The following is a 113,187-nucleotide window of genomic DNA, read 5'->3' as shown; positions in this document are numbered from 1 at the left end:
CCGGTTTCACGAGCCCGGCGGCGCGCCTCGTCGGGAACGAAGCGATCGGCATAGACCACGGTGGTGCCGTGCTCGCCCTTGCGCACCGCGCCACCGAGGGCCAGTGCCTGACGGAAGGTCAGCCAGCCCTGGCCGGAGAAGCCGTGGCGGAACACCGCCCCCCACAGAATCAGCACGTTGATCCCCGAATAGCGCCGGCCGGTCGCGGCATTGCGGGGCAGGCCGAGATCGCCTGGGCCGTCGGCGCGACCCCAGGGCTGGACCCAGGGCAGCCGACCGGCTTCGAGCTCGGCGATGATCCGGTTGGTGATCTCGGCATAGAGGCTGTTCCGATCAGACGCCATCACGGTTCTCCTCGACGGACCGGTGGAAAGCCTCTCTCTCCACCACGGCACCCGTCGCAGGTTCCCCACTCCCGCCTCTCCCTCTCGTCCCCCTCCAGCTTCCGTGGCCCCGTCCCAGCTTATCCCAGCAGGTCGCGGTAGCCGCCCTGGACCAGAGCGGTCGCGACCTGGATCAACCGCCGCACCCGCAGCCGCAGATACTGCGACCGGCCGTTCCAGTCCTCCCGCACGATGGTTTCGCCAAACAGGGCCACGGCGATCTCGCGATGGCTGGCGCCGGCCGCCAGGCCGTCGTAGGCCTGCAACGCCAGAGCCCAGCGGCGGGCGCGCGGCTCCGGCGGAAACAACCCGAGCGGAAACCTGCCCCGGCGGCACAGCATCACCAGACGGCGCAAGGTCAGCGTCTTCACGTCGATCTGGGTGATCCCGGACAGGGCGTAATGTAGGCGCACCGGCCCGGTCAGCAGCGTGCCGTCGACCAGTTCGAGCTGGAGGTGACGAACGCCATCGCTGAGGAGAAGAAATTCTCGTCCATCGGCCAAGCGGAGCACGGTGGCCCAGGCGGCGAAGCGTTGCAGATCGAAGGCCTCGGTATCCCCGGGCGAAACGGGCCGCGCCTCGACCAGGACCACCGAGGAATCCCAGTCGGCCCGCCAGAATATCCGCGCATCGGCGCAGGGAATGCTGGCCGCCTCGGCAAAAATGCAGCCCCCAATCCGAGGCATCGGCGTCGTCGGACGACGTCAGCACCCCGGGGGCAGAAAATTGCCTTTGGATTTGAGCAGTTTGGGCAATGTAATCGGGATTGCGCCGCAGCCATTTCCAGGCCCACCCCGCCCGATCCAGGTGAAGCAGGTCACGGTAATTGCTCCGGTCACGCCAATCCCACCCGACAGTCTCGACGTCCTCTTCGGTCATGACGGAGTCCCCCCGGTCGGTTGCGCGCCGCCGCGCAATCGTCTTGGCTCTCGATCATCGGAAGATCTGGGGAGCTGATCGCGCCATCACGCGGCAAGACCGGGTCCCAACATCGATAGAAATACCTTGTCTGCAGGGGCCAGCGGGTGAGAAGGCAGTGACAAACCGGGGACCGGCTCACCCTGCCAGGGGCAGGGCCACCGTGACGATCAGTCCACCGTCGGGTCGATTGGCAGCCCAGACCCGGCCGCCCATGGCCTCGGCGTTGCGGCGGACGATCCACAGGCCGAGACCGTCATGCTCCTTGCCACCGTCCCGGCCAGATACATAACGCTCGAAGATCGTGTCCAAGTCGGCCTCGGCAATTCCGGTTCCCTGATCGGACACGGCCATCTCGGCCATCGTACCGGCCCGCCGGACTTCCAACGTCACCGTCCCCCCTGGTGGGGAAAAATCGAAGGCATTGTCGATCAGGTTCTCGGCGATGATTTCGAACTGCTCCGTGCCGCCGATCACCATCAATCCAGAGACGATTCGGAGGTCAAGACGCAGGTCGCGCTCCTCGGCGAAACGAGCAAAGCCCTGCCCCAGGGTCGAAAGCAGCGCCGACAGATCGACCCGGTGGCGGGGGCAATCGACCAGACTGGCGATGGTCTCGTCGATCCGTCGCGCGGTTGAAACCAGGGCATCGAGTCGTTCAACCGAGAGGGAAATCAGCTCGACACTGCGCTGTAGGCCGGTGGAGTCTCCCGGCAGTTCCCGACGCAACGGTTCGATCGCCTGAGAAATCACCGCCAGCGGTGCTTTCAGGGCATGGGCGCTTTTCTTCCGCCGCCTGACGGATCAGTGCTTCGGAGCGCCGTAGCGTCGTCACCATGATGTCGAACTCCCGCGCCACATCAGCCAAATCGGGGACCCGGTTGGCGGCGGCGAAACTGCCACGGTTTTCTCCGGCGACCACGGCACGGGCGACCGCACGAAACCGGCGCAGATTGGTCCAGGCGTCGGTGAAGATCGACAGCACCAGCAGCGCCATCACCGCATAGATCAACGCGGCGGCCTGGATCTCGGGAACTCGCCAGTAAGGTCGCCCGAGCAGTCGCTCGGCGAGCGGACCGGACGGCTGCGCGGCGATCACCACCCAACATCCGGCGGGACGTGGATAGGGGGCGAGATAGGTCAAGACTTCGCCATCGGCACCAGGCAGGCGCAGAATCAGCGGCCGACCGCCAGCACAACTGGCATCGAGTGACGCCAGCACGCCACTGGAGAGCAGACGGTCCATCGTGCTGCGTCCTCGCCCGATCTCCATCTCGGGAGCCGAAGCAACCAGGAGAAAAGAACTGGAACCAATGGCCGAGCGGAACAGCACCCTGATCGACAGCCCCCCTTCGGCCAGTCGGCGCGCTGTCGAGTCGATCCGGGCGGTGCTGCGCGGGGTCAGGATATCGAGCAACGGAAACAGCGCTTCTCCAGCCAGCCGCCCTTGTTCCTGCGCCAGATGCCGCAACAGCGCGCCCTGCTCACGCTCGGCGGCGTCAAACCGTTGGACCAGCAGGACTGGAACGATGGAAAAGATCACGAGCGCCGCGATCAGCTTGACCGCGAAGGAGCGAAAGCAGCGGACAAGTTCCTTACCCATGGTCCACCCGCCAGCAATAGCCAAAGCCGGGATAGGCGGTGATCTGGTCGAAACTCGGATCGAGATCTCTGAACTTGCCCCGGATGCGCTTGATGGCGGCCCGCACGTTGACGCGGTAGCCATCGAGTCCGGCGCCGGCATGAAACCCCTTGCCTCGACCGGCATCGTATAGCTGTCGAAAACCGACATCGCGTCCAGCCTTGCCGGCCAAGGCCTGGACCATCGCGAATTCGGTGACGGTGAGATCGACCTGTCGCCCGCGCCAAATTGCCCGGCGGCTTTCACTATCGAGAATCAACTCCCCGATCACGATCCGGTCGTCGGCACTGGCCACCTCCGTCACGGGCACCCGCCCCAAAATGATCCGGATTCGCCGCTGGAGGATGGTGAAACCACGCGACTTCTCGACGAAATCCGCAGCACCGCCCAAGAGCGCAGCTTCCTCGAAGACCTGCTCCCCCAGCATAGTCAGGAAGATCACCGGCAGTTCGGGGCGAAGAGTCCGGAGCCGACCCTGCACCTCGATCCCGTTGAGGCCGGGCATCTTCCAGTCGAGCAGGACCAGATCAGGCTTTTCCTGGCAGCCAAGGGCGGCGAGGAATGCCTCGCCATCTCCCCATTCCTGCACGGTAAAGCCGGCACTGATCAAATTGGCGGTGAGCGATTCGCGGAACAGCCCATCGTCGTCGACCAGGGCGATGAGGGGACGAGAGTCACCGGCCATGGGGCCGTCCGCTTTCACGCAAGCGGTTGAGGCAAAGTGTTTCGGCGATGCCCCCGTCGATCTCGACGCCCAGAACCCGGAGTTTGTCTCCCGGGATCTCAGGATAGAATGAGATATAGAAAGTGCATGCCTTGCCGCGATATTCCCAGATCGTCGCCATGCCCCGCAATGTCACAGCGGACGGAGACCCGAGCAACCCCACCACATCGTCGGGCGTGAGGGTTTTGAACTGCTCCATCCGCAAATCCGGAAGCGACGGACCTGCGGGACGCTTTGGCGGCGGAGTTGGACGAGGGGGTGGCGGAAGAATCGGCGATGGGACAACAGGCTCGGGAGTCGGGTCCGGTACGGGGGGCGGCGGAGTCGCGCAGGCAGTGACCATCCCGAGGATAGCCGCCACAACCAGACGATCCCGCCCCCGATGCGACATGGCAACGCCTCGTCAATATCCCACATGAAGATACATCTTATACATTTTTAATTCTTTTAGTTGTGATGACAATCACACTACCGCGAGAATACCCCGACATCCTCGCTCAGCCTGCGCCTTGGGCGGCGACGTGGGCCCAGGGTCTTCCGACCATGGGACTGACGCAACGCGAACCGATAGGCATCATGGGAATCGAATCCGTCCCAATCATTGATATCCGAAACGGCCGCAGGCCCTTTGGCTCCGGCCGGGGCGGCCTTGAGCCGCTTGCGGAAAGCCGGGCTGCCTTCCGCCTCCTCCAGGATCAATCGGGCGAGTACGCCCGACCCCAGAGCGATCAGGGATTCCGGAGAAAGAGAGGTCTTGCCAGCCATGGGGTTCCGTCCCGCTCGAAATTCGGAAATCGGGCGACCTTGGCAGCGGAGAGGGGACGGGTTCAAGCGAAGGCGGCGGGAGGGATTCCCGCCCCACATACGCTTTCGTCCGTTACCTATGCGTTACCTGTGCCGGGGACGGAACGCGAAAAAGGCGTTAGCCTTTCAACTAACGCCTTGATTTCTTTGAAATTTTTGGTTGCGGGGGCAGGATTTGAACCTACGACCTTCAGGTTATGAGCCTGACGAGCTACCGGGCTGCTCCACCCCGCGATAAGGCTATTTGACAGTGTAAAGAGGGTTTTTTGACAGACGGCTTTGAAGGCCTGGCGGCGACCGACTCTCCCACGCCTTAAGACGCAGTACCATTGGCGCTGAACAGTTTCACGGCCGAGTTCGGGATGGGATCGGGTGTTTCCTGTTCGCCATGACCACCAAGCCATCGAAGCCGTCTGATGATGTCGTTATGGGAATTTACAAGCGCTAGGGCCGGCCTGGCCTCTGCGCGTTTATCAAGCCGATCGGACGATTAGTACCGGTTAGCTTCACGCATTACTGCGCTTCCACACCCGGCCTATCAACGTGGTGGTCTACCACGGTCCTGATAGGGAAACCTGGTTTCGAGGGAGGCTTCCCGCTTAGATGCTTTCAGCGGTTATCCTGTCCATCCTTAGCTACCCAGCGATGCCACGGGCGTGACAACTGGTACACCAGAGGGATGTCCATCCCGGTCCTCTCGTACTAGGGACACGGTATTAGTCCTCGTTTCCAAGGATTATTCCGTACTCCAAGGTACGTTCCCACGTGTTACTCACCCGTGCGCCACTCATCCCGAAGGATGCGTTCGACTTGCATGTGTTAGGCCTGCCGCCAGCGTTCGTCCTGAGCCAGGATCAAACTCTCAAGTTAACCTCGAAAGCCGAGCCTTTTCTCAATCACTTATACTTGGCCATAAGAACTTCAAAGGTATCGAACGAGTCGATATTCTTTTCGTCTTACTCAAGATGAGCGGTTGAGGAAGATCTCTCTTCCGACAGCCCCGGTTCCCCGAGAGCCGCCCGCCCATCTCTTTCGATCGCGTTTTCTTTTACAATGTCAAACAGCACACCGGCGAACCGGCAATATTGACTAACCACTTAGCTTCGACTACCGTCACATCGTCAGATGCTTCGTTCGTCGTCACCAAGGCGGCGGTTTTTACTAGCACCGCCCCACCGTGTCAACCGCTTTTTTTCAGGGCCGCCACACCGGCTGAAGCCAACGAAGCGACCCGGGCGGTCAACCGCATCGGGAGGCCGGGTTATAGAGAGTGCCCCTCAGCAGCGCAAGCCAAAAAATCGAGGGGTCTGGGGAGGCAAGCCTCCCCAGCCTTAAATCACGGAAAACCAAGGCCGGGGAGGCAGGCCTCCCCAGACCCCTCGATCCCGGGGGCGTGGGCTTGGGGTTACGCTCCCTCGACCGGCTCGGTCTTCCCCTGATCCTCGCCCCCCGCCATATGCTGCGCCTCGCGCTGCAACCGGCGGAAGGTGTGGAACGAGATGGGAATCAGCGCGAGGTAAATCACCCCAACGCCCCCAAGGGTCAGCCAGGGGTTCGTCACCAGCAACCCCGCCAAAATGCCAATCCCCACCAACAACGGCATCACCGCCTTGTGGGGCACCTTCACCTTCTTCAGGCTAAAGGTCGGCAGGCGGCTCACCATCAAGGCCGCCACACCCGCCAGCACCAGCCCAACCAAGGCCGGATGGCTGAAGACCTCGGGCGTCTCGGTGGCAAACGACAACATCATGGGCAGCATGACCAAGCCAGCCGCTGCCGGCGCGGGCACACCGGTAAAGTAATTATAAGCCCACGCCGGCAAATCCCGCTCGCCCATCAACTGGGTATTAAAGCGGGCCAAGCGCAGGGCACAGGACACGACATAAAGCAGGACCAAAGCCCAGCCGACACCTCCGGCCATGCCCATCGACCACAGATAGAGCAGAAGCGCCGGCGCCACACCAAAACAGACAAAGTCGGAAAGACTGTCCAGTTCAGCGCCGAAGCGACTGGTGCCATTGAGCAAACGCGCAACCCGACCATCCAGGCCATCCAGAATGGCGGCCAGAATGATCGCCACAACGGCCTTCTCAAACTCGCCGTGCAGGCCATAGCGCAAGGACGTGAGACCGGCGCACAGAGCCAACAAGGTCATCACATTGGGGATGATCTTGTTAAAAGACAGGCCCTGAAGCCGGGGAGTGCGCCGCCGGTGCAGCTTGGCGCGGGGGTGTCGAACCATGGATGCGTTCCCGTTAGCGCGCGACAGCCGTGCGCGTCGTCTCGGACGACGACAGGTCGGCCAGAACGGTCTCGCCGGAGACCATCGTCTGACCCGGCGCCACCAGCGGAGCCACGCCCGGCGGCAGGTAGATATCAACCTTGCTACCAAACCGGATCAGACCAACCACGTCGCCGGTCAGAACGGTCTGGCCCTCGGTCACGTCGCAGCGGATCCGGCGCGCAATCTGCCCGGCGATCTGGGTGAAGGCGATCTGACGACCGTCTTGCATCTTGACCACGACGCTGTTGCGCTCGTTTTCCTCGCTGGCCTTATCCAGGCTGGCGTTCAGGGTCTTGCCGGCCTTGTGCAACACCTTCGTTACCGTCCCGCCAATGGGGGCGCGATTGACGTGGACGTCAAACACCGACAAGAAAACGCTCACGCGCTGGCGCTTGCCCGGCGGATCGAGCGCCAACTCGGCCGGCGGATCCACTTCGTCGATCGCCTGCACCAAACCACTGGCCGGCGAGACCACCAGCCCCGACCGCTCCGGCACGAAGCGCTTGGGATTGCGAAAGAAGTACAAAACCGCCGCGGTCAGCGCAAAGCCCAGCAGCGCCAGCCAAAACGCCAGCGTCCACAAAACCAGCGACACCGCGCCGGCGATCGCCACAAACTTCCACCCATCGGGATGGAACGGAGGATTCAGGTAGGTCTTCCAATCGATATCGATGCGACGCATCTTTCCCTCCACAGGAACAAAAAAACGGTGACAGACCGGACGGCTCCGCATGGTCGAGCCCTCCATCACCGGGGTGATCGCGAGACTCCCTCGGGCTCGCGAACAGGCTCCGGCCGGGGAACGGTAAACACCTGGCCGGGATAAATGAGGTCAGGATCGCGGATGTGCTCGCGATTCGCCTGAAAAATAACCGTATAGCGCCATCCCTCGCCGTAAACCGACCGCGCCAAGCGCCAGAGATTATTCCCGGGTTGCACCACAAGCAGCGCCCCCCCGGGCTCCGGCGTCGGCAAGGTTTCTGGCCGCTGAAAGGGGATTTCCACCCGCCCGGTCACGGTGCCATCCGGCGTCAAGCGATCGGCGCGCAGGCTGTAGGTGCCCGGCTTCAAGGGGTTTTGACCCACGACGTGCCAGCGGTTGTCCGCCCTGGTCTCCTGCTCCCCGACCACGGCGGTGTCAAGATAGACCCGCACGATGTCGTTGGGTGCCGCCGTCCCGCCCACCACCAGCCGTCCCTCGCTGTCGTAATCCACCGTCTCGATCGACAACTCCGGGGCTGCCCGGCTCTCGCCAAAGCCTTGGAGAATGCGGGCAGACAGGGCGCTCCCCCTTTCTGGCAAGGCCACCACCAAGGGAACGGAGGCCTCCGTCTCGGGCCCTGCCGCCGAGGGCACCACCACCGCCACACTCTCCTGCCCCTGAACTGGTGCTCCCTCGACTGGCCGTGCTTCCAAGGTCAAGAGGTGTTGACCGGGATCCAGCGGCGTGTCGGGCGCCAAAACCCACTCGCCGCGGCTATCCGCCGTGACTTGTCCGACCGTGCGGCTGCCACTTTTCACCGCCACCGTTGCCCCGGGCGTGGCCTTGCCAGCGGCAACGATATCGCCGCCTTTTTCCACCCGAACCACATCAAAACGCACGGGCGCCTCTGGGGTCGTCGCGGCGGAAGACGCGGGAGGAAGCGGCCCCTGAGACGGCAAGGCCCCTTCCTTGATCGCCCCTGACGTGGTGGGGGTGACCTGGGATGTCGTCGCTTGGGGCGGCTCGGCACCGGTAGTCGACCCGCTTGTCCGCGACATCATCACGGCCCCCCAGATCACGAGCAGGATCACTCCCCCAACGATCCCGACGACAAGAAGGGTGCGCTTGTTCACGGCACAGCTCCGCTGCTTCGACCCAAAACAAACCGGGTGGAGTATAAGCGATCCCACCCCCGGGACAAAGGATCCCCTCACCCCGGCGGCATCCCGGCGGAAACCACCGCCAAAGCCCCGGCCACCGGAACCGGCCCCAGCCCGGTTCCCGCCGCTGCCAACCACCGCAACACCACCGCTCCTCCCGCCGCGTTTGGCCTCACCGGGGCTGGAGCGTCCGCCATCAAGGCCAAACCCGCCACCACAACCCCCACCAGGGCGTCGGGATCTTCAAGAACCAACGTTATGGCCAGAGGCATCAACACGCCGAGCCCTGCCACGCGCACACCGGGCCCTATCGGCGATCGACTCACGGCGTGGACGCCCAAGCAGCCCAGCATGGCCACCGTCAGGGCCAGGGCGGGCAAGGCCACGTCGGCGCGATCCACAATCCAAGCCACCAGCGCCACGCCCAAAGCGGCCCCTGGATAGCCTAAAACAGGCGCCCGCCCAACCCTCTCGGCCCGATGCAACCACCAAGACACCCCCAGCCACGTAAAAGCCCCTGTCCCTGCCAGGATAACGCGCGTCGAAACCGACCGGGGGAAAAACGCGTCTCCTGGCCCGCCAGCCAGTCCAAGCGCCAGAAAAAACGCCACCACCCCTGGCACCCAGCGGCCTGGGTGGACGGGGTCGGACGTCGCCGCCTTGCCTTTGCGCGAGCGTGCCGGTGTTGGCGCTGGCAGGGGATCCGCCCACAGCCCACTAAGCGCCGCCACCACCCCGGCCCACACCGCCCAGTCCCCACTGGACAGCCCGTCCGCCCGGCCCGCCTCGAGAAGGCCCCACCCGCAGAGTACCCCCATCGCCACGCCCGCCCCAGGCCAGGGGATCCGGGGGGCTTGCTGGGGGCGGGCCAAGCGGACATAGCCAACCCCTCCCAGGGCAAACGCCAGGGAAACCACAAACGGGACCAGACCCGCGGAAAACAAGGCCGAAGGGGCGGCGGTCATGAGCAAGCGGTCCGTCGCAGATGAAACATCGAAGGTTGACCGACGCTTCCCGCGCGCCAAGGGTTGCGTCCGCGTCGTTGGGGCCGCACAGTCGTGCCGGCCGCGTCGGCCGAACCTCGGCATCCGCCGAGACCAACGCGGCTCACGATAAGGCACCTTTTCCCCGAGGGCGTAAAGCCCCGTTCATCGCCATCCCTTTCAGGCTGGAGACCATCGATGACTGAAGAAACCTCGCCCACCCCGGCCACCTTACGGATCTGGGACCTCCCGACCCGGGTGTTCCACTGGAGCTTGGTTGTGCTTTTGCTCCTTCTGTACATCTCCGGCGACCTGATGGAGCAGGTCTCGGTTCATATGTTCCTGGGCAAGGTCACGGTTGCGCTGGTGATCGCCCGAATCATCTGGGGGGTCGTGGGAAGCGAAACCTCCCGCTTCTCGAGCTTCCTTAAGGGCCCCAAGGACGTTAAGGCCTATATCGACACGGTGAAGAGCGGCGGCCATTGGCAAGGGATCGGCCACAACCCGGCCGGCGCCTACATGATGCTGGGCTTGCTCGCCTTGATTCTCTTCCTCGGGTTCACCGGACTGTTCACCGAAGACAACACCTACGCCACGAAGGGTGGCCCCTTCTTTGAAGCGTCCCCCGAGTGGTGGCAGGGTCTGATGACCTTCTTGCACCATAACGTCTTCTATCTGCTGCTGCTGGGGGCGCTTGGCCATATTGGCGCGGCCCTGTTCTATAAGTTTGTCAAAAAGGACGACCTGATCCACCCCCTGGTCACCGGCGTGCGCCCCGCCATCCCCGGCGTTGCCGAACCGGCCTTCGCGCCCCCGCTGCTTGCCGCGGGAATTTTCCTGGCATCCTTGGTGGTGGTCTTTATCGCCGTGTAACGGCATTGGTTTGGTGTGGCGGCACGGATCTTCTTGAAGATCTGTTCTAAAGACAGCCCGGCGCAGAACGGGGAGGGGGCGGATCCCCAAGGTGTCGCGAAGCGATCCGCTCCCGTCTTTCCCTACTCCAGAATTTCCCGCAAGCGCCGACGACCGCGCTTCAAAAGCGACTCCACGGCATTAAGATTGAGATCCATGACCGTGGCGACTTGGGCCGCCGTAAGGTCTTCATTGTAATAAAGCGTGATGGCGATACGCTGGCGCTCTGGCAACTGGAGCACGGCGTCGCGCAAGCGACCGGCCGCCTCCGAGGCCCCATAGGCCTCCAGGGGCGAGCGGGCGGGATCGCTCATCTCCGCCGTTTCGTCCAACGAAACGGTCGTGTGCTTTCGGGTATAATCAATGCACCGGTTGAGGGCGACGCGATAGAGCCACGTGCGAAAGGCACCAGCCCCAGGGGTCCACTGGTCACGGCGGATCCACAGCTTCAGGAAAATATCCTGGGCGATATCCTCGGCCTCGCCCGAGCCGACGACCCGGCGAGCAAGGCCCACAATACGATCAATGTGACGGGTGACGAGAAGCCGGAAGGCCTCTCGATCTCCATCGCGCACAGAAGCCATGAGCGCTTCATCGGACTGGGACTCGGGCCCCTCTTCCGAGGCAGGCATCCCTGCTGGCATTGTCACATTCCCTGAAGCTGTCATGACAAGACCCTTTTTGAGTTCAGGGACCAGTCAGGACCCCGCGGGGGCGAGGTCCAAGGCTTCAGGGAAGTGTAGCAGTGCCCCCTACCACGGTCACTCGGTAGATTTTACCCGGCGACCGCCTCTTGGTGCGGCTCCTGCGCGGTCAGGGGAGGTTCTCCTGCGAGATTAGCCCACGCATCCCGCATGACCAAAACCTGACGATGAACGCTGGAATAGCGATCAAGGCCGGCATCACCCTTGGTACGAAACGCGGTATGGGCCTGAACGATCACCGTCTGGTAGTAGCGGCTCAAGGTCTCGGTCATCGCCAAGGCGTCAGGATCCCGCCGATTGAGGTTGGCATCCATCTCTGTCAGGATGTTGGTCGCCTTACTCAGGCATTTAAATTCGTCTTCCCGGCGGTTTTCCACCCGGGCCACCTTCGCCCGGGCCACCTGGGTGAGGACGGCGTCATACACTTCCACCAGGACCTTAAGCGGGGGCTGGGCTCGACGGGCAACCCCATAGGCCTGAAGAGCCTTGGCAACGTTGGTCATGTATGCTCTTCCCTTCTTGGATGATCAGCACACCAGCCTTTTCAGGCCTCGGCAGAAAAAGGGACCGATCGGCTCGTCTTAACTGTCGTCATCACTGAAGAACAACGCCTCCAGATACTGCAACTTGACGTCGGCCTCGGCAATTTTCTTTTCCAGCCTTGCATAATAGTTGATCAGCGTACTTTCATACTTCGTCGAGTCGGTAGCAACCTTATCACGCTTTTCTTGCTTTTCATCAATCTGGTCCGACAGATTGGAAATCGTCTCCGTGAGAATGCCGTCGCTCGCATTCGTGTACGTATCAAACCCACTCAACAGATTATCAGCGAAACCATTCGTAATGGTAAACGTGTTGGTCTCGGTGTTCTTGGTATCGTCATAGGCAATGTACAAACCGTAAAGGCTCGATGACTTCGGGGCATAGAGGGTCGAGCCATTGACCGTCAAATCCACCCCCGCCGCATCCAGCCCTGGGCCAAACAGCTTTGCCGAGGTGATCGAGGTCCCATTCGAAACGACACTGACGGTATAGGTTCCCTGGGCCATACCTTCGGCACGATAGGGAACACGGACGTCGGTTGACGAGGTGTCCACCTGCGTTTCAAAGAAATTCTGGATGAGGTCGATTTTTTGAAGCAACGCCTCGTTCAGCGTCGTCTCGTCAATGACCAGCTTATTGTTTTCATCCATTGACAAACCGATACCGCCATTCGTCCCATTGCCGAACAACGTAAACTTTTTGCCATCTTCATCGATAATACTATGAGTCAACAGCGATGACAGCACGCCTTTCACGCCCTTCAGCACGCTATCGCCAAAAAGCACCGCGTCTTCCGCGGCCCCGATACCGGCCGTGAATTGCTGGTTGGTAATAATGAAGTCGCGCAGAGCGTTATAGGCCTCGACAAAATCCTCAATGTCGCCCTTCACCTGCGACAGATCTTGGCCGACTTCCACATTAATCGTGTTCAGATTACCTCCGGCAAAGGTGCCGCCCGTTTCCGAGTACAAGGTGAAGGAAACCCCTGGCATCACATTGCTAATGGTATTCGAGGAACTTTCGACCTTGATGCCATCCACGTAAACAATAGCGTTCTGCGCTGTTTGCAGAACATTGGCCGCCTTAAAGGTGGTCCCATCTCCGTTGGTGATGCCAAGACCATCCAGGGTATTGCCTGACACATCGGTCGTCACGATGGACTTACCTGTCTCGGTGGTCGAAAGCACCAACCTCTGATGGGTATCGTCCACCTTCACCAACGTGGCCACCACGCCGGTGGAACTGCTCTTCGCATTGATGGCCGAGGCGAGATCGGAGATCGTCATCGTGGCCGACACGGTGATTTCTTCTTGCGTTCCCCCGGACACTCCAATTTTGAAGGAGCCCGCATACCCCAGGGCCGCGGAAGAGGTCTGACCGTCCGATTGCACCTTGTGCGACTTCGCCAGTTGCTCAACGCCCACGGAATAAATACCGAGAGAGGCCGACGACGTAGCGGTCGCCGACATAAAATTAGCCGGCGTAGAGACATCTGAAGAGGTTAAATAGGCAGCGCGCGAGTCAAAGGAAGACGTTGTTGACGAACTCGCCATATCCTTGATGGCCGTTGACACGGACGTCATCAAAGTATTCAACTGAGTATAGGCATCTGACTTGTTCGTCAGAACTTTCATTTGGTCATCGAGGCGATATGCTTTTTGCATTTTCGCCTCGACAGCCGCTTTGATCAGGGCCGTGGTATCCAGTCCAGAAAGTCCAGAAACATACGTGGAGCCGGAAGACCCGGTGACCACACTCGATGTCGAGGACACCGACGATAAGGACGAAACGGATGACATGGCCCTGCTCCTTGATGATGCCGTGGAGTACTCCCTAAGCCGCGGCAAGAAGAGGGGAGGCGGCCGAAGCCGCCTCGCCCATCCTGTCGCAAAACGCCCTTAGTTGAAGAGCTTCTCCAACTGCTGCGGCATCTGGTTCGCAGCCGACAGAGCCGCGATGGCCGCGTTGGTCAGGACCTTCGCCGACGACAGATTGGCCTGCTCTTCGGCTACGTCGGCATCGGTAATCGCCGACTGAGCCGCGTCCAGGTTTTCCTTGCTGATCGCCAAGGTGTCGCTGCGATAGTCGAAGCGCGACATCTGGGCGCCCAGTTCGGCGCGAGCATTGGCCACTTCCGTAACGGCGGCGTCGATGACGTCCAGAGCCGCCGTCGCGTTCGCCACGGAATCGACCGACGTGCCCGAGATGGCCGTGCCGGCGGTGGAGCCCAGGCTGGTCGTGCGGACGTCGGCCAGCTGGATGCTGATCACGTCGTTGCCCGACACACCCACCATGAAGTCCAGGGTCTTGGCGTCGAAGGTATCGCCGCTGCCGTCCTTGTCGAAGAACTCGGCGCCCCCGAAGGAGGTGATGCCCGAGGCGTTGGTATCGACGGCGACGTACAGGGCACCGGCCGTATCAATGTCGATATCGACATGGTACTTGCCACTGGTGGGCACCACGTCGTCTTCCGCAAAGCCCGCCGCGATCATGGCGGCGTTGATGTCGGCCTGCAGATCGGTCGGGCTGGACGTCGTGGTGTCAGCGAAGTTGTAAGCGTTGGAGACCGTCGCCGTCACCACCTTGCCATTGACGGTGAACGACAGCTGATCGCCAGCCGTCAGCACCGAGTTGTCGCCCAGGCCCGCAACGACGCCGTCGAAGGTCTGCATGGCGGAGCCGGCGGTGGAGAAGTCGGTATGCGCGCCGGCGACGGTGGCGGAGGTGCCGTCCTGATCGGTGAACACGGCGCCAGTCGAGGTCAGCAGGTCATTCATCGAGGTGTCGGTCAGGGTCACGTTGCCCGTGCCGACTTCCAAGGTCACCTTGAGGGCGCCCGCGGTATAGCCCGCCTGCTTCAGAGCGGTGTCAAAGTCGCCCTGAACGCTCTGATAGCCATTGGACAGCGTGGCGGTCAGAGTCTTGCCGTCGTAGGTGAAGGCGATGGTGTCACCGGTGGTCATGGCGCTGCCGATACCGGCATAGGTCATGGTCGCCGTGCCAGCCAGCTCGGCCTCAACGCTGGAGCCAGCATAGGTGCCGTCAAGCAAGGTGGTGCCATTGAACTCGGTGTTGGTCGCGATGTCCCCGAGTTCGTTGATAAGCTTTTGATATTCCAGATTGATGTTGCTGCGTTCGGATTCCACGGCGCCGGAGATCGAGGAGGTCGCCAGGACCTTCATGCGCTCCAGAATGTCGCCAACCTGGGAGAGGGCGCCATCGGCCGTTTCCAACAGAGCCGTCGCATGCGACGCGTTGGTCTGCGCCTGGCCGAGAACCGAAACGTCATTCTTCAGCTTCATCGACACCGCCAGACCGGCCGCATCGTCGGCAGCGCTCGTGATCTTCGAACCGCTGGCGATGCGGTTCAGCGCGGAGGTCTGGTTGGAGGAGTTGATGTTCAGGTAGCGCAGGGCCGAGTTGGCCGAGGTGTTCGTCGTAATGACGGGCATAATACGAGTCCTTTCTCATCCCTTCGTGGCGCGCTTCTCGCACCGCTGTTGAGCCGGCCTGGACGCTGCCTGGACGCTGCTGTCCCGCGCCGATCAACAATGGAACGGCCCAGCGTCGGATTTCCTGGCGCGTCCGACGCAAATTTTTTTTTGGTTTGCGCTGCGCCAGTATCGAAGTGTTTGACGCGTTTTTTGGGCAGACGTCAGGCGGCCCCACCCCGAGGCTGCTCCTGGGGACACCGGCCGGGAAAGGCATCTGACATGAGCACCGCCTCGACTTCCTCCACCACCAGCGCCTCGACCTACAACGGCCTGTCCACCCAGACGGCGTCCTCGGTCACCGAGTTGGGCGACAACTATGACATGTTCATCAAGCTCCTAACGGCCCAGCTCAAAAATCAAAACCCGCTTGACCCGACCGATACCGACCAGCTCACCCAGCAGATGGTTAGCTTCAGTGAGGTCGAACAATCCATTCTGACCAACCAATACCTCGAAAATCTTGTGCTTTCCACAAGCAACGAGTCCTCGCAGGTCGCCTTGTCTTTCTTGGGCAAGCAAGTAACTTACGATGCGTCGTCACAAGAGTATAATGGCTCGTCCCTCTCTTGGGGCATGGAAATTCCCGAGGATTCGACGTCGGTGTCCTTTGAGGTTCAGAACGAGGATGGTCTAACGGTTTACAAAGCGACCGAGGATGACCTGGATTCTGGGAACCATACCTTCACCTGGGATGGCTCAACGACGGCGGGCGGCAGCCCGGTCGAAGGGACGAAATACAAACTCGTGGTGGTTTCCACCGACGCCAGCGGCGACACCAGCAAGGTGACGCTGCAATCGACCAGCATCGCAAGCCAAGTCGATTGGTCCACCGGCACGCCCCAGCTTGTTTTGAAAAATGGCGCCACCGTCGCGCTTTCCACGATCATTACGGCTCGCGCCGTTGACACTGACGCCTGACGCCAGGGAGTTAAATCATGGGTAGTCTCAGCAGTTCGATGTACACGGCGGTGTCCGCCTTGCGGTCCCAGTCGTCGGCCGTGTCTACGATCTCGAACAACCTTGCCAACAGCGAAACGGTGGGGTTCAAGACCACCGATGCCAATTTCAAGACGCTGGTCACCGGAACGAGTTCACAGCTCAATTTCACCGGGGCGGGCGTGATCGCTAACCCGTCGCAGAACATTTCCCAGCAAGGCGTACTGGTGGGCACCGAGAATGAAACCGACTTGGCCATCGACGGCTCGGGCTTTTTCATTGTGGCGCGGGATTCGGGCAGCAGTGATTTCGCCTACACGCGTGTTGGCAACTTTTCGACCGATGCCAACGGGTTCTTGGTGAACGACAATGGCTTTTATCTCCAGGGCTATCCCACCAATCGCGATGGCAAGGTGACCATCCCCAAGACCAAGTACAATCTTGAGGCGGTCAACATCAACTCGTCCAACCTCGCACCAGTGCCGACCTCCAAGGTGACCGTGGAAGCCAACCTGCCCTCGGACGCTATTGATGGTGCTTCGGTGCAGTCCAATGTCGAAATTTTCGACAGCCAGGGCAACGCCCACACCATGCTGTTCACCTATACCAAGTCCACAAGCGCTGACAACACGTGGAACGTGGTGGCTACCTTGGCCGACGAAGGCAATCCGGCGGCACAGCCGGGCACGATCACCGATGCGACGTGGCAAGTAACCTTCGACGGCGACGGCTACCTGACCAGCGTCACCAAAAACGGCACCACGATTGATTCGACGAGCCCGACCGGGACCTCCACCAACAGCCTTGATCCGATCGGGATCACCTGGAACAACGGCACGACGGCCAGCTCCATCACCTACGTCACGGGCGAAATCGGCTCGGCGAACATCCTCAGCCAATACGCCTCCACCGATGGCTCGGCGGACATCTCAATCGACAAAATCACCCAAGACGGCGTGAAGCCGGGCGCGTTCTATAGCGCCTCGGTGTCCGAGACCGGGTTGGTTTATGTCAACTACGACAACGGCGTGTCCAAGCCGATCTACCAGATCATGCTGGCGACCTTCACCAACCCCGACGGGTTGGAGGCGGCGTCGGGCAACGTCTACACCCCCACCACCTTGTCGGGGGCCGAGACCCTGAACACGCCGGGGTCGGCGGCAACGGGAAGCCTGTCCTCTGGCGCCCTGGAAAGCTCCAACACCGATACCGCCACCGAGTTCAGCAAGCTGATCACCTCGCAGCAGGCCTACAGCGCGGCGACGCAAATTCTGGAGGCGGCCCAGGACATGTTCCAAGACCTCATCCAGGCGAAGAAGTAAGCCATGGCCCGGCGCTCCTCCACCGCTCTGGCCGACCCGGCTCTTGCCCAAGCGCTCGAGACGGCCCTGGACCAGATGGTCCGGGCCGAACGACTGGCCGAGGCCGTGGGGCCCGGCTCCGACGAGCGGGCCCGGGTTTTGGCGATGGCGGCTTTGGTGGACGCCCGGCAGGAGTTGGCACGGCTAAAGGGCGAGGTGGGGGACAAACTGGCGCAGGTTCGGCGCACCCGCTCGCCCATGTCGGCCTACGCCAACGCGGCCGCGCTGCGGTTGTCCCGGAAGCGATGAGAGGAGGCTGGTCATGTCCGTCCTTGCCCCGCACGGTGCGGTTCTCGCCTTGCTTGACGCGTATCAGGCGGTTTTGGCTCGGCTCCTGGCCTTGGCGGAATGGGAACGTGACTGGCTGGCCACCACGCCCGGACCGTTGCCGCTGGATCGGGTGCACGAGCGCGAGGCGCTGGCCCAGGAGTATGCCCGGCTGACCGAGGCGGTGGTGCCGCATCTTCTGGCCCTGCATGCCGCCGGTCACTTAGACGCCCAGGCCCTGGAAGAGCGCACCCGAACTCTGGTATCGTTGATGAAAGACAACCAAAACAGGCTGCATGCTCGCCAGGGCGTCACCCATCGCCGGGTGACGCTGGTGATGCAGGCCATCGCCGCGCACGAGCACGAGGCCGCACCGCTCTCCGAGCGACCGGCGCGGCGGGAGGCGCGACCCTGAGGGTCTTTAGAGGCCGGGCGTCGTTGACCGGCGTTGACGTGTTTTTCTCGGGTCAGAAGACCCAACCCCCTTCCGCCGTTCCAGGAAGGGTCAGATCGGATGGTCGCGGAAGACAGGGGACTGTCCGGGGCCGGCAACGGGGAAGCCAGGAGGCGGGACCATGTCCATATCAACGATGATCCACACCGCGCGCACGGGGCTACTGACAACACAAACCCAAATCGCGGTCACGACCAACAACCTGACCAATGCCAAAACCGAAGGCTATACCGTCAAGACGGTTTCGACCGCGACCCTGATGGCGCAGGGGCGTGGGGCGGGCGTCACGGTGGTGGGCATTGGCAACACGATCAACGAGGCGCTGTCTGCCAAGATCCGCAAGGCGACCTCGGCGACCGCGGCCGAGGAAACCAAGGCGAATTACCTGCAAACGGTGCTGACCTCGCTGGGGACGACCAAGGACGGCTCGGCCCTGGAAAGCAGCATGACCGCCTTGATGGACGCCATCAACACGGCGGTCTACGACGGGGCCGGGGCCGACGCCTTGCTCTCCACGACGGAATCCCTGGAGACCTGGACCACAACCTTGCGCGATTCCTCCAACGCGGTGCGCGCGGCCAGCAATTCGGCCGATGATGCGATCGGCGAGAGCATTGAGCAGATTAACGACATTCTCCAGAACCTGGACAAGCTCAACGACAAGATCACCCTGACCACGGCTTCGGGGAAGTCGGCCGCGGACCTGATCGACACCCAGCGCACGTTGCTGAAAGATCTGAGCGCCTTGGTGGATATCACCGCGTTCTCGACCAACACCGGCGAGATCCGGGTTTACGCCTCCAACGGCCAGCAATTGCTGACCAGTTCCGCCATGACCTTGGAATACACGACCGGCGGTACCAACACCTCGATCACGCTCAATGGGAAAGATATCACCAGCAACCTCAAGGGAGGCACGCTGGGCAGCTTGATTTCGTTGCGCCAGGAGACCTTGCCTGACATCCAGGCGGGCCTGGATAATCTGGCCACGACGCTGGCCGATACGATCAATGCCAAGGCCAGCTTGGCGTCGGCCTCGCCGCCGCCGTCCACCCTGACCTCGGCCAACACGATTGCCTCGGCTGGTCTTCCGGGAACGGGCACGATCACGTTCATGACCGTGTCGCAAAGCGGCACCACCGAGGGCAACGTCTTGACCAGCGTGTCGGTGAATCTTTCCACCATCACCTCGGCGGCCGACCTCAACACCGCGTTGGCCGGCTCCAACATCACGGCGACCGAGGATGCCACCACGGGCCACTTGGTATTGAGCGCCTCGTCCGGGGGCGTGGTGTTGAGCGGTGACGGCACGGTGGGCACCAAGGGCTTTGCCCATGCCCTGGGGATCAATACCTTGGTGTCGGGCACCAACGCCGCCGACATGAAGGTCTTGGTGGACGAAACGACCTTCCCGACGGCCTTGCCGGCTTCGACCACCGTGGGCGAAAAGACGTTGATTACCGGGGACACCTCGGGTTTGCAAAAAATCTGGGGCGCCCTTGACGACGACATCAGTTTTTCGGCGGCAGGGACCTTGCCGGCGGCGAGCAAGTCGGCCGTTGGCCGCATTGCGGCGTTGCTTGATGATCTGGCGGACCGGACCGAGGCGACCCAGGAAGCAGCCTCTCTTTCGGCCGCGACCCGCGATTCCCTGGCGACCACCTTTGACAATGCCTATGGGGTGAACACCGAGGAAGAGCAGACCAAGCTGGTCAGCCTGGAGCAGTCCTACAAAGCTATTGCCCAGATCATGACGACAGCCCAAGATATGTTCGATAGTCTTTTGAGCATGATGAAGTAAGGGAGGGKACCATGCGTGTTTCAACGAACTCGATGAACTCTGTTCTGCTGGCCCAAACCCTTAACGTTCAGTCTGACTATGCCAAAGCGCTGAATCAGCAGTCCTCGGAGCTGAAAAGCGAGAGTTTGGCGGGGCTGTCGGGACAGGCGGGGGCGGTGGTCAGCTTGCAAAGTGACCTGAAGGCCTCGGAAAACTTGGCAACCAAGGCCAAAAAGGCCTCGTCGATGGTCGAGATTGCCTACTCTTCCATCACCTCCATTGCCGAGATCGTGTCCAAGGCCAAGGTGGAGATTACCGCGGCGATTTCCGGCACTGTCTCCGATGTCTCCAATCTGGTCAGGGATGCCGATAACTGGCTGGTGGACGTGCAGACCCTTCTCAACGTCACCATGGGCGGCTACTCGGTGTTTGGAGGCAGCGGCGGCCAGAGCAAACCGGTTGACATGAGCCTGGGCGGCGCGACCGGCAGCGCCTACTACCAGGGCTCGGGAACCGACTGGGCCCTGATGGTGGACGGGTCCACCCCCTTGACCTATGGCGTGCGGGCCGACGCCACAGCGTTTCAAACGACGATTACCGCCTTGCGCAGCCTGTCGAGCATGACCTCGACACCGGACACGGAAACCTTGCAGAATATTTTTGATACCTTTGACAGCGCGTTGACCCAGTTGGGCAAACTGCAAGAAACCCTGTCCGATCAGAGCGACAGCCTGGACTCGGTGATTGACGCCCAGACCGACTTTCAGCTCTATGCCGAAAGCGCCCTGGACAGCGTGCGCGCGGTCGATGTGGCCGAGGCGACCGCCAATGCGTCGCAGATCGAGGTCATTCTCAAAGCATCCTATGCCGCTTTGTCGAAGGTCACCAATTTGTCCCTGACCGACTATCTGCGCTGACGCCGCCAAAGGGCAGGCTGGGGAGGCGGGGCGGCCTCCCCAGACCCCTCCCGCGCTGGGGCACATCACCGTCGCGAACGGGGGTGTTCCGGTGTAGCTTGAGGGCTGGTCCCCGCTGGGGGAGCTTTCGCGGAGTTGTTTGCGCATGTTTTCGTTTACCGTGGCTGCCACCGATGGGGCGGCGCGTTTGGGGCGGCTGGAAACAGCCCATGGGCCGGTTGAGACCCCGGTGTTCATGCCGGTGGGCACGGCCGGCACGGTCAAGGCCATGACGCCCGAGGCGGTGGCCTCGACGGGCGCCCGTATCGTGTTGGGCAACACCTATCATTTGATGCTCCGGCCCACGGCCGAACGCGTGGCGCGCTTAGGCGGCCTGCACCGGTTCATGGGCTGGGACGGGCCGATCCTGACCGACTCGGGCGGCTATCAGGTGATGAGTCTGGCCAAGCTGCGTACCCTCACCGAAGAGGGCGTGACCTTCCAGTCGCACATCGACGGCAGCCGCCATTTGCTCACCCCCGAACGCTCGATGGAGATCCAGGACCTTCTGGACGCCACCATCACCATGGCCTTTGACGAATGCCCACCGTTTCCGGCCGAGAAGGCGGACGTGGCCCAGAGCATGCGCCGCTCCATGCGCTGGGCCGAGCGCTCGCGCCGGGCGTTTCGCGAGCGGCCGGGCTATGCCTTGTTCGGCATCAACCAAGGCGGGATCCACCCCGACCTGCGCGAGGAAAGCGCGGCGGCGTTGAAGGAGATCGGCTTTGAGGGGTATGCGGTGGGCGGCTTGGCGGTGGGCGAACCGTTTGAGGCGATGCTGGCCGCGCTTGACGGCACGGTGCCCCATCTGCCGGCCGACCGCCCTCGCTATCTGATGGGCGTGGGCCGCCCCGAGGACATTGTGGCAGCGGTGGCGCGGGGCATTGATATGTTCGATTGCGTGATGCCGACCCGCTCGGGACGCACCGGCAAGGCCTTTACCCGCCGGGGCGATCTCAACATGCGCAATGCCCGGCACCGCGACGACCCGCGCCCGCTTGACGAGGCCTGTGGCTGTCCGGCCTGCCGGCGCTTCAGCCGGGCCTATCTGCACCACCTGATCCACGCCGAGGAAATCCTGGGGGCCATGCTGCTGACGTGGCATAACATCCAGGTTTATCAAGATCTGATGGCGGATCTGCGAACGGCCATCGGGGCTGGCCGGCTTTCGGCGTGTCTCGACGACTTCCATGCCACGCGGGCGCTGGGGGATCTTGAGCCCGTCTGAGGCCATCCGCGCGCGGGCCTTGGCGCTGGGGTTTTCCGCCGTCGCCCTCACCCGCGCGACCCTGGCGCCCGGCGTGCGCGAGGATTTGCTGGCCTATTTGGCCGAGGGGCGGCACGGCCCGATGGCCTGGATGGCCGAAACGGCGGAGCGACGGGGCGACCCCCGGGTCCTTTGGCCCGAGGCGGTGTCCGTGGTGACGCTGGGCTTGTCTTACGCCCCGGCCCGCGATCCCCGACACGATGCCCCCTCCCCCTCGCACGCCTCTCTCAGCGTCCACGCCCGCCACCGCGACTACCACGATGTGGCCAAGGGACGGGCCAAGTTGCTGGCGCAGTGGATGGGGGCCAAACTGGGCGGGGCGGTGAAAGTGTTTGTCGATACGGCGCCGGTCATGGAGAAGCCCTTGGCTCGGGCGGCGGGGCTGGGGTGGGTGGGCAAGAACACGGTGTTGATTCATCCGGTGCACGGCACGTGGCTGGTCCTGGCCGAGGTGTTCACCACCCTTGCCCTGGACCCGGATCCCCCGATGGCCGATCGCTGCGGTACCTGTCGGCGCTGCCTGGACGCCTGCCCCACGGGAGCCCTGACGGCGCCGGGACGCATGGATGCAAGGCGGTGTCTGGCCTGCCTGACCCTGGAAACCCCGGGCCCGCTGCCCGAGGCGCTGCGACCAGCGCTGGGCAACCGGATTTATGGCTGCGATGCCTGCTTGGTGGTGTGTCCCTGGAACCGCTTTGCCCCGCCCACGACAGAACCGGCCCTCACCGCCCGGCCCGACCTGTGTGCCCCACCGCTGGCCGCCCTTTTGGCCCTGGATGACGCCGGGTTTCGCGCTTTTTTCCGGGGCTCGGGGATGCGCCGTCTCGGGCATGCGCGGTTTTTGCGCAATGTCCTGATGGCGGCGGGCAACAGCGCTGATCCGGGGTTGCGCCCGGCGGTGGCCGCTTTGGCCGACCACCCCGACGCCCTGGTGCGCGACGCGGCGGCCTGGGCGCTGGCCCGGCTGGGCTGACAGCAAAAACCCCGCTGGCCGGGCCAACGGGGTTTGTTTGGTAGCGGAGGAGGGATTCGAACCCCCGACACGCGGATTATGATTCCGCTGCTCTAACCTGCTGAGCTACTCCGCCAGAAGGGCGTGACACGAACAAAAATGGTAGCGGAGGAGGGATTCGAACCCCCGACACGCGGATTATGATTCCGCTGCTCTAACCTGCTGAGCTACTCCGCCGCCGCGAGAGCCGTGTGTTTAGAGAAGAAGCGGCCCTGCGTCAACAAAAATATGAGAGGGGTCTGGGGAGGCCGCGCCTCCCCTGCCTTTCAGGAAAAAGACAAGGCTGGGGAGGCGCGGCCTCCCCAGACCCCTCGTTTCCTTAAGGGGAGGAGGGGGAGGGCCGGATCCAGCCGCCGCCCAGCAGGCGGGTCGCCTCGGTCTCCAGGCCGTAGAACACGGCGGCCTGTCCCGGGGCGACGCCGTAGACCGGTTCCGCCACGCTCACCCAAGCGGTGGCGGGGGACGGCCCGGGGGTGACACGGGCCGCCACCGGGGGGGGCGGCGTTGCGGATCTTGACGCGCACGGGCAGGCCCTCGGCGGGCAGCGTCGGGTTGCAGCGTCGGCCGCCGCGTCCCGCCGTGCCGGTGGTGGCGACCGAGGCCGAGGCCCGGGTTTTGGCTCGCCCGGGCTGGGGGCGCGACCGGTAAAAAACCGGGGTCCCGCACTTGTCGCCATCCCGACAATTGTGCGACACCCGACAGGGCGGTGGGGGGCGGGGCGGGAGGTGGTGGGATAAAAAAACAAAAAAATGCGGGGCTCTGCCCCCGCGCCCCGCAAGGAACCAAGTCCCTTGACCCTATTCCCTTAGAGAAAAAATGACCGCTATCAAAAAACATTTGGAGAAATGGTGGGGAATTTTTTGCTATTTTATTCGGGGCAATTAATAAATTTGCTTAGATCATCGTGGAAATGAATCCATAAAAAAAGGGGAGGTCTGGAGGCGTTAGCCTCCAGGCGGGGTTCGGGGCGGCAGCCCCGACGTCTTCCCGCACTTGGCACCCCCCTTGCATACTCTCCAGCACGACAGCCCCGCCGGTGCGGGGCGTCTGGCAGGGAGGACACAATGGGATCGCGACAGGTCATAGCCTTGGACTGCATTGCGGGTCTGTCCTCCACCCAGCCGACCACCGACAAGACCGGCGGGTGTGCAAGCGGCTCCTGCGGGGCCTCGGCCGGACCCGCCGACGTGCCGGCCGATGTCTGGAACAAGATCAAGGACCACCCCTGCTATTCGGAAGAGGCACACCACTTCTTCGCCCGCATGCACGTTGCCGTCGCTCCGGCCTGCAACATCCAGTGTAACTACTGTAACCGCAAGTTCGACTGTGCCAACGAAAGCCGCCCCGGCGTGGTCTCCGAGCGCCTGAGCCCCGAAGAGGCGGTGCGCAAGGTGGTCGCGGTGGCTAACGCCGTGCCCCAGCTCTCGGTCCTGGGCATCGCTGGCCCCGGCGACTCCCTGGCCGACTGGCGCAAGACCTTCGAGACCTTCGAGCGGGTCAACGCGGTGCTGCCCGACCTCAAGTTCTGTCTTTCGACCAACGGCCTCGCCCTGCCCGACCATCTGGACGCCTTGTCGCGCCTCAACATCGACCACGTCACCATCACCTTGAACGCGGTCGATCCCGACATCGGCGCCGGGCTCTATGCCTGGGTGGCGTTCCGGGGCAAGCGCTACACCGGCCGCGACGCCGCCGCCCTTTTGCTGGAGCGGCAGCTTGAAGGCCTTGAAGGATTGGTGTCACGCGGTATCCTGGTCAAGATCAACTCGGTGATGGTGCCGGGGATCAACGACGAGCACCTCCCCGAGGTCAACCGCGTGGTGCGCGAGAAGGGCGGTTTTCTCCACAACATCATGCCCCTAATCAGCGACCCGGCCCACGGCACGGCCTTTGGCCTGTCCGGCCAGCGCGGCCCGACCCCGGCCGAGGTCAAGGCCCTGCAAGACCGCCTGGGCGGCGGCGCAGGACTCATGAAGCACTGCCGGCAGTGCCGCGCCGATGCCGTCGGCCTGCTGGGCGAGGACCGGGGGCAAGAATTTACCATGGACAAGGTTCCTGAGACACTCCACGTCGAGACCACGCGCCGCGAGGACTACCGCGCCTTCGTCGAGCAGGAGCGCGCCGATCGCCGCGCCGCCGTCGAACAAGCTGCGGCCGACCTCGCCCAGGCCGAGCCCGATGTCCCGGCCTGTCTGGTCGCCGTAACCACCCGGGGCGGCGGGCGCATCAATGCCCACTTTGGTAAGGTCACCGAGTTCCAGATCTACGAGGTCGATGCCGCCGGGGTGCGCTTTGTTGGCCTGCGGCGCCTGCCCGACCGCTATTGCCTGGGCGGCTTCAGCCGCGAGGGCGCCATGCCCGAGATCCTGGCCGCCCTCGACGGTGTCCAGGCGGTTCTGACCGCCAAGATTGGCGATGGTCCCCGCCGCCGTCTGGAAGAGGCCGGCCTCGTGATCAGCGAGGCCGAGGCCCTGGACTATATCGAACCCGCCATCGGCCGCTGGTATGCCGGCTGGCACGGCGGGCTCGCCGCCCCCGCGGGCGGGGTGCGACAGGCGACGGCGTGAGGGCGTCGCTTTTCCAGCGGGCCCCAGCACGAGCCCGTCTCAAAAAGGAGCAGACTGATGGCTTTGAAGATCAATACCAATTCCTGCACGAGCTGCGGCGCGTGCGAGTTCGAGTGCCCCAACGGCGCCATCAGCATGAAGGGTGACGCTTATGTGATCAAGGCAGCGCTGTGCTCCGAGTGCGACGGGGAGTCGCCTCAGAAATGCGTGGCGGTCTGCCCGGCCGACGCCTGCGTCCCGGTCTGAGCCGGAACGCGGGGGCCCGGGACCGGTTGGCGCTTGGGGGAGACCGGCCGGTCCCGGTGCAATTGACGACAAGACCAAACAAGAGGTCAACAGCAGGGTCCATCGGAGGGGGCCCACCAGGGAGGGGGAAATGCAGTCGATGGCCGACGATGACCCCGACCAACGCCGGGACTGGCGCGGGGAGTGCGTGGACTGCGAGGCCTGTCCCCACCGGGACCGCCTAAGCACGAAGCGGTGTGATCCCCGGGCCGCTTGCGTCCAGGATCGGCGGGCCGTGCTGGTGCAGGCCTTCTTTGCCCGCAACCCGGACCTTTCCGATGACTACCTCTCGCACCCTTGGTTTCTTGTCCGGGTGCAGGCGGTGCGCCGGGCCACGGTGTTCCGCCTGCCCCCCTTGCTCACCGATCCCGACCCCGACGTGCGCTGGGCCATCACCCAACGCCTGCCACGCGCCCAAGTTCTCAAGCTGCGCGATGATCCCGATCCTCGGGTGCGCATTGGCGTCGCCGGTCGCTTGCAAGATGGCGACCTTGTGCCCTTGATGAACGATACCGACCCGGCGGTGCGTGCCACCGTGGCCCGACGCATCACGCCTGGTATGCTGGTGCTCATGGTCCACGACGCCGACCCCGAGGTCCGCCGCGTGGTGGCCCGACGCATCGGCAATGACTGGTTGCGGACCATGATTTGGGACGAGTGCCCCGAGGTGCGTCTCGACGTGGCCCAGCGCCTGGATCCCGAGCAACTGGCGCCGCTGGCCCGCGATCCCGACGTGCGCGTGCGCCACACCGTGGCCGAGCGCATTGATCTTCCCCACCTTGATCTGCTGGAGGACGACCCCGACGACCTGATCCGCGAAACCGCCCGCGCCCGCCGACCCCATGGCCTGAAGCCTCCGCCCGGCGCCGCGATCCTCTCCCCCTTCGTTCGGACTGATCCCCCATGATGACCGATGCCCCCCCGCCGCCACCTGGACCGACGAGTATGAACTCGACGACGACCCCGAATTCGATTACGGCATGAAGGTGCGCTCGAAGAAATATATTAAAAACGACGGAACCTTCCCCGGCGCCGAAGTTGGCGAAATCCTTATTAAAAAAGGAGAGGTCGGCTATATCCGATCCATTGGAACTTTCTTGAACCGTTATTATATTTATGGCGTGGACTTTATTGACAGTGGGCGCCTCGTCGGGATGCGCCTGAAAGAACTGGAACTCGTGGAGGACAAGGCATGAAGATTACCATCCGCAAAAAAGGCGACGCCTTCGAGGCCTATGTGCCGAAAAAGGACCTGGAGGAAAAAGTCGTCGCCATGGAACACCCCACCTTGTGGGGCGGATGGATCCGTCTTGCCAACGGCTGGACCTTCCAGATGCCCGACAATGACCCCGAGACCCCCCTGCCCATCACCGTGGATGCCCGCAAAACCTCGGGCGGGGAGGACTGAGCATGACCCTTCCCCCGGCTGCGGATCTTGGAGCGCACGCTGCCTTTTGGGCCCAGGCAATTCGGGCCGGGCGGGCGATCCCCTATCTGGGGCCGGGGGTGCTGGCGCCCCTGATCCCCACCACACCGGTCGCCCTGGCGGCCGCGCTCAACGCCAAGGTCCCGGTCCCGGGCCGCATTCGCGCTAACCTGTGGTCCTCGGCCCAGTTTATTGAAACGCGCCGCCATCGCGTCACTCTTGATCGGGCGTTGGCCCAGATTTTTGCCCCGGAGCTTCCCCTCAGCCCCCTGGCCCAATGGCTGGCCGGACTGCCGGCCGTGCCGCTGCTCGTCGATGCGTGGTATGAGACCTCGCTGTCGCGCGCCTTGGCGGCGGCGGGGCGCACCGACTGGGGACAGGTTCAAGGCGCCAATCGCCAAGCGGTGGGGGCCGAGGACTTCTTCGCCAGCGTCAGCGCCGACGGCACCCGGGTCCCGGATGCCCAGGCGCAGACCTGGGCCACCGTCTTGTACAAGCCCTACGGCTCGATGTGGCCCTTAGGCAACGTGCTGGTCAGTGACAGCGATTATGTCGAAGCCTTGACCGAGATCGACATCCAGACGCCCATCCCGCCGGTCGTGCAGGAGCGCCGTTGCGGGCGCGGGTTCTTGTTCCTGGGCTGTCGCTTCGACGATCAGATGAGCCGCACCTATGCCCGCCAGATCATGAAGCGCTCTGCCGGGCCGCACGCTGCCGTGCTGGCCGACCCGTTGACGCGCAACGAGGAGCGCTTTTTGGAAGAGCAGGAGATCGTCCGCCTGGAGGGCGAGACGGAGGGGTTTGTCGGCCAGTTGATCGGCGCCGACACGCCGACCGCTTGATAGCAAGAGAAGGCTAGGGAGGCGGGGCCTCCCCAGACCCCACCGTTCCTGGGGTTAGCCTTCGCGTAGGCGAACTAGAAAGTCGCTGACCCGCAGGCGCAGATCTCCCACCTTGTGCGCCAAGATCGAGGCGGCGGCGCCCACGTCACGGGCCGACATCCCAGTCATGTCGGCCGCCTGATGGACGCCATCGGCATTCTCACTGACCTGGGAGGCGCCGAGGGAGGCCTGCTGGATAGCCCGCGAAATTTCGTGGGTCGCGGCGCCTTGTTCCTCAATGGCGGCGGCGATGGTGGCTGAGATCTCGTTCACCTGGGTAATGGAGCGGGTAATCTGCTCAATCGCCGTGACACTGGCCGTGGTTCGCGCTTGAACATCGTTGATCTGCCGAGCAATTTCCTCGGTGGCCCGGCTGGTTTGGTTGGCCAGGGTCTTGACCTCGCCGGCCACGACGGCAAAGCCCTTGCCGGCATCGCCGGCCCGCGCCGCCTCTATAGTGGCGTTGAGCGCCAGCAGGTTGGTCTGGCTGGCGACATCGGTAATAAGGGTGACGACTTGGCCGATGCGCTCGGCGGCCTCCGAGAGGGCCCGCACGGACTCGTTGGTAACCCGTGCCAAGTCCACCGCCTCCCCGACCACCGAGGTGGAGCGGGTGACTTGCGAGGAGATCTCGCCGATGGAGGCGCTCATTTCCTCGGCGGCGCTCGCCACCGACTGGACATTGCCGTTGGTATCACGCAACGACCGGCTGACCTCGACCGAGCGCTCCAGGGACACGCGGGCGGTATCGCCCATGGCCCGGGCGGTCTGGTCGAGTTCTTCAGCGGCAACGGCCAGACCGTTAAGGATTTCGCCAACCTGGGCTTCAAACGCCTCGGCGAGGGCAACGCGGGCCTGACGCCGCTCCTCCACGAGACGATGGTCGGCGGCCCGGGCGTCTTCCTCCAGCCGGCGGGAGGTGCGGGCGGTGTCGCGAAACACCGCCAAAGCCTGGGCCATGGCGCCGATTTCATCGCCCCGCTCGCTGCCGGTCACGGAAACATTCAGATCCCCCTCGGACAAGCGCACCATGGCGGCTTTGATCGCGGCGAGGGGCTTGGTGACGCCGCGCATGACGGAGACGGCGACGCCCGACGCCAGGGCCAAAATCAGGCCAGCGGCGAGGCCCAGGGTCAGGACCTGACGCAAAAACAAGGCATCCACATCGTCCATATAGACGCCGGTGCCCACCAGCCAGTCCCAGGGCTGGAAGCGCGCGGCAAAGGCCAGCTTGGGGGCTGGCTTTTCCTGGCCGGCGTGGGGCCAGTGATAGGATAAAAAGGGATCCTCTCCCTTGAGAGTCGCCTCGTTTAATTGGCGAATAAAATAAACGCCGTTTACGTCCTTGAGACCGGAAACATCCTTGCCTTCCAGCTTAAGGGCGCCCCGATTGACGATCACGGTATTGTGACGATCGGTCACGAAAATGTAGTTGTTGTCGCCGAAACTGAGGGAACGGATCAGGGTTCGGGCTTCTTCCTGGGCCTGGGCCAAGGAAACCTCGCCCCGGGAAACACGCGCCTGCACCCCCTCCAACAAGCTGATCGCCGAGGCGACATGCTCCTGCAAGAGCGTCCGCCGCTCCTCCATCATGGTCGAGCGCTGCATCACCAGCGCTGTTCCGGCAATAGCCAGCAGCCCCAAGGTCATGACCACAACGGGCAAACTGATGCGGACCCCGAGAGGGAGCGTGGCTTTCATCGGTGTTTCCTCGCCCTTTAAAACAAGATCAATCTATTACCCCTCATCATACAAGATCCTTTCTCCCGATACAAACACCACGCTCTCTTCGTGATCACCGAAAAACTACCTGCCTGTTAAAAAGGCATTAGTCGAAACTTTCGGCGAGGAAGCCGTCGTCAATACCTGAATCAACCGCAAGGATACTGCGGCAATACACCGCTTTTTAGTGGCATATAGCCGCTTTAAAGAGAAATCGCTCCCGAAATAATAACAAGCCCGCGAAACCTGGGGAGCCCCCCTCCCCAGCCCTTCTTGCGCTCCCGATTACTCGTCGCGCAATCGGTCTAAGAACAGCGCCACCCGCTCGCGCAGATCGCTCGCCTTGTGGGCCAGAAGGCCGGCGGCGGCCCGCACGTCCTTCGCCGAGCTGCCGGTCACATCGGCGGCGGCGTGCACGCCTTCCGCGCTCTGGGACACCTGGGCCGTTCCCAGCGACGCCTGCTGAATAGAGCGGGAAATCTCTTGGGTCGCCGCGTCCTGCTCCTCAATAGCCGCGGCAATCGACGCGGAAATCTCGTTGACGTGCCCAATGGATTGAACAATGCGCGCAATCGCCCCGGCACTTTGGCTGGTCCGGGCCTGAACGTCACTGATCTGGCGGGCGATTTCCTCCGTGGCCTTGCTGGTTTGATTGGCCAGGGTCTTGACCTCGCCTGCTACCACGGCAAATCCCTTGCCCGCCTCGCCGGCCCGCGCGGCCTCGATGGTGGCGTTGAGGGCCAGCAGGTTGGTCTGGCTCGCAACATCGGTGATCAGCGTCACGACTTGGCCGATGCGCTCCGCCGCCTCCGAGAGGGCGCGCATGCTGTCGTTGGTGGTGCGCGCCAGATCCACCGCCTCGCCGACCACGGCGGTTGAGCGGTTGACCTGCCCCGAGATCTCGCGCACCGAGGCCGACATCTCCTCGGCGGCACTGGCGACGGATTGGACGTTGGACGTGGTGTCGCGCAGGGCGTGACTGACCTCGGCGGTCCGATCCAAGGACACCCGGGCGGTATCGCTCATCGCCTGGGCGGTGCGATCGAGTTCCTCGGCGGCCACCGCGAGCCCGGCCAGGATCTCGCCAACCTGGGCCTCGAAGGAGTCCGCCAGGGCGACGCGCTCGCGCCGCTGGTCTTCAAGACGCCGCTGCTCGGCGCCCCGGGCTTCGTCCTCCAAGCGCCGGGAGGTCTGGGCGGTATCGCGAAAAACCTCCAGAGCGCGGGCCATGTCCCCCAAGGCATCGCCTCGGGTGGTCCCGCTCACCGCAACCGCTAGATCGCCTTGCGACAAGCGCATCATGGCCTCGCGCATGCCTCTGAGCGGCAAGGACACGGCGCGCAGCCCGGCCCACGACAAGCCGCCAGCCACGGCCAGCAAGACCCCAAACAAAGCGAGCAAAGACGTCGCCTGATCCATGAAAAGATCATTCACATCGTCCATGTACACACCCGTGCCGACCACCCACCCCCAGGCCGGAAAATCCTTGACATACGCCAGCTTGGGCACCGGTTTGTCCTGGCCGGCGTGCGGCCAAAGATAGTCAATGTACCCCCCCTCGGGATGGCGGCTCCGCTCCACCATGGCCTGGACCCAATAAAATCCCTTGGCATCCTTGATATCCCAGAGGGTTTTACCTTCCGTCTTAAGGGCCCCCCGATTGATCAAGACCGTGCCCTTGGTATCCAGGACAAAAACATAGTTGTTCTCGCCAAACGCAACGGACCGTACCAACGCGGTGGCTTCTCGCTGGGCAGTCTCAGCGCTTATCTCGCCGCGCCCCACTCGTTGTTGGAAAAACTCCAACTGGCTGATGGCCGCCGCAACGTGCTCCTGCACCAAGGCCCGGCGTTCGCGCATCATCGTTTCGTGCTGCACCACAAGGGCGGCCCCGGCGAGAACCATCAGCCCGACCCCCATCACCAAAACCGGCAACACCAGCCGAAGCCCCAACGGTATCGACCCTTTCATCGGCGTCCTCCCTCCTTTTTTGTCTATTCGAGCGAGATGCTTTTCTATTATACCGCGTTTTTGGAGGGGTAACACGTCCCTTTTGTCTCAATTCTCTTTTAGAAGGCGATCCTTCTCCAAGAAAAGTGCATAAAGAAACCCTCTCCGACGCGGTCTCGAGCCCTGGTGAACAAGGTACGAAACCAACGAAGAGATGGATGCGTTGCATTTTAAAAGAAAGGCTGGGGAGGCTTGCCTCCCCAGACCCCTCCTTCCTCATGAAAAAGGAAAAGGGGTCCGAAGCTAGAACAGCGCCAGCACCAGCACAAATCCCGCTTGCACCAAGCAGGCGCGGCGGTAGACGACGAGCGCGCGACGGATATCGCGGGCGCTGGCGGTGGTGCGGCCCTCGCCAATCCAAGGCTCTTCACGCGGCGGCTGACCGGGATACTGGCGCGGTCCCGAGAGGCGAAGGCCCAGCACACCGGCCATGGTGGCCTCGGGCCAGCCGGCATTGGGCGAGCGGTGGCGTCCGTGGTCGCGTCCCATGACGCGCAGCCCGGCCCGCGCCGAAACGCCGCGCCCCCCCAGGGCCCCCAAGGCCAGCAACGGCCCCGACAGACGGGCCGGCAGGAAGTTGGCCACGTCGTCCAGCCGGGCCCCGGCCCAGCCAAAGGCCCGGTAGGTCGCGGTGCGATAGCCGATCATGCTGTCCAGGGTGCTGATCATCTTGAAGGCCAACAGCCCGGGCAGGCCGAACAGCACATACCAGAAGACCGGCGCAACCACGCCATCACAAAAGTTTTCGGCCAAGCTCTCGATGGCGGCTCGGGCCACTCCGGCGTCGTCAAGACTGGCCGGATCACGCCCAACCAGCAGGGAAACGGCGCGCCGCCCCTCGGCCAGCCCCTGGGTTTCCAGGGCGTGGGCCACGGCGGCCACATGATCATGGAGGCTTTTTTGGGCAAGCAGGACCGCCACCAGCCCCAACTCCAGCATCCAGCCCAGGGGCACAAACACCGAGACGGCCTGAAGGGCGATCCCTAGCGCAACGCACGCCCCCACCAAAACCACGACGGTAAAGATGCCTCGCCCCCGCCGCGCCGCTTCCGAGCGATCGGGCCGGTTGAGCCGGCGATCGAACACGGCAATGGCTTCGCCCATGACCACCACCGGATGGGGGATCAGACGAAACAAGGGGCCCATCTCACCCAGATAGGCATCAAGCCCCAGGGCCAGGACCAGCAAGAACAGGGGATCGATCCCGGCGTGGGACAGAAGCCCCCCAGAGGTGGCGAAGAGACTGAACATGGCCGCGATCCTGCCCCGCCCGTCTTGCCAGAGCAAGAGGGGATCGTCGTCCGCCTGCCCCAAGGAATGGAGGGGTCTGGGGAGGCCCGCCTCCCCAGCCTTCCCTTTTTCTTCCCCCGATTGCCCCAGCCCCCACACCCGCCGTATGATCCGCCAATGATCAATCCGCCGCCCCCCCGCACACCCGACGCCGCCGCGCCGTGAGGGGTCTGGGGAGGCCAGCCTCCCCAGCCTTCCTTTCTTTTATCCCAGCGCCGCCTCAATCGCCGCCAAAGCGTCCTGAGCCTTATCAGCCTCGGGACCGCCCGCCTGAGCCATGTCCGGCCGGCCGCCGCCGCCCTTGCCACCGACCACGGCGGCGCCCGCCTTGACCAGTGCCACGGCATCAGCCCGGCCTTCCAAGTCCTTGGTCACGCCGACCACGAGCGACACCTTGCCGTCGGCCACCGAAAGCAGGGCCACCACCGCCGAACCGGCCTGGGTCTTCAACTCATCGACCATGCCCTTCAGGTCCTTGCCCGGCACGCCCTCAAGCACCCGGCCAATGAAGGGCACGCCGTTGACCACCTTGGGCCCCTCGGAGGCGCCGCCCCCGGTCGCCAGCTTGCGCCGGGTATCGGCCAACTCGCGTTCCAGCTTGCGCCGGTCGTCCAGCAGGGCCTGGACGCGGGCCGGGACATCGGTCGGTCCCACGCGCAACAGCCCCGACACCTCGGCCAGCAACCGCTCGCGTTCGGCCACCCAAGCCAAGGCGGCGGCGCCGGTCACCGCTTCAATGCGGCGCACGCCCGAGGCCACGGCGCTTTCGGTGACGATCTTGAACAAGCCGATATCGCCGGTGCGCGACACATGGGTGCCGCCGCACAGCTCAACCGAGAAGGCCCGCGGGGCACCGTCGGGCGTGGTGCCCATCGAGACCACGCGCACTTCCTCGCCATACTTTTCGCCGAACAGGGCCATGGCACCGGCCGCCATGGCGGCCTCGGGATCCATCAGGCGGGTGATGACAGGGGCGTTGGCGCGGATCTCGCGGTTGACCTCGGCTTCTACCACGGCCACGTCGTCGTCGGACAACGGCGTGGGGTGGCTGATGTCAAAGCGCAGCCGCTCGTCCGAGACCATCGAGCCCTTCTGGGTCACATGCTCGCCCAGGCGGCGGCGCAAGGCCTCGTGCAACAGGTGGGTGGCCGAGTGGTGGCCGCGCACGGCATTGCGCCGCTCGACATCCACTTCAAAGCGCGCCGTCTGGCCCACGGCCACCGGTCCCTCGATCACTTGGCCCAAGTGAACATGCAGCGCGCCCACCTTCTTCAAGGTGTCGCGAACCACAACGGCGCCGCCGCCCGGCACGCGGATCAGGCCGGTATCGCCAACCTGACCGCCGGACTCGCCATAGAAGGGGGTCTGGTTGGCGACCAGGGCGACCTCGACCCCGGGCTGGGCCGTCTCGACCACGGCGCCATCGACGATGAGCGCGGCAATCATGCCCTCGGCGCTGGTGCCGGTGTAGCCCAGGAACTCGGTGGCGCCGATCCGCTCGCGCACGTCAAACCACACCGCTTCGGTGGCCTGCTCGCCCGAGCCGGTCCACGACTTGCGGGCCTCGGCCTTCTGGCGCTCCATGGCGGTCGAGAAGCCCTCGACATCCACGCCAATGCCCCGGGCGCGCAAGGCATCTTGGGTGAGATCAAGCGGGAAGCCATAGGTATCGTACAGGCGAAACGCCACGTCGCCCGACAGGCAATCGCCCTCGGCCAGGGCGCCGGTTTCGTCGGCCAGCAGCTTGAGGCCGCGATCGAGCATGCGCTTGAAGCGGGTTTCCTCCAGGCGCAAGGTTTCGGTCATCAGGGCCTGGGCGCGGTCCAGTTCGGCGAACTGATCGCCCATGGCCCGCACCAGGGCCGGGACGAGCCGCCACATCAAGGGCTCGGTGCAGCCCATCAGGTGGGCGTGACGCATGGCGCGGCGCATGATCCGGCGCAGCACGTAGCCTCGGCCCTCGTTAGCCGGCAACACGCCATCGGCAATCAGGAAGCACGAGGCGCGCAGGTGGTCGGCGATCACGCGGTGCGAGACCTTGGCCGGGCCGTCGGGATCGGTGCCGGCGGCGTGGGCCACGGCTTCGATCAACCCGCGCATCAGGTCGATGTCATAGTTGTCGTGCTTGCCCTGGAGCACGGCGGCAATGCGCTCCAGGCCCATGCCGGTGTCCACCGAGGGGCGGGGCAGATCAATGCGATCGCCGGGGCCGCGCTGCTCGAACTGCATGAACACGAGATTCCAGATCTCGATAAAGCGGTCGCCATCGGCCTCGGGGCTGCCCGGCGGGCCGCCCGGAATGTGATCGCCGTGGTCGAAAAAGATTTCCGAGCAGGGGCCGCAGGGGCCGGTGTCGCCCATGGACCAGAAATTGTCGCTGGTCGGGATGCGCAAGATGCGGGAATCGGAAAAGCCGCTGATCTTGCGCCACAGCGCCGCCGCTTCCTCGTCGCTGGAGTGCACGGTAACCAGCAGGCGGTCCTTGGGCAGGCCATAGTCGCGGGTGATCAGGGTCCAGGCATACTCGATGGCCTGTTCCTTGAAGTAATCCCCAAACGAAAAGTTGCCGAGCATCTCAAAAAAGGTGTGATGCCGCGCGGTATAGCCCACGTTATCCAGGTCGTTGTGCTTGCCGCCGGCCCGCACGCATTTTTGCGAGGTGGTGGCCCGGGAATAGGGGCGTGTTTCGCTGCCGGTGAAGACGTTCTTGAACTGCACCATGCCAGCGTTGGTGAACATCAAGGTCGGATCGTTCAGCGGCACAAGAGGGCTGCTGGCAACCTCCTGGTGACCATTGCGAACGAAAAATTCCAGGAAAGTCCGACGGATTTCCGACGTGGTGCTCATGGTGGGTCCATCCAGAATCGCGATCACGCACGCCGAACCCTCGCGCGAGAAGGTCCGGTCACGACCTTGGTGTAAGGGGGAACAGGACAACGCGACAAGAAAAAAGCGAGGAACGAGGGGTCTGGAGAGGCCCCGCCTCCCCAGCCTTCCTTTTTTCTAAAGCGCCTACTCGCCTTCCTCCAAGCCCATGGCCTTCTTGGCGCGCTTGAGCCCAAGATACACCACCAGGAGCACCACCGGCACGGCCAAGCCGGTGACCACGGTATCGCTGACCTCAAGAACCCCGGCCCCTTTCAGTCCCTTGGCCAGATAGCCGACCAGCCCCACCATGTAATAGCCAATGGCCACCACCGAGAGCCCTTCGACGGCCTGCTGCAAGCGCAACTGCAAGCGGGCGCGATGATCCATGCTTTCCAGCAGTCGCTGATTCTGGGCCTGAAGATCGACCTCGACCCGGGTGCGCAGCAAACTAACCACCCGCGAGCCTCGGGTGGACAGGGCCTCTGTGCGGTCGGCGACCGACTTGCAGGTGGTCATGGCCGGGGTCAGGCGGCGATCCATGAACGCGGAGAAGGTCAGTCGCTCGCCCAGGCGTCCTTGGCGCAGATCTTCCAGCCGTCGCACCACCAGTTGATAATAAGCCCGCGAGGCGGCAAAGCGGTAGGAGTTGGTGGTGGCAATGGCCTCGACCCGGGCGGTCAGGCTCGATAACTCCCGCAGTAGATCCGCATCCTTTTCCAAGTTGGTGGGATCGGCCATGCGTTGGGCAATGTCGGCCAGGGCCAGGTCGATTTCGCGCAACACCGGGCTGGCCTCACGCGCTTGGGGCAGGGCCAGCAAGGCCAAGGCGCGATAGGTGTTCATTTCAATAAGGCGCTGCACCGTGCGGCCGGCATGGGACGGCAGCAGATTCACATCTCGCACCAAAAAGCGAATAAAGCGGTCGGCATCCAAGCGCAGGTCGGAATAGGCCTTGGCCGCGCCTCCGCCGACGGCGGCAGCGATCAAGACATTGCCGGAAAAATGACGCAGGCTCAGTTCTTCCGGGGAATGCTCGGGTTCATCCTGCGCTTCCAAGACGATGTGCACCCCGGCGAGGACCTCTCCGGGCAGGGTTGCCAGCCAGTCGTCAGGAACCGCCGTGAGCGGCGGACGCTCAAAAGGCATGTCACCGGTGCGGCCGCGTCGGACGAAGGCATAGGAGCAAAACTCGGTATGCCGCTCGAACCGCACCACCAACCCCCCTAGGTCGGTGGTGAAATGATTGGCGCCCGTTGTGGGGGCCGAGGCTCCCATGCGAGCGCAGAGTTCGGCCAAATGCTCAATGGCGCGGTTATTGTCCTCGCCGGTCAGGACCGCAAACTGGGAAATCTGGGCCGGTGCTGTGATTTCATCGGCGGCGCGGGTGTGCAGCTCGTTGGCCAGCACATCGCGCAACGGGTGTTCCTTAAAGGCGCTCATTCCCTATGTCCCCCGCACGGCGGCGACAAACCGCCGGATATGCTCGGGATCCTTGATCCCCGGCGCGCTTTCCACCCCACTCGACACATCCACCGCCGGCGCCTTGGTCTGCTTAATCGCCTCCGCTACCGTTTCCGGCGTCAGGCCTCCGGCCAGCACCCAAGGCAGCGGCGCCTCCCAGCCCTCCAGCAAGCTCCAGTCAAAGGCCTGGGCGTTGCCGCCCGGCCGATCGGCCCCGGCGGGCGGCTTGGCATCAAGCAACAGGCGGTCGGCCACCCCGGCATAGGCCTGGGCGGCGGCTAGGTCTTCGGCGCTGCCCACTGGCAGGGCCTTCATGACCTCAATGCCAAACTCCAGGCGCAGGGCTTCGACCCGCTCCGGGGTTTCCTGGCCATGGAGCTGGATCAAGTCGAGGCGCACCGCGTTCATCACCGCATTGACGGTCTCGTCGTCGGGATCGACAAACAGCCCGACCCGCAAAGGGCCGCCCTCGTCGGGATAGGGAATGGCGTCGAGAAGCTCGGCGGCGCGCTCCGGGGTGACAGCGCGCGGCGAGGGGGGAAAAAAGACGAAGCCGATCATGTCCACCCCGGCTTCAACGGCGGCATCCACCCCGTCTTCCTCGGTCAGGCCACAGATCTTGATGGCAGGCGTGGTCATACAACGGCTCCTTCGGCCAGATCGTCTTGAATGCGCCGGGCCGCCGCGCGCGGATCGGGCGAGGCGGTGATGGGCCGGCCAATCACCAAGACCGAGGCCCCGGCGGCCAGGGCCTCGCGCGGGGTGGTCACCCGCTTTTGGTCATCGGCGGCCGCCCAGTGGGGACGCACGCCCGGCGTGACCAGCAAAAAGTCGGGGCCCAGATCGGCCCGCAGGACCGCTGCCTCCTGCGCCGAGCACACCACGCCGTCCAAGCCCGCCTCGGCGGTGAGGGCCGCCAAGCGCCGCACCTGATCGGAGACCGGCCCGGTGATCCCGGCCTCGGTGATGTCGGCGTCGTTCATGCTGGTCAGCACGGTGACCGCCAGCAGCCGGGGCGGCGTGATGCCCAGGCGCGCCGCCTCGTCTTGCGCACTGGCCTGGGCCGCTCGCATCATGGCGCGACCGCCCAGGGCATGAACATTCAACAAGGCCGGGGCCAGCGGCATGACCGAGCGCACGGCACCAGCGACCGTGTTCGGGATGTCGTGAAACTTGAGATCGAGAAACAAGGGAAGGTCGCCGGCCTTATTGACCTCGCGCACGCCTTTGTGACCGTTGCGGGCGAAAAACTCTAGCCCCACTTTCAGACCGCCCACATCGTCATGCAAACGAGCGGCCAGAGCGGTTGCTTCGCCGACATCGGTGGTGTCAAGCGCGACATAAACAGGATTGGCGCGTCCCAGGATCACGGATCAAATAACCTTCCGACTAATGGGGGATCTTACAGTGCGTGAAGTCGGCCCCCCTCCCCCGTTGTCAAGGGGTCATCAAGGACCGAGGGGTCTGGGGAGGCCTGCCTCCCCAGCCTTTCCTTCTTATTGAGCAGCCCGCGCCGCCTTCTCGGCGGCCATCTCTGCCGCCTTTTTTTCCACGAGCGCCACGAGGTGATCAATCATCTCTTCATTGCCAATGGTGTGGGCCCGCTCGCCGCAGAGATAGACCTGATTTTTGGCGTTGACGTTGGCCAGGGTCCCGCCGCCAGTCAACCCGATCTGGGTCTCACGCGCTTCGCCGGGGCCGTTGACCACGCAGCCCATGATCGACAAGGTCACGGGCTCTTGAATGTGCGAAAGCCGCTCCTCCAGCAGTTCCACCGTCTTGACCACGTCGAAGCCCTGGCGGGCACACGACGGGCACGAGACGATGCGCACCCCGCGATGGCGCAGGTCCAAGGTCTTCAAGATCTCGAAGCCGACCTTGACCTCTTCCTCCGGCAGCGCCGACAACGACACGCGCACGGTGTCGCCAATGCCCTCCCACAACAAGGCGCCGATGCCGATCGCCGACTTGACCGTGCCGCCGCGCAGGCCGCCGGCTTCGGTGATGCCCAGGTGCAAGGGATAATCGCAGGCCGCCGCCAAGGCCCGATAGGACGCCACCGCCAGGAAGGTGTCGGAGGCCTTCACGCTGATCTTGAACTCGCGGAAGTCCTCGTCTTCTAGCAAGCGGGCATGCTCCAGGGCGCTTTCGACCATGGCGTCGGGGCAGGGTTCGCCGTATTTCTCCAGCAACTTCTGATCGAGTGAAGCGGCGTTGACGCCAATGCGCATGGAGCACCCATGGTCGCGCGCCGCCTTCACCACCTCGCGCACCCGCTCGACCGAGCCGATGTTGCCGGGATTGATGCGCAAGCAGGCGGCGCCGGCCTCGGCGGCCTCGATGCCGCGCATGTAATGGAAATGAATGTCGGCGATGATCGGCACCGACACCTGCTTAACGATCTCGCGCAGGGCGGCGGTACTGTCGGCGTCGGGGCACGACACCCGCACCATGTCGGCGCCGGCCTCTTCGGCGCGGCGGATCTGGGCCACCGTACCCTTGATGTCCGTGGTCAGCGTGTTGGTCATGGTCTGCACGCTGATCGGGGCGTCGCCGCCCACCAGCACGGAGCCCACCCGGATCTGGCGTGAGACCCGGCGCTTGATGACACGGTAGGAACGTTCGGACATGGAGACACGCCTTTCGGGCAACGGAGAACGGACGCAGGCGACAGGAACGCCGGGACCGGCCCGCCGTTCCTGTCGCCTAGATAAAACCTTCAGCGACCCGACTTCAACCGGTTCGGATCGAGCCGGATCGTCCCCCCGGTACTCAGGCTGGGGGCCCGTGCCCCATCCACATAAACCTCCAGCGCTCCGGCATTGCTGACCGAGAGGGTCAGGCCCTCGCTTTCGGGAATGGCGTACACATCATCTTTGCGCAACAGGCGTCGCACGACCAGTTTTCCGTCCTTGCGCAGCATGATCCAGGAGTCGCTGGCGGCGCGCAGGACAACCCGCGCCGAGTGACCCATGGCGCGCACCGGCTCGGGGGCCGGTTGTCCGACCTCGGCCTCCGGGAGGGAGGCGGCGGGGACCGGCGCGGACGACGGTCCCGGTTCGGCAGGGGCTGGCGGGGTGGTCAGCAGGGGGGCCGCCGGAATCCCGGGGGGGGCTGGTGTTGGGGCCGGGGGAGCCTGCGGCGGTATTGTCGTTTTGGGCGTTGGTGTCGCCGTCGGAGACGGCGCGACGGTGGAGGTCGTCGGAGACGGCGCGACCGTGGAGGTCGTCGGAGACGGCGCGACCGTGGAGGTCGTCGGAGACGGCGCGACCGTGGAGGCCGTCGGAGACGGTGCGACCGTGGAGGCCGTCGGAGACGGTGCGACCGCGGAGGCCGTCTGGGACGGTGCGACCGCGGAGGTCGTCTGCGACGGTGCGACGGTGGAGGTCGTTTGGGACGGCGCAACCGTGGGGGCCGCCGTCTTCGTCCCAGCCGGGGGCGCAGAGGAAGAGGCATGAGGGCGCGACGGCGCCTGTTGAGGAGGCGTCGTCGGCGAGGCCGGAGATGCAACAGGCGCGGAGAAGGCAGGCGCAGGCGATGGGGACGCGGGCCCGGCAGTCGGAAGGGGGGTCCGCAGGGGGGCCATGGTCACAATCGGCGGCGGCGCTTCACTTGGATCCTCAGGGGCTCCCAGGGCAGGCGCGGCCCCTGCGTCGATGGGGGGAGAGGCTTCCATCGGATCGGGGGACGCCTCCGAGGGATCCTCGGCGTCGGGGCCCGGCGCGGTCTGGGCCGGGTCCTGGGAGGGTAAGGGGGAAGGCGAGGGCGAAGGGGGGAGCGGGGAAGACGCGGGCGACGCTTCCGGCGCGACGGGTTGGGGGCGGGAGCGGGCCCGACCAGGGCAGCCAAGTGCTCGGGAATGTCGGGGATCAGTTCGGCGACCGGCCGATCCAGGGATGACACCCAGTACCAAGCGCCATAGGCACACGCCGCCAAGACCAGGGCGAGGCCGACGAGAGCCCCGGCGGGGACCCCGCCTTCGCCCACCGGCATGGGGAATTCCAGATTGGTCGAGGGGGCCGGGCTCTGGCTTTCGTCTTTGTAGCGACGCACGACTTCCTCGGGGTGCAACCCAAGGTGATCGGCATACGCCCGAACGAAGCCGATGGCATAAGCCCCTCCCGGTAGGGAGTCGTAGTGCCCGGCCTCGATAGCCTCGAGATAGGCCCGGCGGATGCGCAGGGCCTCGGCCACGCGATCCAGAGGCTCGCCCAGCCGTTCGCGCGTTTGCCGCAGCAAGGCGCCCACGTGCCCGGAGCTTCCGCCACGATCGGATCTCGACTTGTCGGTGATGGAAGGTTCCAAAGGTGTCCTCGTCCCAGGAGAACCGCGTCAACGGCGCCTGTCCCGGCTTTGATGTCCGACGGGAATGTCCTTGCCCGGCGAGGCCATCCCTCAACGATCCAGGACCGGCTAGACCGGCTCACCGTAACGAAAAGGTCCCCAGGGCACAACCACCCTCATGCAAAGACCAAAAGAGAAGGCTGGGGAGGCGGGGCCTCCCCAGACCCCGCCAATCCTGGGGCTGTTGGGTGGGTCAAACCGGATCGGTGCGGAAGGTGTCGTCGCCCTTGGGCCGATCCCCGGAAATCATGGTGCCGGTGGCGCGGTAGTGGGCGGCCTCGGCGATGTTGGTCGCCTGATCGCCGATGCGCTCCAGGTTTTTGGAGACGAACATCAGATGGGTGCAAGCGGTGATGGTCCGGGGATCTTCCATCATATAGGTGAGCAGTTCGCGAAACAGGCTGGCGTGCAGCGCGTCCACTTCCTCGTCGCGCTCGCGAACCAGGCTGGCCAGGGCGTCGTCGGGCTCGCGGAAGGCGCGCAAGGCGTCGTCGAGCATGCCGATCACCAGATCGCCCATGCGCGAGACGGGGCCGCGCACCGGAAAGTTGGCGAGTTGGGTCAACACCGGCGCCCGGCGGGCGGCGTTGGCGGTGTAGTCGCCGATGCGCTCCAGCATGCCCGCGACTTTCAAGCAGGTGACGACGGCGCGCAGGTCGTCGGCCACGGGCTGACGCAAAGCCAGCACCCGCACCACCTGTTCGTTGACCCGGTATTCCAGCTCGTTCATCTCGTTTTCGTGTTCCAAGATGCGCGTGGCCATGGTCGGGTCGCGCTGAACCACCAAGGCGATGGTGTCCCGGGTCTGGGCAATGGCCAGCGCCCCCATGCGGTCGATGCGAGCATCCAGATCTCGCAAGGCCTCGTCATACGAGGTGACAATGTGGGCATCTTTCGAGACGGTCATGGGAGGCGTCCAGTTCAACAGAAGAACCCTGGGGTTTCTCCCTTTTTATCACTCTCCCGGCCCCGACGCAAAAGGCGAGCGCCCTTGGCGGGTGCGGCCTCTCCAGCTCGTCTTGTCTCACCGTCACCCGAGGGTCGGCTCATAGAGCGGTAAAAACAAGTTGATCGTGGTTCCCTTGCCAATTTCGCTTTCCAAGGTCATGGCGCCCCGATGGCGCACGACCACGTGCTTGACAATAGCAAGGCCCAAGCCGGTGCCGCCCATGGCGCGCGAGCGGGCTTTGTCCACCCGGTAAAAGCGCTCGGTCAGGCGCGGCAGATGCTCCTTGGCGATGCCCTCGCCCTGGTCGATGACACTGACCCGCAGGCACGGCGCGCGCACGGCGGCGGGCATGGCGGCCGGACCCCGCTCCACCTGCGTCCAGCGCACCACCACCGGCGTGCTGGGGCGTCCGTATTTCAGGGCGTTGTCGAGCAGGTTTTGAAAAATCTGGGTGAGTTGGTCGCCATCACCGATCACCACGACCGGGGCGTCTTCTCCCTCCAGGCGAATGTCCATGTTTTTCTCGCGGGCGCGGATCTCCAAAAAGCGCGCCACACCGCCAATCACCTCCCTCAGGTTGATCGGGTCCGAGGGGGGCGTGTGCTCCTCCATCTCGATGCGCGACAAGGACAGCAGGTCTTCGATCAACCGCTGCATGCGTCGGCCCTGTTCCAGCATGATCGCCAAGAACTGCTCGCGCGCCGCACTGTCCTCGCGGGCGCTGGTGGCCAGGGTTTCGGTGAACCCGATCAGGCTGGACAGCGGCGTGCGCAGTTCATGGCTGGCGTTGGCCACAAAATCGGCGCGCATCTGCTCCAGCCGGCGCAAGGCGGTGATGTCATGCAAGGTCACCATCACCAGCGAGCCATCGACCCCCCGCGCCGGCAGGCGGGTCGCCCGGACCTCGAACTCGCGTTCGACCGGCCCCGGCATCACCCAGGTGACTTGGCGCGAGGGCGCTTTTTCCAGCACCCCCTCGATGGCGTCGAGCACCCCGGGGTCGCGCAGAACCGTGGTGATCTCTTGGCCCGTCAGCACCCGGGAAAACAAGGCGCGCGCCGCTCCGTTGGCCCGGGTGATCAGGGCATCGGCGCCGAGCATCAGCAAGGGATCGGGCAAGGTGTCGAGCAGGCGTTCGTTGGAGGTCAGTTGCTCGCGCAAGGCCAACTCGCGCCGTCGCCACGAGCGGTCCAGATGCCGCCCGGCGTTGAGCAGGCTTTGCGCAATGTCCAGCCGGGCTGCCGGTTCGGGCGCAGGGTCTTCCCCCAAGTGGCCGGCCAGCCCGCGCAAATGGCGCGCCACCGCCAGCAGGTCGCGAAAGGCAAAGCGCAGAAGGAGGGCGGTCAAAAACCAGATCAGCAAGACCGACCCCACGGCCGCTCCCACCGAGACCCAGCCAAAAACCGCAAGCCCCAACACCGTGGCCGCCGCCGGTACGGAGATCATCGCCCCCGCCCGCATCAAGCGGCCGACTCCTGGTGTCTGGCGCTCCATTCCCGTTCTCCCTTGGGTCAAAGGATCCCGGGAAGCCCTCCTCCCCGGGGTCTTAGCGTCCCGCCTCGGCGGCGGCCACCGTGGCCATGTGCAAGATGTCCGACACGGTGGCATCCATGGGCACGATCTGGCAGGGCCGCGACAGCCCCATCAGGATCGGTCCAATGGCCGTGGCCCCGCCCATCTTTTGCAACAGCTTGGACGAGATGTTGGCCGAGTGCAGACCGGGCATGATCAGCACATTCGCCGGTCCCGACAAGCGACAGAATGGATACAAAGACAAAAGTTCAGGATCGAGCGCGACGTGGGCGCCAATTTCGCCCTCGAACTCAAAGGTCACCCGGCGCTCCTCCAAAATCGCCACCGCTTGGCGCGAGCGATCGGGGGTGCGGCCCACCGGCGCCCCAAAGGTCGAGTACGACAGCAGGGCCACCCGGGGCTCGTGGCCCATGCGCCGGGCCAGCGCCGCCGCCTGGGTGGCGATGTCGGCCAGTTCCTCGGCGGTCGGCGCCTCGTGCACGTTGGTGTCGGCAATGAACACGGTGCGCCCGCGCGCGATCATCAGCGTCACCGAGAACACCAACTCGTTGGGGGTTGGATCCACCACCCGCAACACGTCGTTCAAGCAGGAATGGAAGTGGCGCGTGGTCCCGGTGACCATGGCATCCGCATCCTCCAGCGCCACCATGCAGGCCGCGAACACGTTGCGGTCTTGGTTGACCATGCGCTGGACGTCGCGGTACAGGCTGCCGCGTCGCTGCAACCGGCGATACATAAAATCGGTATAGTGCTTGGTGTGGTAGGACAGCTTGGCGTTTTGGATCTCCAAACCGTCGAGGGTGGTGCCCAGGCCCAGGCTGGTGATGGTCTCGCGAATGCGCTCCTCGCGCCCAATGAGGATCGGCGTGCCATAGCCGGCGTTGCGAAACGCCAGGGCGGCGCGGATCATCTTTTCTTCCTCGCCCTCGGCGAACACCACCCGCTGCGGCCGGGTCTGTACCTCGGCGGCCAGGGCCTGAAGGCTGGCCGCCGTCGGATCCAGACGGGCCGACAGCTCGCGGCGGTAGCTTTCCATGTCGATGATCGGCCGGCGCGCCACGCCCGAGCGCATCGCCGCTTCCGCCACCGCCGGCGGAATGGCGGCAATCAGCCGGGGGTCAAAGGGCACCGGGATGATGTAGTCCGGCCCATAGCGCAGCCGCCGTCCGGCATAGGCCGCCGCCACCTCGTCGGGTACGTCCTCGCGGGCCAGCGCGGCGATGGCCTTGGCCGCCGCGATCTTCATCTCGTCGTTGATGGTGCGGGCCCGCACATCAAGCGCGCCCCGGAAGATGTAGGGGAAGCCCAGAACGTTGTTGATCTGGTTGGGATAGTCCGAGCGACCGGTGGCCATGATGGCATCTTGGCGTACCGAGCGCACGTCCTCGGGCGTGATCTCGGGATCCGGGTTGGCCATGGCAAAAATGATCGGGCGCGGCGCCATGACCGCGACCATGGCCGGCGTCACCGCTCCCTTGACCGACAGGCCAAAGAACGCATCCGCCCCGGCCAGGGCCTCCTCCAAGGTACGCAGCGGCGTGTCCTGGGCGTGGGCCGACTTCCACTGGTTCAAATCGGTGCGGCCGCGATGAACCACTCCCTTGGAATCACACAAAATGACGTTTTCGTGCGGCAGACCGACCGCCTTGACCAACTCGACGCAGGCAATGGCCGCCGCCCCGGCCCCGTTCACCACCAGCCGCACGTCGCTGATCTTGCGCCCGGTCAGGTCCAGCGCATTCAAGAATCCGGCCGTGGCAATGATCGCCGTGCCGTGCTGGTCGTCGTGGAACACCGGAATGTCCATCAACTCGCGCAGCCGGCTTTCAATGATGAAGCACTCGGGTGCCTTGATGTCTTCCAGGTTGATGCCGCCGAAGCTGGGTCCGAGATAGCGCACGCAGTTGATGAACTCCTCGACGTCGCGGGTGTCCACCTCCAGATCAATGCCATCGACATCGGCAAAGGCCTTAAACAAAACCGCCTTGCCTTCCATCACCGGCTTGCCGGCCAGCGCCCCCAGATCCCCCAGGCCCAGCACCGCCGTGCCATTGGAGATCACCGCCACCAGATTACCCTTGGCCGTGTAGTCGTAGGCCGTGCTGGGGTCGCGCGCGATCTCCAGGCACGGCGCGGCCACGCCCGGCGAATAGGCCAGCGAAAGGTCGCGCTGCGTGGCCAGCGGCTTGGTTGGATGAATCTCAATCTTCCCCGGACGCCCGGTGGAATGGAACAAAAGCGCCTCGCGCTCCAGATTGCGTTTGCTGTCGTTGACCATGGAGGCCTTGATCCTGAGTGGACAGAAGGGAAACGGCCCTCGCCGCTCGGGGGAAGGCGGCGTCCCCACACTCCCAGGAAACCACCAAGGAGGAGAGGAACGCGGACCGGACGTCGGGAGAGGGGCGGGACGGGATCACCAAGGCCCTTGGTCACGGCCGGCGAAAAACCGCCATCACGTACCAAAAGGTTGAAAAGCCATCCACCTCCCCACACCCATTATTGTGCCCGAGCCCAGCGCAAAAGCCTAGCCTCGCGTGCGTCGCTTGACCGAACGCGGTCGGGGGATTGGGAAAGAGAGAAGGCTGGGGAGGCGGGCCTCCCCAGACCCCACGGTCCGGCGGGCCCTTCGCGTCGAGGAATGCCCCAGGATCGGAGGGGTCTGGGGAGGCCCGCCTCCCCAGCCTTCTCTTTTCCTCTTGCCCGCTACGACGCCACGGGCTTTTTTCGCGGGGCCAGGATTGTTCACCGTCTCATCAGGATCAAGCCATGACCTCCGCTCCCGAGCCCGAGACCGCCGAGATCGGCGATGTCACGCCCATGATGGGGCAGTATCTGAGCTTGAAGGCCCAGAACCCGGACGGCCTGTTATTCTACCGCATGGGCGATTTTTACGAGATGTTCTTTGACGACGCGGTGGCGGCGTCGCGCACCCTCGATATTGCCCTGACCAAGCGGGGCAAGCATCAAGGCGCCGACATCCCCATGTGCGGCGTGCCGGTGCATTCCCACGAAAGCTATCTCGCGCGCCTGATCCGGGCCGGGCACAAGGTGGTCATCTGCGAGCAGATCGAGGACCCGGCCGAAGCCCGGCGTCAGCGCGGCGCCAAGGCGGTGGTGGCCCGCGCCGTGGTGCGCACCGTGACCCCGGGCACCTTGACCGAGGACACCTTGCTTGACGCCCGCCGGCCCAATTATCTGGCGGCCTTGGTCCGTCAGCGCGAGACCTTGGGGCTGGCCTGGGTCGATGTGTCAACCGGCGCCCTGGGGGCCCAGGCCCTGGACGTGGCCACCTTGGGCCCGGCCCTGGCCCGCTTGGCCCCGGGCGAGCTGATCTTGCCCGACACCCTGAGCGCGGATCCGGCTTTTGCCGAGGCGCTGGTGTCGGTCAAGCCGGTGGTGAGCCCCCTGCCCGCCAGCCGCTTTGACAGTGAAAACGCCCGCAAGCGCCTGCACGAGGTCTTTGCCGTGGGCGCCCTGGATGCCTTTGGTGATTTTGGCCGGGCCGAGATCGCGGCGCTCGGCGCGGTGATTGATTACGTCACCTTGACCCAGGCCGGGCGCTTGCCCCGGCTGTCGCCGCCGCGTCGGCTCGACGAAAGCGCGGTCATGGCGATTGATCCCGCGACCCGGCGCAATCTGGAGCTTTTCGAGACCTTGACCGGCGGGCGCAAGGGCAGCCTGCTCGCCACCCTTGACCGCACCGTGACCGGTCCCGGGGCCCGTTTGCTGGCCGAGCGTCTGGCCGCGCCGTTGACCGATCCCGAGGTCCTGAACCAGCGCCTCGACGGGGTGGCCTTGTTCGTGGGCGCAACCGAGGCCCGCACCGAGTTGCGCGGTCTGCTGACCGGCTGTCCCGATATTGCCCGGGCCTTGTCGCGGCTGTCGCTGGGCCGGGGCGGGCCGCGCGATCTGGCCGCCGTGCGCGATGGTTTGGCGCGGGTCCCGGCCCTGCGGCTGGGCATTGGCGCGTTGGGGGGCGGCCTGCATGCCCTACCGTCGGACGTGAGTAGCGCCCTGGCCGCCCTGGGGCAGCACGATGCCTTGGTCGATCTTCTGGGCCGGGCCCTGGCCGACGACCTGCCGGTGCTGGCGCGTGATGGCGGCTTTATCCATCCCGGGTTTCACGCCGGTCTCGACGAGGCCCGGGCCCTGCGCGACGAAAGCCGCCGTCTGATTGCCGCGCTTCAGGCCCGCTACGTCGAGGAGACCGGGATCAACACCCTCAAGATCAAGCACAATAATGTGCTGGGCTACTTTATTGAGGTGCCGGCCGGGCGGGCCGACCGCCTGATGGGGGCGCGCGGGGCCGAGGGACAGACCAATCCCTTCATGCACCGGCAAACCCTGGCCAGCCAGGTTCGCTTCACCACCGTGGATCTCGCCGACCTGGAGGACCGCATCCGTGGCGCCGCCGAGCGCGCCTTGGCCCTGGAACAGGACCTGTTTGCCGAGTTGCGCGACGCGGTGCTGGCCGAGGCCGAAGGGATCGCGGCGGCCGCCGACGGCTTGGCGCAACTCGATGTGCTGCTGGCCCTGGCCGAACTGGCCGAAACCGAGCGTTATTGCCGGCCGGTGCTCGATCGCTCACTGGCCTTTTCCCTGGTCAACGCCCGCCACCCGGTGGTGGAAGCGGCGCTCAAGGCTTCGGGCGAGGGGGCGTTTGTCGGCAATGCCTGCGACCTGGGCCCCGGGCAACGCCTGTGGCTGCTCACCGGTCCCAACATGGCCGGTAAATCGACGTTCCTGCGGCAAAACGCCCTGATCGTCTTGATGGCGCAAATGGGCTCGTTTGTGCCCGCCGATCAGGCGCATCTGGGGGTAGTCGATCGCCTGTTCTCGCGGGTGGGGGCGGCCGATGATCTGGCGCGCGGGCGCTCCACCTTCATGGTCGAGATGGTGGAAACCGCCGCCATCTTGCATCAGGCGACCGAGCGCTCCTTGGTTATTCTCGACGAGATCGGCCGGGGCACCGCGACCTACGATGGCCTCTCCATCGCCTGGGCCACCGTGGAATCCCTGCACGATACCACCCGCTGCCGGGCCTTGTTCGCCACCCATTACCACGAACTGACCGTGCTCGCCAAACGCCTGGACCAGTTGTCCTGTCATACCCTGCGGGTCAGGGAGTGGAAGGGCGAGGTGGTGTTCTTGCACGAAGTCGGGCCGGGGGCGGCGGATCGCTCCTATGGCATCCATGTCGCCAGACTGGCCGGCTTGCCCGATGCCGTGCTGGCCCGGGCCGAGGAGGTGTTGGCCACCTTGGAACGCGGCGATACCACGCCCTCGCCGGCTCGGCTGGTCGAGGACCTGCCCTTGTTCGCCGCCGCCCGTCCCCGCTCGGTGCCTGCGAGCGCGCCCCCTCCCCCAGTGCCCCCCTCGCCGGTCGAAGACGCTCTGCGATCCCTCTCGCCCGACGATCTGAGCCCGCGCGAGGCCCTGGACACCCTGTATCGGCTACGGGCTCTCCTGCGCTGAACGCAAGTTACCCAAGTAAAAAACGCAGATCGACCCGCCCCCTGCCCCCTGGAGGCGGGTCGTTTTCTTGAGGAAAAACGTCTTTAACGATAAATCGGGGTGTTTTTCGCCCGGAAGGACCGGTGCGGGAAGTCGGTAATAGGCTCCCTTATACTCTTATAAAGAGAAGTCAAATCGGGCACGGAGCGCGCCTTTTGAAGGAGGAGCCAGGCCTGCCGATCCTGTCACAAAGAGCAAATCCATTCTTCACCGCTGAAATACCCACAGGAAGAACGCCTTCCCTGGGAATTAGTTTTTAGTCGAACCAAAAACCCCAACGACCGGGCGGACAAGCTCTTTGATTATCGTGCTCACCCAGTCCAACAACTTTTACGAGGGGGCGGCTAAAGCACCGGTCGGCCGGTCGGTGCCGCCGCCGCGTGGGCCGAAAGGCGGGGATTGGGCGGTATTTCGGCTCCATTTAACGCCTTCCACGCAACAAAAGAAAAGCTAGCCTCGCTTTTTAGGCAAGGATATACTCCGCGCCCTCGCCGCCAGTCCGTACAGGAACCGTTGAATGCACGACATCATTCGTCAGCTCGATGCCAAGCGCACGGCCGCGCGCCTGGGTGGAGGTCCGCGCCGGATCGAGGCGCAGCACGCCAAGGGCAAGTTGACCGCCCGCGAACGCATCGACCTGTTGCTTGACCCCGGCTCCTTCGAGGAGTGGGATACCTTCGTTGAACACCGCTGTAACGAATTCGGCATGGACAAAAACCGGGTTCCCGGCGACGGCGTGGTCGTGGGCCACGGCACCGTCAATGGTCGCTTGGTGTTTTTGTTTAGCCAGGACTTCACCGTTCTGGGCGGTTCCTTGTCCGAGACCCACGCCGCCAAGATCTGCAAGATCATGGACAAGGCGATGGCGGTCGGCGCCCCCGTGATCGGGCTCAACGATTCTGGCGGCGCGCGCATTCAAGAAGGCGTGGACAGCCTCGCCGGCTATGCCGAGGTGTTCCAGCGCAACGTGATGGCCTCGGGCGTGATCCCGCAGATCTCCATGATCATGGGCCCGTGCGCCGGCGGCGCGGTGTATTCGCCGGCCATGACCGACTTTATTTTCATGGTCGAGGACAGCTCTTACATGTTCGTCACCGGGCCCGATGTGGTCAAAACGGTGACCCACGAGCAGGTAACGGCCGAGGAACTGGGCGGCGCCATCACCCATACCTCGAAGTCCGGCGTGGCCGACCTCGCCTTTGAAAATGATGTCCACGCCCTGTTGCAACTGCGGCGCTTCATCGACTTCCTGCCGGCCTCCAACAAGGAGAAGCCGCCGGTGCGTCCCACCAACGATCCCTGGGACCGCCTGGACTACTCGCTGGACTCCCTCATCCCCAATAACCCGAACAAGCCCTACGACATGAAGGAGCTGCTCGAGAAGGTGGTGGACGAGGGCGACTTCTTCGAGGTCGCGCCCAACTACGCCGGCAACCTGATCACCGGCTTTGGCCGCATGGAAGGTTCGACGGTCGGCTTCGTCGCCAACCAGCCGATGGTTCTGGCCGGCTGTCTCGACATCGACAGCGCCCGCAAAGGGGCGCGTTTCGTGCGCTTCTGCGACGCCTTCAATATTCCCATCGTGACCTTCGTCGATGTCCCGGGCTTCCTGCCGGGTACGGCGCAGGAATACGGCGGCATCATCAAGCACGGCGCCAAGCTGCTCTACGCCTACGCCGAGGCGACGGTGCCCAAGGTCACGGTCATCACCCGCAAGGCCTACGGCGGCGCCTACGACGTGATGAGCTCCAAGCACCTGCGCGGCGACGTCAACTACGCGTGGCCGTCGGCCGAAATCGCGGTGATGGGCCCCAAGGGCGCGGTGGAAATCATCTTCCGCCAGGACATGGGCGATGCCGAAAAGATCGCGCAGCGCACCGAGGAGTACCGCCAACTGTTCGCCAACCCGTTCGTGGCCGGCTCGCGCGGCTTCATCGACGAGGTGATCATGCCCTACGGCACGCGCAAGCGTATTTGCCGGTCGCTGGCCATGCTGCGTAACAAGGATATCCAGAACCCCTGGCGCAAGCACGGCAACATCCCCCTCTAAGGGCGGGTTCTCCGACCATTCGCCTGAGACCGCACCGCCAGCCAACCGGGGCACCCGATGTTTGAGAAGATCCTGATCGCCAATCGCGGCGAAATTGCCTGTCGCGTTATCAAAACCGCCCGCCGGATGGGCATCAAGACCGTGGCCGTGTTCTCGGACGCCGACCGCGATGCCTTGCACGTGGATATGGCCGACGAGCGCGTCCATATCGGCCCGTCGGCCTCGGCCCAGAGCTATCTGGTCATCGACCGCTTGGTTCAGGCCTGCCGCGACACCGGCGCCCAGGCCGTCCATCCGGGCTACGGCTTCCTGTCGGAAAACAAGGCGTTCCAAGCGGCGCTCGCCGCCGCCGGCATCGCCTTCATCGGACCGGACGCGCGGGCCATCGAGGCCATGGGCGACAAGATCGAGTCCAAGAAGCTGGCGGCCGCCGCCGGGGTCAGCACCGTCCCCGGCCACATGGGCATCATCGCCAACGCCGAGGAAGCGGTCGCCATCGCCCGCTCCATCGGCTACCCGGTGATGATCAAGGCCTCGGCCGGCGGCGGCGGCAAGGGCATGCGTATCGCCCGCTCCGATGAGGAGGCCCGCGAAGGCTTCCTCTCGGCCGCCAACGAAGCCCGCTCCAGCTTCGCCGACGACCGCGTCTTTGTTGAAAAGTACGTCGAGCAGCCGCGCCACATCGAAATCCAGGTGCTGGCCGACGGCGAGACCTTCTTGTATGTCGGCGAGCGCGAGTGCTCGATCCAGCGGCGCCACCAAAAGGTCATCGAAGAGGCCCCCTCGCCCTTCATCACCCCCGAGGTCCGCAAGGCCATGGGCGAGCAGGCCGTCGCCCTGGCCCGCGCCGTGGACTACAAGTCGGCCGGCACCGTCGAGTTCATCGTCGATGCCAACCGCAACTTCTACTTCCTGGAAATGAACACCCGTCTCCAGGTGGAACACCCGGTCACCGAAATGGTCACCGGCCTCGACCTCGTCGAGTGGATGATCCGCATTGCCGCCGGCGAAAAGCTGACCTTGCGGCAAGACGACATCAAGCTCAACGGCTGGGCCATGGAATGCCGGATCTACGCCGAAGATCCGTTCCGCAACTTCCTGCCCTCCACCGGTCGTCTGGTGCGCTACATCCCGCCCCTGGAAGTCGAAGGGCAGGTTCGCGTCGATACCGGCGTTCAGGAAGGCGGCGAGATCAGCATGTTCTACGACCCGATGGTCGCCAAGCTGATCACCTACGGCAAGGATCGTCTGGAAGCCACCCAGCGTATGCGCCAAGCCCTGGATGGGTTCTACATCCGCGGCATCTCGCACAACATCCCCTTCCTCGCCTCGCTGCTGTCGCGCGACCGCTTCGTTGAAGGACGGCTGACCACCAACTTCATCGCCGAGGAATACGCCAACGGCTTCCATGCCGCCGACCTGCCGCCCGACGATCCCACCGTCCTGGTCACCGTCGCCGCCGCCGTCCACCGCATGAGCACCGAGCGGAATGCCAAGATCAGCGGCCAAATGGTCGGTCACGGCAAGAAGGTGCGCGACGAGTGGGTGGTGCGTCTTGGCGACACCAACCACCCCGTCAAGGTTCGCCCGATCACCGGCGGCCACGAGGTGGAATGGGACGGCAAGATCCATACCCTGATCCACCAGTGGACCTTCGGCCAGCCCCTGTTCCGCGCCAAGCTCGATGACCGCGCCATCGTGGTTCAGATCGAGCGTCGGGGCGTGTCCTACCACTTGGCCCAAGGCGGCAGCCAGGAAACCGCCCTGGTGTTGACCGGCGAAGCTGCTCAGTACGCCTCCTTGATGCTGCATAAGGTCCCGCCCGACCTCTCGCGCTACCTGCTCTCGCCGATGCCCGGCCTCCTGGTGTCGCTCGCCGTCGAGGAAGGCTCGGAAATCAAGGCCGGCGAGACCCTCGCCGTCGTCGAAGCCATGAAGATGGAAAACATCCTCAAAGCCGAACGCGACGGCATCGTCGCCCGCATCCACGCCCGCCCCGGCGATAGCCTCGCCGTGGATCAGAAGATTCTTGAGTTTGAAGTGTAAGGGCAAACAATAAGGCTGGGGAGGCTCGCCTCCCCAGACCCCTCAGAACTTTGGGGCTCTCCGTAAGGGGAGCCTTTTTTGTTTGGAGGAGAAGCGCGATCGGCAAAGATTCGCGAGATACGCCGCGCAGGCGGATTCGTCCGAAAACTGGCGCTGGAATTCGAGGAGAGATCGGGGAAACTTGGTCATGGCTGAGCTCCCGAAACAGCGCGTGTTTACTGTATGTTCTGCGCCATTTTGAGCCGCCTGTCACCACATGATGCGGTCCCGGACTCAAAGGAATAAGCCTTTATAGTAAAACGTCTCAAACTTATTTATAAATCTGTGGCGAGACAACAGCTTCGAAATCAACAATGGCGCTCTGTTAGATGGTATATCTGTCTTCCACTTCCGTTTTTTTACTCACTGAGAGGCGACATGTCTAGTCCGTTACACTTGGAACCGTCGGCGCGTTCGGTTCTCATTCTTGGGGCAGGCGCATCTCACCCCCTGCCAACCGCGTATGAGCTGAAGACCTGGGTTATTGACGCTGCGTTGACTTATGCCAGACCTAAGAATGCTGTTGGATTGCGCGCACAGATACTTGCACTTCTTGAGCGCCCCTACATGACCCTTGAAGCACTGTTTTCCCTATTTTCGTATAGACTTGGCGATTGCTTTCCCGTCGACAAAATTCTTCAATCTGCGTTCGACCTTGGCACGCTGAAAAGGACTGCGCGTGGGCCGGCCTACCAGACGACAAGACTTTATCTCTTGATCGCTCTGGCTCGGAAGTACGCGCCGGATCTGCTGGGGCCCATCATGACGACAAATTTCGACATCGGCCTCATGAAGGCGCACGATATTGCAGATGTCCCATATAGTGTTGTCACTCTATCTCAGGTTGAATGCTTTAGGACGGAAACTTCCAAGATCGCGGGACTCGAAAACTCGATCATCCCATTGCATGGAACAGTCGGCGATACAGATAACATGTCGCGTGCCAATCACGCGATCGCGGTCTCAGAAAACGCTCCCGAGCGCGGGACAATGAGCCGCTTTTCGGGAGGATATGCGGATCCCAGTACAGTCTTCGCGCGAGGTCTCGCTCGTGCCTTTCCTCTGGATTTTTCACAGTTTATCGAAAACACCATTTCTTCAGCGGAGAGCCTAACCACATTCGGCTACAGCGGTGCTGACGAGTATGATTTCAATTTGCTCCTGGAGGACATCATTGCGACAAACCCTGGAACCGTCAACAAATTCGCGTGGACGTCGTGGAAAGGCGACGGTACTGATCTTTCACCGTTCGCCAGACGGCATTTTGAAAACCGGATAGTCAAAGGCGATTTAGCGGGGTTGCTTGAAGCTGAGTTGAAACGTTTGAACGTGTCCATTCCGACTGACATGGACGATGTCGCTGTCGGTGCTGATCCGTTGGTAGGACGGGATCTCAAGAGACAAATTCGTGAGCGTTTAGTTTGGGAATTGCAGAAAGAGTGGAGTTCGAGAAATGTACCGAGAGGTGACGTCGATAACCTCGTCGAGGATATTGCAACAAATGTCGTGGGTGCTTGGGTTTCTTTGGAGCATTATTATCTTGAGAGTTTAGGTTTCAATCAGGATAAGATCGTGTTTTTCGGGGGCGCCGATGGTTCCTCGTGTATGTTTCATGGCGTAAATTTCGCATCAATTATAGAAGGGCAAAGACAGTATAGGATTGAGCAAAGCGACGCTCTCAACCAAATTACAGTTGAGTTACTTGGGATAAACGCTTCAATCCACCCTGCTTCGTTCGATATTTTCGAGCGATTGCACCAACAGGGTCGACAATCTCTCGCAACCGGCTCATCTACTCGAGATGTCGAACGGGCGCTCACATTGGTAGCTTGTGCAACTGCGGTCGACTATCAGGGGCTCATCTTGCGAAATCGTGCTACAGCGGCAGGAAGACCCGAGGTTAAGAAAGCGTTGGCATTGAGAGCAATCGATCATTTCAAGACATGCCAGCACTATTCAGAGCTCGCCTCGGCTTCGATAGGCCGCAAAGCCGATGCCGTAGACCTTGACCCGATTGATGAACTCGTCGGCTGGCGTCGGTGGCGCACCATTGCACTCGACAATATTCCGCGCGCACGCGAGATCATTGATCCGATCCAAGCCCTTGATGAATATCGCAATGTTATTGATATTCGGCGCAGTCAGCTATCTGCGATGCAGACTAACCGAAATTTTGGGCCGGAATACATACCTGCGCATATCCCGCAACTTTTGCTGAGGATATCGGAATACATGAAGTGCGCAGTGAACGTGGGGAAGCCAGTCGCAGCACTTGTGGGCGGTGACGAGATGAGCGCTTTAGCGAGAGAGGCAGGGAAACTTTTAGATGAATACTTTATGTATACAAACTTACCGAATGACCGAGGTATAGCGGTACTTGAGGCCATCTCCCAGCTTGCCGTCAGCCGGGACGAAGAGACCCTCTTGGATATCGTTTTTGAAGGTCTGCAGCGGTATCGCGGCAAGCTGAGTTACCGACGCTGTGGTCAATTCGTAAACAACTGGCGTAACCAATTAGAGTCCAGACGCGTTGGGCAAGATTCAACACGCCAAATGATAGTAGATCGGATATTAGGGCGAATTGCCGATTTGGAGAACCACGGCTGATTTTTCCTGGTGAATAGCCCAGATCTTTCTGAGCGCGCGGAATGTCTAGCGGTCGGCAACTTGCAAAGGTCATGGGGCGACCGAATTGTAACTGCTCACGGGGCTGGTCGGAGACTGTTGCGGTCGGGGTGGAAATGTGAGTCACTCCAGGGATGGGAGAGACACCACGTGGACACCTCCGGAAACCGGCCTTGAACGGTACCGCATGTCGCTGGCCGCTCGAGCGCGTTGTGATCGGCGCTGCGATCACTGATTTTCCGGGTCGGATGGTATGAAGCGGGTGAGGATCCCCCAGGATCGGCGGCATCCCCCCCTGGGAGGGCCCCCGGTCGGGCGCCGATCAGGCGCGTTCAGCCTGACGGTCGAGCCAGGACCAGCGCTTCATGTTGTAGGCCATATTGGCGAGCGTGATCGTTGCCCTGGCGCGGGCGAGGCCGATGGTGCGGATGACCAGGCCCATCCGGCCCTTCATCTCGGCGAAGACATGCTCGACCCGGGAACGGATCCTGGATTTCACCGCGTTGGCTCTGGCGGTCGCCCGAGGCATCGGTTTGCCCTTGGGCTTCTTGCGGTGGATGCGGCTGACCTTGCCGGCTTCGGCAAGGAACGCCTCGTTGGCCTCGGAGCGGTAAGCGCTGTCGGCCCACACGTCGGAGGCGGTATTGGCCGGATCGATCAGCCCCTCGCGCAGCCGGGCGCCATCGGCGGCGGCCGCGTCGGTGACGAGCGCACGGCGGATGATCCCGTGCTTGCGGTCGATCGAGACGTGGTTCTTGTAGCCGAAATGGGGAATGGCGATGTCGCCCTGGGGCGTGCCGTCCTCTCTGACCTTTCCTTTGGAAAACTTCACCGTCCAGCGGGCATCGCGATCCTTCTGCCGCAGCTTGGCCGGCTTGTCTCGCCAGTCCTCGGGAACCTTGCCCTCCTTAATCGTCTGTTTCTCGGTCTCGGTATTGCGTTGGCGCGGCGCCGACACCAGCGTCGCGTCGACGATCTGCCCCGACATCGGCAGATAGCCCGCCTCGCTGATCGCCCGGTCGAGCCGCTGGAACAGATCGTCAAACGCACCGGCCGTGATCAGCGCTTCGCGGAAATCCCAAAGAGTGTTGGCATCCGGCACCGCATCGCCCGGCCCCAGGCCGCAGAACCGCATCCAACTCAGCCGGTCGCGCACCAGGTACGTCGTCCGACCCAGCGCCAGACCGTGCAGCGACTGCAAAACCAGCATCTTGAATTTCAAAACCGCGTCGAAGCCGGGCCGACCGCCCTTCGAGGGCGCACTCCGTCGCCGGACCGCACGCTCCAGAACCGGCCGGAACAGTTCGAAATCCACCGTCTTCGACAGCGTCTCCAGCGGATCGCCCTCCGCCGAAAGTTCCGCCAGACGACGCTCGACATCCCAGAACCCAATCTGAACCGCCATTGCCGCCCCCCAATAGCCGATCGCCTATGGAATCACGAACCAGAACCAGACGCCAGTTTCCGGAGGTGTCCAGGTCGTGGAAGGTGGTCGACTTGGCTTGACGGGGTGTGTTTTTATCCTGTCCTGTTATCCAGGATCCGAGGTGGATAGGGCGGAATTTTTTTGGTATATGTCTAAGCTAGAATAGCGGCAGGTGCTCTTTGTGGGGGAATAAATTCCGAGTGAGTCACCCGGAAAATAAGAGGTCAAGATGTGTCATGGAAACGCAAAATGAGTATACATTTTTGATTGATGCGTTTACCCCCGAAACCGTTCCCATGGCCCGGCTTGCCGAGTACCTCATTGACCTCGCCCAATTGCTTGGGGAAGAAAGCTCTGTCCATTTTGTACGTGTCGATCATGGGAGCACCCGATTGGTGGCCACGGTTGAGCCCGAAGCCATTCCCAATGTGAGAGATCGCTTAGTGTTGGCGGATCGCGGCGAAGGCCCTGCTGACGCATTAAAAGCGATTAATAAAATAAACAAGAAGTTAAAAGAAGATAATGGCAGTGCTCGGCTTATCGAAGGGCAAGGTGTTGAAATTATTGTATTTAAAGGTCGAGATATTGTAGGTGAATTTGATTATCCTACGGTTGGCCAGTCTGGAAGTCTTGTTGGTGAAGTGGTTAGAGTTGGTGGTGTCGGTGAATATCCTCTTGTTCATCTTAGAGATGGAGAAGGTGGTATATATAGGTGTAATCTGGTAAAGTCTTTGGCAAAGAATATAGCGAAATACATTTATGCCGGTGAAGTTCGTGTTTTTGGGAAAGGAAAATGGTATCGGACGGATATGGGGGTGTGGGAACTTAAAGATTTTCACATAGAATATTTTGAACCACTCGACAGCGCCCCTCTCTCCTCCGTTATTGAAGATCTACATGAGATCCAAGGTCATGAGTGGGGCGAGGTAGAGGATCCGTGGGGCCTTTTGTATCACCTCCGTACCGAGATCGGAGAGATTCACTAATGGTTGTTATGGATTCTAATATCCTTCTATTTTTTTTCGTCTCAAAAACTGGGGTACCACGAGATCCCGTCTCCCATGCTGAGATTGATCGTCCTTGGGAGCGAATCTGTTATCTGATACAAGAGCTTGAGAAAGAGAAAACCAAAATTGTCATTCCAACGCCCGTTTTAAGTGAGGTCCTGATTCGGGCGAAACAGGCAAGCCCAGAGTATATTTCAAGAATTCAAAAATCTTCTATATTTATTATTCAGCCATTTGATGTGATTGCAGCGATTGAATTAGCTGAGATGACAAGAAGAGCGTTAGATATTGGAGATAAAAAATCAGGAAGCAACGAAACTTGGGCCAAAATTAAATATGATAGGCAGATTATTGCTATATCCAAAGTTGTTCGGGCTCATACAATTTATAGTGACGACAAAAACTTAGCGTATTTTGCAAAAAAAGAAAATATAAAAGTTGTGGGTTTGGCAGACTGCCCTCTTCCTCCACAGTTATCCCTGTTTCCAAATATGAAACAATAGACTATGTTGCGTATTATTATTTAATCATATAGATGGTATCCGTGTTTTACGAGACCGGTCATATCCAACCGGTGTTTTTGCGTAAAAATGAAAAAAAAGGGGGCCGGGGCATCGCCCCGGGCGGGTTCGGGCGGCAGCCCGACGGAGCCAGTGGAGCGGCAGGCCCCCCCCTTCCCCCTTACGGAGTCCTGGACCCGAACAGGGCGGAGCCCAGGCGGATGTGGGTGGCGCCGAAGGTGAGGGCGGTGGGGTAGTCGGCGCTCATGCCCATGCTGAGGATGGGCAGGGCGTGGCGGCGGGCGATTTCGCGCAGAAGAGCGAAATGGGGGGCCGGTTCTTCGTCGACGGGGGGGATGCCCATGAGCCCCTGAACGTCGAGGCCCCAGTCTTCCCGACATTGGCGCACGAAGGCGTCGGCCTCGCGGGGGAAAACGCCGGCTTTTTGCGGTTCTTCGCCGGTATTGACCTGGATCAGCACCGGGATTTTTTTGTTCTGGCGGGCCATTTCCTCGGCCAGGGCTTGGGCGAGCTTGGGGCGGTCTACGCTGTCGATGGCATCGAACAGGGCGACGGCCTCGCGAACCTTGTTGGTCTGCAAGGGGCCGATGAGCCGCAGTGTGATGTCGGGAAACTGCTCGCGCAGGGCGGGCCATTTGCCCTGGGCTTCCTGAACCCGGTTTTCGCCGAACACGCGCTGGCCGGCGGTGAGGGCGGGGAGGATCGCCTCGGCGGGATGGGTCTTGCTGACGGCCACCAAGGTGACGTCGGCGGGATTGCGGCCGGCATCGGCACAGGTGTGGGCCAGGGTGGCGCGGGCGGCGGCGAGCGCGGCCGGCACGTCGAAAGGCGATGACAAGGAGGGGTCGGTCATGGCGTCCTTGAGCGATGAAGCGGGGGAAGAAACCAGCGACACCCCTTGGGAGTAGGAGGAACGGAGCATGACGGCAAGTCTCTCGTGCCGGGCCGAGCGCGTGCATCGGCGGGCGGGGCGGCCGAAGGCGCCGGCGGCGGTGCTGGTCACCGACGAGCGACGCCTGCCCGACCCCCGGCCGGTGCTGCCGGCCCTGCCCCGAGGGGCGCGGGTGGTGCTGCGGGCCTATGGCGATCCGACGCGCGCCGGGGCGGTGGTGGCGGCGGCGAGGCGGCGGCGCATTGGCGTGATACTCGCCCTGGCAGCGCCCCGCCTGCCCCCCCTGCCCCGGGATCTGGCGGGGATCCACCTGCCGCAGGGCCGGGCTTGCCGGGGCCTGATGGCCGGGGTTTTGCTGTGGCGGCGCGCGGCGGCGGGGCGCTCGCTGTCGATGGCGGCCCATGATGGGCGAGCCCTGGCCCGGGCGCGGGCGCTGCGCCTGACGTTTGTGCTGCTCTCCCCGGTCTTTCCCACCCGCAGCCACCCCGGAGCCCCGGCCTTAGGCCCCCTGCGGGCCACCTTGCTGGCACGAACCAGCCAAGTTCCCGTCCTGGCCCTGGGCGGCATCACCCCGACCACGGCCGCCCGCCTCCCCCCCCGCCCCTGGTCAGGCCTCGCCGCCCTAGAAAGCTGGACAAAAAACCGAGGGGTCCGGGGAGGCCCCGCCTCCCCGCCTTCCCTTCCCCTTCCTTTTCCCCTTCCCCTCCCCCCTGAGGAGAATATGGAAAAACTTGACAGCCCCGGCTAGGATCGGCCTCCCATACCGGGTCTTTGTCCGCGCGTTTTCCACAGATAGGCTCATCCATGGCTCACCCGAAGTTCGGCCCTGTCCCGCGTTTCCTGCATCGGGCGACAAATGCGGGCCTAGCGGGCGCCCTCATGCTGGCCCTTGTGGCTTGCGAGAACTCCAAGGCGGTTTACCCCGAGCGCGATCCCTCGACGGGCCAGCGCGTGATGGTGGACCCTGCCAATCCGCCGGAACGCAGCACGATTTTCGGGCCCGGCGGGCTCAATCTGTTTGGCGGCAAGGAGGGCAAGGAAGACACCGGGTCCACTGGGGTCGGCGTCAACAGCTTTTTGTGGCGGGCCTCGCTCGACACCATCGCCTTCATGCCCCTGACCTCGGCCGATCCGTTTGGCGGGGTCATTCTCTCGGACTGGTATTCCCCGCCCGAGACGACCACCGAGCGCTTCAAGGCCAACGTGTATATCCTGGCCAAGGGCCTGCGCGCCGACGGCGTGAAAGTCTCGGTGTTTCGCCAGCAGCGTGACCCGCGAGGCAACTGGGTTGACGCGGCGGTGAGCCCCAGCGTGGCCACCGATCTGGAGAATGCCATCCTCACCCGGGCGCGTCAGTTGCGCCTTTCGGTGCTGGAGAAATAATCCCGGGCGGCGGTCGAACCGGGGCGGCCGCTGCTCCATGCTTTTTCCCCCCGTTGAGTCAGGAAGGCACCCCTTCGCATGGCGTCCGAGGACCGCTCCTCCTTTAAGGAAACCGAAGCCTATTGGCAGAGTGCCTGGGCCGAGGCCGGCTGTTTCAGGGCCACCGTGGACCCTGAGCGTCCCAAGTACTATGTGCTGGAGATGTTCCCCTATCCCTCCGGGCGCATCCACATGGGGCACGTGCGCAACTACACGCTGGGCGACGTGGTGGCGCGCTTCAAGCGGGCGCAGGGGTTTAACGTGCTCCATCCCATGGGGTGGGATGCCTTTGGCCTGCCGGCCGAGAACGCGGCCATCCAGCGCGGTGTGCATCCGGGCGAGTGGACCCGGCGCAACATCGAGGTGATGCGCGAACAGTTCCGGCCGATGGGCCTGTCCATCGACTGGGAGCGCGAGATCAGCACCTGCGAGCCCGGCTATTACAAGCACGAACAGAAGATGTTCTTGGACTTCGTGAAGGCGGGCCTCGCCTATCGCAAGGAGTCCTGGGTCAACTGGGACCCGGTGGAACACACGGTTCTGGCCAACGAGCAGGTGATTGACGGCAAGGGCTGGCGCTCGGGGGCTCCGGTGGAGCGGCGCAAGCTTTCCCAATGGTTCTTGCGCATCACCGCCTATGCCCAGGAGCTGCTCGACGCCATCACCACGTTGGACCGCTGGCCCGAAAAAGTCCGGTTGATGCAAACCAACTGGATCGGCCGCTCGGAAGGGGCGCGGGTGCGCTTTGCCCTGGTGGGGCGCGAGGACGGGATCGAGGTGTTTACCACCCGGCCCGATACCTTGTTTGGGGCGTCGTTCTGCGCTGTGTCGGCCAACCATCCGCTGGCGATCGAGCTGGCGGCGGCGACCCCGGCTTTAGCCGACTTCTTGGCCGAGTGTGCCCGCATGGGCACCAGCGAGGCCGACATTGAAACGGCGGAGAAGAAGGGCTTCGATACCGGTCTGCGGGTGCGTCATCCGTTCTTGGACGACGTGACCTTGCCGGTGTACGTCGCTAATTTCGTGCTGATGGACTACGGCACCGGGGCGATTTTTGGCTGCCCGGCCCACGACCAGCGCGACATGGACTTTGCCCGCAAGTATGGCTTGGCGGTGACCACCGTGGTGGCGCCGCGCGATGCCGACCCCGAGGCCTTTGCCGCCGAGCAAGACGCCAGCCTGACCGCGTTTAGCGGCGATGGCGTGGCGATCCGCTCGGGCTTCCTCAATGGCCTGGGCGTGGCCGAGGCCAAGGCGGCGGCGATCCGGCGTATCGAGGAGATGGGCCAGGGCGAGGGCGTGGTGCAGTTCCGCCTGCGCGACTGGGGCGTGTCGCGCCAGCGCTACTGGGGCTGCCCCATCCCGATGATCCACTGCGAGAGCTGCGGCATTGTGCCGGTGCCGGAAGATCAGTTGCCGGTGCTGCTGCCCGACGATGTCACCTTCGACAAGCCGGGCAACCCGCTCGACCATCACCCGACCTGGAAGCATGTGGACTGCCCGGTGTGCGGCCGCCCGGCCCGGCGCGAGACCGACACCTTCGACACGTTCTTTGAAAGCTCGTGGTATTTCGCCCGCTTCTGCTCGCCCCACAGCGACACCGTGGCCTTCGACCGGGCGGCGGTCGATTACTGGCTGCCGGTGGACCAGTACGTGGGCGGCGTTGAGCATGCGGTGCTGCACCTGTTGTACTCGCGCTTTTTCACGCGCGCCTTGCGGGAGTGCGGGTATCTGGGATTGTCCGAGCCGTTTGCCGGCTTGTTCACCCAGGGCATGATCTGCCACGAGACCTACCGCGCGGCCGATGGCACGTGGCTGTCGCCCGAGGACGTGACCCGCACCGCCGATGGCTTGGTGGTCCGGGCCAGCGACACCGCCCCGGTGACGGTGGGCCGCTCGGAAAAGATGTCGAAGTCCAAGCTCAACACCGTGGACCCGACCGTCATTTTGGATAGCCACGGGGCCGATGCCGCCCGCCTGTTCATGCTCTCGGACTGCCCGCCCGAGCGCGATATGGACTGGTCGTCGGCCGGTATTGACGGGGCCTCGCGCTATCTGGCGCGCTTGGTCCGTCTGGCCAGCCAGCCGCCGTTGGATCCGGGGCCGGTCGGGGCCGACCTGCCGGCCACCCTGGGCCCGGCGGCCGAGGCCCTGCGCCGTCAGACCCACCGGACCATGGCCGGGGTGACCGACGACCTGGAGAAGTTCCGCTTTAACAACGCGGTGGCGCGGGTGCGCGAGCTGACCAACGCCGTGGCGGCCCTTGATCCGGCTGCCGAGGGGGCCGGGCCAGTCTACCGCTTTGCCCTGGAGACCGTGCTGCGTTTGGCGGCGCCCATGATCCCGCACGTGTGCGAGGCGCTGTGGCGGACCTTGGGGCATGCCACCATGCTGGCCGAGACCCCGTGGCCCGTGTGGTCCGAGGCCTTCTTGGTGGACGACGTGGTCAAGGTGGCGGTGCAGGTCAACGGCAAGATGCGTGGCACCGTTGAGTTGCCGCTGGACGCCTCGCAGGAGGTGGCCGAGGCGGCGGCCCGGGCTCTGCCCACGGTGGTTGTCCAGATTGCCGACAAGCCGGTGCGCAAGGTCATCTTGGTGCCCAACCGCATTGTCAACATCATCGTCTGATCTGGGGAGAAAGCCGTGGGTCGATCCATAACCCGTCGCCGTGTTCTCGTTTTGGGGGCTTTGGCGCCTTTGGGGGTGGCGAGCTGCGGCTTTCGCTCCATGCTGGCCGAGCGGCCGGGGGCCGGGGGCACCGCCTCGACCCCGGCCCTGCTCGGCTTGGTCTATGTGCACCGCGCGACTTATGGGGCCGAGGGGGATGCCCGTTTGGCCCAGGCCGTGCGCAATGCCCTGGTCAATCGCCTGGGGGAACCCTCGCGCCCGGCCTTTGCCCTGACCTTGACGGTGTCACGCAGCATTGCCGGGGCGGCAACCACCCTGGCCAACCGCATCACCCATGAAACCTTGTCGGGGACGGCGACGTTCAGTTTGCAGGCCCTGAATCAGGAGGGGGCCGCGCCGCCCAAACCCCTCATCAGCGGCTCGGAAACCGCCTGGGCCAACCAGGACCGCTTGGACTCCGCCTATGCCGACCGCATGGTGGAGCGCGACATGGAGCGGCGGGTGGCGGACGGCTTGGCCGATCAGATCCAGCGGCGCTTGGCGGGATACTTCGCCTCGCGCTGATCCCGGGAGGCTCCCATGAAACTGACCGGGGCCGCCGTTCAGGCCTTTTTGAAAAATCCCGATCCCCAGATCCGGGTTGTTTTGGTCTATGGCCCGGATGAAGGGCTGGTGCGCGAGCGGCTCGACCAGTTGCTGCGCACCGTGGTGGACGATCCTGGCGATCCTTTTCGGGTGTGCGAGCTGGGCGGCGACGATCTGGTGCGCGATCCCGCCCGGCTGGCCGACGAGGCGGCGGCCTTGTCCATGGTCGGGGGGCGGCGGGTGGTGCGGCTGCGCGATGTGGGCGACAGCCACACGGCGCGGCTCAAGCCGTTTTTCGAGCATCCGGTGGGCGAGGCGCTGATCTTGGTGCAAGGCGGGGCGCTGGGGCCGCGCTCGTCGTTGCGGCTGCTGGTCGAGGGCAGCCCGATGGCCGCCGCCCTCCCCTGTTATGCCGACGAGGGCCGCGGCCTGGAAACCCTGGTGCGCGACATGCTGGCCGGGGCCAAGCTGGCGGCGGGGCCCGATGTTGTCGAGTTTCTCTCCGACCATCTGGGCGGCGACCGGGCCCTGACCCGCTCCGAGATTGACAAGCTGATCACCTATTGTGGGGCCGCCGGGCGGGTGAGTCTGGAAGACGCCCAGGCCTGCGTGGGCGATACCGCCCGCCTGGAGTTGGACGACTTGGCCCATGCCATTGCCGAAGGGGATGCGGCGCGGGCCCTGCGCACCTTGGAGCGCCTGCGCCGCGAGGGGACCAACGCCGTGGCCATTGTGCGCAGTGTGATGCGGCATTTCACCCGGCTGCATTTTGTGGCCGGGCAGGTGGCCGAGGGCCGTTCCTTGGATCAGGTGATGCCGACCTTGAAGCCGCCGGTGATTTTCAGTCAGGCGGCCCGCTTTCGCACCCAGGCCAGCCGCTGGCCGGCGGTTCGGCTGGCGCAGGCCTTGGACTTGTTGTTGGAGACCGAGGGGGCGTTGAAGTCGGCCGGGGTCTTGGAGACGCCGGTGATGGAGCGTTTGGTTTTGCGGTTGACGCGGGGGGCGCAAACGTCGGCGCGCTCGGGGTGAGAAGAAAGGAAGGCTGGGGAGGCGGGGCCTCCTCAGACCCCTCGTTCCTTTAGGGGGATAAAAAGAACGTGGGGGGGATGGAGAGGAAAGGGGGTATGTTTTTCTGTTTTAAGAGGGGGGAGGTGGGGAATAATTCTAATAAAAAGCGACGTTATCGCTTTTTGGATAGGCCGGATGGCCGGGATGAATGTTTTGTAACGGATTGGGGTATCTCTTGACCTTGTCTTGAAGGTCGTGTGTAACGACAGCAGGGACACCCGGGGTCCAGGAAGCGGTCGGACATGAACGAGACAAAACAAGACCCCCTGGGGCGCCGGGGGGATCCGGTCAAGACAGGGAGCGGACGCACGGGGTGGTTTGGCCCCTTGCTGTCGCCGCCCCGGCCGGGTCCAACACCGCCCGCCTGTTTGGAAACGCCGACCCCACCCCCAGGGCGGCGCGACTGGTCGGCTTTGCTCGACAGTCTCGACATCGCCTTGCAACCTGTGGTCAGTCTGTCGAGTGGCCGGGCGGTGGGCTTCGAGGCCCTGATCCGCGGCGCCGAGGGCTTTGCCGATGCCCGCGAATTGTTTGACGAGGCGTGGCGGATCGCCGTTTTGGAGGGGTCGCCCGCCCTGCCGCGCGAGTTGGAACTGCACGCCTGGGACGTGGCAATGGCCCGCTTTGGCACCCTGACCCCGGATCAGCGCGGCGATGCCCGGCTCTATCTTAATCTCGATCCCCGCTTATTGCCGCAAGCCGACGCCCTGGCCAGCGCACTCGATACCTTGCGTCAGCGCCATGGCCTGCCCGCCGTGAGCTTGGCGCTGGAAATCAGCGAACGTCTGCCCATGCCCGATTACGGCGCGGTCGAGGCCACCTTGGACCGGGTGGGCGCCCTGATTCACCGCTTGCGCCCGCGCGTGGGCAAGGTGGCGCTCGACGACTTCGGGGTGGGGTTCGCCAGCCTGCCCCTGCTGCGCTCGGTGAAGCCCGATTTGGTCAAGATCGACCGTTTTTTTGTCCAGGGCACCGCCCACGATCAGGCGCGCAAGCTGTTTTTGTCGAACATGGCCAACGTCTGTCGGCTGATGGGCATCCAGATCGTGGCCAAGGGAGTGGAAACCCTGGAGGATTTCCACGGGGCGCGGGATGCGGGGTGCGATCAGGCCCAGGGCTGTTTGCTGGCGTGCCCCGAGACCGATTCCACGCGCCTACAGGGCTATTATCCCTTGGTGCTGGAGATCAACGCCGCCGAGCAGCGTCGCCTGGGGGGCGACCAGCATCTGGTGGCCGCCCAGATTTCCACCCTGGCCCCCTTGGTTTGCCCCTCGCCGATGGCCGTGGTGTTCGAGCGTTTTCGTCAGGAAAAAAGCCGGACGTTCTTCCCGGTGGTGGATGCAACCGGCGATCCCTTGGGGATCGTGCGTGAGGTCGATCTCAAGGACTATACCTATTCCTTGTATGGCAAGGAGTTGATCAACAACAAGTCCCTGGGGCTGGGCTTGCAGGACTTTATCACCCGCTGTCCCACGGTGGACATTACCACCCGGGCCGAGAAGATTCTGGAGGCGTTTTCGGCCAACAGCCGGACCGAGGGCCTGATCATTACCGAGGACGGGCGCTACCGGGGCTTTTTGACCGCCTCGTCCTTGCTGCGCATTATCAATGAAAAGAACTTAGCGGCGGCCCGCGACCAAAACCCCCTCACCCGGTTGGCCGGCAATGCCGCCATCAACACCTTTTTGGGCGAGGCGCTGGCCGAGACCGACACGTCCTTGTCCCTGGCGTACATTGATTTCGACAACTTCAAACCGTTCAACGACAAATACGGCTTTCGCCAGGGCGACCGGGCGATCTTGCTGTTTGCCGATTTGATGCGCACGCGGCTCGATACCGAAGGCATGTTTATGGGCCATATCGGCGGCGACGACTTTTTCGCGGCCTTTCGGGGCCTGGAAGAAAGCGCGGCCGAGGCGCATGTGCGGGCGCTGACCGCCAAGTTTGAAAGCGACGTGGCCAGCTTCTATGACGAGGCGACCCGACTTCAGGGCCATATCATCGCCCGCGACCGCCACGGCATCGAGCGCCAGATGCCCCTTCTGGGGGCCAGCGCGGCGGTGGTTCATTTGCCCCCCGGGCATGCGACACGCGATATTGATGCAATTAGCGGATTGATCGCCGCCTTAAAGAAAGAGGCGAAGCTCTCTCCCGACCGCTTGGCCGTGGCAACGGTAACCCTGCGCCCTTGATCTCCCCCAAGGAATGGGGGGGGCGGCGTCTCCCAGCGTGTCTCTTCTCTCCTCTCCTTCGCCGGCCGAGGCCCCGTTCACCCGATTGCCCTGGGAAAGCACGTTTCTCTTATTTGTGGCCTTCAACACATCTGGCATACTTTGCCCGTTGCCTGAGCGACGGAGAGGATGCGTGAAACTGTTGATCGCCGATGACCACGAGTTGTTCCGGGACGGCTTGCGCCTGATTTTAGGCGAGCTCGACCCCTCTTTGGACGTGGTTGAGGCGCGCTCGTTCGACGAGGCCCTGACCCGTGCCGAGGAAGCCGGGGAGGTCCCGTTCGACCTCATGCTCCTTGATCTCGTCATGCCCGGTCTGCCCTGGACCGACGGGCTGTCGGCCTTGCGAGCCGTGGCCCCCGACACCCCCTTGGTGGTGCTCTCGGCCAACGAGGAGCGCGATTTGGTGTTGCAGGCCGTTCACCTGGGAGCGGTCGGCTTCATCAGCAAGGCCGCGAGCAGCAAGGTGATCCTGGGGGCCTTGAATCTGGTGCTCTCGGGGGGCATGTACCTGCCGCCGGCCCTGCTGGAAACCCTGCCCGCGCGCGGCCAGCCCGACCCCGAGCCCGATCCGGTCGTCTCGCCGCTGACCCCGCGCCAGCGCGAGGTCCTTGCCCTCATCGGCCAGGGCAAATCCAACAAGGAGATCGCTCGGGTCCTGACCTTGTCGGAAGGAACGGTCAAGTTGCATGTGACCGCCATTTTGAAGGCGCTTGGGGTCTCCAACCGCACCGGGGCGGTCATCGCCGCCCAGCGCCTGGGGCTCAACGGATAAGCCGGGGATCAGCCGGAATGGCCCGTTATCATGCCGAGCGCCCCGTGCCGTTTAGCGCCGACCAGATGTTCGACCTCGTGGCTGATGTGGAGCGCTATCCCGAGTTCGTGCCCTGGTGGACGGCGGCCCGGGTCACGCACACCACGCCCACGCTCTACCACACGACCCAGAGTATGGGGCTGGGGCCGGTGCACCTGACGTTTGCCTCCGAGACGCACCTGCGCCGGCCCGAGCGGATTCATGTCACGGCCACGGGGGGCGGGGTGCGCACCTTGGTGCTGACGTGGCAATTCACGCCCCGGCCCCAGGGCTGCCTGACCCGGCTTGACATGACGTTGGAAATGACCTCCCCGGCCCTTGATCTCTTGGTCGGGCGTCTTTCGCGCGAGGCCGCTCGCACTTTGGTCGAGGCCTTCGAGCGTCGGGCGCGGGCTGTGTACCCACGGCATGGCCGCCTTGCCCGCCCGGGGCTCACCCGCCCTTGACACACGGCCGTCCTTGCGCTCCTTTACGCTCCGGTGTCCCGTATGGGCGGGAGCACCCTTGAAGGCATTGTCGCGATGGCTCCCGGGCGGTGCCGTCGCCCGGCCCCAGCCGTTCCGTCCGCCACAAACCCCTGGAGAGCGCAGCGCATGAACAGGCCCGAAAGAGCCCTCAGCCCGTTGGGCGAGGAAGTAGACGCCTTTGTTTCCCCCATGTCCAAAGGCGTCGAGGCCTCCGAGGACGAGGCCCTTTTGCCGGAGTATCTCCGCCGGGTCTATACCTGGGCCTACCTGAACCCCCGTCACATGCGCTTGCTCGACCGTCATTTGGTGGTTTCGGTGATCTTGTGGGGCAACGCCGACCGCTTGATGGATCAGGCCTATAAGGAATTCTCGGCCGGTCAGGAAGTGTTGCTGCCGGCCTGTGTTTATGGCCCGTTCTCGCGCAATCTTGCTAATGTTGTTGGCCCCAAAGGCTATCTGGAAGTGCGCGATATCGCCCCGGTCCAGATTGCCCACACCCGCCCCAAGCTGGCCGGTCTGTCCCAGGCGCGGCTGGTGTGCGCCAATGCCGCTGATCCGGTGGGCCGTGATTTCGATGGCGTGTGCTGCTTCTTCCTGCTGCACGAAGTGCCCGACGACTGGAAGAAGCGCGTGGTGGACTCCTTGTTGGCGGCCGTGCGACCGGGTGGCAAGGCGGTGTTCGTCGATTATCACAAACCGGCCGCTTGGCACCCGCTCAAGCCCATCATGATCGGCGTGTTCAAGACCCTGGAGCCCTATGCCATGGGCCTGTGGGATGTGGAGATCAGCGACTTCGCCGAAGAGCGCGATGCCTTCACCTGGACCAAGGAAACCTTCTTTGGCGGTCTCTACCAGAAGGTCGTGGCTGTCCGCCGCTAAAAGGGCTGGCGCCTCCAGATCTCCCCTGTTCTGAGGGGTCTGGGGAGGCCGCGCCTCCCCAGCCTGCCTTTCTTTCCCATCCTTTTCCAGGCGCCCCTTCGTGAGGCGCCTCATGGTTTCCCCGGAAACCTGCTTTCCATACCTGGAAAGCCTCTTAACGCCCCCTCCCCCTTCGGACGGCCCGGCTCTTCAGCCTTTTGGCTGATATGTCAGAGGCTTGACCTCTTGCTTTATTCTCACTCCTGGTGGCCCGAGGGTTGCTAGGGGTCACCCCACGGCTGTTTCCTTTGCGGTGCCCATCACCCGAAAAGCAGCCCAGGGAGCAAGAGGGCCCCAAGCCCCACCCAAGGACACCAGGAGACCGCTCCTTGCAGCGCAAGGGGCTTTGAGCCGCGCCTCGGGGCGCGAGAGGGGGGAATCGTGACGGAACCGATCGAGACCTTTTACGAGGTCATCCGGCGCCAGGGGATTTCCCGGCGCAGTTTTATGCAGTTCTGTGCCCTGACGGCCGCAAGCCTGGGCCTGGACGCCGCCGGGGCAAGCTCGATCGCCAACGCCTTGGAAACCAAGCCGCGCGTGCCAGTCATCTGGCTGCACGGCCTGGAGTGTACGTGCTGCACCGAGAGCTTCATCCGCTCCAGCCACCCGCTGGCCAAGGATGTGGTGCTCTCCATGATCTCGCTCGACTACGACGACACCATCATGGCGGCGGCCGGGCATCAGGCCGAGGCGATTTTGACGGAAACCCGCGAGAAATACGCCGGGCGCTACATTCTGGCGGTGGAAGGCAATCCCCCCCTGGCCAACGACGGCCTGTATTGCTTCCCCGGGGGGCGGCCGTTTGTCGAAACCCTGAAGGAGATGGCCGAGGGCGCCATGGCGGTGGTTGCCTGGGGCTCGTGCGCGTCGTGGGGCTGCGTCCAGGCGGCCAAGCCCAACCCGACCCAGGCGGTGTCCATCGACAAGGTGATTTCCGGCAAGCCGATCATCAAGGTGCCGGGCTGCCCGCCGATCGCCGAGGTGATGACCGCCTTGCTGGCCTTCATCACCACCTTCGAGCGCCTGCCCCAGCTCGACCTGCTGGGCCGGCCCAAGATGTTCTATTCCAACCGCATCCACGACAAATGCTATCGCCGGCCCCACTACGACGCCGGCCAGTTTGTCGAGGCCTGGGACGATGCCGGCGCCCGCCAGGGCTATTGCCTTTATAAAATGGGGTGCAAGGGTCCCACGACCTACAACGCCTGTTCCACTACCCGCTGGAACGAGGGCACCAGTTTCCCCATCCAGTCGGGCCACGGCTGCCTGGGCTGTTCCGAGGACAACTTCTGGGACAAGGGCTCGTTCTACGACCGCATCACCCCGGTCATGCCGTTTGGCGTCGAGGTGACGGCGGATGAGGTCGGCGTGGCCACGGTCAGTGCCGTGTCGGCGGGTCTGGCGATCCATGCCGCGCTGACCGGCGTCAAGCGCCTGCGCGAAGAAAACGACAACAAGAGCTAAAGCGATCCCGGGGGGAGTAAGGGAACAATGTCCGTGATGACGCCGAATGGCTTCGCGCTTGATGCCCAGGGACGGCGCGTTGTCGTCGATCCCGTGACCCGGATCGAGGGTCACTTGCGTGTGGAAGTCAACGTTGATGCCGACAACGTGATCCGCAACGCCGTGTCCACCGGCACCATGTGGCGCGGGATCGAACTGATCTTGAAGGGCCGCGACCCGCGCGATGCCTGGGCCTTTACCCAGCGCATTTGCGGCGTGTGTACCGGCACCCATGCCCTGACCAGCGTGCGCGCCGTTGAAAACGCGCTGGGCATCAAGATCCCGGAAAACGCCAACACCATCCGCAACATCATGCAACTGGCCCTCCAGGTGCATGACCACTTGGTGCACTTCTACCACCTGCATGCCCTGGATTGGGTGGATGTGGTCTCGGCCCTGTCGGCGGATCCGGCGGCGACCAGCGCCCTGGCCCGCAGCCTGTCGCCCTGGCCCAAGTCCTCGCCCGGGTACTTTGCCGACCTCAAGGCGCGGCTGACCAAGTTTGTCGAGAGCGGCCAGTTGGGGCCGTTCAAAAACGGCTACTGGGGCCATCCCGCCTACCGCCTGCCGCCCGAGGCTAACTTGATGGCGGTGGCGCATTACCTGGAAGCGCTCGATTTCCAAAAGGAGATCGTCAAGATCCACGCCGTGTTCGGCGGCAAGAACCCCCATCCCAACTGGCTGGTCGGCGGCGTGCCCTGCCCGATCAACCTGGATGGCACCGGGGCGGTCGGCGCCATCAACATGGAGCGCCTGGAACTGGTCAAGTCGATCATCGACCAGAGCGTGACCTTTATCGAGCAGGTCTATATCCCCGATCTGGTGGCGGTGGCCGGCTTTTATAAGGACTGGCTCCACGGCGGCGGACTTAGCTCCCAGTGCTTGCTGTCGTATGGCGACCTGCCGTCGCGGGCCAACGATTACTCGGCCGAGAGCCTGATGATGCCGCGCGGCGCCATCATCAACGGCGACCTGACCCGCATCCACGAGGTCGATCTCACCGACCCCAGCCAGATCCAGGAATACGTCGCCCACTCCTGGTACCGCTATCCCGACGAGACCCAGGGCCTGCACCCCTGGGACGGCGTGACCGATCCCAACTTCGTGCTGGGCCCCAAGGCGGTGAAAGCGGCAGCCGCATCGAGACCCTCGATGAAGGCGCCAAGTACAGCTACCTCAAGGCGCCGCGCTGGAAGGGCCACGCCATGGAGGTGGGGCCGCTGGCCCGCTATGTCCTCGGCTACGCCCAGGGCAAGCCCGAGTTCAAGGAACCGACCGACGCCTTGCTGCGCCTGCTCGATGTGCCGATCACGGCCCTGTTCTCCACCCTGGGCCGCACGGCGGCGCGCGGGCTCGAATGCCAGTGGGCCGCGCACAAGTTGAAGGAGTCGTTCAACCACCTGATCGCCACCCTCAAGGCCGGCGACACCAACACGGCCAACACCGCGTCGTGGGATCCCAAGACGTGGCCCAAGGACGTGCGCGGCGTGGGCTTTACCGAGGCGCCGCGCGGGGCCCTGGGGCATTGGGTCCACATCAAAGACGGCAAGATCGAGAACTATCAGTGCGTGGTGCCGACCACCTGGAACGGCTCACCGCGCGATCCGGCGGGCAAGATCGGTGCGTTCGAAGCTTCCTTGCTGAATACCCCGCTGGCCGATCCTGAGAAGCCGCTGGAGATCTTGCGGACCTTGCACAGCTTCGACCCCTGCCTCGCCTGCTCGACTCACGTCATGAGCCCGAACGGCGAGCCGTTGACCTCGGTGACGGTGCGCTAGCCCGAGGCAGACCCAAAAAGAAGGCTGGGGAGGCGGGCCTCCCCAGACCCCTCGGGACTTTTTTGGCAGGAGGGCGTCATGAGTTTGGAGACCAATGAGGCGACCCCGGACCTGATGGCGGGGGTTCGCCGCAATGCCTCGGTGTATATTTATGAAGCGCCGGTGCGGCTCTGGCATTGGGTCAACGCGGCTTGTGTGGTTATTTTGGCCTTGACCGGGTATGTCATGGGCAATCCGCCGATCAGCTTGCATGGCGAGGCCAGCGACAGCTTTGTCTTTGGCTTTATTCGGGCCATCCACTTCTCGGCAGCGTATGTCTTTGCCATCTTTTTCTTCTTCCGGGTCTACTGGGCTTTTGTTGGGAATAAGTATGCCCGGCAGATCTTCGTTCTTCCCGTGTGGCAAAAGAGCTTTTGGGTTGAGGTTCGGATTGAGTTGGAGTGGTATCTGTTTTTGCGGAAGTATCCGAAAAAGTACATGGGCCACAACCCCATGGCTCACATCATCATGTTCTTCCTGACCACCCTTCTCAGCCTGTTCATGATCTTTACCGGGTTTGCTCTTTATAGTCAGGGCACCGGCAATGAGAGTTGGCAGGCGGCTGTGTTCCAGTGGGTTTTCCTGATTTTTCCCAACTCTCAGGATGTCCACATGATTCATCGCATGGGGATGTGGTTATTCATCGTCTATTCGATTGCCCATATCTATGCGGCTTTGCGTGAGGACATCATGAGCCGCCAATCCATGCTGTCCACGATGATCAGTGGTCGGCGCATGTTCAAGGATGACCTGCCGTGATCTCTCCCGCTGGGACAGCCCTGGACGCCGAGGGGCCGTGCGAGGTCTTGGTGCTGGGTATTGGCAACCTGCTGTGGGCCGACGAGGGCTTCGGCGTGCGCTGCGTCGAGCGTTTGGCCTGTCTCTACGAGATGGCTCCCGGGGTGCGCCTGATGGATGGCGGCACCCAGGGGCTCTATCTGGTGCAGTACGTGACCACCGCTCGGCGGCTGATCGTGTTCGATGCCATCGACTATGACCAGCCGCCCGGGACCTTGCGCGTTGTTCACGGCGACGCGGTGCCGCGCTTCATGGGCTGTCGCAAGATGAGCCTGCATCAAACCGGCTTCCAAGACGTGCTGGCGGCGGCCGACCTGTTGGGCTCGGTGCCCGAGGCCATGGCCCTGATCGGGGTCCAGGCCGAGCACCTCGACGACTGGGGCGGCCCCTTGCGCCCCAGCGTCGCCGCCTGCTTGGAGCCGGCCCTGGACGAGGCGGTGGCCTTGCTGGCGGCGTGGGGGTTTCCCTGCCGGCGCCGGGCCCAGCCTTTGCCCCACAGTGCCTTGCTCGACCCCAGCTTGGAGCGCACGCCGTTTGAGCGCGCGCCTCTGGGCGGGGGGAGCGGGGCCTGGGGGAACGGGGAGGGTTTGTAAATGTGCCTAGGCGTCCCCCTGCGGGTGGAGCAGTTGGAAGAGGACGGGGCGTTCGGCCTTGCCCGCGAGCGCGGCGGCAGCGTGCAGCGCCTCGACCTTCGGCTCGTGGCGCCGGTTACGGCCGGCCAGTGGGTGCTGTCCTTCGCCGGCGCGGCGCGCAGCCTGCTCAGTGACGAGGAGGCGCGCCAAGTCGCCGACGCCTTGGAAGCCCTGGAGGCCGTGATGCGTGGCGAGAACGTCGATCACCTGTTTGCCGATCTGGTCAACCGGGAGCCCACGCTGCCGCCCGGCCTGTTGCCGCCCGAGCCGCCTCCGGTCGCGCCTCGCGACAGCGTGCGCGCCGTGCTGGCCCAGGTCGGCGCGGCCTTGCGTGCCGATGTGCCGCTGCGCCTTGATCTTGCGGCCCTCGACCCTCCGGCCCACGCCCTGCTGGGCGAGATCCTGGGGGCCGGGGACATTGCCGGTACCGTGAGCGACGACGCGGGCCGGGTTGTCACCCGCCTCCAAGAATCGATTCTGCCCGGAGTCTGGCGCCTGGAAGAGGAGGGGCGCCCGGTGCTGGAGGTCGGTGACTGCCCGGGCGTGGTACGGCGCGAAGGTCAGGACGGCTCTGCCCTGCCCCTGCCCCCCGGGGACGCCGGGATGGCGCGGGCCGTGGTGAGCGAATTGGCCGCCGCGCAGGAACGGCTGGGGGCCCAGGCGGTGGGCGAGGCGCCCCATACGGTGGTGCTGTCGCGCCAGCCCTTGGGCCAAGGCGATCTGGCGGCGCTGGCCGAGGCGTTGGGGCCGGGACGGCTCACCCTTCAGGTCCGGGGCAGCTTGCCGTCGCGCCTCGTGTCCACGGCCCGGCGCCACGTGTGGCAGCGCGAGCATTACCACCTGGATGGCCGGTTGTTTCTTCACACCCTGGAGGTTGGCGACGTGCCCGAAGCTTTCCGCGCCTACCCCGAGGATCGCGCCGACGCCGCCCAGCGCTTGGAGACCCTGATGGACGCCGCCCTTTCATGACCTCAGCCCGCGAGGACGGTTTTCGCCTGTGTCTCGACGGCGCCGGGGTCGTCCTGACGCCTCGCCCTGTCGTGCGCCTGGGGCCGGTGGTGGCGGGGCGGCCGGTCGCCGAGGTCGAGGCCCTGCTGCCCCGGCTGTTCGCCTTGTGTGGTCAGGCCCACCGCGAGGCCTTCCGCCGCGCCCTCACCCCCCCGCGTCCCGAGGCCGTCCTGCCCGGGGTGGTGGTGGCCGAGGGCCTGGGCGAACTGGCGGTGCGGCTGCTGGTTGAGGGAGCGGCCCTGCTGCCGGCGCCCCCCGACATCCCCGGAGCCCGGCAACTTCGCGCCCTGGTCCAGGAGGTCCTGGCCGGCCACACCCCGGACCGCGCCACCCTCGACGCGGCAGCACTCCCCCTGTTGGGCGACCTGTCCCCCGAGGCCTTCGCCGCCCTCACCGAAGCCGAAGCCCTGGCCGCCTGGGCCCAGCGCAACACGGTGCTGCCCGCCCGCTTGCTGGCCGCCGCCCTGACCCGCCCCGCCCTCTGCCGCCCCGCTCCCCCCGCCGCCCCCGCCCTCGACGACATCGACCGCACCGCCCTAGCCCAGCGCCTGCGCACCGACCCCGACTTCCCCCGCACCCCCGCGTGGCCCTCCCCCCGAGAAACCAGCGCCCTGACCCGCCACGCCGGCCATCCCCTCGATCCAAGCCTGCCGCCACGCCTGGAGCGACGGCATCGCCACCCGGCTGGCCGCCCGCCTGCTCGACGTGGCCCTGCGCTTGCCCGCCCTAGCGCTCCCCCAGCCCCTCTCCCCTTTGCGTGCCGAAGCGAACGGTGTCGGCCTGGGCGAGGTAGACGCGCCGCGCGGCCGCCTGATGTACGCAGTGGAAGCCCACCATGGCCTTATCCACAGCCTGCACCTGCTGACCCCCACCGACTGGACCTTTCACCCCCAGGGCATCTTGGTCCAGGCCCTGACCGGGCGCGACGACGCGGCGGTCCTAGCTCCGTGGTGGCTGGCGGTCCTCGACCCTTGCGTTTCTTGTTCCCTCTCCTTCGCTGTCGAGGAAAGCCCGCATGCATGAGCTGGCCCTGGCCCAAAGCCTGATCGACCTGATCGAGCGCGAGGCCCTGACCCATGGCTTTACCCGGGTGCGCGAGGTCCGCATCGCGTTGGGGCAATTGTCTCATGTCGATGCCGAGGCCCTGATCTTCGGCTTCACGGCCAGCGCGCGCGGCACCCGGGCCGAGGGCGCGCACCTGTCCTTTCTGGCCGTTCCCGGGACCGCGTGGTGCCTGGGCTGTGACCAATCCGTGCCGCTCGCCAAGCGCGGCGACCCTTGCCCCCGGTGCGGAAGCTATCAGCTTCAGGTCACCGGCGGCGACGACCTGAGTGTCAAAGATCTGGAGGTGGTGTGATGTGCACGGTGTGCGGATGCGATCAAGGCGGGGCCCGCGTGGTGACGCCCGAGGCCTCTCAGGCTTCCTCTCACGATCACGATCACGGGCACGATCACGGGCACGGGCACGGGCACGGGCACGGGCACGACCATGACCACCCTCATGATCATGACCATCATCACCATCACGATCATCACCCCGCCGACCCGCACGCGGCGCGGCGCATCACCGTGGAGCGCGACCTGCTGGCGGAAAACCAGCGTTTCGCCGAGGCCAACCGGGCTTGGCTGGCCCGGCGTAAGCTGCTGGCGATCAACCTGCTGTCCAGCCCCGGCTCGGGCAAGACCACCTTGCTGGTGGAAACCGTCACCCGCCTGATGGCCTTGCCCGAGGGCGGGGTGCCCTGCGTGGTGATCGAGGGCGACCAGCAAACCTCGGTGGATGCCGACCGCATCCGCGCCACCGGCGCCCCGGCCCTGCAAATCAACACCGGCAAGGGCTGTCACCTCGACGCCCACACCGTGGGCCACGCCCTGGAGCGCCTGGATCCACCGGAGGGAGCCCTGGTGTTCATCGAGAACGTCGGCAATCTGGTGTGCCCGGCGGCTTTCGACCTGGGCGAGGCCAAGCGGGTGGTGCTGCTCTCGGTGACCGAAGGGGAGGACAAGCCCCTCAAGTACCCCGACATCTTCGCCACGGCCGATCTGCTCGGCGTGACAAAAACAGACCTTGCGCCGTATGTCCGTTTTAACCAATCTCTCTGTGTAAATTTCGCGCGCCGGGTCAGGCCCGGGCTTCCTTCGCTCGGGATCTCCGTCGAGAGCGGGGACGGGCTGGAGGCCTGGATCACGTGGCTTCTCACCCAGCGCGCAAGTCTGTTCGCCGAGGGAGGCTGACGCATGCCGCTGACCGTGAATCCCCTGCCCTCCCCGCCGACCCTGCCGCCGCTCGGCCCGTCTGTGGTCAGTGCCCGCCTCGGCCTGCCCCTGGCCGTGCCCGACGTGCTGGGGCTGGGGGCGGCCCTTAAAGTGGTGCCGTGCGTGATGCGCGGCCTCCAGGCCTCCCTGGGTCCCCTGGCCGAGGACCTGGGCGATCCCGAGACCCTGATCCGCTACCGCGACACCCTGGTCGCCCTCCTCGACGAAGCCAACGTGCGGCCTCGCTTGGTCGCCCACGATCTGCACCCTGACTTTCCCTCGACCCGCCTTGCCTTCACCTTGGACCTGCCGACCCTGGCCGTGCAGCACCACCACGCCCACGTCGCTTCGGTGGCGGTGGAAAACGGCCATGCCCAACCCCTGCTCGGCCTCGCCCTGGATGGCTTCGGCCTGGGGCCCGAGCGGGCGGCCTGGGGCGGCGAACTCCTCAGCGTGGACGGCCCGGCCTTTACGCGCCTTGGCGGTCTGGCGCCGTTGGCCCAGCCCGGTGGCGATATTGCCGCCCGCCAGCCCTGGCGCATGGCCGCCGCCGTCTTGCACCGCCTGGGACGTGGCGCCGAGATCGCCAGCCGCTGGGACTATCCCGCCGCCGCCCAGATCGGCACCTTGCTCGACAAGGGCATCGGCGCCCCGCTGACCTCCAGCGCCGGCCGTTTGTTCGATGCCGCCGCCGCCCTCCTCGGCCTGCACCCGGTCGCCACCTTCGAGGGCCAGGCCCCCATGGCCCTGGAGGCCCTGGTCACCCGGCCTAGCGTCATGGATGGCGGCTGGGGGGTTCATCCCGATGGCACCTTGGACCTGATGGCCGTCATGAACGCCCTGGCCGACGAACGCGACGCGGCACGCGGGGCCGACCTGTTCCACGGCACCCTGGCCGCCGCCCTCGCCGACTGGGCGGTGTGGGCCAGCGACCGCACCGGCTTGCGCACCGTGGGCCTGTCGGGCGGCTGCTTCTTGAACCGGGCCTTGAGCAGCACCTTGGTCCAACGCCTGCGCCGGGCCGGTCTCACCGTGCTGACCCACCGGCAGGTCTCGCCCGGCGATGGTGGCTTGGCCTTGGGGGCAGGCGTGGGTCGCGGCGCAGAGCTTGATGCGGGGGTAACGCGGGGCTGCCGCTCGTTTTGGTAACGCGGGGCTGCCGCCCCGGGCCCCGCCTGGGGCGATGCCCCAGACCCCCTTTTTTTATTTCCCCAAAAAAAGGGGGTCTGGAGGCTTCGCCTCCAGGCGGGAGTTTGAGGGCGGCAGCCCTCAAGAGCCTCGAACATCACCGGTCTCCACCAACCGAAAGACCCCCACCATGTGCCTCGCCACCCCCGCCCGTGTTCTTGCCCTGCTGCCCGACCACCAAGCCCGGGTGGACATCGGCGGCGCCTCGCGGATCGTTTCCCTGGAGTTGGTGGACGCGGTGGCCGAGGGCGATCATGTCTTGGTGCACGTCGGCTATGCCCTAGCCCGCCTGGACGCCGCCGAGGCCCAGCGGACCTTGGACCTGATCGACGCCGTGCAGGTGTCGGCATGAGTTTGTCCCCGGTTGATGCCTTCCGCGAGGCGCCGCGCGTCCGTGCCCTGGCCCAAACCCTGGCCCGGCGCGTCCAGCCCGGCCGAACCTACCGGCTGATGGAGTTTTGTGGCGGCCACACCCACGCCATCGCCCACCACGGCCTGCCCGACCTGCTGCCGCCGGCCATTGAGCTGATCCACGGTCCGGGCTGCCCGGTGTGCGTGCTGCCGGTGGCGCGCCTTGAGCAGGCGCTGCATGCCGCTCGCCTGCCCGGGGTGATCCTGGCGACCTATGCCGACTTGATGCGGGTGCCGGGGGTGCGGGGTCTGACCCTGATGCGGGCCCGCGCTGAGGGGGCGGATGTGCGCATGGTCGCCTCGCCGTTGGATGTGTTGAGCTTGGCCCGCGCCCATCCCGAGCGGGTGGTGATCTTCATGGCCATCGGCTTCGAGACCACGGCGCCAGCCACGGCCTTGATGCTCCAGGCGGCACGGACCCAGGGGCTCGCCAATCTTCGGGTGCTGTGCAACCACGTTTTGACCCCGGCGGCGCTGGGCGCCATCTTGGCCGACGACGGCGGCGCCCGGCCCGATGGCATTTTGGGCCCGGCCCACGTCGCGACCGTCATCGGCGCCCAGGCCTTTCGGCCTTTTGCCGAGGACGCGCCGGCCGGACGCGGCGTGCCCATCACCATCGCCGGCTTCGAGCCGGTGGACATGCTGCTGGCCATCGATCGCCTGATCGAGCGGCTCAACGCCGGGGAGGTGGCGGTGGATAACGCCTGTCCCCGGGTGGTAGCCGAGGCCGGCAATCCCAAGGCGCGCGAGGCCCTGGCCCAGGTGTTCTGCCGGCGCGAGACCTTCGACTGGCGGGGCTTTGGCGCCGTGCCTCACTCGGCGCTCAGGCTGGCGCCGGACTGGGCGGCGTTTGATGCCGAGGCGTGCTTCGACCTCCCCGACCCCGTGGCCCCGGACCCGCCGGGCTGTGCGTGCGCCGACATCGTGCGCGGGCGGCGCCGTCCCGGGCAGTGCCCGCTGTTTGGCCGGCTGTGCACCCCGGACACCCCGCAAGGGGCCTGCATGGTCTCGACCGAGGGGGCGTGTGCTGCCCATTGGACCCACGGCCGTTTCCGCGACCTTCCCGCCTTTGGAGCCCCCGCATGAGCGCTGCCCTTCCGCCTGCCCGCCGTGCCCCCCTGGGGCCGCCGCTCGATCTGGTGCACGGGGTCGTTGAACGCGGCCACGGCGGCGGCGGGCGCACCATGGTCCATCTGGTCGAGACCTTGTTTCGCGCCGCCTTCACCAACCCGGCCCTTGATGCCGGCAACGACCACGCGGTTCTTGCCCGGCCGGCCGGGCGGGTGGTGGTGAGCACCGATGCGCACGTGGTCTCGCCCCTGTTCTTTCCCGGGGGGRATATCGGCAGCCTGTCGGTGCATGGCACCTTGAACGACGTGGCCATGGCCGGTGCCGTGCCGATCGCCTTGTCGGCGGCCTTCATTCTGGAGGAGGGCTTTCCCCTCGCCGACCTGGCCCGCATCGTCGCCAGCATGGCCGAGGCAGCGCGCGAGGCCGGGGTGCCCATCGTCACCGGCGACACCAAGGTGGTCGAGCGCGGCCACGGCGACGGGGTGTTCATCACCACCACCGGGGTTGGCGTGGTGGCCGAGGACCTCGACATTCGCGGCGACCGCGCCCAGCCCGGCGATGTGGTGGTGGTCTCGGGCCCGATCGGCGCCCACGGGGTGGCCATTCTCAGCCAGCGCGAGGGCCTGTCCTTCGAGACCCCGGTGGTCAGTGACAGCCAGTCCCTTCACGACCTTGTGGCCGCTCTGGTTGCCGCCGTGCCCGACATCCACGTGCTGCGCGACCCGACCCGGGGCGGTGTGGCGGCGACCTTGAACGAAATCGCCGACCAGTCCGGGGCCGGCATGGTGCTGGAGCAAGAGGCAATCCCGGTGGCGCCCGGGGTGGCCGGGGTGTGCGAGCTGCTGGGCCTCGACCCCCTGACCCTGGCCTGCGAGGGCCGCCTGCTGGCGCTGTGCGCCGAGGCCGATGCCCCGGCCCTGATGGCTGCCCTTACCGCCCACCCCAAGGGCCGCGAGGCCCGGATCATCGGCCGGGTGGTCGCCGATCCTCATCGCTTCGTCCGCCTGATCACCCCTTTCGGTGGCCAGCGGCTGGTGGACTGGTTGTCTGGAGACCAATTGCCCCGCATCTGTTAAACAAGGAGATGCCTGACCGGGAAGGATCCTCTTTTGACCGCCCAGCCGCCGCGCCCCTTGATGTCGTCCGCCTCGCCCGGCCCGGGCTTCGCGCGTTTGTTGCACGCCCCGGACAGTCCCTTGACCGAGGTGATCGCTGTTGCGCACAAGATCGCGGTGTTCGATATCCCGGTGCTGCTGACCGGCGAAAGCGGCACCGGCAAGGAACTTCTGGCCCGCGCCATCCATGACGCCTCGCCGCGGGCGGGCGGGGCCTTTGTGGTGGAAAACTGCGGCGCCCTGCCCGATCCCTTGCTGGAAAGCGAGCTGTTTGGCTGCCGCAAGGGGGCGTTCACCGGGGCCCACGAGGACCGCATCGGCCTGTTTGAGCAGGCCAACGGCGGCACCATCTTTCTCGACGAAATCGGCGAAACCTCGCCGGCTTTTCAAGTCAAACTGCTGCGCGTGCTCCAGGAGGGCGAGATCCGGCCGCTCGGCGCCAGCGTGACCCGCAAGGTCAATGTCCGGGTTCTGACCGCCACCAATCGCGATCTGGAAGAGGAAGTGCGCGATCGCCGCTTCCGCCGCGATCTCTATTATCGTCTGGCCGGCTTTCCCATCCACCTGCCGGCCCTGCGTCACCGCCCGGGCGACTTGCCCTTGCTGGCCGAGGCCTTTGCCCGCCACGCCTCCAGCGCCCTCAACAAGCCGGTGGCCGGCCTCACCCCCGAGGCTCTGGCTCGTTTGGCTCGTCACGACTGGCCCGGTAACGTGCGCGAACTCTATAACGAGATCCAGCGCATGGTGGCCCTGGCCGAGAGTCCCTGGCTTGACCCCAGCCTGTTTTCCCCCACCTTGGCCTTGGCCGGCGATCCCGACCCGACGCCTGTCGTCGGGACCACGGGCACCTTGCGCACCCGGGTGGAGCGCTTTGAGGCGGAGATCATCGACGAGGCCCTGGAACGCCACAACGGCAACATCAGCCGGGTGGCGCGCGACCTCGGCCTGTCGCGTGTTGGGCTGCGTGGCAAGATGTTGCGCTATGGTTTGGCGGGAGGCCGTGAGGAAGAAGGGGAAGGCTGGGGAGGCCAAGCCCCGCCAGACCCCTCGGACCTCCAAAAAAGATGAGGGGTCTGGGGAGGCTCGCCTCCCCAGCCTTTCTTACTCGCTTTTCATCCACGCCGGAACGCGCGGCGTTACCCGAGCCACACCAGCCCACAACGGACGCTCCAAGGCCTCCAAGCGCAAAAAAGCCAGCGCCACCTCCCCCTGCCCCGAGCGCACCACCCCCACCTCCTCGCCCGCCTCGTCTTGCACCAGCGTTCCCGGCGCCGGCAGCGGCCCCTCGACCACAACAGGCACAAGCCGGCGACGGATGAGCCCTCGATAATGGGTCCGCGCCGTCATCTCCTGGCCCAGATAACAGCCCTTGGTGAACGACACCCCCCCCAATTCCTCGAAGCCGTTTTCCAGCAACAGCGCCTTTTCCACTTCCAAGTCGGCGGCGCCATCGGGCAGACCCAGGCTCAGGCGCTGGGCGTGCCAATCGGCGGCCGTGCCGGTGCCAAGGCCGGGGGGGGGCGCGTCTCCCGGGGCCAGCAGTAGCCGGACCCCAGCGGCGGCCAGCCGGGGATCGACAAAGGCGCGGCCCCCGGCCGGCAGGGGGCGGGTCAGACCGGGCAGGGCCTGGAGATCAAGCGCGGCAAACGACGGGCAGCCCACGACGACCCCGACCCGCCAGTCCAGGGGGTCCAAGGTCACGGCGCGGCGCAGGCGATAGCGGCTCAGGCGCTGGGCCAGATCGGGCAGGCGGGCCGCCTCGGTCTCCAGCAACACGTCCTCACCGGCGGCCACCAGAAAGAAATCATGGAGATAGCGGCCCTGGGGGGTGAGAAACGCGCCCCACAGGCTGGCCCCCGGGGTTAGGCGGGTGACATCGGCGCTGACCAGGCCTTGCAAAAACACCCGGGCCTCGGCCCCGGCCACCCGCAGCACCGCGCGCTCCGGCATCGGACAAAAAACCGCCTCGCTGTCGTTCATGCTTCCCTCACGGCAGATTGCCCCTGTTTTGAGCAAGTGGGAAGGCGCGGGCCGATTGGCAAGCGGGTCGGCCCGGGCTAAGAACAAGCATCGGGCCCGCGATGAGGGGAAGTCCATGCGCATCGCCATTTTTGACGACGGGATCAGCTACGACGGCACCACCGCCGAGACCCAGGCGCTGGGCGGCGTGGAACGTGCCGTGATTGCCTTGGCCCGCGCCTTCAGCGGGCTGGGCCACGAGGTGACGGTGCTCAACCGCTGCCCCGGGGAACAGGTGATCGACGGCGTGCATTGGCGGCCCTTGCCCGAGGACTGGGCCAGCGAGCCGCCCCTGGCCGCGACCGATGCCCTGATCGCCGTGCGCGATCCCGCCTTGCTGGCCGGGGCCGCCGAGGCCGGGGCCCGGGTGTTGTGGGCCCTGGCCGCCCCGGCCTATCTGGGCACGGCCAGCGCGCGCGGGGTGCTTCAGGTGCTGCGCCCGGCCCTGGTCGTGCCCAGCCTCGCCAGTTACAACGCCTTGCCAGTGGGCGGCGCCACGGTGATCGTGCCCGGGGTCGAGGCGGTGTTTCACCCCGATCCCGCCGGGGTGCCCGCCGATCCCCCGGTTGCTGTGGTCACCACCCATCCGGCCCACGGGCTGGCCGAGCTTTTAGACCTCTGGCGCCTGATGATCCATCCGGCGGTTCCGACGGCGCGGCTGCACATTTACTCGTCCGTGCTGTATCGCGGCCTCACCGCCGCCCTGCCGCTGCCCCCGGCCTTGAGGACCGTGGCCGACAGCGCCCTGGCCCTGGCGGCGCGGGGCGTCGAGGTGCGGGCGCCGTTGCCGGCGGCGGGCATGGCCCGGGTGTATCGGGAGGCGCGGGTTCACCTCTATCCCGGCCATGCCCAGGACATGGTGGGCTGGACCCTGGCAGACTCCCAGGCCTGCGGCCTGCCGGCGGTGGCCCGGATGCGCGGCGCGGCGGGGGAGCGGCTGGTGAATGGTCAGACCGGCTATCTGGTGCCCGACGACGAGGCCCTGGCCAATGTGGCCATCCAGCTTCTCAGCCACGAAGGGATGTGGCGGGTCCAGGCCGAGGAGGCGGCGCGGCCCGAGCGGCGCCGGTCGTGGGAGGCGGTGGCCCGGGCGTTTGAGCGGCTGATGATGTGAGGAAAAGGGAAGGCTGGTTGGAGGGTGTCGTGAACGCGAAGAGGGTGTTTCTGTGCCATTGTTCTGAAGACAAAGAGTTCGTAAGACGTCTCGCTAAGAGCCTTGACTCACTCGGCATTGCCCCGTGGCTCGACGAGGTCGAGATCAAGCCGGGCGACTCGCTCTTCGGCAAAATTGGGGAAGGTCTAGCATCCTGCGACTATCTTTTCGCTGTTGTATCGGCAAACTCGATCACCTCGCCGTGGGTCGACGAAGAGCTTCGGTCGATGATGTACACTCAACTGAAGAGTAGTCAGGTTCGGGTCATTCCAATCAAGATCGATGACGCGGAAATGCCCTGGTTTCTGACCGAGAAGAAGTACGTTGATTTTCGGAGTTGGTATTGCAAAAGTTCTTACCTCCTAGCATTTGATAAGCTAATTAAATCATTTAAATGGATTTCTTCGGTAAAGTGTAAGAAAACAGGCTTGGATTTTGTGAAGATTGAGGATGGTGTTTTTCAATACGGTCGGTATAAAACGAATGAATATCTAAAAACATTTTGGATTGCGCGGTTTGTGCTCAGTTATAATAATATGATTCTCTTTCTTGAAGATAACTTGGCGTGGCAGAATAAATCTCTATTTTTTAACCCGCTGGAAATAACCAAGAAAGTCAGGGACGGTGCGGGCAATTACCCCGCGCAATTTGTACCAATAAACATAGGCCTAGCCTTTGCCGAGTGGGCAGGTTTTCGACTCCCCTCCCAAAAGCAATGGGAGAAGGCAGCCCGTGGAGCCGATGGCCGCCTGTATCCTTGGGGAGAAGATTGGGATCCAGACAAGTGCAATTGGGGAAAAAATAGCGATTATTGTAATGTTGTACCAGTTGATGATTATCCAGAAGGAAGAAGTCCTTATGGGTGCTTCAATATGTCAGGGAATATGGTCGAGATAACTTCAGAGATCGTAGCAGACAATGAACGTGACACGCACTATGCCGGTAAAGGTGGTAGCTATATGAGCAGCCCGGCTACCGTCGTACTGAACGATTATACTCCTTGCTCTGACTGGGAATCCTATCCACATTATGGGTACCGATTCGTCATCGCCGAGGTTGCGGCCGACCAATTCGAAAGTTAGCCTGAAAAATTTATGGATGCTGGCGGACGTCACACAGTCCGTTGAATAGACATAGTATTTGTGTCCTCTGCTCGAGACCAACGATCTTGCTGTTGGGTGTGGCCGCTCCCATGGCCCTTGGCGGCGCCATGATCGGCGCGGCGTTCCTGACCTATGTCGAGCGCGTCCTGGTGCCCGGTGACGTCGTGGAGATGGATAACCTACCGGCCCACAAGCTGATCGCAATACGCGGAGCTATTGTTTGAATTGCGCTACGGCCCCCATTTCAACCCATTTCAACGGGCGCGTTGATCTTGTTAGACCACTTCCACGCCTAAGCGGCGTGCCTCCTCCGCTTATCCGGTCCAGGGGAGGGTTTTTCGTGGTTCTGGGAGATCTTGTGGCGGGAGTAGTATCGTAAAAAGATAGTGGAATGATATATTCCATCTTTGATACCTTGTCCCAAGGAATAGGTTAGAGGGCAGGGGGGGTAATGGAGCGGGTTGCCATTGATGTGCCTGAGGGATTTTCCTCGTTCGTCGAGCCTGCCTTGGTACGCCTGGGCTATTTGTATCCCTCCCTAAAGATTTTCAGAGACGAAAACAGTCTTGTACTAGAGGCGCCGGAGGGGCTGGAAACTTGCGCAGCGGAGGTGCGCTATCAATTGTATCGAGAGCGTATATATCAAGAAACGTTGCCGATCCGCTGCTGTCTTTATGAGGGATTGGTGCGTTGACATCGCTTTTTTCTTATCGTTTTCAGCCATTTCATGATGAAATACTATTTAGTAATGATGCGGGTGATTTTTTCAGTTCTTCGTCTGATTTTTTAGATCGTATCGTTCGCCAGGACCTGGGGGAGCCCGATCAACTTTTTTTAAAAGAACGCGGCTTTGCTTTTGACGAAGTGGGTGATTTTTACTGGAATAGTCAACGGCGCCGTCTAGCTCGCAAAAAGCATGTTTCCCGTACCTTGTCATATGTGGTGGTCGTTCCCACCCTCCGGTGTGACTTGGATTGTTGCTATTGTCAGGCCAGCCGGGCCCCGCTGTCCGCAAGCGAGGCCGACTGGTCGAGCGACACACTGGCGCGCTTTCTGGCCTTTCTCGACAGCCTCCCCGGCGACCGGATGCTGATTGAGTTTCAAGGGGGGGAGCCGACCTTGCGGCTGGACCTGGTGGAGGCGGTGATCGCCCACGCCCGACGTCGGTTCCGCGAAACCCATTTCGTGCTCTGTAGCAACTTGGCTCGGGGGGCGGACGTGGTGCGCCCGCTTCTGGCTGCTGCGGATGTCAGTCTCAGCACCTCACTGGATGGCCCACCCGATCTACAGCAAAAAAAACCGAACCCGGACTCGGGCGCGGACGCAGGCTTTTTTTCGGGCTTTTGAGGATCTTCTTGAGCAGTTTGGCCCCGATAAAGTCGCCGCTCTTCCAACGATTCTTCCCGAGGATGTGTCACGTCTGGCCGATATTATTGAGGTCTATCGTCGGTATGGCTATCCGGGATTGTTTTTACGTCCCGTTAATTATCAAGGGTTCGCCCGATCCTTGCTGACTCCCACGGCGGATGATGGGCCGGCCCTATGGGCGAAAGGTGTCGAGATTTTGCAAGCCGCCTTGCAGGAGGGCCATCCGCCATTGCGCGAGTTTGGTTTGGAAACGGCCTTGCGGCGGATTTTTTCACCCAATCATACCGCGCATGTGGATTTGCGCAGTCCTAATCCTGCTGCCCGCGACACTCTTTTGGTTGATTACGACGGAACCTTTTATCCCAGCGACGAGGCCCGCATGCTGGCCCGCCAGGGGGTGGCTGATCTCAGTCTCGGGAATCTCCGCAAGGGGCTTGATGGTGAGCGTGTCAACGCCTTGACCTGGAGCCAGATGGCCGATGTCCATGAAGACTGTCTGCACTGTGTTCATTTGCCATGGTGCGGGATTGATGGAGTGGATGATGTCTCCTGGCATGGTCGCAGCGATCTTCCCAAACGAGGGAGTCATTTCTGTCGGTATCATCGAGCTGTTTTTGATTTTATTTTTTCAACACTTCTAGGTGGTGATCCGAATAGATTATCTTTTCTTGCGTTTCATCTGACCGGGGTTCCCGAGACCCTTCCCTTTTTTGGGCCGTTTCGTTATGACGCCGCTTGACGGACGCTTGGTGAGCGCTCCGCCGTGCCGTTCGCCTTTCGTCGTGCGCCTTCACCGAGGCGGGGCCTCTGGCGAGGATGAGGCCGAATTTGACCAAGATCAGGACGGGGTGGTTTGGGTGAGGAGCCGGCGCGGGGCCTTTACCTGTATCATGGCGGATCCTTGGGCTGACCTCGACGAAACCGTTCTCCTGGTTGCACCGGAGCGAGGCCGGGTGTTTCGCCTTATTCGTCCGGGGCCAGGACGGGATAACACGCTGTTGCTGACCGAAGCGTGCGATCAGGCGTGTTTGTTTTGCGCCCAGCCGCCGCGCCCGCGTCATCACGCCTTTTGGGATCTCTATCGGACAGCAGTGCGCTTGGCTCCGGCTGGTGCGGTCATTGGGTTGACCGGCGGTGAGCCCTTGCTGCTCAAGGATTCGCTTTTTTCTTGGGTATTGGACTGTCATGCCGAGCGGCCTGACCTCGGATTTCACCTTCTCACCAACGCTCAGGGGGTGACCGCTGCCGATGTCCCCACCTTGCGGGCTCTGGCGGGCTGGGTGCTGTGGGGCGTGCCCCTGTGTGGCCCTGATGCAGCCAGCCACGACGCCATGGTGCGCAAAGCTGGGGCTTGGGATCGCCTTTTGGAGTCCCTGGATTTCTTGGCGCAAACAGGTGCGGCCGTCGAACTGCGCACGGTGCTTGCGGCGCCAACGCTGGTTAGGCTCCCGCGCTTGGCCGATTTTGTAGCCCGGCATCTACCTTGGGTCGAGACGTGGGCCCTTATGCATATGGAGGCCCAGGGCCTTGCTCGGCGCTTTTGGGAGAGTCTGGCAGTTGCCCCTGAGGATGCCTTCGACACCCTGGGGCCTGCTTTGAGCATCGCTCAGACAGCCGGCCTGCCCATCTCCCTCTACAACTTTCCCCGCTGCCTCGTTCCTGAGGCTTGGCGTCCGTTGGCGGTGGCTTCGATTTCCGACTGGAAGCGTGCGTATGGACCCGAGTGCGAGGCTTGCTCCGAGCGCCCCGGGTGCAGCGGCTTCTTTGCCTCCAATCCCCCCCCCGGAGGGTTTCCCTCATGAGTTTTACCGCCTTTCTGATGCCCTCTCTGCTGGCTGCCGGCTTTCGGACCCCGGCTCTCACGCCTGCCCCGGCGACTGTGAGTCCCGGTTTGGAGCCAGAGCCGGTGGGAACCTTGGTCCAGCGCTTTGCCCCCCAACGCGGTTTCACCTTGGTTGGTCACCGCTCCCATAGCAGCCATCGGTCGCACAGCAGCCATCGGTCTTCATCTGGGGGATCTTATTGGAGAGCCCCTTCCTCTTCCTATACCCCGTCCTATACGCCACCGCCGACGGCCCCCGCGCCCTTGGTCCCCCAGCCCAATCCTAAAGTGGAACGGCTGCGCGGTAACACCGTCGCTTTCAACGAAGTGGTGCGAAAAGTCCAACTCGCTCTCTATGCTCAAGGCGATTATGTCGGCCCCATTGATGGACGGTTGGGGCCAAAAACCAAAGAAGCCATTGCCCACTTTGAAGCCCGGCGCGGTTTGCCGGTCACTGGGACCCTCTCCGATCGCCTGCTTGATGCCCTTTCTCTTTCGTAAGACGCGTTTCGGTCCATAGCGTGATTGTCTGGATTTAATAGGGGATGGGGAGGGTCGGAAATGCCTGTTTAGCCCTCTTCTGCTCCGTTATTTCCAGAATAAGTAGATTAATTTTTTGATCAACTCCAGAATCTCATCTTCTTCACTCTTTCCTCCCCCTTTCTTCTCTTTGCGGTACTCGGCGGGCATCTGGAAGGAACCTTGCCAAATGCCAAGCTTTTCCTCGCGGGCGGCGATTTCGGCGGGGACGTAGGCTTTGGAGTATTCGCGGTAGGCGACGGCGAGGCCCTGGCGGACCAGCCATTCGTTGAGGTTTTCGGAGCCGAGGAAGCAGGTGCCGACGATGCGGCCGTAGCGGTCTTTGTCTTTTTGTTCGCAGCGGACGGTCTGGCGGCCGATTTTGTCGGCGAGGGCGCGGGCGGAGAGTTGGCCGCAGCGATAGGAGGAGCCGTCGGCTTTTTGGCAGCTTTGGCTGCTTTCGGGGGCGTCGAGGCCGTGCATGCGGATGCGTTGGCCGTGGAGGTCGAGGGTGTCGCCGTCGATGACCGAGGCGACGCCTTGGAGATCGGCGGCAGCGGCGACGTCCGGGAGGAGGAAAAGGGACGCGGTGAGGGCGAGGGCAACGCGGCGCATGGGAACCTCTGGTTGAAAAGGGAAGGCTGGGGAGGCGACCCCCCCCAGACCCCTCATTCCTTTAGGGGCAAATGGTTAAGGAGGGGTCTGGGGAGGCGAGCCTCCCCGGCCTTTCCTTCACTCCCCCTTTTTAAACCCGAAAATACTTGGCTTGGGGATGGAAAAGCACCAGGGCCGAGGTGGATTGCTCGGGCACCAGCTCGAACTCCTCGGAGAGATCGAGACCGATGCGCTCGGCGCCCAGAAGATCCAGCAAGTGGCGCTGGTCTTCCAGGTGGGGGCAGGCGGGATAGCCGAAGGAGTAGCGTGAGCCGCGATAGGCTTGCTTGAACAATTCCTCGGTGTCGCGGGCGTCCTCGGCGCCGAAGCCCAGTTCGGCCCGGATGCGTTTGTGCATGTACTCGGCCAGGGCCTCGGCCACCTCGACCGAAACGCCGTGCAGGTAGAGGTAATCCTTGTACTTGTTTTCGGCGAACCAAGCGCGGGCCACATCGCTGGCGCGGGCGCCGACAGTGACGGCCTGGAGGGCGACGACATCGCGGTCTTGGGGGCCGGCCGAGACATCGCGCACGAAGTCGGCCAAGCACAGACCGCCGGCCTTGGCCTGACGGGGCAGGGCGAAGCGGGCGACTTCGCGGCGGCCGTCTTCGTCGTAAAGGACGATGGCGTCACCGTCGCTGGCGGCTTTCCAGAAGCCGTAGACCGCCTTGGGTTCCAAGATGGCGTCCTGGGCGCAGCGCTGGAGCATGTCGAAGAGGATCGGGCGCAGCTCGGTTTCGGCCCACACTTTCCACTCGTCGCGGGTGCGCGAGCCCTTGCGGAAGCCCCATTGGAACTGGAACAAGGTGGCTTCGTTGATAAACGGCACCAAGGTCTTGAGCGAGATCCCCTCAACGAGGCGCGCTCCCCAGAACGGCGGGGTGTGGATCTCGGTCTGGCGGGCCAGTTCGGCGCGGCGCAGCGAGATTTCCTCGGCGTCCACCGGGCGGTCGAGGCGGCGGGGCTTGGCGGCCTGGGCCTGATCGGCGGTGAGGTCGTTGGCGGCGGCCAGGGCGACGGCGTCCAGGGCCTCGGCGGCCTCGCGGGCGCGGCGGCTGGGCTTGGCCTGGCGCTTTTCCTGGATGGCGGCGAGGTGGCGATCGAAGCTACCCTCCATGACCTTGGCCATGAGGTCGAGGCCGTCGAAGGCATCGCGGGCGTAGGCGACCCGGCCGTGATTGCCGTAGGCGCGCACGCAGTCCTCTTCGACAAAGGCGCGGGTGAGGGCGGCGCCGCCCAGGACCACCGGCACGTCCCAGCCGTCGCGCGCCATCTCCTCCAGGTTGTCCTTCATAATCACCGTGGATTTGACCAGCAGGCCCGACAGCCCGATGGCGTCGGCCTTGTGGGTGCGCGCGGCATCAAGGATGGCGGGCAGCGGCTGCTTGATGCCGATGTTGACCACCTTGTAGCCGTTGTTCGACAAGATGATGTCCACGAGGTTCTTGCCGATATCGTGGACGTCGCCCTTGACGGTGGCCAGCACCATGATGCCCCGTTCCTGGCCCTCGATCTTTTCCATGTGGGGTTCGAGGTGGGAGACGGCGGCCTTCATGGTTTCGGCCGACTGCAAGACGAAGGGCAACTGCATTTTGCCGGCGCCGAACAGTTCGCCCACCACGCGCATGCCGTCGAGCAAGATGGTGTTGATGATCTCGAGGGGCGGCATCAGGGCGCGGGCTTCCTCCAGGTCGGCCTCGAGGCCCAGGCGGTCGCCGTCGATGATGCGTTGGCGCAGGCGCTCGTCCACCGGGGCGTCGGCGCGGGCCTCGGCCTTGGCTTCCACCCGGTCTTCAAACAGGCGGATGAAGGCATGCAGCGGGTCGCCGGCCTCGCGTCGGTCGTGGATGAGGTTGAGGGCGGCCTGAACCTCGGCCTCCGGGATCTTGTGCAGCGGCAGAATCTTGGAGACGTGGACAATGGCCCCGGTCATGCCGGCCTTGACCGCCTCATCCAAGAACACCGAGTTGAGCACGCAGCGCGCCGCCGGCTTGAGGCCAAACGAGATATTGGAGAGGCCGAGAATGATCTGGCAGCCCGGCATTTGCTCGCGGATCTGGCGAATGGCGTTCAGGGTTTCCAGGCCCAGGCGGCGGTCATCCTCGTTGCCGGTGCAGATGGTGAAGGTCAGGGGGTCAAACAGCAGGTCCTCGGGGGCGAGGCCGTGCTCGGTGACGGCAAACTCGTAAAGCCGCCGGGCAATGCGCAGCTTACTGTCGGCGTCCTTGGCCATGCCCTCTTCGTCGATGGTCAGGGCGATGACGGCGGCACCGAACTCGCGGGCCAACTCCAGGCGCTGGGCGGCGGTTTCCTCGCCGTCCTCGAAGTTGATGCTGTTGAGGATCGCCTTGCCGCCATAGAGCTTGAGGGCGGCGGCCAGCACCTTGGTTTCGGTGGAATCGATGACCAGGGGCATGTGCACACTGCCGCGCAGGCGGGTGATCACCTCGGTCATGTCGCGGGTTTCGTTGCGCCCGACAAAGGCGGTACAGACGTCCAGGGTGTGGCTGCCCTCGCGGCCCTGCTCGCGGGCCATGCCGACGATGCCGTCCCAGTCCTCGGCGTCTTGCAAGGTGCGGAACTTTTTCGAGCCGTTGGCGTTGCAGCGCTCGCCGATCGACAGGAAGGCGTTTTCCTGGCGCAGCGGCACCGCGCCATACAGCGAGGCCACCGACGGCACCCAATGGACGGTGCGGCGCACCGGGGCCGGGCGGTCGGGGCGACCGGTTTCCTGGGCCAAGGTGCGCAGCATGGCGTCCACGGCCTGGATGTGGGGGGGCGTGGTGCCGCAGCAGCCGCCGACCAGATTGACCCCGTCCTCCAAGATGAAGCGCTTGTGCCAGTCGGCCAGTTCGGCCGGGGTCAGGGGGTAGTGGGCCTTGCCGTCCACCAGTTCGGGCAGGCCGGCGTTGGGCTGCAAGGAGATGAAGCCCGGCCAGTTCTCGGCCAGCCAGCGCACGTGCTCGCTCATTTCGCGCGGGCCGGTGGCGCAGTTGAGGCCCAGGCTGTCCACCCCTAGGGCATGGGCCACGGTGGCGGCCGCCGCGATGTCGGCGCCGACCAGCAAGGTGCCGGTGGTCTCGACCGTGACCTGGAGCAAGATCGGCGTGTCGGTGCCGTGGTGGATCCGGGCTTTCTTGGCGGCGTTGATCGCGGCCTTGAACTGGAGGGGGTCCTGGCAGGTCTCGATCAAGATGGCATCGGCGCCGCCTTCGATCAGGCCCAGGCACTGCTCGGTCAGGCTGTCCTTGAGGGTGTCGTAGTCCACATGGCCCAGGCTGGGCAGGCGGGTTCCGGGACCGACCGAGCCCAGGACAAAGCGCTCGCGGCCATCGCTGAAGCCCTCGGCTGCCTCGCGCGCTAGTTCAACGCTGCGCCGATTGATCTCGCGGGTGCGGTCTTGGAGGTCGAACTCGGCGAGGGTCAGGATCGAGCCGCCGAAGGTGTTGGTCTCCACGCAGTCGGCGCCGGCCTCGAAGTAGCGGGCGTGCAGGCCGCGCACCACGTCGGGCCGGGCCAGGGTCAGGGCCTCGGTGCAGTTCTCGCGGCCGAGGAAGTCCTTCTCGACCGAGAGATCCATGGCCTGGACGAGGCTGCCCATGCCGCCATCGCACAACAAGACACGCTCGCGCAGGGCGTCGAGAAAACGGCTCATGCTCCGTGGCTCCCGTGGGCGGCTTGGGGACGCACCCCAAGGGCGTGGCAGATGGCTTGGACCAGATCCGGCCGGTTGAGGGTATAGAAGTGGAAGTCGCGCACGCCATCGGCCATCAGCAAGCGGCATTGTTCCACGGCCAGGGCGGCGGCGATGAGTTTGCGGGTTTCCGGGTCGTTGTCGAGGCCGTCGAACAGCTCATCCATCCAGGCCGGCACGCTGGCCCCGCAGGCCCCGGCAAAGCGCTTGGCCGTGGCAAAGCCGACCACCGGCAAGATGCCGGGCACGATGGGCACGGTGATGTTGGCCGCCGCCACCCGGTCCATGAAGCGGCGGTAGGCATCCACGTCGAAGAAGAACTGGGTGATGGCGCGGGTCGCCCCGGCGTCGATCTTGCGCTTGAGGGTGTCGATGTCCGCTTCCAGGCTGGGGGCCTCGGGATGGCCCTCGGGATAGGCGGCCACGCTGATCTCGAAATCGGCGACCCGGCGCAGGCCCTGGACCAGATCCAGGGCAAAGGCATAGCCCTCGGGATGGGGGGCGTAGCGGGTGCCGGCTTCGGGCGGGTCGCCGCGCAGGGCCACGATGTGGCGCACCCCGGACTCCCAGTAGGCCCGAGCCACCGCATCGACCTCGTCGCGCGAGGCGGCGACACACGTCAGATGCGCCGCCGGCTCCAGGCGGGTTTCCTGGCGGATGCGCGCCACGGTCTCATGGGTGCGCTCACGCGTCGAGCCGCCGGCGCCATAGGTCACGGAGACAAAAGCCGGGGCCAGGGGCTCCAGGCGCTGAATGCAATCCCACAACTGGGCCTGCATCGCCTCCGTCTTGGGCGGAAAGAACTCAAACGAGACGGAAAGATCATGCGCGGGCAACGCGGCGCCGATCACGGGCTGGAGCTTGGCATTCACGGGTCAGGATCTCCCAGGCCAAAGAAAACAAAAAATCATAGCGCAAAACACACTGTCAGGTCTTCATCGCCCCCAAGGAATGGAGGGGTCTGGGGAGGCCCCGCCTCCCCAGCCTTCCCTTCCTCCTTTAAGGCCGATCCGCCACCCACAACCGCACCGAAAGCTCAGGCCCCGGCAAATCCACCACCTCGCCCGGACACAACCCAGCCCCCAGCACGCCCTGGCTGATCTCAGCCGTCGGGAAGCCCAGCCGAAGGTGATTGTGCCGCTCGCGCAGGTCCTCGCGGTCGTGGGGCGCAAGGTCGGCGATAATCAGCCGCCCGCCCGGCCGCAACACCCGGGCCGCCTCGGCCAAGGCCCGCGCCGGGGTTTCGACGTAGTGCAAGACCTGATGCAAGGTCACAGCATCAAAGGAAGCGTCGGGGAAGGGCAGGGCATACAGGTCGCCCTGGCGCACCGAAGCATTGCGCACCCCGGCCCGATCCAGGTTGGCGCGGGCCAGCGCCAGCATCGCCCGGGACTGGTCAAGGCCCGTGACTTGGCTCGCCAGCGGCGCGAGGCGCTCCAGCAGGCGGCCGGTGCCGGTGCCGATGTCGAGCACGTCGTGCAGGGGGCGGCCGGCGAGGCGGGCCACGATGGCCTCCTCCACCGGCTCCTCGGCGCCGGTCAGGCGGCGCAACTCATCCCAGCGCTGGGCGTTGGTGGTGAAGTAGGCGGCGGCGGCCTCGGCCCGTTCGGCGCGCAGGGCTTCCAGGCGGCTGCGGTCGAGGGCCAGGGTGGCGGTGGTGTCGTTGGGGGCGGGCAGGAGGCCGACGATCGCCCGGGCCAGGGCCGCGCCGGGACCCGTGGGGGCGAGGCGATAAAACACCCAGGCTCCTTCGGGCAGGCGCTCCAGGAGGCCGGCCTCGCACATGACCTTCAAGTGGCGCGAAACCCGGGGCTGACTGATGCCCAGGATGCGTACCATGTCCGAGACACTGAGGTCGCCGTGGGCACACAGGGCCAGGAGGCGCAGTCGCGTTGCTTCTGCCGCTGCGCGCAGGCCTGTCAATACCGCTTCCACTCTCGGCGTCCTCCATCGTGCGAATATGTTTATATAAACATATCTTTATATCAGTGGCATAGCAAGGCAAAACAGGAGGGCTTGGGGCATTCGGCTGGTGATGCACGAAAAGGGGCAGGCTGGGGAGGTGGGCCTTCCCAGTCCCCTCCTTCCCGAAGGGGGCGTGGCCCTGGGGTGGTGTTTTGGGAGGGGGCATGGTAAAACATCGTCCACTCCGATCCTCCCTGGACCGCTGTGGGCGGGACTTTTGCAAAACGCCCAACCGCAGGCGGGGGAGGGAGCCTTTTCCCGAAGCCATAAGGACTGTGGACCATGTTTCGACGCGCCCTGGCGCCCGTATTCGCTCTCTTTTTGCTGGTGGGGGGCGCGGCACACGCCTCGGCGCTGGATTTGCCCCGCGAGCCCGGCGCCTTTGTGCAGGAATTGAGCCGTTTCGCCATTGAGGACATCCTGAAGGCGAACATCGATTCGCAAGAGCGGATCAAGCGGTTCGAGACCTTGCTGGATGAGGCGTTTGATATGCCGTTTATCGCCCGCTTCGTGGTGGGCGGCGCCTGGAAGGAAGCCAGCGAGGCCCAGCGGACCGAGTTTCAAAAACTGTTTCGCGACATGAACGTGATCAGTTGGGGGACCCGCTTTGACGAATACGGCGGCCAGCGCATCGCGGTGACCAACGTTCAAAGCCAGGATGCCCGCGGCGGCAAACTCCATGAGGTGACAACCAGCATTGGCAATGAAGGCGACAAGGCCATGCTGGTGATCTGGGTTCTGCGCGAGAATCCCGAGCAGGGCAACCGCCTGGGCGTGATCGACCTCAAGGTCGAAGGCGTCAGCATGGCCCAGACCTTCCGGGGTGAGTATCTGGCGGTGTTGAAGAATACCGGCTCGATGGATGGGCTCAACAAGGTTCTTAAGGACAAGATCGCCGCCTTGCGCGGGTCCAAGACCTGAGCCGCCTAGCCCCGAGCCTCCTTGGGGGCTCGGCACAGGGGGAGGCCGACCCTCAATCAGAGGCCTCCTGCCTGTAAGAGGGGCAGGGGTGATGGCGTGGGGCCTGGAGTTGGGGGGGCAGGGCCTGCGCCGAGAGCGCTGTGCGGTCAATCGGAGCCAGTCACAGTGCTCTTCGTCTCTGCCTGGGAGAAGAGGCCTCTGATTTTGTGCGGGTCCTCAGGAACGGAGTTCCGCCCGGCGCCGGCCTCGTGTAAACTTTCTCTTCAGGGCCAAACGGACGTTGGGCTGTATCGGAGAACGCGGACGAAGACACGCCGAGCCGGAAATGAAGCGGGGGATCGGCTCAGTGGATCCGTGCCGAGACGGCGCCATTGGGGGAGCAGGGAATGGCACGGCCAACGGTACGGCCGACGGGTGTCGAGCGCACCTTCGGCGATGACGAAATCATTGTCTCCAAAACCGACACCAAGGGCATCATTACCTATGCCAACGGGGTGTTTCAGCGAATCTCGGGCTATCGGGAATGGGAGTTGGTGGGACAGCCCCATAACTTGATTCGCCACCCTGAGATGCCGGCCTGCGTGTTCAAACTTCTGTGGGACGTGATCGGCGCGGGCCATGAGATTTTTGCCTACGTCGTCAATCAGGCCCGCAACGGGGACCACTATTGGGTTTTTGCCCATGTGACACCCACCTTCGATGCGTCGGGCCGCATTATTGGGTACCATTCCAGCCGGCGTTCTCCCAAGCGCGAGGCGCTTCCAGCGGTCCGTGAGCTTTATGCGGTGCTCCTGGCCGAAGAAAAACGCCATGCCTCACCGCGTGACGGAATGGCTGCCGCCCTTCGTCTCGTTGAGGATCTCCTCAAGAGCAAAGGTACAGATTACCATCACTTTGTGCACGTGCTCTAAACGCAAGGCTGCCGCCCGTCCCCGGAACGGGGCAGGCGTGCCCGCGAAGAGCGCTTATTTTACCGTGCGGCGCAAGGCAAAGCCCGCCGGGCAGGTGGCCCGGCCATCGGCGGTCCACTCTGGGGGCTGGGTGCGTTCGTTGGTAAAGAAGCCCCCCGTCGTCGAGGTGCAGGTGCACGGCGTGGTGGCGCAGGCCAGCGATAGATCGGTGATCGGCTTGACCGCGGAGTCGCGGGCACAGCCCCCCGCCACCAGCAAACTCAGCCCCAGACACCCTCCCATCAGGAGGCGTGAGCGCAAGGGGGCAGGCGGAAACAGCATGGGGGACCTCTCTTGCGGACGTGAAACCGAACGAGAGGGAAGGGTAGTCAGGCCAAGCACACGGCGCAAGGGTGGCGCACGCATCGGGGATTGGAGGGGGCTGGGGAAGCCCCGCCTCCCCAGCCTTCTTTTTCGCCCCCCTCAGGCGCCGAACGTGGCCCGCTCGATCAGTGCCGCGCCCTCGTCGCGCAGGAAGCGAACCAAGGCTTCGGCCACCGGCAGCAGGCGCTTCCCCCGGCGGGTGACCACGTACCAATGGCGTTCGATGGGCAGGCCCTCGACCGTCAGTTCGCGCAGCCGGCCTACCGACAACTCCAGGCCCATGGTGTGGCGCGACAGAAGGCTGACCCCCATGCCGGCCATCACCGCCTGCTTGATCGTCTCGTTGCTCGACATTTCATAGCTGCGCCGGGGCGTCAGGCCGGCGTCGCTGAGGAGCTTTTCTAGAAGCATGCGGGTCCCGGAGCCGGGTTCGCGCAGCAAAAACGTCTCTTGGGCCAGATCCCCCAGACAAAGCCGACGTTCCAAAAGGGGGTGGTTCGGGGGCGCTACCATCACCATGGGATTGGTGGCGAAGGCCAGGGCTTCCACGGGAGGCTCGACCGGCGGGCGGCCCATCAGAAAAACATCCAGGCTGTTTTCGGCCATCAGGTCGAGGATCTGCTCTCGATTGGCGACCGTAAGGGCGAGATCAACCCCGGGATGGCTGGCGGTGAAGGCCGAGAGCACGGCCGGCGCAAAATATTTTGCCATGCTCACCACCCCAATGCGCAAGAGGCCAGCACGCGCCCCTTTGAGGGCGTCCATGGCCTCCTCGGCATCGCGCACCGCCCCCAAAATGGTGCGCACATGGTCCAGCAGCACCTCGCCGGCCGGGGTGAGCCCCAGGGTGCGTCCCACCTGCTCGAACAATTTGAGCTCGCTTAGGCCTTCCAGTTGTTTGATTTGCAGCGAGACCGCCGGCTGGGTCAGGCCCATGGAGCGGGCGGCGTCGGAGAAGCTTAAGGAGCGGGCCACGGCCTCGAAAATCTGCATTTGGCGCAAGGTGGCGTGGCGCATGGGGTCTACTCCCACTGGGGGACGCGGGGCTCCCACCCCCGGGCCCCGCTCCAGCCCCCTTTTTCTTTTGGGGATCAGGAAGGGAAAGCAGGGGGAGGCAACAGGTCTGGTCGGGGGGAGGGCGGAAGAGTGTTGGGTGAGGAGGGGTCTATCATAAAATGTGCTTATGGATCATGCAATCATAACTTTGTTGCGTTTATAAGCCCACACGGCGACCATGGCTTCCCTGCCCCGGCGCCGCTCTCAAGGCCCCACAAAGGAGACCGAAGGCATGTCTCGTCCCGTGCGCATCGCGCCCAGCTTGTTGTCGGCGGATTTCGCCTTTCTGGCCCAGGAGGCCCGTTCGGTGACCGATGGCGGCGCGGATCTGCTGCACTTTGATGTCATGGACAACCACTATGTGCCCAACCTGACCGTGGGTCCCCTGGTGTGCGCGGCCCTCAAGCCGCATGCGATGGTGCCGATCGACGTTCACCTCATGGTGCGGCCGGTGGATGCCCTGATCGAGTCCTTTGCTCAGGCCGGGGCGTCGCTCATCACGTTTCATCCCGAAGCCAGCGACCATGTCCATCGCTCGATCCAGTTAATCAAGGCCAAGGGCTGCAAGGCCGGCTTAGTCTTGAACCCGGCCACCCCTCTGTCAGTGCTCGACCATGTGCTGGGGGATCTGGATCTGGTGCTGATCATGTCGGTCAACCCCGGCTTTGGTGGTCAGGCCTTTATTCCCTCGGCCTTGCCCAAGATCCGGGCTTTGCGTGCCTTGATTGACTCCAGTGGGTTGCCCATTGAGATCGAGGTTGATGGCGGCGTCAAACCCGACAACGCCTTCGAGTTGGGCGCGGCCGGGGCCGACATTTTGGTGGCGGGCTCGGCGGTGTTTGGCGCAGCTGATCGGGCCGGCGCCATCCGGGCGATCCGGGAGCGAGCCGAAGAGGGTGCCAGACAGCGCGGCGCCTGATGTCCAGGCGTCGTCTCCCTGCCCCGGGCCGCGTTCCTCTCCCCCCGGTCCGGGGCTTTTTTTCCTCCTGATCCAAGGGATCCAAGAATGCTCGCCATTGATCGCACGACGTTGGCTCAATTCCTGGTCGAGGAAGGGCTTTCCGGCGAGGCGCCGGCCCTGGTGGGATTGATCCTCGACGTGGCCCAGGCCTGCAAAACCATTGCCAAGCTCATCGCCATGGGCCAACTGGCCGGGATCCACGGCTATAACGGCGACATCAATGTTCAGGGCGAGACCCAGGCCCGTCTTGATCTCTTGTCCAACGAAGCCTTCCTGCGCGCCACCGAGCGCACCGGCCACGCCAGCGCCTTGGCCAGCGAGGAGATGGAAGAGATCCATCGCCTGACCAACGGGCGGGCCCGAGGCCCCTTCTTGCTGGTGTTCGACCCCCTGGATGGATCCTCCAACATCGACACCAACGGCACCGTGGGCAGCATCTTTTCCATTGTGCCCTACAGCGGCCAGGGCCGCGAGCCCGAGACCCTGGACTTCTTGTGTTCGGGGCGCGATCAGGTGGTGGCCGGGTATGCCCTCTATGGACCGGCGACCATGTTTGTTCTCACCGTGGGCAAGGGGGTGCACGGGTTCACCCTAGATCCCTTGTTGGGCGACTTCGTGTTGACCCATCCCCATTTGCGGGTCGCCCCGGTGACCGCCGAGTTCGCGATCAACGCCTCTAATCGCCGCTTCTGGGAGCCGCCCATCCACGCCTATGTCAACGAGTTGCTGGCCGGCGCCACCGGGCCGCGCGGCAAGGACTATAACATGCGCTGGATCGCCGCCCTGGTCGCCGATTGTCACCGCATCTTGCTGCGCGGTGGCATCTATCTGTACCCGCGCGACACCAAAACCCCGGTGCGCCCGGGCCGGTTGCGCTTGCTGTACGAGGGGGCGCCCATTGCCATGATCATGGACCAAGCGGGTGGGCGTTGTATCACCGGCACCGAGAACGTTCTTGACCTGACTGCGACCGAGTTGCATCAGCGCGTGCCCCTGATCTTTGGCTCGCGTGAAGAGGTGGATCGGGTCGAGGCTTTGCACCAGGAGCACACGCTGAAGGCTATTGAAACGCCGTTATTCCAGCGTCGTGGGTTATTTCGCGACTAATAAAGGGAAGGCTGGGGAGGCTGGCCTCCCCAGACCCCTCATGCCGTGAGGGGCGGCAGCCCGCGTTGCCAAGCCAAGTCCCTAAAGAGAAAGTGGAGGGGAAACGAGTATGTCGGCCAAGCATCCCATTATCGCCATCACCGGGTCTTCCGGCGCGGGCACGACGTCGGTCACGCGCACCTTTGACCAGATTTTCCGGCGCGAAGGCATTCAGGCCGCCATTGTCGAGGGCGACAGTTTTCACCGCTACGAGCGCAAGGCCATGAAGGTGGCCATGAAGGAAGCGCTCGACGACGGCAACCCGCACTTCAGCCACTTCGGCCCCGACGCCAACCTGTTCACCGACCTGGAAGCTCTGTTCAAGACCTACGGCGAGAGCGGCAAGGGCCGGCGGCGCGTGTACCTCCACAACGAGGACGAGGCGGCGCCCTATGGCCAGGAGCCCGGCACCTTCACCCCCTGGGAGGATTTGCCGGAAAGTGACGTCCTCTATTACGAAGGGCTGCACGGGGCGATCGTGACCGACGAGGTCGATGTCGCCCAGCATGCCGACCTCAAGATTGGTGTCGTGCCGGTGATTAATTTGGAGTGGATCCAGAAACTCCACCGTGACAAGGGGGCCCGGGGCTATTCCACCGAGGCGGTGACCGATACCATCTTGCGCCGGATGCATGATTACGTGCATTACATCTGTCCGCAATACACGCGCACGGATGTCAATTTCCAGCGGGTGCCCACCGTTGACACGTCCAACCCGTTCATTGCCCGCCATGTGCCGTCGCCGGATGAGAGCTTCGTGGTGATCCGCTTTCGCGACCCCAAGGGAATTGACTTCCCCTACCTGCTGACGATGTTGCACGACAGCTTCATGTCGCGCCCCAACACCATCGTGGTGCCCGGCGGCAAGATGGAACTGGCCATGCAGTTGATCTTCACCCCGTTCATCTGGCGCCTGATGGATCGGCGTACCCGCTGAGAGGGTGACGCCTCCCTTTTTTCCTCCGCTGCTCCCCCGCCGGTTCCCCCTTCAAGGAGAAGAGTCCATGACCGTCGTTCCCTCCGTTGGCCAGGCGGCCACCGCCCTTCGCATGGTGGCCGCCGACGCGGTCCAGAAGGCGAAGTCGGGCCATCCCGGCATGCCCATGGGCATGGCCGAGATCGCCGTCGCCCTGTGGCGGGCGGACGGCGGCTTCGTGCGCCACAACCCCGCCAACCCGGCCTGGGCCAACCGCGACCGCGTGGTGGTGTCCAACGGGCACGGTTCCATGCTGCTTTATGCTGTGCTGCATCTGGCCGGCTATGACCTCAGCGCCGAGGATCTGGGCCAGTTCCGCCAACTGCACAGCCGCACCCCGGGGCACCCCGAGGTGGACGTGACCCCGGGTGTCGAGACCACCACCGGTCCGCTCGGCCAAGGAGTGGCCAATGCGGTGGGCATGGCCCTGGCCGAGCGCCTGCTGGCCGAAACCTTCAACCGCCCCGGCCATGCGGTGATCGACCACCACACCTATGTGTTGCTGGGCGATGGCTGTCTCATGGAAGGCATCAGCCACGAGGTTTGTTCGCTGGCCGGCACCTTGGGTCTGGGCAAGCTGATTTGCCTTTACGACGACAACGGCATCTCCATTGATGGGCACGTTGAGGGCTGGTTCAGCGACGACACCCCAGGCCGCTTCCGCGCCTACGGCTGGCAGGTGATCGAGGCGGTGGACGGTCACGATGTCGAGGCCCTGGGCCGTGCTCTGGCCGACGCCCGGGCCGAGACCCAGCGCCCGACCCTGATTTGCTGCAAGACCGTCATCGGCCAGGGCAGCCCCAATAAGGCCGGGACCCACGACGTGCACGGCGCCCCGCTGGGCGATGCCGAGATCGCTGCCATGCGCGTGGCCCTGGACTGGCCGCACGCCCCCTTCAGCGTGCCCGACGCCGCCCGCGCCGTCTTCGACGCCCGCACCTCCGGCGCCGCCGCCGAAAGCGCGTGGCAAGAGGCGTTCGCCGCCTACCGCAGCGCCTATCCCGAGTTGGCGGCCGAACTGGAGCGCCGCTTGTCCGGCGCGCTGCCAGCCGACTTCGACGCCTTGGCCCAGGCGACGCTCGACGCTCTGGATCAAGCCGGCGACATCGCCAGCCGCAAGGCCAGCCAGATGGTCATCGGCCGTCTGGCCCCGGTGGTGCCCGAAATGCTGGGCGGCTCGGCCGACCTCACCGGTTCCAACCTGACCGATTGGCCCCAGGTGGCGCGCATCAACGATGGCCCGGCCGGGCGCTATTTGTCGGCTGGCGTGCGTGAGTTCGGTCTGGCCGCCATTTTCAATGGCATGACCTTGCATGGCGGCTTCATTCCCTTCGCCGGGACCTTCCTGGTGTTCTCGGATTATGAGCGCAACGCCATCCGTATGGCCGCGCTGATGAAGCGGCGGGTCATCCATGTGTTGACCCACGACTCCATCGGTTTGGGCGAGGATGGCCCGACTCATCAGCCGGTCGAGCACGCCGCGGCCTTGCGCCTGATCCCCAACCTTGATGTCTGGCGTCCGTGCGACGGCTTTGAAACGGCGACGGCCTGGATCTGCGCCCTCAAGAAGGCCGACGGTCCCTCGGCCTTGCTGCTCTCGCGTCAGAACCTGCCGGCCCAGACCCGCACGCCGGCCCAGAAGGCGGCCGTGGCTCGGGGCGGCTACGTTCTCACTGATCGCGAGGGCGCCCAGGCCGTGATTTTGGCCTCGGGCTCCGAGGTCGGGCTGGCGCTTGCTGCCCAGGCCCTGCTGGATGCCGAGGGGATTAAGGTTCGGGTGGTCTCGGTGCCTAACCTGGGATTGTTCTTGGCTCAGCCGGCTGCCGAGCGTGATGCGGTGTTGCCGCGCGGGCTGCCGCGTCTGGCCGTCGAGGCCGGGCACACCGACCCGTGGTGGAAGGTGGTCGGCCTGGAAGGCGATGTGGTCGGTATGACGACGTTTGGCGAGTCGGCGCCGGCGCCGGTGCTGTTCAAGCACTTTGGCTTTACGGCGGAGGCTGTGGCCCAGCGGCTGCGGGCGTTGTTGGTTTAAGGGAACGGGAAGGCTGGGGAGGCTGGCCTCCCCAGACCCCTCGATTCCTTGGGGAGTGGAAAGTGCCGTTGCTGCGCCTGACCGGGACGTTTTGCAAGGCGAGGCGGCGTCGCATGTTTTAAGCTGGCGCTTCCGTTGTTGGGAGCGTTTGACCGATGAAAAACCCGTCGCATTCGCTGGGGGCCGTGGACTGGGCGCCCTGGATGGTGCTGGTGGCGACCGTTGCCTTGTCGTTCAAGGGCATTGCCGCCAAGTTTGCCTATGGGGCGGGCATGGGCGTGGGCATGCTGCTTGTCCTGCGCTTTGTCCTGTCGGTGCCGTTGTTCTGGCTGGGGGAGCGGCTGGTCAATCATGGGCGGCCCCAGCCGCCGTTGGGGTGGCGCGAGATTGGGGCCTGTGCCGGGGCTGGCTTGTTGTTTCTTGCGGCCACGGTGTGCGATTTTTCCGCCCTGACCTTCATTGATGCCGGCATTTCCCGGGTCATCTTGTTCACCTACCCCGCGTTTATTCTGGTGTTCCAGGCGGTGGAGCGGCGCACGTGGCCGCGACGCTCCCGTTTGCTGGCGTTTGCCATCACCTACATCGGCCTGCTGCTGGTGGTGGTGCCAGGACAAGGGGCCGGCGTGCGCTGGGAGGGGGTGGTCCTGGCTCTGGGCTCGGCCGTGACTTATGCCCTGTTTCTCAACCGCACCCAGGCCTTGACCCAGCGCATTGGCTCGGCGCGCTTCACCGCGTTGGCCAACACGGCGGTGATGGTGTGCATCGTGCCCGTGGCGCCTTTCCTCGGTGGCGGCTGGACTCTCGATCCGGTGGCGTGGGGGTGGGCCGTCGTGATCGCCGTGCTTTGTACGGTGATCCCCTTTTTCTTTTTGTTCGAGGGCATCCGCCGGTGGGGGGCCGAACGGGCGGGCCTGTTGAGTCTGTTGGGGCCAGCCATCACCTTGGCGCTCGCCTGGCTGCTGCTGGACGAAACCTTGTCGCTGGCGCAGCAGGCCGGCTTTGCCGTGGTCATGGCCGGCATTTTCATTTTGCAGCGTGGCGAGCGGCGGCAGAAAAAAAGCTAAAAAAAGGGCGGTGTCCCTTCAGACACCGCCAAGGTGCGCTCTTGAGGAAAAGAGGATACCGATACCCTGGGCTCCCCTGGTTGGGATACAACCGGTGCGGGGCTCCAGGCAAAAACGACCCTACACCCTGAGCAGGGAAGCCCCTGTGACGGCAATCACATCGCGGACAAAAAATTTAAAATTGCGCGCATAACGTCGTTCCGCTTTATCCGGCCATGTCCGAGACCATGACCTCAAGACGGCCCAGGTCCAGCACCAGCAAGGCGTCGCGTTCGCGTCGCACAATGCCACGCCGAGCCAGATCGCTCAGGACCCGGGCCACCGTTTCGCGGGTGGTGCTGACGCGGCTCGCCACCTCGCCATGGACGGGAATCGGCTGAATGACGGGCCGGCCTTCGGGATCGGTGCGTGCTTCCAGGGCGCGGCGCAGGATTTCGGCTTGGACCCGGTTATTGGCGCCCAGCGTCGAGAGATCCACAATGCGCTCGGTCGAGGCTCGGACCATGGCCGCCAAGCGCCACAGCAGTTGCATCGCCACGCTTCCTTGCTCGCGGATGATCTTCAAAAACAGCTCAGGCGACATGGTCGCTACCAGACATTCCGACACCGCCATGACGCTCGCCGAGCGCGGTGCGCCATCCAGGGCGGCCAGTTCCCCAAAAAAGCCGCCTTCGGTGATGTCGTCGAGGGACACCTCGCGTCCCGACGCCGAGTAGATGACCACCCGGGCCTGCCCGCGCACCACGAAAAAGACGTCGCGGGTTTCGCTTTGCCGGTCAATGATCTGTTCCCCGGCGGCATACCGCCGCCAGCGGCACAGGCGCGCCAGTTCCTGACGCTGCGAGGGATCGAGTTCTTCGAGAAGCGCAATACCGTCGAGCGAGTCGGTCACCATGGCCGCCGCCGTGCCTCTTTTGCAAAGTGTCGTCCAACGGGCGCGGTTGCCCGGACGTCCGCGTGATTCTTGAGCAAACCTTGGCCGACAATGACTAAGGATGCAAGGGACAGGGCAAACAAGAAGAGAAGCAGGGGGCGCAGGCGGCGGCCTCCCCAGACCCTTCCTTCCTGAGGTCCGGGAGCGTCGCGAGGGGTTCGCGTCGGGCGCGGTCGGGGGTACACTGGGCCCGGCCTTCCCTGGAGGGATTCCTGCAATGACCGACTTTGCCGTCGATACGTCCCTGACCCTCTCCCTGTCCCCCGGGGCTCTCTTGTTTACGGAAGGAGAAGAGGGAGACTGCGCCTACTATGTGCAACGGGGCCTCGTCGAGGTCTCGCGCCGCCTGGGCAGCGCCGAGGTCGTCATCACCACCGAAGGCGAGGGCGGGATCGTTGGCGAAATGGCTCTGATCGATAACATGCCTCGGAGCGCGACCGCCCGTGCCGTCGAGGAAACCCTGCTGATCCGTATTCCCAAGAGCGAGTTCGCGCGCTATCTCAATAGCACGGACCCCTTGATCCGCAGCTTGCTGGAGCGGTTTGTCGTGATCATCCGCACCATCACCACGGAAAACGTCCGCCTGATTCTTGGCATCCGCTGACATGCGTCCAGCCCACGGAGATCCCGATGTTCTCGAGAGGTCGTCTTCCTGCCGCGTTTGCCCTGGCCCTGATCGTGGGACTCTCGGCGCCGGCCCGGGCAGAGAGTGACCCCGGCGTGGTGCTGCCCAGCCCCGCCGTGGTTACCGTCCACGCCATGCCCCTGGGCTCGGTGAGCTTGGACCGTCCGGTCATGGTGCGGGTGTTCGATGATGCGCCGGCCAACCAGCGTCTCAAGGTCTGGGTTGAAAAGGCGCTGAAGGCCCGGGGGGTGCGTCTTGGCGGCGCCGACGCTCCCTTGGTCCTTGATATCGATACCAGCGCGGCGAACGCCCCGGGGCGTCCTCCGGCCGATACGGCCCCGGTGCTGCTGCGCGGCCAAGCCGGCACCGGACGCGGCGGCGAGGATGCCGTCGCGGTCGGCCTGCGGGTCTTTTCCAATACCCAAGCCAGCGTCTTGGGCGGCGTGCGCGAGGCCCCGGTCCCCGCCGTGGCCGGCCCCGACATTCGCGTGGATTTGGGCTTGTCCGATCGGGTCAATGGGAGGCGGCTGTGGCTGGGCTGGGCGACGGCCAAGGTTGAGAATTTGGCCGATGGGGATCGCCTGCTGCTCGTGGCGGCGCCGCTGGCGGCGGAACTCGGCTCGGCCACCCGGGGCAAGAGCGTGACCATTCCGGCCGGCACCCTGGCCGCGCCTTAAAACGCCAGGGACTTTCTGAGGAGAGGAGGGGGCTGGGGAGGCAAGCCTCCCCAGACTTCATCGTTGTCAAATGCGCTGGCCGGGGGTTAGACCGGAGCGGTGCGGGGGTCACGCTCGTTGAGGGCGCGGGCCGCCTTGCGCACCGAGGACTGAAGCTTTTCAAAAGCCCGGTTTTCAATCTGGCGGACCCGCTCGCGGCTCACCCCATATTCTCCGCCCAGTTCCTCCAGGGTCACCGGCTCGGCTCGCAGGCGTCGCGCGGTGATGATGTGGCGTTCGCGGTCGGTGAGGGTGGCGAGGGCGTCGCGCAACAAGGCGCGGCCGACCTGCTGCTCTTCCCGCGCCGCCAAGCGCTCTTCTTGGTTTTCGCTGTCATCGACGAGCAGATCAATGCGATCGAGGGTCTGATCCTCGCCCACCGGGACGTTGAGCGACGAATCCGGGCCGGCCAAGCGCCGGTTCATCATCACCACATCCTTTTCGCTGACCTTGAGGGTCTCGGCGATTTTGGTGACGGCTTCCGGGGGCAGATCGCCTTCTTCGTAGACGCCGAGCTTGGCCTTCAATCGACGGAGGTTGAAGAAGAGTTTTTTCTGGGCCGCCACGGTGCCGACCTTCACCAGCGACCAACTGTTGAGGATGTATTCGTTGATGCTGGCCTTGATCCACCACATGGCATAGGTGGCCAAGCGGAAGCCGCGATCGGGTTCGAATTTCTTGACGGCCTTGATCAGGCCGATGTTGCCCTCGGCCACGAGGTCCGAGACCGGCAGTCCGTAGTGGCGATAGCCCATGGCGATTTTCGCGACGAGGCGCAGGTGGCTGGTGACGAGGCGGTGTGCCGCGTCGCGGTCTCCGTCATCCTGCAAGCGCTTGGCCAGCGCGTATTCTTCCTCGGCCTCCAGCATGGGGTAGCGCTTGATTTCGGTGAGGTAGCGCGACAGACCCCCTTCGTCGGCCAGGGCAGGCAGTACATGGCGGTTCTGGGTCATGATGGCAGCCACTCCTTTCGCGTCGGGCCATCCCGTGAGCTCGGCCCCCGGGGGACCGCAGGCTCCGGACAGGTTGCACCCACGGGTCCATTGAGACGGCAAAAGGTGTCGAAAGTGCGACGGGGCAAAGGCGGCGCCAAGAAGAGAGGGCACAGTGTCCAGGCCTTTGAACCCCTTGTGTTGATCTCGTTGTGAGTGCGGCCACCAAGTTGACCCGCGTCTTACGAGAAAAACGCCTTTCGGTTCACCAATTTGGTCGAACCCCGAGCTTGGTCCCGGTTTCATCGGCAACCAAACCCTAACCGATTTTGCCAAGGAGGAGAGCTTCCGTCAACGTCTTTAGTCAGGTTTGCCGGGGCCATCGGGGGAACGGGGCTCCGGGGCGGCGAAGGCAAGAAAGAAGACTGGGGAAGGGCGATCCGGGAGGCGGTGTGTTGCGCTTCCCGCGCCTGGGGCTAAGGGGGGCTGGTGCCTTCATCTTGCCCCTAAGGCGCCTTGGGGATGCCATGGAGGTGTGGTTTCCTTTTTAAAGTGTTCCCCTTCTTGAGTGCCGGTTCCCTCAGTAAAACGTCTCAAGGGGCTTTCTTCGAACCGTCATCTCCTGTATGACTCGGCTCTGTTCACGGGGGCGTGCCCCCGGTCCGATGGGCAGGGTTTGTCTATGGCAGGCGCCCGCGCCCGGTCGCGACCCGTAGCACAGGCGTAGTGGAGAGGAGTAGACGATGAACAAAGGTATTCTGGCCGCTGGCGTCGTGATCGCCATGGCCCTGGCCAATGGCACGGCCTTCGCTGCTGGCGACGCCGCCGCCGGCGAGAAAATCGCTAAAGCCAAGTGCACGGCTTGCCACGACCTGAACAAGGGGGGCCCGATTAAGGTCGGCCCGCCGCTGTTTGGCGTGTTCGGCCGCACCACCGGCACGTTCGCCGGGTATTCCTATTCCCCGGGCTATGTGACCATGGGGCAGAAGGGTCATGCCTGGGATGATGCCGCTCTGAAGTCCTACCTGCTGGATCCGAAGGGCTACGTTCAGGCGAAGTCCGGCGATCCCAAGGCCAACTCCAAGATGATCTTCCGTCTGGAGAAGGACGAAGACGCTGCCAATGTCATCGCCTATCTTCATACCCTGAAGTAAAAAGCGCCGTCGAACAGACCGGCCCTGAAGCCGCCGCCCGGGTGATCCTGGCGGCGGTTTTGTTTTGGCTGGCGTTTGAGGGATCGGGGCTCCTGCCCTGCCCAGGAAGAGAGGGGTCTGGGGAGGCTGCGCCTCCCCAGCCGTGTTTTTTTCTCTCCCCTGTTTTCTAACCCTTGCGCTGGGCCCGCTTATACTCGTAATCCGCCTTGGTTTCCTCGAACCACAGGCGCGCCATGGCAGCCAAGGTGGTGGGCACGCGCAGGTGGCGCGAGGCCGGGAAGGTCTTGTGCGGCAAACGGGCCACCGCGTCGAAGCGCTCCTCGGTCTGGCCGACGACACCGGCCATCATGACACCCGCCTGACCGGCCAGCGCCAAGCCCTGCCCTGAAAAGCCCTGGGCAAACAACACGTTGCGCTCCAGGCGGCCAAAGTGGGGCAGGCGGTTGCGTGTCACCGACACCGGCCCGCCCCAGGCATGGGTCACGCGCAGGTCCTTGGGCAGGCCGGGGAAGATCTCGTCGAGCTTGGCGCGCAGAGGGTAGCCCATATTGAAGGGGTCAATGGTTGCTGCGGTCACGATCCCACCCAACAGCAAGCGGTGATCCGGGGTGCGCCGGAAGTGATGGGGCGCCACGGCGGTATCGCGCACGGCCTCGTTGCCGGGGATCAGGCTTTGGGCCTTGTCGGCCTCAAGGGGCTCGGTGGCGATCATGAAGGTGTTCACGGGCAAGGTGGTGTGGCCCGGGGCCTGCTGGCGCTCCCACAAGAAGGCATCGCCGGCCAGGATCAGCCAGCGCACGGACAAGGCGGCCCGGGGGGTGCGCACGATGACCAGATCGTCTTTCTTGCGGCTGTGGCCGAGATAAGGGGTGTTCTCGTGGAAGACGACCCCAGCCTGCTCGGCGGCCTGGGCTAGGCCCAAGGTGTACTTCAAGGGGTGCAGGTGTCCGCCACGCGGATCGCGCACCCCGGCGGCGAAGGCCCGCGACTTCAGGGCGTTCTCCAGTCCCGAGCGGTCCAGGTACTCCAACGAGACACCCGCCTCGTCCCACTGCCGGCCGAGGGCCTGCAAGGCGGCCACGTGGCGCGGTTTGGCGGCGACGCGCAAGGTGCCGGTCAGGCTGAGATCGCAGGCAATGCCGTTGGCCGAGATCAGGGCTTGGGTGGTGGCCAGGGCCTCGGTTCCCAGAGCCATCATCAGGCCCTTGGTGGCCGGATCCAGGCCCTCGACCCCGGTCATGGGGGTCCCGGCATAGCCGGCGATCAGGTGCCCTCCGTTGCGGCCCGAGGCGCCAAAACCGATGGTGCGGGCTTCCAGGACCCGAACCGACAAGCCGCGCTGGGCGAGGGTCAGGGCGGCGGCAAGGCCGGTGATGCCGGCGCCCACGACGCAGACGTCGGCACTCGCGTCCCCATTCAGGGGAGCGTGAAGTTCGGGAAGATCGGCGGTGTCCGTGTACCAGCAATGGGGGGTTCGAGTCATGGGAAGCCTTTTTCCATGGCGACACTGGGAACAGGGACTTTTATTTACCACAGGGCGGTGAGGCCGTCATGTCCCTTGGCCGGACAGGGGCATCGGCTGACGGGGAGGGGGAACAAGGAAGGGGCTGCCTCGGCTGCAACGCGATTATCTGTTGCCAAGGGGCGCGCTTTGACTATCAGTTGCCTCAAGCCGTGGTTGGCCCCCCGCCCCTCGGATCCGGTCGGGCCACCGCCTTTCCGGAGGAGGGGTGCTCAAGGCGGTAAGATCATTCTCGTGTCATGAAGGAGAAGGTCCTGATGGCGTCCAAACTCCTGCGCGCCCTCGCCGGCGCCTCCCTGGTCGCCCTGGTCGCGGGCCAGGCGGCGGCGGCAGAGGAAAAAGTCCTCAACGTCTACAACTGGTCGGACTATATCGCCGAGGACACGCTGGAAAAGTTCCAGCAAGAAACCGGCATCAAAGTCAATTACGACGTTTACGATAGCAACGAGATCCTGGAATCCAAGCTGATGGCCGGGTCGTCGGGCTATGACGTGGTGATGCCGACCGGCGACTTCATGGAGCGCTTCGTCAAGGGCAAGATTGTCCGCCCCCTCGACAAGAGCAAGATCCCCAACTACGGCAATCTTGATCCCGCCATCATGGAACGCGTGGCCCACAACGACCCGGGCAACGCCCATGCGGTCGTGTATATGTGGGGCACCAACGGTCTGGGGATCAACGAAGCCAAGCTGCGCGAGGTCCTGGGACCGGACGTACCGCTCGATTCCCTCGATCTGCTCTTCAAGCCCGAGTACGCTTCCAAGATCGCCAAGTGCGGCATCTACGTCCTCGACTCTGCCTCCGAGGTGTTTGCGGTCGCGCGCAACTATCTGGGCCTGCCCCCGGACAGCAAAGACCCGGCCGATATCGAAAAGGCCACCGAGTTGTGGCTCAAGGTTCGG

At 64.2% G+C, this 113,187-nt stretch carries 105 protein-coding genes, 3 tRNA genes, 1 rRNA gene, 2 pseudogenes and 1 other annotated feature (2 of these 112 cut by a window edge); of the genes and pseudogenes, 65 read left to right on the top strand and 46 right to left on the bottom strand.

The features are described 5' to 3' along the window. The 14 genes and pseudogenes from RSPPHO_RS01915 to RSPPHO_RS01860 all read right to left on the bottom strand — a co-directional run. Nucleotides 1-344, bottom strand: the 5' portion of a protein-coding gene (locus tag RSPPHO_RS01915; RefSeq protein WP_041793738.1) for an ArdC family protein. The gene continues 571 nt to the left of window position 1, outside the view; 344 of the gene's 915 nt are visible here — the first part of the coding sequence; the start codon lies at nt 342-344; its stop codon lies beyond the left edge, outside the window. 119 nt (nt 345-463) lie between these two features. Beyond that, the gene (locus tag RSPPHO_RS01910; RefSeq protein WP_014413602.1) at nt 464-1,069 is read right to left on the bottom strand and encodes a DUF2285 domain-containing protein; all 606 of its coding nucleotides are present in this window, start codon (nt 1,067-1,069) and stop codon (nt 464-466) included. Between the two features lie 34 nt (nt 1,070-1,103). Then, a pseudogene (locus RSPPHO_RS21860) lies at nt 1,104-1,262 on the bottom strand (transcriptional regulator domain-containing protein); the annotation flags it as partial. Between the two features lie 177 nt (nt 1,263-1,439). After that, on the bottom strand, nt 1,440-2,030 hold the full coding sequence (locus tag RSPPHO_RS20750; RefSeq protein ID WP_242390553.1) for a sensor histidine kinase: 591 nt from the start codon (nt 2,028-2,030) through the stop codon (nt 1,440-1,442). Then, nucleotides 1,960-2,904, bottom strand: a complete 945-nt coding sequence (locus RSPPHO_RS20745; RefSeq protein ID WP_242390552.1) for a hypothetical protein — start codon at nt 2,902-2,904, stop codon at nt 1,960-1,962. Before RSPPHO_RS20745 ends, RSPPHO_RS20750 begins: the two co-directional genes overlap by 71 nt. Continuing rightward, nucleotides 2,897-3,628 carry a response regulator transcription factor gene (locus tag RSPPHO_RS01900; RefSeq protein ID WP_041793736.1) on the bottom strand — a complete coding sequence of 244 codons (732 nt, stop codon included), beginning with the start codon at nt 3,626-3,628 and terminating at the stop codon, nt 2,897-2,899. The genes RSPPHO_RS20745 and RSPPHO_RS01900 overlap by 8 nt, the downstream gene beginning before the upstream one ends. Continuing rightward, nucleotides 3,618-3,866: a hypothetical protein gene (locus RSPPHO_RS18590; protein ID WP_051013564.1), complete on the bottom strand. Its 249-nt coding sequence runs from the start codon at nt 3,864-3,866 to the stop codon at nt 3,618-3,620. The genes RSPPHO_RS01900 and RSPPHO_RS18590 overlap by 11 nt, the downstream gene beginning before the upstream one ends. 269 nt (nt 3,867-4,135) lie before the next feature. Next, entirely contained in the window at nt 4,136-4,432 is a 297-nt protein-coding gene (locus RSPPHO_RS01890) for a DUF6880 family protein (RefSeq protein WP_041793734.1), read from the bottom strand. A gap of 196 nt (nt 4,433-4,628) precedes the next feature. Beyond that, nucleotides 4,629-4,705: transfer RNA gene (locus RSPPHO_RS01885), tRNA-Met, on the bottom strand. A 51-nt stretch (nt 4,706-4,756) separates the two neighbouring features. Further along, nucleotides 4,757-4,871 (bottom strand): 5S ribosomal RNA (gene rrf / locus RSPPHO_RS01880). Between the two features lie 82 nt (nt 4,872-4,953). Beyond that, nucleotides 4,954-5,204, bottom strand: a sequence feature (23S ribosomal RNA rRNA prediction is too short). Between the two features lie 672 nt (nt 5,205-5,876). After that, on the bottom strand, nt 5,877-6,713 hold the full coding sequence (gene pssA / locus RSPPHO_RS01875; RefSeq protein WP_041793729.1) for a CDP-diacylglycerol--serine O-phosphatidyltransferase: 837 nt from the start codon (nt 6,711-6,713) through the stop codon (nt 5,877-5,879). A gap of 13 nt (nt 6,714-6,726) precedes the next feature. Then, nucleotides 6,727-7,437, bottom strand: a complete 711-nt coding sequence (locus RSPPHO_RS01870) for a phosphatidylserine decarboxylase (protein WP_041796326.1) — start codon at nt 7,435-7,437, stop codon at nt 6,727-6,729. Nucleotides 7,438-7,502: 65 nt separating this feature from the next. Next, nucleotides 7,503-8,591, bottom strand: a complete 1,089-nt coding sequence (locus RSPPHO_RS01865) for a LysM peptidoglycan-binding domain-containing protein (RefSeq protein WP_051013561.1) — start codon at nt 8,589-8,591, stop codon at nt 7,503-7,505. Nucleotides 8,592-8,668: 77 nt separating this feature from the next. Further along, complete coding sequence (locus RSPPHO_RS01860; RefSeq protein WP_041793728.1) at nt 8,669-9,583, bottom strand: hypothetical protein; 915 nt, start codon at nt 9,581-9,583, stop codon at nt 8,669-8,671. Between the two features lie 216 nt (nt 9,584-9,799). Here RSPPHO_RS01860 and RSPPHO_RS01855 point away from each other — a divergent pair, with 216 nt between their 5' ends. Next, a complete protein-coding gene (locus RSPPHO_RS01855; RefSeq protein ID WP_041793727.1) occupies nt 9,800-10,474 on the top strand; it encodes a cytochrome b/b6 domain-containing protein in 675 nt (224 codons plus the stop codon). Nucleotides 10,475-10,596: 122 nt separating this feature from the next. Here RSPPHO_RS01855 and RSPPHO_RS01850 read toward each other — a convergent pair whose 3' ends face one another. The 4 genes from RSPPHO_RS01850 to RSPPHO_RS17380 form a co-directional block, all read right to left on the bottom strand. Further along, entirely contained in the window at nt 10,597-11,157 is a 561-nt protein-coding gene (locus tag RSPPHO_RS01850) for an RNA polymerase sigma factor (protein ID WP_041793725.1), read from the bottom strand. Nucleotides 11,158-11,288: 131 nt separating this feature from the next. Then, complete coding sequence (locus RSPPHO_RS01845; RefSeq protein ID WP_014413594.1) at nt 11,289-11,720, bottom strand: flagellar export chaperone FliS; 432 nt, start codon at nt 11,718-11,720, stop codon at nt 11,289-11,291. A 78-nt stretch (nt 11,721-11,798) separates the two neighbouring features. Continuing rightward, nucleotides 11,799-13,559, bottom strand: a complete 1,761-nt coding sequence (gene fliD / locus RSPPHO_RS01840) for a flagellar filament capping protein FliD (protein WP_081581619.1) — start codon at nt 13,557-13,559, stop codon at nt 11,799-11,801. Between the two features lie 99 nt (nt 13,560-13,658). Beyond that, nucleotides 13,659-15,212 carry a flagellin N-terminal helical domain-containing protein gene (locus tag RSPPHO_RS17380; protein WP_014413591.1) on the bottom strand — a complete coding sequence of 518 codons (1,554 nt, stop codon included), beginning with the start codon at nt 15,210-15,212 and terminating at the stop codon, nt 13,659-13,661. A gap of 261 nt (nt 15,213-15,473) precedes the next feature. Between RSPPHO_RS17380 and RSPPHO_RS01830 the strand changes: the two genes are divergently transcribed. The 8 genes from RSPPHO_RS01830 (at nt 15,474) to queG (ending at nt 23,248) form a co-directional block, all read left to right on the top strand. Beyond that, entirely contained in the window at nt 15,474-16,172 is a 699-nt protein-coding gene (locus RSPPHO_RS01830; RefSeq protein ID WP_041793722.1) for a flagellar hook assembly protein FlgD, read from the top strand. A 17-nt stretch (nt 16,173-16,189) separates the two neighbouring features. After that, the gene (flgE, locus tag RSPPHO_RS01825; protein ID WP_014413589.1) at nt 16,190-17,512 is read left to right on the top strand and encodes a flagellar hook protein FlgE; all 1,323 of its coding nucleotides are present in this window, start codon (nt 16,190-16,192) and stop codon (nt 17,510-17,512) included. Nucleotides 17,513-17,515: 3 nt separating this feature from the next. After that, nucleotides 17,516-17,800 (top strand): hypothetical protein, encoded by a 285-nt coding sequence (locus RSPPHO_RS01820; protein WP_014413588.1) that lies wholly within the window; start codon nt 17,516-17,518, stop codon nt 17,798-17,800. A 13-nt stretch (nt 17,801-17,813) separates the two neighbouring features. Further along, nucleotides 17,814-18,233 carry a hypothetical protein gene (locus RSPPHO_RS01815; protein ID WP_014413587.1) on the top strand — a complete coding sequence of 140 codons (420 nt, stop codon included), beginning with the start codon at nt 17,814-17,816 and terminating at the stop codon, nt 18,231-18,233. A gap of 160 nt (nt 18,234-18,393) precedes the next feature. Continuing rightward, entirely contained in the window at nt 18,394-20,073 is a 1,680-nt protein-coding gene (locus RSPPHO_RS01810) for a flagellar hook-associated protein FlgK (protein WP_014413586.1), read from the top strand. 11 nt (nt 20,074-20,084) lie between these two features. Beyond that, on the top strand, nt 20,085-20,969 hold the full coding sequence (locus tag RSPPHO_RS01805) for a flagellar hook-associated protein 3 FlgL (RefSeq protein WP_014413585.1): 885 nt from the start codon (nt 20,085-20,087) through the stop codon (nt 20,967-20,969). 139 nt (nt 20,970-21,108) lie between these two features. Continuing rightward, complete coding sequence (tgt, locus tag RSPPHO_RS01800) at nt 21,109-22,236, top strand: tRNA guanosine(34) transglycosylase Tgt (RefSeq protein WP_014413584.1); 1,128 nt, start codon at nt 21,109-21,111, stop codon at nt 22,234-22,236. After that, nucleotides 22,223-23,248 (top strand): tRNA epoxyqueuosine(34) reductase QueG, encoded by a 1,026-nt coding sequence (gene queG, locus RSPPHO_RS01795; RefSeq protein WP_041796320.1) that lies wholly within the window; start codon nt 22,223-22,225, stop codon nt 23,246-23,248. Before tgt ends, queG begins: the two co-directional genes overlap by 14 nt. 38 nt (nt 23,249-23,286) lie before the next feature. On the opposite strand, the gene RSPPHO_RS01790 is transcribed toward queG, so the two are convergent. From RSPPHO_RS01790 to RSPPHO_RS19605, 3 genes are all read right to left on the bottom strand, one after another. Further along, nucleotides 23,287-23,363: transfer RNA gene (locus RSPPHO_RS01790), tRNA-Met, on the bottom strand. A gap of 24 nt (nt 23,364-23,387) precedes the next feature. Continuing rightward, nucleotides 23,388-23,464: transfer RNA gene (locus RSPPHO_RS01785), tRNA-Met, on the bottom strand. Nucleotides 23,465-23,606: 142 nt separating this feature from the next. Further along, nucleotides 23,607-23,777, bottom strand: a complete 171-nt coding sequence (locus tag RSPPHO_RS19605) for an aminomethyltransferase beta-barrel domain-containing protein (RefSeq protein WP_014413582.1) — start codon at nt 23,775-23,777, stop codon at nt 23,607-23,609. Nucleotides 23,778-23,791: 14 nt separating this feature from the next. Here RSPPHO_RS19605 and RSPPHO_RS18305 point away from each other — a divergent pair, with 14 nt between their 5' ends. The 7 genes from RSPPHO_RS18305 (at nt 23,792) to RSPPHO_RS01755 (ending at nt 28,407) form a co-directional block, all read left to right on the top strand. Then, complete coding sequence (locus tag RSPPHO_RS18305; RefSeq protein WP_197535624.1) at nt 23,792-23,935, top strand: hypothetical protein; 144 nt, start codon at nt 23,792-23,794, stop codon at nt 23,933-23,935. 416 nt (nt 23,936-24,351) lie between these two features. Further along, complete coding sequence (gene nifB / locus RSPPHO_RS01780) at nt 24,352-25,854, top strand: nitrogenase cofactor biosynthesis protein NifB (RefSeq protein WP_014413581.1); 1,503 nt, start codon at nt 24,352-24,354, stop codon at nt 25,852-25,854. 57 nt (nt 25,855-25,911) lie between these two features. Then, the gene (locus tag RSPPHO_RS01775; protein ID WP_014413580.1) at nt 25,912-26,100 is read left to right on the top strand and encodes a 4Fe-4S binding protein; all 189 of its coding nucleotides are present in this window, start codon (nt 25,912-25,914) and stop codon (nt 26,098-26,100) included. 139 nt (nt 26,101-26,239) lie between these two features. Further along, a complete protein-coding gene (locus RSPPHO_RS01770; protein WP_041796316.1) occupies nt 26,240-27,046 on the top strand; it encodes a 4Fe4S-binding leucine-rich repeat protein in 807 nt (268 codons plus the stop codon). Beyond that, nucleotides 27,033-27,335 carry a nitrogen fixation protein NifZ gene (locus tag RSPPHO_RS01765; RefSeq protein WP_339325406.1) on the top strand — a complete coding sequence of 101 codons (303 nt, stop codon included), beginning with the start codon at nt 27,033-27,035 and terminating at the stop codon, nt 27,333-27,335. Before RSPPHO_RS01770 ends, RSPPHO_RS01765 begins: the two co-directional genes overlap by 14 nt. Continuing rightward, nucleotides 27,332-27,547 (top strand): putative nitrogen fixation protein NifT, encoded by a 216-nt coding sequence (gene nifT, locus RSPPHO_RS01760; RefSeq protein WP_014413577.1) that lies wholly within the window; start codon nt 27,332-27,334, stop codon nt 27,545-27,547. The genes RSPPHO_RS01765 and nifT overlap by 4 nt, the downstream gene beginning before the upstream one ends. A 2-nt stretch (nt 27,548-27,549) precedes the next feature. After that, on the top strand, nt 27,550-28,407 hold the full coding sequence (locus RSPPHO_RS01755) for an SIR2 family NAD-dependent protein deacylase (protein WP_014413576.1): 858 nt from the start codon (nt 27,550-27,552) through the stop codon (nt 28,405-28,407). Between the two features lie 54 nt (nt 28,408-28,461). Here RSPPHO_RS01755 and RSPPHO_RS01750 read toward each other — a convergent pair whose 3' ends face one another. The 9 genes from RSPPHO_RS01750 to RSPPHO_RS20730 all read right to left on the bottom strand — a co-directional run bounded on the left by RSPPHO_RS01750 (nt 28,462) and on the right by RSPPHO_RS20730 (nt 40,771). After that, nucleotides 28,462-30,147 (bottom strand): methyl-accepting chemotaxis protein, encoded by a 1,686-nt coding sequence (locus RSPPHO_RS01750; RefSeq protein ID WP_014413575.1) that lies wholly within the window; start codon nt 30,145-30,147, stop codon nt 28,462-28,464. 306 nt (nt 30,148-30,453) lie between these two features. After that, nucleotides 30,454-32,139, bottom strand: coding sequence for a methyl-accepting chemotaxis protein (locus RSPPHO_RS21410; RefSeq protein ID WP_041793716.1), 1,686 nt, complete (start codon nt 32,137-32,139; stop codon nt 30,454-30,456). 282 nt (nt 32,140-32,421) lie between these two features. Beyond that, nucleotides 32,422-33,429: an adenosylcobinamide-phosphate synthase CbiB gene (gene cbiB, locus RSPPHO_RS01740; protein ID WP_041793715.1), complete on the bottom strand. Its 1,008-nt coding sequence runs from the start codon at nt 33,427-33,429 to the stop codon at nt 32,422-32,424. Nucleotides 33,430-33,672: 243 nt separating this feature from the next. Then, the gene (alaS, locus tag RSPPHO_RS01735) at nt 33,673-36,315 is read right to left on the bottom strand and encodes an alanine--tRNA ligase (protein WP_041796314.1); all 2,643 of its coding nucleotides are present in this window, start codon (nt 36,313-36,315) and stop codon (nt 33,673-33,675) included. Between the two features lie 165 nt (nt 36,316-36,480). Then, nucleotides 36,481-37,776 carry a DUF3422 family protein gene (locus RSPPHO_RS01730; protein ID WP_014413570.1) on the bottom strand — a complete coding sequence of 432 codons (1,296 nt, stop codon included), beginning with the start codon at nt 37,774-37,776 and terminating at the stop codon, nt 36,481-36,483. A 3-nt stretch (nt 37,777-37,779) separates the two neighbouring features. Further along, on the bottom strand, nt 37,780-38,436 hold the full coding sequence (locus RSPPHO_RS01725; protein WP_014413569.1) for a phosphoribosylanthranilate isomerase: 657 nt from the start codon (nt 38,434-38,436) through the stop codon (nt 37,780-37,782). After that, on the bottom strand, nt 38,433-39,167 hold the full coding sequence (gene pyrF / locus RSPPHO_RS01720; protein WP_014413568.1) for an orotidine-5'-phosphate decarboxylase: 735 nt from the start codon (nt 39,165-39,167) through the stop codon (nt 38,433-38,435). Before pyrF ends, RSPPHO_RS01725 begins: the two co-directional genes overlap by 4 nt. Nucleotides 39,168-39,293: 126 nt before the next feature. Continuing rightward, entirely contained in the window at nt 39,294-40,427 is a 1,134-nt protein-coding gene (ispG, locus tag RSPPHO_RS01715; protein WP_041793713.1) for a flavodoxin-dependent (E)-4-hydroxy-3-methylbut-2-enyl-diphosphate synthase, read from the bottom strand. Between the two features lie 89 nt (nt 40,428-40,516). After that, the gene (locus RSPPHO_RS20730; protein WP_242390551.1) at nt 40,517-40,771 is read right to left on the bottom strand and encodes a DUF4115 domain-containing protein; all 255 of its coding nucleotides are present in this window, start codon (nt 40,769-40,771) and stop codon (nt 40,517-40,519) included. Nucleotides 40,772-40,952: 181 nt separating this feature from the next. Between RSPPHO_RS20730 and RSPPHO_RS20725 the strand changes: the two genes are divergently transcribed. Next, the gene (locus tag RSPPHO_RS20725) at nt 40,953-41,255 is read left to right on the top strand and encodes a hypothetical protein (protein WP_242390550.1); all 303 of its coding nucleotides are present in this window, start codon (nt 40,953-40,955) and stop codon (nt 41,253-41,255) included. A 130-nt stretch (nt 41,256-41,385) separates the two neighbouring features. On the opposite strand, the gene RSPPHO_RS20720 is transcribed toward RSPPHO_RS20725, so the two are convergent. From RSPPHO_RS20720 to RSPPHO_RS01695, 4 genes are all read right to left on the bottom strand, one after another. After that, the gene (locus RSPPHO_RS20720; protein WP_242390549.1) at nt 41,386-42,102 is read right to left on the bottom strand and encodes a helix-turn-helix domain-containing protein; all 717 of its coding nucleotides are present in this window, start codon (nt 42,100-42,102) and stop codon (nt 41,386-41,388) included. Between the two features lie 232 nt (nt 42,103-42,334). After that, nucleotides 42,335-43,048 (bottom strand): phosphate signaling complex protein PhoU, encoded by a 714-nt coding sequence (phoU, locus tag RSPPHO_RS01705; protein WP_041793712.1) that lies wholly within the window; start codon nt 43,046-43,048, stop codon nt 42,335-42,337. 123 nt (nt 43,049-43,171) lie between these two features. Next, nucleotides 43,172-44,584 (bottom strand): ATP-binding protein, encoded by a 1,413-nt coding sequence (locus RSPPHO_RS01700; protein WP_041793710.1) that lies wholly within the window; start codon nt 44,582-44,584, stop codon nt 43,172-43,174. 52 nt (nt 44,585-44,636) lie between these two features. Then, entirely contained in the window at nt 44,637-46,901 is a 2,265-nt protein-coding gene (locus RSPPHO_RS01695; RefSeq protein WP_041793709.1) for an NADP-dependent malic enzyme, read from the bottom strand. A 488-nt stretch (nt 46,902-47,389) separates the two neighbouring features. Here RSPPHO_RS01695 and mutS point away from each other — a divergent pair, with 488 nt between their 5' ends. The 4 genes from mutS to RSPPHO_RS01675 all read left to right on the top strand — a co-directional run bounded on the left by mutS (nt 47,390) and on the right by RSPPHO_RS01675 (nt 56,879). After that, a complete protein-coding gene (gene mutS, locus RSPPHO_RS01690) occupies nt 47,390-50,098 on the top strand; it encodes a DNA mismatch repair protein MutS (protein WP_041793707.1) in 2,709 nt (902 codons plus the stop codon). Between the two features lie 556 nt (nt 50,099-50,654). After that, nucleotides 50,655-52,187 carry an acyl-CoA carboxylase subunit beta gene (locus RSPPHO_RS01685; RefSeq protein ID WP_014413560.1) on the top strand — a complete coding sequence of 511 codons (1,533 nt, stop codon included), beginning with the start codon at nt 50,655-50,657 and terminating at the stop codon, nt 52,185-52,187. Nucleotides 52,188-52,244: 57 nt separating this feature from the next. Further along, entirely contained in the window at nt 52,245-54,233 is a 1,989-nt protein-coding gene (locus RSPPHO_RS01680) for an acetyl-CoA carboxylase biotin carboxylase subunit (RefSeq protein ID WP_014413559.1), read from the top strand. 417 nt (nt 54,234-54,650) lie between these two features. Then, nucleotides 54,651-56,879 (top strand): hypothetical protein, encoded by a 2,229-nt coding sequence (locus RSPPHO_RS01675; RefSeq protein ID WP_157879046.1) that lies wholly within the window; start codon nt 54,651-54,653, stop codon nt 56,877-56,879. Nucleotides 56,880-57,219: 340 nt separating this feature from the next. On the opposite strand, the gene RSPPHO_RS01670 is transcribed toward RSPPHO_RS01675, so the two are convergent. Further along, nucleotides 57,220-58,302 carry an IS5 family transposase gene (locus tag RSPPHO_RS01670; protein ID WP_014413557.1) on the bottom strand — a complete coding sequence of 361 codons (1,083 nt, stop codon included), beginning with the start codon at nt 58,300-58,302 and terminating at the stop codon, nt 57,220-57,222. A 257-nt stretch (nt 58,303-58,559) separates the two neighbouring features. Here RSPPHO_RS01670 and RSPPHO_RS19595 point away from each other — a divergent pair, with 257 nt between their 5' ends. Further along, on the top strand, nt 58,560-59,309 hold the full coding sequence (locus RSPPHO_RS19595; RefSeq protein ID WP_157879045.1) for a hypothetical protein: 750 nt from the start codon (nt 58,560-58,562) through the stop codon (nt 59,307-59,309). Next, nucleotides 59,309-59,833 carry a PIN domain-containing protein gene (locus RSPPHO_RS19590; RefSeq protein WP_157879044.1) on the top strand — a complete coding sequence of 175 codons (525 nt, stop codon included), beginning with the start codon at nt 59,309-59,311 and terminating at the stop codon, nt 59,831-59,833. Before RSPPHO_RS19595 ends, RSPPHO_RS19590 begins: the two co-directional genes overlap by 1 nt. 178 nt (nt 59,834-60,011) lie before the next feature. Here the strand turns inward: RSPPHO_RS19590 and RSPPHO_RS01660 are convergent, their stop codons facing one another. Further along, nucleotides 60,012-60,704, bottom strand: coding sequence for a YggS family pyridoxal phosphate-dependent enzyme (locus RSPPHO_RS01660; protein ID WP_041793704.1), 693 nt, complete (start codon nt 60,702-60,704; stop codon nt 60,012-60,014). A gap of 67 nt (nt 60,705-60,771) precedes the next feature. Between RSPPHO_RS01660 and RSPPHO_RS01655 the strand changes: the two genes are divergently transcribed. From RSPPHO_RS01655 to RSPPHO_RS01545, 23 genes and pseudogenes are all read left to right on the top strand, one after another. Next, nucleotides 60,772-61,491 carry a thiamine phosphate synthase gene (locus RSPPHO_RS01655; RefSeq protein WP_014413552.1) on the top strand — a complete coding sequence of 240 codons (720 nt, stop codon included), beginning with the start codon at nt 60,772-60,774 and terminating at the stop codon, nt 61,489-61,491. A gap of 131 nt (nt 61,492-61,622) precedes the next feature. Next, the gene (locus tag RSPPHO_RS01650; RefSeq protein ID WP_242390548.1) at nt 61,623-62,126 is read left to right on the top strand and encodes a DUF3576 domain-containing protein; all 504 of its coding nucleotides are present in this window, start codon (nt 61,623-61,625) and stop codon (nt 62,124-62,126) included. Nucleotides 62,127-62,204: 78 nt separating this feature from the next. Next, nucleotides 62,205-64,793, top strand: a complete 2,589-nt coding sequence (gene leuS / locus RSPPHO_RS01645) for a leucine--tRNA ligase (protein ID WP_014413550.1) — start codon at nt 62,205-62,207, stop codon at nt 64,791-64,793. Nucleotides 64,794-64,808: 15 nt separating this feature from the next. Next, entirely contained in the window at nt 64,809-65,357 is a 549-nt protein-coding gene (locus tag RSPPHO_RS01640) for an LPS assembly lipoprotein LptE (RefSeq protein ID WP_014413549.1), read from the top strand. A 15-nt stretch (nt 65,358-65,372) separates the two neighbouring features. Continuing rightward, a complete protein-coding gene (gene holA, locus RSPPHO_RS01635) occupies nt 65,373-66,407 on the top strand; it encodes a DNA polymerase III subunit delta (RefSeq protein WP_014413548.1) in 1,035 nt (344 codons plus the stop codon). 281 nt (nt 66,408-66,688) lie between these two features. Then, entirely contained in the window at nt 66,689-68,638 is a 1,950-nt protein-coding gene (locus RSPPHO_RS01630) for a bifunctional diguanylate cyclase/phosphodiesterase (RefSeq protein WP_014413547.1), read from the top strand. A 172-nt stretch (nt 68,639-68,810) separates the two neighbouring features. Next, nucleotides 68,811-69,452 (top strand): response regulator, encoded by a 642-nt coding sequence (locus tag RSPPHO_RS01625; protein WP_041793702.1) that lies wholly within the window; start codon nt 68,811-68,813, stop codon nt 69,450-69,452. A 17-nt stretch (nt 69,453-69,469) separates the two neighbouring features. Then, nucleotides 69,470-69,937 carry a type II toxin-antitoxin system RatA family toxin gene (locus RSPPHO_RS01620; RefSeq protein WP_014413545.1) on the top strand — a complete coding sequence of 156 codons (468 nt, stop codon included), beginning with the start codon at nt 69,470-69,472 and terminating at the stop codon, nt 69,935-69,937. Nucleotides 69,938-70,084: 147 nt separating this feature from the next. After that, the gene (gene rquA / locus RSPPHO_RS01615; RefSeq protein WP_051013552.1) at nt 70,085-70,837 is read left to right on the top strand and encodes a rhodoquinone biosynthesis methyltransferase RquA; all 753 of its coding nucleotides are present in this window, start codon (nt 70,085-70,087) and stop codon (nt 70,835-70,837) included. Between the two features lie 420 nt (nt 70,838-71,257). Beyond that, entirely contained in the window at nt 71,258-72,340 is a 1,083-nt protein-coding gene (locus RSPPHO_RS01610) for a hydrogenase small subunit (RefSeq protein WP_014413543.1), read from the top strand. Between the two features lie 27 nt (nt 72,341-72,367). Beyond that, nucleotides 72,368-73,441 (top strand): annotated as a pseudogene (locus tag RSPPHO_RS22120) (nickel-dependent hydrogenase large subunit); the annotation flags it as partial. A 143-nt stretch (nt 73,442-73,584) separates the two neighbouring features. Then, nucleotides 73,585-74,157 (top strand): nickel-dependent hydrogenase large subunit, encoded by a 573-nt coding sequence (locus tag RSPPHO_RS22115; RefSeq protein WP_014413541.1) that lies wholly within the window; start codon nt 73,585-73,587, stop codon nt 74,155-74,157. A gap of 78 nt (nt 74,158-74,235) precedes the next feature. After that, nucleotides 74,236-74,955, top strand: a complete 720-nt coding sequence (gene cybH / locus RSPPHO_RS01600; protein ID WP_014413540.1) for a Ni/Fe-hydrogenase, b-type cytochrome subunit — start codon at nt 74,236-74,238, stop codon at nt 74,953-74,955. Continuing rightward, nucleotides 74,952-75,587 carry a HyaD/HybD family hydrogenase maturation endopeptidase gene (locus RSPPHO_RS01595; protein ID WP_014413539.1) on the top strand — a complete coding sequence of 212 codons (636 nt, stop codon included), beginning with the start codon at nt 74,952-74,954 and terminating at the stop codon, nt 75,585-75,587. The genes cybH and RSPPHO_RS01595 overlap by 4 nt, the downstream gene beginning before the upstream one ends. Then, the gene (gene hypC / locus RSPPHO_RS18295) at nt 75,588-76,595 is read left to right on the top strand and encodes a HypC/HybG/HupF family hydrogenase formation chaperone (protein WP_014413538.1); all 1,008 of its coding nucleotides are present in this window, start codon (nt 75,588-75,590) and stop codon (nt 76,593-76,595) included. Next, a complete protein-coding gene (locus RSPPHO_RS19585; protein WP_157879043.1) occupies nt 76,592-77,680 on the top strand; it encodes a hypothetical protein in 1,089 nt (362 codons plus the stop codon). The genes hypC and RSPPHO_RS19585 overlap by 4 nt, the downstream gene beginning before the upstream one ends. Beyond that, a complete protein-coding gene (locus RSPPHO_RS01575; RefSeq protein WP_014413535.1) occupies nt 77,650-77,991 on the top strand; it encodes a hydrogenase maturation nickel metallochaperone HypA/HybF in 342 nt (113 codons plus the stop codon). The genes RSPPHO_RS19585 and RSPPHO_RS01575 overlap by 31 nt, the downstream gene beginning before the upstream one ends. After that, a complete protein-coding gene (hypB, locus tag RSPPHO_RS01570; protein WP_041793698.1) occupies nt 77,991-78,869 on the top strand; it encodes a hydrogenase nickel incorporation protein HypB in 879 nt (292 codons plus the stop codon). Before RSPPHO_RS01575 ends, hypB begins: the two co-directional genes overlap by 1 nt. Before the next feature lie 3 nt (nt 78,870-78,872). Continuing rightward, nucleotides 78,873-80,039 carry a Kae1-like domain-containing protein gene (locus tag RSPPHO_RS01565; protein WP_014413533.1) on the top strand — a complete coding sequence of 389 codons (1,167 nt, stop codon included), beginning with the start codon at nt 78,873-78,875 and terminating at the stop codon, nt 80,037-80,039. 169 nt (nt 80,040-80,208) lie between these two features. Continuing rightward, nucleotides 80,209-80,430: a HypC/HybG/HupF family hydrogenase formation chaperone gene (locus RSPPHO_RS19580; protein WP_041793696.1), complete on the top strand. Its 222-nt coding sequence runs from the start codon at nt 80,209-80,211 to the stop codon at nt 80,428-80,430. Further along, complete coding sequence (hypD, locus tag RSPPHO_RS01555; RefSeq protein ID WP_041793694.1) at nt 80,427-81,575, top strand: hydrogenase formation protein HypD; 1,149 nt, start codon at nt 80,427-80,429, stop codon at nt 81,573-81,575. Before RSPPHO_RS19580 ends, hypD begins: the two co-directional genes overlap by 4 nt. Beyond that, on the top strand, nt 81,572-82,636 hold the full coding sequence (gene hypE / locus RSPPHO_RS01550) for a hydrogenase expression/formation protein HypE (protein ID WP_041793693.1): 1,065 nt from the start codon (nt 81,572-81,574) through the stop codon (nt 82,634-82,636). Before hypD ends, hypE begins: the two co-directional genes overlap by 4 nt. Before the next feature lie 33 nt (nt 82,637-82,669). After that, entirely contained in the window at nt 82,670-83,743 is a 1,074-nt protein-coding gene (locus RSPPHO_RS01545; protein ID WP_014413529.1) for a sigma-54 interaction domain-containing protein, read from the top strand. Nucleotides 83,744-83,776: 33 nt separating this feature from the next. On the opposite strand, the gene ygfZ is transcribed toward RSPPHO_RS01545, so the two are convergent. After that, nucleotides 83,777-84,655 carry a CAF17-like 4Fe-4S cluster assembly/insertion protein YgfZ gene (gene ygfZ, locus RSPPHO_RS01540; RefSeq protein ID WP_041793689.1) on the bottom strand — a complete coding sequence of 293 codons (879 nt, stop codon included), beginning with the start codon at nt 84,653-84,655 and terminating at the stop codon, nt 83,777-83,779. 115 nt (nt 84,656-84,770) lie between these two features. Between ygfZ and RSPPHO_RS01535 the strand changes: the two genes are divergently transcribed. The 8 genes from RSPPHO_RS01535 (at nt 84,771) to RSPPHO_RS19570 (ending at nt 90,641) form a co-directional block, all read left to right on the top strand. Beyond that, a complete protein-coding gene (locus tag RSPPHO_RS01535; RefSeq protein WP_041793688.1) occupies nt 84,771-85,808 on the top strand; it encodes a glycosyltransferase in 1,038 nt (345 codons plus the stop codon). A gap of 29 nt (nt 85,809-85,837) precedes the next feature. Then, nucleotides 85,838-86,929 (top strand): TIR domain-containing protein, encoded by a 1,092-nt coding sequence (locus tag RSPPHO_RS18580; protein WP_162138076.1) that lies wholly within the window; start codon nt 85,838-85,840, stop codon nt 86,927-86,929. An 86-nt stretch (nt 86,930-87,015) separates the two neighbouring features. After that, on the top strand, nt 87,016-87,174 hold the full coding sequence (locus RSPPHO_RS19575) for a hypothetical protein (RefSeq protein ID WP_157879042.1): 159 nt from the start codon (nt 87,016-87,018) through the stop codon (nt 87,172-87,174). A 227-nt stretch (nt 87,175-87,401) separates the two neighbouring features. Then, a complete protein-coding gene (locus RSPPHO_RS01525; protein WP_014413526.1) occupies nt 87,402-87,644 on the top strand; it encodes a hypothetical protein in 243 nt (80 codons plus the stop codon). After that, nucleotides 87,641-88,297 carry a radical SAM protein gene (locus RSPPHO_RS17360; protein ID WP_051013551.1) on the top strand — a complete coding sequence of 219 codons (657 nt, stop codon included), beginning with the start codon at nt 87,641-87,643 and terminating at the stop codon, nt 88,295-88,297. Before RSPPHO_RS01525 ends, RSPPHO_RS17360 begins: the two co-directional genes overlap by 4 nt. Continuing rightward, nucleotides 88,221-89,057, top strand: a complete 837-nt coding sequence (locus RSPPHO_RS17355; RefSeq protein WP_162138075.1) for a hypothetical protein — start codon at nt 88,221-88,223, stop codon at nt 89,055-89,057. The genes RSPPHO_RS17360 and RSPPHO_RS17355 overlap by 77 nt, the downstream gene beginning before the upstream one ends. Nucleotides 89,058-89,208: 151 nt before the next feature. Then, nucleotides 89,209-90,120, top strand: coding sequence for a radical SAM protein (locus RSPPHO_RS01515; RefSeq protein WP_157879041.1), 912 nt, complete (start codon nt 89,209-89,211; stop codon nt 90,118-90,120). Between the two features lie 284 nt (nt 90,121-90,404). Then, nucleotides 90,405-90,641: a peptidoglycan-binding domain-containing protein gene (locus RSPPHO_RS19570; RefSeq protein ID WP_014413524.1), complete on the top strand. Its 237-nt coding sequence runs from the start codon at nt 90,405-90,407 to the stop codon at nt 90,639-90,641. A gap of 87 nt (nt 90,642-90,728) precedes the next feature. On the opposite strand, the gene RSPPHO_RS01505 is transcribed toward RSPPHO_RS19570, so the two are convergent. From RSPPHO_RS01505 to RSPPHO_RS01490, 4 genes are all read right to left on the bottom strand, one after another. Next, on the bottom strand, nt 90,729-91,274 hold the full coding sequence (locus RSPPHO_RS01505) for a thermonuclease family protein (RefSeq protein ID WP_157879040.1): 546 nt from the start codon (nt 91,272-91,274) through the stop codon (nt 90,729-90,731). Between the two features lie 130 nt (nt 91,275-91,404). Next, complete coding sequence (gene metH / locus RSPPHO_RS01500) at nt 91,405-94,968, bottom strand: methionine synthase (RefSeq protein ID WP_041793685.1); 3,564 nt, start codon at nt 94,966-94,968, stop codon at nt 91,405-91,407. Next, the gene (gene metF, locus RSPPHO_RS01495; RefSeq protein WP_014413521.1) at nt 94,965-95,879 is read right to left on the bottom strand and encodes a methylenetetrahydrofolate reductase; all 915 of its coding nucleotides are present in this window, start codon (nt 95,877-95,879) and stop codon (nt 94,965-94,967) included. Before metF ends, metH begins: the two co-directional genes overlap by 4 nt. A 127-nt stretch (nt 95,880-96,006) precedes the next feature. Then, complete coding sequence (locus tag RSPPHO_RS01490; protein WP_014413520.1) at nt 96,007-96,942, bottom strand: ArsR/SmtB family transcription factor; 936 nt, start codon at nt 96,940-96,942, stop codon at nt 96,007-96,009. Between the two features lie 312 nt (nt 96,943-97,254). On the opposite strand from RSPPHO_RS01490, the gene RSPPHO_RS01485 reads away from it, so the two are divergent. Then, nucleotides 97,255-97,893 (top strand): MlaC/ttg2D family ABC transporter substrate-binding protein, encoded by a 639-nt coding sequence (locus RSPPHO_RS01485; protein WP_014413519.1) that lies wholly within the window; start codon nt 97,255-97,257, stop codon nt 97,891-97,893. A gap of 386 nt (nt 97,894-98,279) precedes the next feature. Beyond that, nucleotides 98,280-98,804 (top strand): PAS domain-containing protein, encoded by a 525-nt coding sequence (locus RSPPHO_RS01480; RefSeq protein WP_041793684.1) that lies wholly within the window; start codon nt 98,280-98,282, stop codon nt 98,802-98,804. Nucleotides 98,805-98,858: 54 nt separating this feature from the next. Here RSPPHO_RS01480 and RSPPHO_RS01475 read toward each other — a convergent pair whose 3' ends face one another. Further along, the gene (locus RSPPHO_RS01475; protein WP_051013549.1) at nt 98,859-99,125 is read right to left on the bottom strand and encodes a hypothetical protein; all 267 of its coding nucleotides are present in this window, start codon (nt 99,123-99,125) and stop codon (nt 98,859-98,861) included. A 141-nt stretch (nt 99,126-99,266) separates the two neighbouring features. Beyond that, entirely contained in the window at nt 99,267-100,184 is a 918-nt protein-coding gene (locus RSPPHO_RS01470; protein ID WP_041793683.1) for a LysR family transcriptional regulator, read from the bottom strand. 271 nt (nt 100,185-100,455) lie between these two features. Here RSPPHO_RS01470 and rpe point away from each other — a divergent pair, with 271 nt between their 5' ends. The 5 genes from rpe (at nt 100,456) to RSPPHO_RS01445 (ending at nt 106,402) form a co-directional block, all read left to right on the top strand. Further along, entirely contained in the window at nt 100,456-101,142 is a 687-nt protein-coding gene (gene rpe, locus RSPPHO_RS01465) for a ribulose-phosphate 3-epimerase (protein ID WP_041793682.1), read from the top strand. 87 nt (nt 101,143-101,229) lie between these two features. Next, nucleotides 101,230-102,291, top strand: coding sequence for a class 1 fructose-bisphosphatase (locus RSPPHO_RS01460; protein WP_014413514.1), 1,062 nt, complete (start codon nt 101,230-101,232; stop codon nt 102,289-102,291). A 109-nt stretch (nt 102,292-102,400) separates the two neighbouring features. Further along, on the top strand, nt 102,401-103,267 hold the full coding sequence (locus RSPPHO_RS01455) for a phosphoribulokinase (RefSeq protein ID WP_014413513.1): 867 nt from the start codon (nt 102,401-102,403) through the stop codon (nt 103,265-103,267). A 67-nt stretch (nt 103,268-103,334) separates the two neighbouring features. Next, complete coding sequence (gene tkt, locus RSPPHO_RS01450; protein WP_041793681.1) at nt 103,335-105,338, top strand: transketolase; 2,004 nt, start codon at nt 103,335-103,337, stop codon at nt 105,336-105,338. A gap of 155 nt (nt 105,339-105,493) precedes the next feature. Beyond that, entirely contained in the window at nt 105,494-106,402 is a 909-nt protein-coding gene (locus tag RSPPHO_RS01445; protein WP_014413511.1) for a DMT family transporter, read from the top strand. Between the two features lie 205 nt (nt 106,403-106,607). On the opposite strand, the gene RSPPHO_RS01440 is transcribed toward RSPPHO_RS01445, so the two are convergent. Next, on the bottom strand, nt 106,608-107,297 hold the full coding sequence (locus RSPPHO_RS01440; RefSeq protein ID WP_014413510.1) for a Crp/Fnr family transcriptional regulator: 690 nt from the start codon (nt 107,295-107,297) through the stop codon (nt 106,608-106,610). Nucleotides 107,298-107,553: 256 nt separating this feature from the next. Between RSPPHO_RS01440 and RSPPHO_RS01435 the strand changes: the two genes are divergently transcribed. Both RSPPHO_RS01435 and RSPPHO_RS01430 read left to right on the top strand, forming a co-directional pair. Further along, a complete protein-coding gene (locus RSPPHO_RS01435) occupies nt 107,554-107,940 on the top strand; it encodes a cyclic nucleotide-binding domain-containing protein (protein ID WP_051013548.1) in 387 nt (128 codons plus the stop codon). 26 nt (nt 107,941-107,966) lie between these two features. After that, entirely contained in the window at nt 107,967-108,638 is a 672-nt protein-coding gene (locus RSPPHO_RS01430) for a hypothetical protein (RefSeq protein WP_014413508.1), read from the top strand. Between the two features lie 86 nt (nt 108,639-108,724). Here the strand turns inward: RSPPHO_RS01430 and rpoH are convergent, their stop codons facing one another. Beyond that, nucleotides 108,725-109,630 carry an RNA polymerase sigma factor RpoH gene (rpoH, locus tag RSPPHO_RS01425; protein ID WP_041793679.1) on the bottom strand — a complete coding sequence of 302 codons (906 nt, stop codon included), beginning with the start codon at nt 109,628-109,630 and terminating at the stop codon, nt 108,725-108,727. A gap of 722 nt (nt 109,631-110,352) precedes the next feature. Between rpoH and RSPPHO_RS01420 the strand changes: the two genes are divergently transcribed. Further along, nucleotides 110,353-110,763 (top strand): c-type cytochrome, encoded by a 411-nt coding sequence (locus RSPPHO_RS01420; protein WP_014413506.1) that lies wholly within the window; start codon nt 110,353-110,355, stop codon nt 110,761-110,763. Between the two features lie 166 nt (nt 110,764-110,929). Here the strand turns inward: RSPPHO_RS01420 and RSPPHO_RS01415 are convergent, their stop codons facing one another. Next, entirely contained in the window at nt 110,930-112,246 is a 1,317-nt protein-coding gene (locus RSPPHO_RS01415; protein WP_069187536.1) for an NAD(P)/FAD-dependent oxidoreductase, read from the bottom strand. A 296-nt stretch (nt 112,247-112,542) separates the two neighbouring features. Between RSPPHO_RS01415 and RSPPHO_RS01410 the strand changes: the two genes are divergently transcribed. Next, nucleotides 112,543-113,187: the 5' portion of a polyamine ABC transporter substrate-binding protein gene (locus RSPPHO_RS01410; RefSeq protein ID WP_041796285.1), read on the top strand. It continues 459 nt past the right edge of the window; only the first 645 of its 1,104 coding nucleotides appear in the window; its start codon is at nt 112,543-112,545; its stop codon lies beyond the right edge, outside the window.

Source organism: Pararhodospirillum photometricum DSM 122 (assembly GCF_000284415.1).
GTDB lineage: Bacteria > Pseudomonadota > Alphaproteobacteria > Rhodospirillales > Rhodospirillaceae > Pararhodospirillum > Pararhodospirillum photometricum.
Note: the sequence above shows the minus strand (reverse complement) of the source record. Positions and strands in the feature narration are given on the sequence as shown.

Bases quoted from the DNA above. Each gene is read 5' to 3' on its own strand.
- RSPPHO_RS01480 (WP_041793684.1), top strand. From the start codon at position 98,280: ATGGCACGGCCAACGGTACGGCCGACGGGTGTCGAGCGCACCTTCGGC.
- RSPPHO_RS01535 (WP_041793688.1), top strand. From the start codon at position 84,771: ATGCGCATCGCCATTTTTGACGACGGGATCAGCTACGACGGCACCACC.
- metH (WP_041793685.1), bottom strand. From the start codon at position 94,968: ATGAGCCGTTTTCTCGACGCCCTGCGCGAGCGTGTCTTGTTGTGCGAT.
- RSPPHO_RS19585 (WP_157879043.1), top strand. From the start codon at position 76,592: ATGACCTCAGCCCGCGAGGACGGTTTTCGCCTGTGTCTCGACGGCGCC.
- hypD (WP_041793694.1), top strand. From the start codon at position 80,427: ATGAGTTTGTCCCCGGTTGATGCCTTCCGCGAGGCGCCGCGCGTCCGT.
- rpe (WP_041793682.1), top strand. From the start codon at position 100,456: ATGTCTCGTCCCGTGCGCATCGCGCCCAGCTTGTTGTCGGCGGATTTC.
- RSPPHO_RS01435 (WP_051013548.1), top strand. From the start codon at position 107,554: ATGACCGACTTTGCCGTCGATACGTCCCTGACCCTCTCCCTGTCCCCC.
- RSPPHO_RS01430 (WP_014413508.1), top strand. From the start codon at position 107,967: ATGTTCTCGAGAGGTCGTCTTCCTGCCGCGTTTGCCCTGGCCCTGATC.
- cbiB (WP_041793715.1), bottom strand. From the start codon at position 33,429: ATGTTCAGTCTCTTCGCCACCTCTGGGGGGCTTCTGTCCCACGCCGGG.
- RSPPHO_RS01775 (WP_014413580.1), top strand. From the start codon at position 25,912: ATGGCTTTGAAGATCAATACCAATTCCTGCACGAGCTGCGGCGCGTGC.
- RSPPHO_RS19590 (WP_157879044.1), top strand. From the start codon at position 59,309: ATGGTTGTTATGGATTCTAATATCCTTCTATTTTTTTTCGTCTCAAAA.
- RSPPHO_RS01620 (WP_014413545.1), top strand. From the start codon at position 69,470: ATGGCCCGTTATCATGCCGAGCGCCCCGTGCCGTTTAGCGCCGACCAG.
- cybH (WP_014413540.1), top strand. From the start codon at position 74,236: ATGAGTTTGGAGACCAATGAGGCGACCCCGGACCTGATGGCGGGGGTT.
- flgE (WP_014413589.1), top strand. From the start codon at position 16,190: ATGGGTAGTCTCAGCAGTTCGATGTACACGGCGGTGTCCGCCTTGCGG.
- hypB (WP_041793698.1), top strand. From the start codon at position 77,991: ATGTGCACGGTGTGCGGATGCGATCAAGGCGGGGCCCGCGTGGTGACG.
- RSPPHO_RS01680 (WP_014413559.1), top strand. From the start codon at position 52,245: ATGTTTGAGAAGATCCTGATCGCCAATCGCGGCGAAATTGCCTGTCGC.
- RSPPHO_RS19580 (WP_041793696.1), top strand. From the start codon at position 80,209: ATGTGCCTCGCCACCCCCGCCCGTGTTCTTGCCCTGCTGCCCGACCAC.
- RSPPHO_RS01505 (WP_157879040.1), bottom strand. From the start codon at position 91,274: ATGCGCCGCGTTGCCCTCGCCCTCACCGCGTCCCTTTTCCTCCTCCCG.
- fliD (WP_081581619.1), bottom strand. From the start codon at position 13,559: ATGTCATCCGTTTCGTCCTTATCGTCGGTGTCCTCGACATCGAGTGTG.
- RSPPHO_RS01755 (WP_014413576.1), top strand. From the start codon at position 27,550: ATGACCCTTCCCCCGGCTGCGGATCTTGGAGCGCACGCTGCCTTTTGG.
- alaS (WP_041796314.1), bottom strand. From the start codon at position 36,315: ATGAGCACCACGTCGGAAATCCGTCGGACTTTCCTGGAATTTTTCGTT.
- nifT (WP_014413577.1), top strand. From the start codon at position 27,332: ATGAAGATTACCATCCGCAAAAAAGGCGACGCCTTCGAGGCCTATGTG.
- RSPPHO_RS01830 (WP_041793722.1), top strand. From the start codon at position 15,474: ATGAGCACCGCCTCGACTTCCTCCACCACCAGCGCCTCGACCTACAAC.
- RSPPHO_RS01860 (WP_041793728.1), bottom strand. From the start codon at position 9,583: ATGACCGCCGCCCCTTCGGCCTTGTTTTCCGCGGGTCTGGTCCCGTTT.
- RSPPHO_RS01805 (WP_014413585.1), top strand. From the start codon at position 20,085: ATGCGTGTTTCAACGAACTCGATGAACTCTGTTCTGCTGGCCCAAACC.
- rquA (WP_051013552.1), top strand. From the start codon at position 70,085: ATGAACAGGCCCGAAAGAGCCCTCAGCCCGTTGGGCGAGGAAGTAGAC.
- pssA (WP_041793729.1), bottom strand. From the start codon at position 6,713: ATGGTTCGACACCCCCGCGCCAAGCTGCACCGGCGGCGCACTCCCCGG.
- RSPPHO_RS01725 (WP_014413569.1), bottom strand. From the start codon at position 38,436: ATGACCACGCCTGCCATCAAGATCTGTGGCCTGACCGAGGAAGACGGG.
- RSPPHO_RS18590 (WP_051013564.1), bottom strand. From the start codon at position 3,866: ATGGAGCAGTTCAAAACCCTCACGCCCGACGATGTGGTGGGGTTGCTC.
- RSPPHO_RS01850 (WP_041793725.1), bottom strand. From the start codon at position 11,157: ATGCCAGCAGGGATGCCTGCCTCGGAAGAGGGGCCCGAGTCCCAGTCC.
- RSPPHO_RS01910 (WP_014413602.1), bottom strand. From the start codon at position 1,069: ATGCCTCGGATTGGGGGCTGCATTTTTGCCGAGGCGGCCAGCATTCCC.
- RSPPHO_RS19595 (WP_157879045.1), top strand. From the start codon at position 58,560: ATGGAAACGCAAAATGAGTATACATTTTTGATTGATGCGTTTACCCCC.
- RSPPHO_RS01815 (WP_014413587.1), top strand. From the start codon at position 17,814: ATGTCCGTCCTTGCCCCGCACGGTGCGGTTCTCGCCTTGCTTGACGCG.
- hypC (WP_014413538.1), top strand. From the start codon at position 75,588: ATGTGCCTAGGCGTCCCCCTGCGGGTGGAGCAGTTGGAAGAGGACGGG.
- nifB (WP_014413581.1), top strand. From the start codon at position 24,352: ATGGGATCGCGACAGGTCATAGCCTTGGACTGCATTGCGGGTCTGTCC.
- RSPPHO_RS01475 (WP_051013549.1), bottom strand. From the start codon at position 99,125: ATGCTGTTTCCGCCTGCCCCCTTGCGCTCACGCCTCCTGATGGGAGGG.
- RSPPHO_RS01670 (WP_014413557.1), bottom strand. From the start codon at position 58,302: ATGGCGGTTCAGATTGGGTTCTGGGATGTCGAGCGTCGTCTGGCGGAA.
- RSPPHO_RS20745 (WP_242390552.1), bottom strand. From the start codon at position 2,904: ATGGGTAAGGAACTTGTCCGCTGCTTTCGCTCCTTCGCGGTCAAGCTG.
- phoU (WP_041793712.1), bottom strand. From the start codon at position 43,048: ATGACCGTCTCGAAAGATGCCCACATTGTCACCTCGTATGACGAGGCC.
- RSPPHO_RS20730 (WP_242390551.1), bottom strand. From the start codon at position 40,771: ATGGGTCACTCGGCGCGGGTTGTCCTGCGCGCCGCCAGCGACTCCTGG.
- RSPPHO_RS01485 (WP_014413519.1), top strand. From the start codon at position 97,255: ATGTTTCGACGCGCCCTGGCGCCCGTATTCGCTCTCTTTTTGCTGGTG.
- RSPPHO_RS01675 (WP_157879046.1), top strand. From the start codon at position 54,651: ATGTCTAGTCCGTTACACTTGGAACCGTCGGCGCGTTCGGTTCTCATT.
- RSPPHO_RS01845 (WP_014413594.1), bottom strand. From the start codon at position 11,720: ATGACCAACGTTGCCAAGGCTCTTCAGGCCTATGGGGTTGCCCGTCGA.
- RSPPHO_RS01750 (WP_014413575.1), bottom strand. From the start codon at position 30,147: ATGAAAGCCACGCTCCCTCTCGGGGTCCGCATCAGTTTGCCCGTTGTG.
- RSPPHO_RS01655 (WP_014413552.1), top strand. From the start codon at position 60,772: ATGACGGCAAGTCTCTCGTGCCGGGCCGAGCGCGTGCATCGGCGGGCG.
- RSPPHO_RS01685 (WP_014413560.1), top strand. From the start codon at position 50,655: ATGCACGACATCATTCGTCAGCTCGATGCCAAGCGCACGGCCGCGCGC.
- RSPPHO_RS01820 (WP_014413588.1), top strand. From the start codon at position 17,516: ATGGCCCGGCGCTCCTCCACCGCTCTGGCCGACCCGGCTCTTGCCCAA.
- RSPPHO_RS01890 (WP_041793734.1), bottom strand. From the start codon at position 4,432: ATGGCTGGCAAGACCTCTCTTTCTCCGGAATCCCTGATCGCTCTGGGG.
- RSPPHO_RS01455 (WP_014413513.1), top strand. From the start codon at position 102,401: ATGTCGGCCAAGCATCCCATTATCGCCATCACCGGGTCTTCCGGCGCG.
- RSPPHO_RS22115 (WP_014413541.1), top strand. From the start codon at position 73,585: ATGGAGGTGGGGCCGCTGGCCCGCTATGTCCTCGGCTACGCCCAGGGC.
- RSPPHO_RS01415 (WP_069187536.1), bottom strand. From the start codon at position 112,246: ATGACTCGAACCCCCCATTGCTGGTACACGGACACCGCCGATCTTCCC.
- RSPPHO_RS01810 (WP_014413586.1), top strand. From the start codon at position 18,394: ATGTCCATATCAACGATGATCCACACCGCGCGCACGGGGCTACTGACA.
- RSPPHO_RS01900 (WP_041793736.1), bottom strand. From the start codon at position 3,628: ATGGCCGGTGACTCTCGTCCCCTCATCGCCCTGGTCGACGACGATGGG.
- RSPPHO_RS01660 (WP_041793704.1), bottom strand. From the start codon at position 60,704: ATGACCGACCCCTCCTTGTCATCGCCTTTCGACGTGCCGGCCGCGCTC.
- RSPPHO_RS01515 (WP_157879041.1), top strand. From the start codon at position 89,209: ATGGCGGATCCTTGGGCTGACCTCGACGAAACCGTTCTCCTGGTTGCA.
- RSPPHO_RS01525 (WP_014413526.1), top strand. From the start codon at position 87,402: ATGGAGCGGGTTGCCATTGATGTGCCTGAGGGATTTTCCTCGTTCGTC.
- RSPPHO_RS01470 (WP_041793683.1), bottom strand. From the start codon at position 100,184: ATGCGCCACGCCACCTTGCGCCAAATGCAGATTTTCGAGGCCGTGGCC.
- tkt (WP_041793681.1), top strand. From the start codon at position 103,335: ATGACCGTCGTTCCCTCCGTTGGCCAGGCGGCCACCGCCCTTCGCATG.
- RSPPHO_RS01420 (WP_014413506.1), top strand. From the start codon at position 110,353: ATGAACAAAGGTATTCTGGCCGCTGGCGTCGTGATCGCCATGGCCCTG.
- RSPPHO_RS01695 (WP_041793709.1), bottom strand. From the start codon at position 46,901: ATGGTCAACGACAGCAAACGCAATCTGGAGCGCGAGGCGCTTTTGTTC.
- leuS (WP_014413550.1), top strand. From the start codon at position 62,205: ATGGCGTCCGAGGACCGCTCCTCCTTTAAGGAAACCGAAGCCTATTGG.
- RSPPHO_RS01630 (WP_014413547.1), top strand. From the start codon at position 66,689: ATGAACGAGACAAAACAAGACCCCCTGGGGCGCCGGGGGGATCCGGTC.
- RSPPHO_RS01575 (WP_014413535.1), top strand. From the start codon at position 77,650: ATGCATGAGCTGGCCCTGGCCCAAAGCCTGATCGACCTGATCGAGCGC.
- RSPPHO_RS01565 (WP_014413533.1), top strand. From the start codon at position 78,873: ATGCCGCTGACCGTGAATCCCCTGCCCTCCCCGCCGACCCTGCCGCCG.
- ispG (WP_041793713.1), bottom strand. From the start codon at position 40,427: ATGTCCGAACGTTCCTACCGTGTCATCAAGCGCCGGGTCTCACGCCAG.
- RSPPHO_RS01730 (WP_014413570.1), bottom strand. From the start codon at position 37,776: ATGAGCGCCTTTAAGGAACACCCGTTGCGCGATGTGCTGGCCAACGAG.
- RSPPHO_RS01855 (WP_041793727.1), top strand. From the start codon at position 9,800: ATGACTGAAGAAACCTCGCCCACCCCGGCCACCTTACGGATCTGGGAC.
- mutS (WP_041793707.1), top strand. From the start codon at position 47,390: ATGACCTCCGCTCCCGAGCCCGAGACCGCCGAGATCGGCGATGTCACG.
- RSPPHO_RS01770 (WP_041796316.1), top strand. From the start codon at position 26,240: ATGGCCGACGATGACCCCGACCAACGCCGGGACTGGCGCGGGGAGTGC.
- RSPPHO_RS01445 (WP_014413511.1), top strand. From the start codon at position 105,494: ATGAAAAACCCGTCGCATTCGCTGGGGGCCGTGGACTGGGCGCCCTGG.
- RSPPHO_RS01460 (WP_014413514.1), top strand. From the start codon at position 101,230: ATGCTCGCCATTGATCGCACGACGTTGGCTCAATTCCTGGTCGAGGAA.
- rpoH (WP_041793679.1), bottom strand. From the start codon at position 109,630: ATGACCCAGAACCGCCATGTACTGCCTGCCCTGGCCGACGAAGGGGGT.
- RSPPHO_RS01870 (WP_041796326.1), bottom strand. From the start codon at position 7,437: ATGCGTCGCATCGATATCGATTGGAAGACCTACCTGAATCCTCCGTTC.
- RSPPHO_RS01650 (WP_242390548.1), top strand. From the start codon at position 61,623: ATGCTGGCCCTTGTGGCTTGCGAGAACTCCAAGGCGGTTTACCCCGAG.
- holA (WP_014413548.1), top strand. From the start codon at position 65,373: ATGAAACTGACCGGGGCCGCCGTTCAGGCCTTTTTGAAAAATCCCGAT.
- RSPPHO_RS01700 (WP_041793710.1), bottom strand. From the start codon at position 44,584: ATGGAGCGCCAGACACCAGGAGTCGGCCGCTTGATGCGGGCGGGGGCG.
- RSPPHO_RS17380 (WP_014413591.1), bottom strand. From the start codon at position 15,212: ATGCCCGTCATTACGACGAACACCTCGGCCAACTCGGCCCTGCGCTAC.
- ygfZ (WP_041793689.1), bottom strand. From the start codon at position 84,655: ATGAACGACAGCGAGGCGGTTTTTTGTCCGATGCCGGAGCGCGCGGTG.
- RSPPHO_RS21410 (WP_041793716.1), bottom strand. From the start codon at position 32,139: ATGAAAGGGTCGATACCGTTGGGGCTTCGGCTGGTGTTGCCGGTTTTG.
- RSPPHO_RS01440 (WP_014413510.1), bottom strand. From the start codon at position 107,297: ATGGTGACCGACTCGCTCGACGGTATTGCGCTTCTCGAAGAACTCGAT.
- RSPPHO_RS17355 (WP_162138075.1), top strand. From the start codon at position 88,221: ATGGCCCACCCGATCTACAGCAAAAAAAACCGAACCCGGACTCGGGCG.